Below are 111,147 nucleotides of genomic sequence, written 5' to 3' on the forward strand. Positions count from 1 at the left end.
CCGCCCGGCCGGCACCCGGTCTTGGGACCTTGCGGGAAATCATAGCATCGAAGCAGGATATTCGCGTCAAAATGTTAAGTTTCGGTGATGAACGCCTTTCGGGCGGATCGTTGGCCGGGCCGGGATAGTATCCCCGGTATCCCATTTCCCGACGGCGCTATCCCACGCCACCGCCGCGGCAAGCCCAGCCAATCGTTATTCTTATGCCCATGGAACAAGGGCGGCCCCCAACCTCCGTGCGGCAGCGGCGGGATGGGGGGCGCCATGGGGCAACGCCGCCGGCCTGAGCAAAAAAGCGGACACACGCGAAGGACCGCAAGGACGCGCGCCATGGAAATGACCCTCTACGAGCTCCGCCCCGCGGCCAAGACCGGCCGCGTTCTGCTGGTCGACGACGACCCCGACTTCCGGGGCATGGTCGGCGTCGCCTTCACCCGCGCCGGCTTCACCGTGCGCGAGGCGGAGAACGGCAACGATGCGCTGGCGATCCTGCGCGACTCCGAGATCGACCTGATCGTGACCGACATCATCATGCCGGAAGCCGACGGCTACGAGGTGATCCTGGGGCTGAACACCCTTCCCGCCCGCCCGCCGCTGATCGCGGTGTCGGGCGGCAGCGTCCGGCTGCGGATGGAGCTGCCGACCATGGCCTGCCTGCTGGGGGCCGACGCCGCCTTCGAGAAGCCCGTCAATCTCGCCGCCCTGCTGGCGGAAGCCGCCCGCCTGATCGGGGAGCGGCGCAAGGGGGCGGCGCCATGAACGTCCTGATCGTGGATGACGATCGCACCAACCTGCTGATCCTGGCCACCCTGGTGCGGCGGCTCGACGACGCCGAGCCGGTGACGATGGACAACCCGTTCGACGCCGTCGCCTGGCTGCGCGACAACAGCCCGGACCTGATCCTGCTCGACCAGATGATGCCCGGCATGGACGGCCTGACCCTGCTGCGGCGCATCCGCGCCGACTCGCGGCTCGACACGGTCCCGGTCGTGATGATCACCGCCGACATCGCCACCGGGATCCGGCTTCAGGCGCTGGAGGAGGGCTGCAACGACTTCCTGACCAAGCCGATCCTCGTGCCGGAGGTCCAGGCCCGGATGCGCAACCTGCTGGCCTTGCGGCAGAGCCGGATCCTGCTGCGCGACCGCGCGGCCCTGCTGTCGGCCGAGGTGGAGCGGGTGACCGCCGCCCTGCAACGCCAGGGCGAGGAGCTGGTCCACCGCCTGTCCTGCGCCGCCGAATACCGCGACCCGGAAACCGGCGCCCATCTTGAACGCATGTCCCGCTATTCCCGGATCATCGCCGAGACCGCCGGCTACGATGGCGACTTCGCCGCCCAGCTGATGGCCGCCGCCCCGATGCACGACGTCGGCAAGATCGGCATTCCCGACATGATCCTGCTGAAGCCCGGCCGGCTGACACCCGAGGAGATGACGGTGATGCGCCAGCACACCACCATCGGGCACGGCATCCTGGCCGGCAGCGACATCCCGCTGATGCGGCTGGCGGCGGAGATCGCGCTGACCCATCACGAGAGGTACGACGGCAACGGCTACCCCAACGGCCAAGCGGGCGACGACATTCCGGTGAGCGGCCGCATCGTCGCCATCGCCGACGTCTTCGACGCGCTGACCAGCACGCGCCCCTACAAGCCCGCCTGGTCGCTGGCGAAGGCGCGCTCCCATATGCAGAAGGCGGGCGGGCAGCATTTCGACCCGGTCTATCTGGACGCCTTCCTGTCGAGCTGGGACCAGGTCTGCGAGATCTGCGAAACCTTCGCCGACAAGCAGGTCGAGCCGTCCCTCGACGAGGTGTGACCGGCGGGAGGGACCGTCAGTTGACGATGCGCCAGGTCCCGTCGGCCATCAGGCAGGCGGTGCCGAAGCTGGCCTGCGGCCGCCCGTCGATCATCACCGTGCTCTGGTATTCCCGGCATTGCAGGCCCTCGGCCGAACGGTAGACCGGCCCGGCCGGGTCAGCGGGCACCGGCGGCGCGTAGACCACAGCGGGCGGGCGCTGGTAGACGACCACGGGCGGGGGCGGGGCGTACATCACCACCGGCGGCGGCGCGTAGTAGCGCGGGGCGGGGTAATGGCGGGGGCCATAGCCGTAGCCGTAGCCGTATCCCGGAAAGACCGGGGCGACGCCGATCCCAACGCCGACCGACACCGACGAGCCGCCGCGCGCGGCGGCGTCACCGGGGGCTGCCGCCACCGCCGCCAGAACGGCCACCGCCCCCAGGGCACCCAAGGCCAACACCCGCCGCACCGCCGTCATGATCCGTCTCCCGACCGCATGCCGGCGGTCACGTTCGAACCCAGCATACACCCGGACCGGCGCGCGCGGGAGAGGGAACCGCTCAGATGTCGAGCGGCAGGTTATCGGGGTCGAAGCCGAGCTGCTCGACGATGGCGCGGGCGAGCGGCAGGCTGGTCTCGAACCGCCATTCGCGACGGCCGGGCAGATATTCGGACACGTTGGGACGGCCGTTGGCGAAACGGCGCGGATTCATCTCGTACCAGTAGATGTCGTTCAGCGGAACGCCCTGCTCGGCGGCGTAGACCTCGGCGATGCGCGGCCAATCATTCACGGCCGCCTGGGGCGCGCCGACCGTCTTGGCGATGTCGGTCTGCTCCAGGAAGGCGACGATGCGCTTTCCCTCGCGCTCGAAGTCGGCGACTCGGATGGCGGCGGGCGCCTTCCCTTCACGCTGGTAGGTCCATTCGCGGTTCTTTTCGACCAAGGCCTTGTCCACGGCTGATGCTCCGGTTTGCTCTTTGGAAGGCTAGCCGACCGGCCGGCCCTCGCCAACTGTTCCGTGGCCTTATCCCGGAAAGTCGTTGGAGACTCGGTGGTTTTTGACCGGCGGGACAGACCGCCGGTTACAAAAGCACGCCGTCTGTGCATTGTATACGGGAAATTCCCGCCGTCCGCAGGCAACGAAAGGGAGGCCGGGGACCCGTCGGGATCCCCGTCTCCACGCAAGTTCGGGCCGCCCGCCCGGCGAGGGCGACCGGCTCAGTAGCCGGCGGCCGCACCGTCGGGATTGCGCGGGTCGGAATAGCCGTACAGCCCGTCGCCGCGGAGCTGGATGGTCTGGGTGCGGCCCATCGTCGGCTTGACCGCGACCTTGTGCCCCTTCTGCTCCAGGAGGCGGATGGTGTCCGGGCTGAGCCCCTTCTCGACCCGCAGCTCGTCCGGCGTCCATTGGTGGTGGACGCGCGGCACGGCGGCGGCCTCGGCAGGGTTCATGTCGAAATCGATGTGGTCGATGACGGTTTCCAGCGTGGTGGTGATGATGCGGCTGCCGCCCGGACTGCCGGTGATCAGCCAGGGCTTGCCGTCCTTCAGCACGATGGTCGGCGACATCGAACTGAGCGGGCGCTTGTAGGGCTGGATGGCGTTGGCGTCGCCGCCGATCAGTCCGAAGGCGTTGGGCACGCCCGGCTTGGCCGAGAAATCGTCCATCTCGTTGTTCAGCAGGATGCCGGTCCCCTCGGCGACGATGCCGCTGCCGAAGTTCAGGTTCAGCGTGTAGGTGGTGCTGACCACGTTGCCCTGGGAATCGGCGACCGAGAAATGGGTGGTCTGGTCGCTTTCGTAGGGCGCCGGCTTGCCGGGCTTGATGGTGCTGGCCGGGGTCGCCTTGTCGGGATCGATCCGCTTCGCCAGCTCGTCGGCGTAGGCGCGCGAGGTCAGCCCCCTCACCGGCACCTTGGTGAAGTCGGGGTCGCCGAGATATTCGGAGCGGTCGGCGTAGGCCAGCTTCATCGCCTCCGCCATCAGGTGGATGCCCTGGGCGCTGCCGGCGCCGAGATCCTTCAGCGGGTAGCGCTCCAGCATGTTGAGGATCTGGACGATGTGCGTGCCGCCGGAGCTGGGCGGCGGCATCGACTTCACGGTGTAGCCCCGGTAGGTGCCGGCGACCGGCTCGCGTTCCACCACCTTGTAGGCCTTCAGATCCTCGGCGGTGACGAGGCCGCCGTGCCTGGACATCTCCGCCGCGATCCTCTCCGCGATGGGGCCCTCGTAGAAGGCCTTCGGCCCGTCCTTGGCGATCAGCTCCAGCGAGGCGGCGAGATCGGCCTGGACCAGCGTCTCGCCGGCGCGCAGCGGCCGCTCGTCCTTGAAGAAGACGGCGCGGGTGGCGCCCCACTTCGCCAGATGGTCGCGCTCGACCTCCAGCAGCCCGGCGAGCTGCGGGGTGACGGCGTAGCCCTCGCGCGCCAGCTTGATCGCCGGGGCGATGACATCGGCCAGCGCCAGCGTGCCGTATTTCGCCTGGGCGTGGGCGAGACCGGCCACCGTGCCGGGAATGCCGACCGCCAGATGGGTGTAGAGCGAGCGGTCGGGCACGACCTTGCCCTGCCCGTCGAGGTACATGTCGCGCGAGGCCTTGGCCGGCGCCATCTCGCGGAAGTCGATGGCGACGTCCTTGCCCGACTTGGCGTCGTGCACGATCATGAAGCCGCCGCCGCCGACGTTGCCGGCGTTGGGCAGCACCACCGCCAGCGCGAAGCCGACCGCCACGGCGGCGTCCACCGCGTTGCCGCCGCGCTGGAGGATGGCGACGCCGATCTCGGTCGCCAGACGGTGCTCCGACGCAACCATCCCGTTCTGCGCGCGGACGGGATAGAAGATGTCGTAGCCGATGTCGTAGCGGACCGACGGCTGAGGAGCGGCCTGGGGAGTCGCCGCCTGGGGCATGGCCGTTTGGGGCATCGCCGTTTGGGGCGCCAGCTGGGCGAGGGCCGGTGCGGCCAGCCCGACACCGAGCGCCATCACGGAGGCGAAAGCCGCGGTCGACAGCCGAACCCGGAGGGTGGGTCGGGCGGTGGGGAAGGTCATGCCGGGGATCTCCTGAACGGAACGGAAAACGGACCGACGGTGCCGGGCGCCCAGAATGGCACGTCCGGCATTGCTGGTCTGCCCAATAATTGGACATCGCTGTGAACGGCGTTGGTTTCCCGTATGAACGACCCGTGCGGGATTGTGAACGCGCGGTCATCCCCCCGGCGGCGCTACTTCTCGCCGATGAAGGTGCAGTGGGCGAAGGTCTGGAAATCGTGCCAGCGGATGCGCAGCGGCGGATCCGCGTGGCGGAACCGGTGGTGGGCCGCCAGATGGGCCGTCTGATCCAGCATCCACCGGGGCTCGGCGTCCAGAAGGAAGTGCCCGATGTAGGCGGCCACCGTCTCCAGGAAGCGGCGGGCCGGAGGCGTGTCGTTGTAACAGACGAAGCCGGCGAGGATTTCGCGGAACGGCCCGCGCCGCCGCCCGTCGAGCAGGAGGCCGACGTCCTGCCCCACCATCTCCTCCGCCAGCCGGCGAAGGTCGCTGCGCACTTCCGCGTCCAGATCGAGCACGATGACCGGGCGGTTCAGCCGGCGGTGCCATTGGAAGGCGCGGACGAAGCGGGCGCAGGCGAAGTAGGTGCTCCGCCGGTGCGGCGACCATCCGGAAAGGTTCGGCCACTCGCAGGAAACACCGAAATTCAAGGGGTACTGCCGGCGCCACTCCGCGACGAGATCGAGCGTCGCCGCCGACGGCGCCACCAGATTCAGCACCACCGAAACGCCCGGACTGTGATCGGCGATGGATTGCAGCAGTTTCGGGCCGAAACGCCGGGCGTAGATCTCGTCGCCGCTCAGCAGGATCACCGGCCCCGTGGCGCCAGTCTTGCCGCCGGTCCCGTCCACCAGCGTTTCCAGCGCCGGCAGGCGGGCGAGAACGGTCTCGACCGGCGGCAGCCGTTCCAGGAACCCATCGTCCGCGCGCAGCATGGACCAGTAGCCAAGCTCCGGGTCCGCCTCGATCTCCGCTGCCGTGAAACGCGATGCGAACCGCGTTTGCAGACGCGAGGCCAAGCCCAGCCGGCCCCGGCGGCAGACATGGTACCCCACCAGCGCCGCGCACAGGACATCCTTGGGCGCGACGCGCAATTGCCGCCACGCCGCCCGCGTCACACGCTCCAGACGGCTGTCGTCGAGCTTGCCCAGTTGCAACAGGTCGAGGGCCAGCGCGCGCCAGAGGCGGCCCGTGCCGCTCTCGTCCGGATGGATGGCCTGAACCGCGCGCAGATGGTCGAACGCCGCCAACGCGGCGTCCAGGTCGAAGTCACGGGCCTTGCTGGAGCACCAGCCGATCAGCCCGCTGCGCGGCAGCAGCGTCCGGGCTAGGCTCTCGTGCGCGCGGATCGACGCCGGTTCCAGCATGATCCGCCGCCGCGCCGCCGCCTCGAACCGGCCGGCGTTCTTCTCCCACAGGACGTCCAGGTTGTTGCGCGCCTGCTTGTGGTCGGGGGTGACGGCAAGGACGCGCTCGTACCAGGCCTCCGCGTCGAGCGGCCGCCCCGCCCCGTCGGGCGGCGCCGGCCCCATCAGGTTGGCGAGGTTGAAGGCCGCAGCACCATGGGCGGGGGCGAGCGCGAGCGCCCGGCGGTAGGCGTTCCCGGCGGCCATCGCCCGCCCGGCCGCGCGCAGCATGCCTCCGAAATTGGCCCAATGGTCGGGAACCGACGGCTGGGCATCGATCACCCGTCGGAAGACATCGACCGCCTCGGCCGGGCGCCGCCGCTGCATGAGGAGCAGGCCGAGCATCTGCAACGCCTGGACGTGGTCCGGCTGCCCCTCCAGGAACGCGCGGTATCCGGCCTCCGCCCCGTCCAGATCGCCCTGCTGGTGGGCCCGTATGATGGTCCTGATGTCGATGGTCACCGCCGAACGCCGCTCCCCGCCGTCTGTGATCGGCACCGGCCGGTGCCGCACCATCGCTGGTTTCAGCCTTGTCCATACGACACCTGAATCCGGAACGCCAGCGGACGCGCAGCCGCAGGGACCACGCCGGAATTGGGGGATCCCCCCTCTTCAGGCGCGCCTTCGAATTGGACTTGCGCCCCGAAGCACGTCTCCGTGCCCCAGCATACAGGTTCGCTGCCTCAACGGTGCTTCCATCATGCCCTTGCCCGCCGCCGGAAGGGTGGGACGTTCAGGCGAAGCCTTCCGCCTCGGTCCATTCGTCCCCCGTCAGTTCGGGCGTCTCGAAGCCCGGCAGTTGCTCCCAATGCCGGTCGTAGTCCTCGATGAAGAGGGCGGTGGCGAGACGGTCGGCCAGCCGCTCGGCCCCGGCGCTGATGCCGGGGATGTCGCCCGTCGCCTTGCCCGTGGCTCAGCACCGCCACAAAGTTGAAGGCGTGGACGCGGCCGCGCCACGGCGCCGTGCCGGGCACCCACTCCCGGAACGCGAAATCCGGGCCGAGATAGGGATGTTCCGCCGACACCCGACGGGACGGCATGCCCGCCCCGCTGCGCGGCGGGATGCCGTCCCGTGCCCCCTTACGCCGGCTCGACGAAATCGGTGCCGCGCGTCCACTCCTCCCAGGCGGCCATCTCCCCCATCACGCTGTCGAGCTTGGCGCGGGTCCGCGCCAGGGCGTCCGTGCCGAGCAGCAGATGCAGCGGCGGATTCTCCGAACGGACCAGCGCCAGGATGGCCTGCGCGGCGCGGTCGGGGTCGCCGAGCTGGCGGCCGGCCATGGCGTCGAAGGCCGCCGAGCTGCGCCCGACGCTGGCGGCGTAGGCCGGGTCCGCCGCGCCGCTCTTGCGGATCGAGTGGGCCGACAGGAAATCGGTGCGGAAGGCGCCCGGCGCCACCGCCGTCACCTTGATCCCCAGCGGGCCGGCCTCCTGCGCGAGGCTCGCCGACAACCCTTCCAGCGCGTGCTTCGCCGCCGCGTAAAGGCCGGCGCCGGGCCCCGGCGCCCGGCCGGCAACCGAGGTGATGTTGACGATGTGGCCGGCTCCCTGCGCCCGCAGGTGCGGCAGCGCCGCCCGGATGATGCGGAAGGGGGCGAAAACATCGACCGCGAACAGGCGCGCGACCTCCGCGTCGCTCGCCTGCTCGACCGACCCCAGCAGGCCGTAACCGGCGTTGTTGACGATCACGTCGATGCGGCCGGCCAGCGCGAAGGCCCGGCCGACCGCCGCCTCCGCCGCGTCGCCGTCGGCGACGTCGAGCGTCAGGACGTGCAGCGCCCCGCGATCGGCCGGCAGCCGGGGCGAGAGATCGGGGGTGCCGTCGCGGACCGTCCCGACGACCGTGTCGCCCTGCGCCAGCGCCGCCCTGGCCAGGGCCAGCCCCAGCCCGCGCGAAATCCCCGTGATGAACCATGTGGTCATGCGATGTCTCCTTGTCGTCGCCGCACAGGGGATACACCCGGCGATGCCGGTTCAGAATGGAGCCGTTTCTGACAGCGCTTGTAAGCTGGACTGAAAAATCGTTTGCTGTCGCGCATGGAACCCTTGAGGAAGCCCCTGCTGTCGGGCAGCGACTACAACCAGCTCCGCGCCTTCGTGGCGGTCGGCGAGACGCTGAGCTTCAGCCGGGCCGCCGACCGGCTCGGTGTCTCCCCCTCCGCCCTCAGCCAGCTCGTGCGCGGCTTCGAGGAGCTGGTCGGGGTGCGGCTGCTCAACCGCACCACGCGCAGCGTCGCCCTGACGGAGGCCGGCGAGAACCTGTACCGCCGGGTGCGCCCCGCCGTGTCGGAACTCGGCGACGCCATCGGCCAGATCCGCCAGCACCGCGAGCGGCCGGCGGGGACCGTGCGCGTCCACAGTTTCCGTGCCGCCGCCAGGACCTACATCGAGCCGATGCTGCCGGCCTTCGCGCGGGACTACCCGGACGTCGTGCTCGACGTCACGCTGGATGACACGGTGGTCGATCTGGTGGCCGGCGGTTTCGACGCCGCCATCCGCATCGGCGAGGTGATCGAGCGCGATCTGGTCGCCCTGCGGCTCGGGCCGGAGCTGCGGCAGGTCGCGGTGGCGTCACCCGGCTATCTGGCGCGTCACGGGCGCCCGGACCACCCGCGCGATCTGGTGCGCCACCGCTGCATCCGCTGGCGCTGGCCCGGCCACGCGACGCCCTACGCCTGGGAGTTCTGCGAGAACGGATCCTGGTTCGAGGTCGCGGTCGACGGACCGCTGATCCTCAACGACAAGGACATGGCGCTGCGCGCCGCCCTGGAGGGGATCGGCATCGCCTTCGCCGTCGAGGACACGGTGGTGGCGCACATCGCGGAGGGGCGGCTGGTGCCGCTGCTCGACGCCTGGTCCGGGCCGTTTCCGGGGCGTTTCCTGTGCTATCCCCAACAACGGCAGATGGCACCGGCCCTGCGCGCCTTCATCGACGCCATCCGCGCCGGGGTGTCGCCCGGCCGCTGAGCGGCCGGCCCGGCGCGGCGCGCGTCCGGATCACCGGCGCGCCCGGCCCCCGAGGTTCGGCAGGAACACCGTGAGCAGGCCGAGCAGCGGCAGGTAGGAGCAGACCGTGTAGACGAAGTCGATGCCCGTCCGGTCGGCCAGCAGGCCGAGCCCGGCGGCGCCGATCCCGGCCACGCCGAAGGCCAGCCCGAAGAACAGGCCCGACACCGTGCCGACCCGGCCGGGCATCAGCTCCTGCGCGTAGACCACGATCGCCGGGAAGGCCGAGGCCAGCGCCAGCCCGATGATCGCGCTGAGCGCCACCGTCGCCGTCAGCCCGACATAGGGCAGGGCCAGCGTGAAGGGCAGGATGCCGAGGATCGAGACCCAGATGACGGTCTTGCGGCCGATGCGGTCGCCGACCGGGCCGCCGATCACCGTGCCGGTGGCGACCGCCGCCAGGAAGACGAACAGGCAGAGCTGCGCCGTCTCCGTCGGCAACTGGAAGCGCTCCATCAGGTAGAAGGTGTAGTAGCTGGTGATGCTCGCCAGATAGACGTACTTCGACACGATCAGCGCGACCAGCACCGCCATCGCCTGCCAGACCTGCCCGGCGGTCAGGTCGGCGTGGCGCACCGGCGCCCCGCGCTTCACCGGGCGGGCGTGGCCGTTGCTCTGGTACCAGCGCCCCAGCCCGGTGAGGATGGCGATGCCGCCCAGCGCCACCAGCGCGAACCAGGCGAGGCTGGCCTGCCCGTGCGGCAGGATGACGAAGGCGGCCAGCAGCGGCCCGAGCGCCGAGCCGAAGTTGCCGCCGACCTGGAACAGCGATTGCGCCAGCCCATGCGCGCCGCCCGACGCCAGCCGCGCGATGCGCGAGGCTTCCGGATGGAAGATCGAGGAACCGAGGCCCAGCAGCATCCCCCCGGCGACCAGCGCCGGGTAGTTGGGCGCGAAGGCCAGGATGACGAGGCCGACCAGCGAGGCGCCCATGCCGATGGCGAGCGAATAGGCCATCGGCCGCCGGTCGGTGAACAGCCCGACCAGCGGCTGAAGCAGCGACGCGGTGATCTGGTAGGTCAGGGTCAGCAGCCCGACCTGCGCGAAGCTGAGCGTGAACTCGTCCTTCAGGATGGGGTAGATCGCCGGAAGAAGCGACTGGATCAGGTCGTTCAGCAGATGGCACAGGCTGACGGCCGCCAGGATGGAAAAGGCCGTCGCTCCGGCCTTCGGCCGGCTCAGGATCGTCTCGGACACGGGAAATGGGCCTTTCTTGTCCCCGCCGGACGGATCGCCCGGCGGGGCGCGGTGTTGCGCGGAACGCACCCGTGAGCCTAGGGTCGTCGCGCAGGGCCCGCCACCGCGCTCAGGCCTATTTCCTACGAGAGTGGGCCATGGTCCGCAATGTTCGCATCGAGGCGGTCGACGCCGTTCCCCGTCCGCTGATCGCGATGGGCCACGATTACCCGGACGGCCACGCGCTGCCCGCCCACTGGCACCGGCGCGGCCAGTTGATCTCCGGCGCCACCGGCGTGCTGGTGCTGGCGACGCCGCAGGGCACCTGGGTGATGCCGCCGCAATGCGGGCTGTGGATTCCGCCGGGCGTCGTCCACGAGGTGCGGATGATCGGCGCCGTCACCACCCAGAGCCTGTTTCTGGACCCCGATCTGGCCGGCGGCATGCCCGGCCATTGCGAGGTCGTCGGCCTGTCCCCCTTCGTCCGCAGCCTGATCGCCAAGGCCATGGACGTCCCGGTCGAGTACGACCCGGACAGCCACGCCGGCGCGCTGATGGCGCTGCTCCGGCACGAGATGCGGCAATTGCCGGTGCAGCCGCTCTCGCTGCCCTTCCCGGCGAACGGGGCGCTGGCCGCGCGCTGCCGCCGGTTCCTGCTGAAACCGACGGTGCACGCGACCATCGAGGACTGGAGCGGACCGCTCGGCGTCAGCCGCCGCGCCTTCACGCGGCTGTTCCGGCAGGAAACCGGCCTCAGCTTCGTCGAATGGCGCCAGCAGGCCTGCCTCGTCACCGCCCTGCCCCGGCTGGTGGCCGGCGAGCCGGTCACCACCGTCGCGCTCGACCTCGGCTACGACAACCCGGCCGCCTTCACCACCATGTTCAAGCGTGTCCTCGGCGCCTCCCCGCGCGCCTATCTCAAGCGGTATGGCTGACGCTGGCGGTCTGGCTGGCGGCGGTCTGGCTGGCGGTGGTCTGGCCGGCGCACACCTCCCGCACGCAGCCGCGCAGCCAGCGGTGCGCCGGGTCGGCGTCGAGCCGCGGATGCCACAGCAGCGACACCGTGAGTTCCGGCGTGGCGACCGGCAGGGGAAAGCCGAACAGGTCGGCGCGCAGCGCGGCGGTGTGCCGCTCGGGAACGCTGGCGATCAGGTCGGAGGCGCGGGCCAGCGCCAGCGCGGTCGAGAAGCCGCCGACGATCGTCGCGATCTGGCGCTCCAGCCCGAAGGGTTTCAGGGCGTCGTCGATCCCTCCCCGGTCGAGGCCGCGCCGCGACACGGCGATGTGGCGGCCGGCGGCGTAGCGGGCGGGGGTGATCTCGTCCCGGCTCAGCGGGTGCCCCAACCGCACGACGCCGATGAAGCGGTCGCGGAACAGGGCCTGCGCGCGCAGCTCCGGCCCCGTCGTCGTCCCCACCACGCCGGTTTCCAGATCCACCGCCCCCTCGCGGAGCGGCGCCGTGTCTTTGTCCGGCTTCTGGGCGAAGCACAGCCGCACGCCGGGCGCCTCGGCCCCGACACGGGCGATGAGGCCGGGGCCGAAGGTCTCCACGAAGCCCTCGCTGCTCCGCAGCGTGAAGGTCCGCACCAGCCGCCCGAGGTCGAGCGCCTCGGCCGGGCGGAGGACCGCCTCGCCGTCCTGCACGAGCTGGCGCACCCGGTCGCGGAGTTCCAGCGCGCGGGGCGTCGGCACCAGACCGCGCCCGGCCCGGACCAGCAACGGATCGCCCGTCGTCTCCCGCAGGCGGGCCAGCGCCCGGCTCATCGCGGATGGGCTGAGCCGCAGCCGTTGCGCCGCGCGCGCCACGCTGCCTTCCGCGAGCAGCGCGTCGAGGGTGATCAGCAAGTTCAGATCGGGGATCGCCATGCCGCGATCATAGCACCCCGGTCCGCCGGTGGCATGGCGTCGGACGCACGGACAAGCTGCAAACGCCGCGCGTTCCGCCATGCCGGACCGGGGCCTAGGATTCCGGCCGCTTCCCTTCGGGGATCGACGGAAAACGGAGGTCATGGTGAAACCAGTCATCGCGGAGCGGGATGGAGCCGCCGCCGGGGACGACGCCGGGGACGACGAACGGGCCGCCTCGGTCCGCTGGGCGCTCGCCGGGCTGTCGCTGTCCGTGCTGTTGCCCTCGCTCGGCATCAGCGTCGCCAACGTCGCCCTGCCGACGCTGGCCGACGCGTTCGGCGCCCCCTTCCACGACGTGCAGTGGATCGTCCTTTCCTATCTGCTCGCCATCACCAGCCTGATCGTCGGCGCCGGGCGGCTCGGCGATCTCGCCGGGCGGCGCCGGCTGCTGCTGGGCGGCATCGCGCTGTTCACGCTGGCCTCGGCCCTGTGCGGCGCGGCGCCGACGCTCTGGCTGCTGGTCGCCGCCAGGGCGGCGCAGGGCGTCGGAGCGGCCGTCATGATGGCGTTGGCCATGGCCCTCGTCGCCGGAACGGTTCCCGCGTCGCGGGTCGGCGGCGCCATGGGGCTGCTCGGCACCATGTCGGCGGTCGGCACCGCCCTCGGCCCGTCGCTCGGCGGCGGGCTGATCGCCGGGTTCGGCTGGCGGGCGATCTTCCTCGCCGGCCTGCCGCTGGGGCTGCTGGCGTTCGCCCTCGCGCGCCGTCACCTGCCCGCCGACCGCCGGGAGGATCGGGACGGAACGGCGGGCGGAACGGCGGGCGGACGGGCGGGCTTCGACGGGCTGGGCACGCTGCTGCTGGCGCTGACGCTCGCCGCCTACGCGCTGGCCATGACGATGGGGCGCGGCGCCTTCGGTCCGCTCACCCTGGCCCTGCTGCTGGCCGCCGCCTGCGGAGCCGGCCTCTTCCTGCGCGTCGAGACGAACGCCGCCTCCCCCCTGATCCGCCCGGCGATGCTCCGCGATCCCGCGCTGGGCCGGGGCCTCGCCGCGAACGCGCTCGTCTCGACGGTGATGATGGCGACGCTGGTGGTCGGGCCGTTCCATCTTTCGCACGCCCTCGGGCTCGACACGGGACCGGCCGGGCTCGCCCTGTCGGCCGGTCCGCTCGCCGCCGCGCTGGCCGGCGTCCCGGCCGGCCGCCTCACCGACCGTTTCGGCGCACGGCGCATGACCGTCGCCGGGCTGGCCGGCATGGCGACCGGAACCGTCCTGCTGTCCGGGCTCCCGGCGGCGTTGGGAGTCACCGGCTACCTCGCTCCCCTCGTCGTCGTCACCGTCGGCTACGCGCTGTTCCAGACCGCCAACAACACCGCCGTCATGACCGGTGTCCGTCCGGACCAGCGGGGTCTCACGTCCGGCCTGCTGAATCTCGCGCGCAATCTCGGGCTGGTCACCGGGGCCTCCGCCATGGGCGCGGTGTTCGCGGCGGCGGCGGGGGATGTCGCGACGGCGGGCGCCGAGGCGGTCGCCGGCGGCACGCGCGCCACCTTCGCGGTGGCCGCCGGCCTGATCGCCGCCGCGCTGGCGGTCACGGTCGCAGGCCGCCGCGCCCGGCCCGGTCAGACGGCGGACGGCGCTTGACCCGTCCCGAAGGGCCGCGCGCCCCGTGGAGAAACCGCCGGCATGACTGTTCGGCGGCGAGGCCGAACCTCATCGGTCTTCAGAGTTACATCGCCATTTCGCAATACAGCGCGGACACTCCGAAATAATGATGGAAACCCCGGAGGCGCGTGGCTATCGTCATGACGGACTTGACGAATCCTCGCGCTCGATCGGGACTTCCTACACCTTGATGGATATATCCAAAGAGGTATGATGGCCGAAGGGTGCGCGCCGCTGCTCTTGCGAGGCCTGATGAGTGACTTGACGACGATGTCCCCCTCGGAACACGGGCTGGCGACCCTGATCGTGGACACCCTCACTCTGGAAACGGAGCCGGACGACATCGACCCGGAGGCGGCGCTCTACGGCGAGGGGCTGGGCCTCGATTCCATCGACATCCTGGAGGTGGCGCTCGCGGTGTCGAAGACCTACGAGGTCAAGCTGCGGGCCGACGACGAGAACAACGCCACGATCTTCGCCTCGCTGCGCACGCTGAACGATCACATCCAACGGCTCAAAGCCGCCTGATGCGGGCGGTGACGGCCTGGGTCGGGGGCTGCGTCGGCCTGTCGCTGGCCGCCGCCTACCCCCTGCTCGTCCACGGCGCGGTCGTCGCCGATCCGGGCACAGGCGCCGCGCTGGCGCTGGCGCTGGTGCAGACCGGCGTCACCGCGCTGGTGGTCGGCCGGCTGTCGCCCCGCCACCGCTGGATCGCCCTGGCCGCCGCCATCCCGCTGATCGCCCTGTCCTGGCATTCCGCGCGCGACGGCCTGCTGGCGGCGACGGGAATCGGCCACGCCGCCATCCACGCCGGGCTTCTGGTGCTGTTCGGCCGCACCCTGGCGCCGGGGCGCGAGCCGCTGATCACCGGCATCGCCCGCCGCGTGCGCGGCCACCTGACGGACGCGATGCTGGTCTACACCCGCCGCGTCACCGTGGCGTGGTGCCTGTTCTTCGCCGGCCAGCTCGCGGTGTCCGCCCTGCTGTTCCTGACCGCCTCCAATACGGTGTGGTCCTTCTTCGTCAACGTGCTCGACCTGCCGCTGGTCGCCCTGATGTTCCTGCTGGAATACGCCTGCCGGCTGCGCCGGTTCCCCAACCTTTCCCACGGATCGATCGCCGACGTCGTCCGCGTCTTCGCGGAGCGGCCCAACCCATGACGGTCACGCCATGACGATTCTGTCCACCACCCGGCTGCCGCTGCTCCGCCACCGCGATCCCGACGCCCTGTTCGCGTGGCGCGACGGGCGGCCGGTGACGGTGCGCGCGTTCCTCGCCGCCGTGCGGGATCTGGCGCGGCGGCTGCCCGACCGGGCCTACGCGCTGAACCTGTGCGCCGACCGGCTCGGCTTCGCCGTCGGCCTCGGCGCGGCGCTGCTGCGCCGGCAGATCAGCCTGCTGCCGCCCAACGACACGCCGGCCATGCTGCATCAACTGGCCGAGGGGTATCCGGGGCTGGTCTGCCTGACCGACGCGGGACGCAGCCACGCCGGCCTGGACTGCGTCGCGGCGCTGCCCCCGGGCGGGCTGGAGCGCGCCGCCGCGACGGTCCCGCCTCTCGACGGGGAGCCGGCCTTCGATGAGCTGGCCTTTCCCGCCGACCAGGTGGCGGCCATCGCCTTCACCTCCGGCTCCACCGGCCGGCCGATGCCGCAGGTGAAGAGCTGGGGCACGCTGGTCCGCAGCGTCCAGGGCGCCGGCGCGGCGCTCGGCATCGAGGCGCTGGGAGCGGCCGGGCTGGTCGGCACCGTGCCGCACCAGCACATGTACGGGCTGGAGTCGGTCGTCCTGCTGGCGCTCCAGCATGGGCTCGTCCTGCATGGCGGACGGCCGCTGTTTCCGGCCGACATCGCCGCCAGCCTCGATTCCGTCGGACCGCGCCGCCTGCTGGTGACCACGCCGGTGCATCTCCAGGCGCTGCTGGCCGACGACACCGCGCTGCCGCCGCTCGACCTGATCCTGTGCGCGACGGCGCCGCTGGCGCCGCAGCTCGCCAGCGCCGCCGAAGCACGCCTGTCGGCCCCGCTGCACGAAATCTACGGCTGTTCGGAAACCGGGCAGCTCGCGGTCCGCCGCACCACGGCCACGGCGGAATGGCGCTGCATCGACGGGCTCCGCCTGCGCCAGGACGAGCAGGGCACCTGGGCGTCGGGCGACTTCCTGGACGGCGAGACGCTGCTGGCCGACGTGATCGCGCTGACGTCCGACACCCGCTTCATCCTGCACGGCCGCTCGGCCGATCAGGTCAACATCGCCGGCAAGCGCAACTCGCTCGCCTGCCTCAACCACCATCTCAACTCGATCGAGGGCGTGCGGGACGGCGTCTTCTTCATGCCGAGCGAGGACGAGCCGAGGGGGAATGGCGGCGGAACCGCCCGGCTGGCCGCCCTGGTGGTGGCGCCGGGGCTGAGCGCCGAAACGCTGACCGCCCGGCTGCGCGAGCGGATCGACCCGATCTTCCTGCCGCGCCCGCTGCGCTTCGTCGACGCCCTGCCGCGCAACCCCACCGGCAAGCTGCCGCGCGAGGCGCTGCTGCGGCTGCTCGCCGACGACACCGCGCCGCCGCGCGGCTAGACCCAGGTGTCCGCCGTGCCGACTCCCCAGACGATCCTCCGGGCGACCGACCTCCGCTTTCCCGCCGACCACCCCACCGCCGCCGGCCATTTCCCCGGCAACCCGGTGATTCCGGGCGCCGTGCTGCTCGACGCCGCCCTGACCGCCATCGCCGGGGCGGAAGGCCGCGACCTCGGCCCCTGCCGGCTGCGGTCGGCCAAGTTCCTGCGCCCCGTGCGGCCCGGCGACCGGCTGCGCATCGAGTGGCAGCCCACCTCCGCCGGGGAGATCGCCTTCACCGGCAGCGTGGAGGGCCGCCCGGTGATGAGCGGCCGCGTCGCGCCGTGACCCGGCCTCTCCGTGAAAAACCGGGGCGTGAAAAACCGGGGCGCGAGAATCCGCCGCCGGACGCCGTCGCGGGCGCCGCCGCAACGCCACGCCCCGGCCGGCTCCGCCGCCGCAAGGAGTGGATGACCCGGCCGGAACGCAGCACGACGGCGGCGATCCGCTTCATCGTCTGGGTGGCGCTGCGCCTCGGCCGGACGGCGGCCCGGCTGCTGCTTCCCCCCATCTGCCTCTACTTCGTCCTCTTCTCGCGCAAGCCGAGGGCCGGGTCGGCGCGCTTCCTCGCCAGGGCGCTGGGCCGGCCGCCGCGCTTCGGCGACCTGTTCCGCCATTACCATGTCTTCGCCGCCTGCCTGCTCGACCGCGTCTTCTTCCTGAACGACCAGACCGCCGCCTTCGACATCCGCGTCCATGGCGAGGACATCGCCATCGAGCTGATGGAACGGGGGGAGGGCTGCCTGCTGCTCGGCGCCCACATGGGCAGCTTCGAGGCGGTCCGCGCGCTCGGCCGCCGCCAGCGCGACCTGCGCGTCAGCCTCGTGATGTACGAGGAGAACGCGCGCAAGATCAATTCGGTGCTGAACGCCATCAACCCGGCGCTGTCGCTGGAGGTGATCGCGCTGGGCCGGCCGGAATCGATGCTGAAGGTGCGCGAAAGCCTCGATCGCGGCCATTTCGTTGGCATGCTCGCCGACCGCACGCTGGACGGCGAGGAGGAGATCCGCCTGCCCTTCCTGGGCGAGCCGGCGGCCTTCGCGCTGGGCCCCTTCCAGCTCGCCGCCATGCTGAGGCGGCCGGTCGTGCTGATGGTCGGACTCTACCAGGGCGGCGGGCGCTACGACGTGCATTTCGAGCGGATCGCCGACTTCTCCGACGTGCCGGCCGCCGAACGGCCCGGCCTCGTGCGCTGGGCCGTCGGGCGCTTCGCCGACCGGCTGGAGCAGCACGCCCTTTCCTCCCCCTACAACTGGTTCAATTTCTATGATTTCTGGAAATAGCCCGGCCCGGCGCCGCGTCGCGGCGGCTGTCGCGGCCCTGCTGGCCGCCGTCCTGCCGCCGGCCGGAGCGGGCGCGGCAGACCGGCCGTGGGGCCTGACGGAGCTGTTCGCCGCCTTCGCGCAGGTCCAGGCCTCCAGCGCCCGCTTCACCGAGACCCGGACGGTCAGCCTGCTCGACACCCCGCTGGAAAGCAGCGGCACCCTGACCTACCGCCGCCCCGACCGGCTGGAGAAGACGACGCTCCAGCCCCAGCGGGAGAGCCTGCGGGTCGAGGGCGACCGGCTGACCCTGACGCGGGCGGACGGGGCGTCGCGCAGCCTGTCGGTGTCGTCCATGCCGGAAATCCAGACCTACGTGGAGAGCATCCGGGCGACGCTGCGCGGCGACGTCCCGACCATGATGCGCTTCTACGACGTCGCGCTGGAGGGCACGCCGGAGGGCTGGCTCATGCGGCTGACGCCGCGCGCGGCCGAGGCCCGCGCCATGGTCGGGCGGATCGAGATCGCCGGCCGGAAGGCCGGGATCGGCCGGGTCGACGTCCATCAGGCCGACGGCGACCGGTCCAGCATGACGATCCTTCCGGATCCGCCGTGACCGTCGCCGCGCGGCGCAAGGCCGGATGGTGGGGGGTGGCGCTGTGGCTGGCCGGGCTGGCCGTCTGCGCCCTGCTGGTGGCGCGGGCGACCGTCACCGCCGACATCTCCGCCTTCCTGCCCCGCTCGCCCTCGGCCGCCCAGCAGGTGCTCGTGGACCAGCTGCGCGACGGCGTCGTCTCGCGCCTCGTGCTGGTGGGGCTGGAGGGGGCCGCGCCGGACAGCCTGACCCGGCTCAGCCGCGCGACGGCGGCCCGGCTGCGCGGCGACCCTCTGATAGCGGCGGTCGAGAACGGCGAGCGGACCGGGCGCGGGGCGGACGCCGCCTATCTCTGGACCAACCGCTACCTGCTCAGCCCGGCCGTCACGCCGGAACGCTTCACCGCCGAGGGGCTGCGCCGGGCGCTGGAGGAGGATCTGCGCCTGCTGCAATCCCCCGCCGGGATGTTCCTGAAACAGGCGCTGCCGAACGACCCGACCGCCGAGATCCTGACCCTGACCGACCGGGTGCTGGGCGAGGCCGGCGGGCCGGCCAGCCGCGACGGGGTGTGGGTGTCGGCGGATGGCGCGCGCGCGCTGCTGCTGGTGCAGACCGCCGCCCCCGGTTTCGACATCGACGCCCAGCAGCGCGCGCTGGCGCTGATCCGCGCCGCCTTCGAGGAAGCCCGCGCCGCCATCGCCAGCGCCAGCGCTGCCGCCGATGGCGCGGCCGATGCCGGTGCCGCCCGGCTGGTGATGACCGGGCCGGGCGTCTTCTCCGTCCAGACCCGCGACCGGATCGAGGCCGACGCGACCCGCTCCTCCATCCTGGCGACGGCGCTGGTGGCGGGGATGCTGCTGCTGGTCTACCGCTCGCTCGGCGCGCTGGCGCTGTCGCTGCTGCCGACGATCAGCGGCACCCTGGCCGGAGTCGCGGCGGTCAGCCTGGGATTCGGCACGGTGCACGGCATCACGCTGGGCTTCGGCGTGACCCTGCTGGGCGAGACCGTCGATTACGCCGTCTACCTCTTCACCCAGACCCTGCCCGGACAGACGGCGCGCGACACCCTGCGGCGGATCTGGCCGACCCTGCTGCTCGGGGTCGCCACCTCGATCGTCGGGTTCGCGACCCTGCTGTTCTCCAGCTTCAGCGGTCTGGCCCAGCTCGGACTCTTCTCCATCACCGGGCTGGCGGTGGCGCTGGCGGTCACCCGCTGGGTGCTGCCCGTCCTGCTGCCGGAGGGCTTCGCGACCCAACGGCCGGCGCGGCTCGCGGCGCTGCTGAACGCCCTGACCGGCGCCGCCCCGCGCCTGCGGATTCCGCTCGCCCTGGCGACCCTGCTGTCGCTCGGCTGGCTGGTCCATCTCGGGCCGGCGGCGTGGTCGGGCGAGCTGTCGAGCCTGAGCCCGGTGGCGGAGGCCGACCAGCGGCTGGACGAGGCGCTGCGCCGCGACCTCGGCGCCCCCGACGTCAGCCATCTGCTGGTCATCGCCGCCCCCACGCCGGACGAGGCGCTCGCCGCCGCCGAGCGGCTGGCGACGCCGCTCGACGCGCTGGTCCGCCAGGGGACGCTGGGTGGTTACGACTCCCCGGCCGTCCACCTGCCGAGCCTCGCCACCCAGCGCGCCCGGCAGGCCGCCCTGCCCGAGCCCGACCGCCTGCGCGACGCCCTCGCCCAGGCGTCGCGGGGGCTGCCTTTCCGGCCGGACGTCTTCGCGCCCTTCCTGGCCGACGTCGCGGCGGCGCGGACCATGCCCCCGCTGACACGCGCGAGCCTGGACGGCACCGGCCTGAAGCTGAAGCTCGACTCGCTGCTGGTTCGCGGCGGCTCCGGCTGGACCGCGATGCTGCCGCTGCGCGGCGTCGCCGACCCGCCGGCGCTGGCCGCCCGGCTGCCCGAGGATCCCTCGGCGCGGGGCGCCGTCCTGCTGAACCTGAAGGAGGAATCCGACCGCCTCTACCGCGGCTACCGGCAGGAGGCGCTGACGCTGGCGCTGCTCGGCGGGCTGACGATCACCGCGCTGCTGGCGGCGGCCCTGCGGTCGCCGCGCTCGCTGGTGGCGGCGGTGCTGCCGCTGGTGGCGGCGGTGGTCATCACCATGGCGCTGCTGACCGCGCTCGGCCAAGCGCTGTCGATCTTCCATCTGGTCGGGCTGCTGCTGGTCGTCGGCGTCGGCTCCAACTATTCGCTGCTGTTCGAGCGGCCGGAGCCGTCACCCCCCCTGCGCGAGCGCACCGTCGTCTCGGTGGTCGTCGCCAACCTGTGCGCCGTCATCGGTTTCGGCACGCTGGCCTTCTCGGGCATCCCGGTGCTGCACGGCATCGGCATGACCGTCGCCATCGGCGCCTTCCTCAGCCTCGCCTTCGCCGCCGTGCTGGGCGGTCCGGCGCCCATGGGCGCGGGGAGGTCCGGCCATGGCTGAGCCCCGGCGCTGGTCGCCGTCGCCGCTGATCCGCGCCTCGGCGGTGCTGCACGCCGCCGCCCTGGCCGGCGTCGCGGTCCAGCCCGCCGCGTGGCCGTGGGCACTGGGAGCGCTGGCCGGCAACCACGCGCTGCTCGGCGCCGTCGGCCTGTGGCCGCGCAGCGCGCTGCTCGGCCCCAACCTGCGGCGCCTGCCCGCGCGCAGCGCCCAACTCGGCCAGATCGGCCTGTGCTTCGACGACGGGCCGGACCCGCAGGTAACGCCGGCCGTGCTCGCCCTGCTGGAACGGGCGGGGGCCAGGGCCAGCTTCTTCTGCATCGCCGGGCGGGCGACCGACCATCCCGGCCTGATCCGCGCCATCGTCGAGGGCGGCCACACGGTGGAGAACCACAGTTGGCACCATTCCCACCGCTTCGCCGCGATGGGCATCGGCGCGTTGCGCCGCGAGGTGGGGGAGGCACAGCGCATCCTGACCACGCTCGCCGGCCGGCCGCCGCGCTTCTTCAAGCCGCCGGCCGGGCTGCGCAACCCCCTGCTCGACCCGGTGCTGGCCGGCCTCGGGCTGCGGCTGGCGACCTGGACCCGGCGCGGCTACGACGCCGTGCGCCGCGACCCGGAGGGGGTGGAGCGGTGGCTCCTGCGCACCCTCGCCGCCGGAGACCTGCTGATGCTGCACGACGGCTCCGCCGCGCGCACGGCGGCTGGCCGGCCGGTGGTGCTGGAGGTTCTGCCCCGCCTGCTCGATGTGTTCGCGGCGCGCGGGCTGGCGGCGGTGTCGCTGGAGGTGGCCGCCGATGACTGACGCCGTCTTCCGGGATCTGGTCGCGGCGGCGGCCCGGCCCTACCGCCCCTGCGGCCGTTATGCCTGGCATTTCGCCAAAGGCAAGCTCGGCGGCGATCCGGTCTTCGGCCACCTGATGCGCCACCCGGTGCTGCCGGCCGGCGGACGGCTGCTCGACCTCGGCTGCGGGCAGGGGGTGCTGATGGCGCTGCTCCGCGCCGCGGCGGAGCGCCACGCGGCGGGAGGCTGGCCGCCCGGCTGGCCGCCGCCGCCGACCGGCCTCGCCTGCCAGGGCGTCGAACTCGCGGCGCGGCGGGTGCGGACGGCGCGGACGGCGCTGGGCGCCGCCAGCGTCCGGCAGGGCGACATCCGCGACGTCCCGCTGCCGGCCAGCGACGCGATCGTCATCCTCGACGTGCTGCTCTATCTGAACCGGGAGGAGCAGGCCGCCGTGCTCGCCCGCTGCGCCGAGGCGCTGGCCCCCGGCGGGATCCTGCTGCTGCGCGAGGCCGACGCGGAGGGCGGTCTGCCCTTCCAGGCGACCCGCTGGGCCGAGCGGCTGGCCTGCGCCGCGCGCGGCCGGCCGCGCCAGCCCCTGACCTACCGCCCCGCGCGGGAATGGGCCGAACTGCTGGCGAAACCGGGCTTCGCCGTGACCGCCCGGCCGATGAGCGAAGGCACACCCTTCGCCAACACCTTGTTCATAGCCCGCAGAGTTTCATAGGCCGTTCAAGCAAAGGCACCGGTCCAATTTGCCCTTTCTCCGCACAAACGCCCGGTGCTAGCATTCCCCCGACAATGGAACCGCAACACCCAGCCCATCCTGTCCAAAAGCAAAAAGACTCCCAGCCGTGCAGACACTTGCCCTAAGCCATATGAGCATCGTCAGCAGCCTCGGCGCCGGGCAGGATGCCACCCTGGATGCTTTGCGCAATGGCCGGGGCGGCCTGAAGCCCTGCCGGTTCGAAACGGCGACGCTGGACACCCACATCGGCGAGGTCGCGGGCGTCGGGGACGTCCGCATGCCGGCCAGGCTGGAGGGCTACGACTGCCGCAACAACCGGCTGGCCGAGCTGGCGCTGCGCCAGGACGGCTTCGAGGCGGCGGTCGCGGCGGCGCGGGCGCGCCACGGGGCGCACCGCATCGGCGTGTTCCTCGGCACCAGCACCTCCGGCATCCATTCCGCCGAGCTGGCCTACCGGGAGCGCGCGCCGGACAGCGGCGCCCTGCCGGCCACCTTCCGCTTCGCGACCACCCACAGCACCGGCTCGCTCGCCGAGTTCGTCCGCCGCCGGCTGGGGCTGGCGGGGCCGGCCTTCGTCGTCTCTTCCGCCTGCGCCACCAGCTCGAAGGTGTTCGCCAACGCCGCGCGGATGATCGCGGCCGGGCTATGCGACGCCGCGGTGGTCGGCGGCGCCGATTCCCTGTGCCTGACGACGCTCTACGGCTTCCATTCGCTGGAGCTGGTCTCCCCCCTCCCCTGCGCCCCCTTCGACCTCCACCGCGGCGGCGTGTCGCTCGGCGAAGGCGCCGGCTTCGCCCTGCTGGAGCGTCCCGGTCCGCGTCCGGCGCCCGGCACGGTCCATCTGCTGGGAACCGGCGAGAGCAGCGACGCCCACCACATGTCGACGCCGCACCCGGAGGGGCTGGGCGCCCGGCTCGCCATGGAGCGGGCGCTCGCCGCCGCCGGGCTGCGGCCGGGCGACATCGACTACGTCAACCTGCACGGCACCGCCACCCCCCACGGCGACGCGGCGGAGGACCGGGCGATCACCGCGCTGTTCGGTACGCGGACCCCGGTCAGCTCGACCAAGGGCTACACCGGCCACACGCTGGGGGCGGCCGGGATCGTCGAGGCGGTGATCAGCGTGCTCGGCCTGCGCGCCGGCCTGGCTCCCGGCAGCCCGCAGACCCGCGACCTCGACCCCGCCCTGCGCAGCCGCTACCTCCAGACCAACGAAAGCGGGCGCATGGACCGGGTGATGACCAACTCCTTCGGGTTCGGCGGCAGCAACAGCAGCCTGATCTTCGGGTGGGCCGCCTGATGCGGGCCTTCATCGAGGGCGTCGGCCTGCTCGGCCCCGGTCTGGCCGGCTGGAAGGAATCGCGCCCCGTGCTGGCCGGCCTCCTGCCCTACCGGCCGGCACCGGCCCCGCTGCCGCCGAGCCCGCTGCTGCCGCCGGCCGAGCGGCGGCGCAGCGTGCCCACCGTGAAGCTCGCCATGGCCGTGGGGGCGGAGGCGATGGCCCAGGCCGACCGCGACCCGGCCGGGGTCGCCACGGTCTTCACCTCCTCCAGCGGCGATCCCGACACCCTTCACCAGATCCTGGAGACGCTGGCGTCGGAGGATCGCGGCATCTCGCCGACGCGCTTCCACAACTCGGTGCACAACGCCCCGGCCGGCTACTGGAGCATCGCCACCCGCTCGCACGCGCCCTCGACCAGCCTGTCCAGCCACGACGAGAGTTTCCAGGCCGGCCTGCTGGAGGCCATGGCCGAGGTCGCCGCCGAGGGCTGGACGGTCGGGCTGATCGCCTACGACCTGCCCTACCCCGAGCCGCTGCACGCCGTCCGTCCGATCGCCGCCCCCTTCGGCATGGCGCTGGTGCTGACGCCGGAGCCGACCGGCCGCTCCTTCGCCCGTCTCGACATCGCCCTGTCCGACGGCGGCGGACCGCCGAGCCGGATGGCGGACGACGCGCTTGAGGCCCTGCGCGCCGGCAACCCGACCGCCCGCGCCCTGCCGCTGCTGGCCGCCCTGGCGCGCGTGCCAGCCCGCGGCGCCGGGGAAACCGTCGTGCTCGACCTGCCGCCCGGCGGCCGGCTGCTGGTGACGGTCGGCGCGCCATGACTTCGACGCGGGACGAGCCGATGCGGGACGGGCTGAATCGGGACGGGTTGGATCGGGAGGCGCTGGCCCGCCTCATCCCGCACGCCGGCGCCATGTGCCTGCTCGACGCCGTTCTGTCCTGGGACCGCGCCCGCATCCGCTGCACCGCCTCCAGCCACCGCGACCCCGGCAACCCGCTGCGCCACGCCGGGCGTCTGGCCGCGCTGTGCGGGGTGGAATACGCCGCCCAGGCGATGGCGGCCCATGGCGGGTTGACCGGGGCGGCGGAGGGCCGCCCGCCGGCCGCCGGCTACCTCGCCAGCCTGCGCGACCTCGCCTGCCACGTCGGGCGGCTCGACGACATCGCGGGCGACCTCGTCGTCGAGGCGGAAAACCTGACCGGGGAGGGCAACCGCGTGATCTACGCCTTCACCATCCACGCCGACGGCGCCGAACTGCTGAGCGGCCGCGCCGCCGTGGTCATCGACGCGGCGCCCGGCAGCGCGCCGGTCAACGGCATGGGCCCGCCGTGAGGCGCGCGCTGGTCACCGGCGGCAGCGGCACGCTGGGCGCCGCCATCGCCAGGGCGCTGGCCGCCGACGGCTGCCATGTGCTGATCCACGCCAACGCCGCCGCCGAGCGCGCCCGGAGTCTGGCCGGGGAGATCGCCGCCGCCGGCGGGTCGGCCGAGGCGGTGGTCTTCGACGTCACCGACGCCGGGGCGACCGCCGCCGCGCTGGAATCGCTGCTGGAGACCGGCCCCATCCAGATCCTGGTCAACAACGCCGGGATCCACGACGACGCGGTGATGCCCGGCATGCGGCGCGAGCAATGGAGCCGCGTCATCGACGTCTCGCTGAACGGCTTCTTCAACGTGACTCAACCGCTGCTGATGCCGATGATCGGCACCCGCTGGGGCCGGATCGTCAGCCTGTCCTCGGTCGCGGCGATCGCCGGCAACCGTGGCCAGACCAACTACGCCGCCGCCAAGGCCGGGCTGCACGGCGCCACCAAGTCGCTGGCGCTGGAACTGGCGCCGCGCGGCATCACCGTCAACGCGGTGGCGCCGGGGATCATCGCCTCGCCGATGGCCGACGGTGCCTTCGACGCCGACGCGGTCAAGAAGCTGGTGCCGATGAAGCGCGCCGGACGGCCGGAGGAGGTGGCCGACCTCGTCGCCTTCCTGACGTCGGAGCGGGCCGCCTACATCTCCGGACAGGTGATCGCCATCAACGGGGGGATGATCTGAGCCGGGCCGACGGATCCCGCAGCGAGCGGATCCGCCGGTGCGCCAGCAGCGGCAGCCGGACGAGGAAGCCCAGCATCAGCCGCGTGTGCATCCAGGTCAGCAGCGCGTTGTCCCGCCAGTAGTTGAAGTGGGAGACGCCGCCCTCCTCCGGCTTGAAGTAGCGCACCGGGGCCGGCACGTTGATCGTCGGCACGCCGCGCCAGCACAGCCGCACGGCGGCCTCCGGGTCGAAGTCGAAACGGCGCATCCACGGATTGCGCTCCATCACCGCCCGCAGGGGCGCGATCGGGTAGACGCGGAAGCCGAACAGCGAATCGCCGATCCCGCCCCACAGCGTCTCCAGGTTGGCCCACCAGTTCGAGATCCGGCGCCCGCCGACCCGCAGACGCGGCGCCGTGGCGTCGAACACCGGCCGGCCAAGCACCAGCGCGCCGGGGTTGGCCTGCGACACCCCCTGGAACTGCGGGATGCGGTCGGCCGGGTGCTGGCCGTCGGCGTCCATGGTCAGGGCGTGGGTGAAGCCGCAACGCTCCGCCTCGACCAGCCCGTGCAGCACGGCGGCGCCCTTGCCACGGTTGGCCGGCAGCACCAGCACGCGCAGGTGCGGATCCCCGGCGGCCATGCCGGCCAGCTCCGCGCCGCTGCCGTCGGTGCTGCCGTCGACCACCACCCAGACCGGCGCCCAGTGGCGGCGCGCGGCGCGCACCGTCTCGGCCAGCTTCGGCCCGGTGTTGTAGCTGGGAATCAGGACGAGGTGGCTCGTGGAGACGTCGGGAATGGCGGCAGCGATGGGAGTGGCGTTCACAATTGCGACCTGTAATAGCCATCGAGATCGTCGACGAGGCGGCGGACGTCGGTCGGCGGCTCGAAGCGCCGGCCGAGCCGGACCGTGTAGACCAGCGGGAACTCCGGCTTGCGGAACAGCGGCCAGCCCTTGCCGAGGAAACGGGTGTTGGTTTCGATGAGAACGGTCTGCACCGGCGCGCCGGCCGTCTTGGCGATCAGCGCGAATCCGCCCTTCAGCGCACCGACCGGCGGGCGGGCGGTGCGGGTGCCCTCGGGGAAGATCAGGAGCTGCCGGCCGGCCCGCACCTCCCGCGCCGCCAGCTTGACCAGCGAGGCCGGCGAATCGTTGCGGATGTAGCCGGCCATGCGGGCGCCGCCGCCCAGGCACAGGTTGTCGTAGACCTTCGCCTTGGCGATGCAGGACAGGTTGGGCAGGCGGGAGATCAGCAGCACCGCGTCGAGCAGCGAGGGGTGGTTGGGGCACAGCACCAGCCCCTCGTCCCCCTTCAGGGCGTCGAGCGCCGACAGGTCGGTCTTCAGGATGCCGCAGGCCCGCAGGACGCCGAGGTAGCCACGGAAGCCTGAGCGGATCGCGAAGCGGCCGAGCGGCCGGGCGATCCGGCGCGGCAGCAGCGGGTCGAGCAGCGCCGCCGTCAGGCTCCAGGCCAGCGACATGAGGCCGAACAGGAGCAGCAGCAGGTAGAACAGCGGGTATTCCCAGCCCCGCCGCACCGCCCCGGCAAGGCCGGCGAAGCCGCCGGCAAGGGTCAGACCACCTCGCCCACGGGGGCGCGGACGTTCTGTCGCCGTTTCCGCCATGCCACGTAATTCCTTCTGAAGTCGAGCAGGGCGTTCGCGTAGTAGATCGCCTTGAAGATCCGCAGCCGCGCCCGGATCGGCGACGGGCGGAAGACGTCGCCGGCCAGCAGGGACAGCAGCGCCTCCTCCACCCGCAGGACGTTGCGCGGCCCCATGAACAGGTTGCGCAGGGCCGGCGTCGTCACCCGGTAGATGTACCAGGAGAAGGTGCCGATTCCCCGCCGTACCGAGCTTTCGAACCGCTTCAGCACCCGCTGCTGGCGCGCCGGCTCGCGCAGGCAGGCGTCGACCGCCTCGGCGCCCTCGAAGGCGCTGTTCATCGCCAGATAGACGCCGGTCGAGAAGACCGGGTCGATGAAGGCGAAGGCGTCGCCCAGCATCACGTAGCCCGGCCCGGCCATGCGGTCGGACTGGTAGGAGAAGTTGCCGGTCCCCGTCACCGGCCCGGTCAGCTCCGCCCCCTCCAGCCGCTCCGCCAGCGCCGGGCACAGCGCGACGGTGTCGAGGAAGAAGCGGGTCTGGTCCGTCTTGCGCGTCTTGAAGTAATAGGGCCAGCAGACCGCGCCGACGCTGGTGGTGCCGTCGGCGAGCGGGATGAACCAGAACCAGCCATGGTCGAACCAGAAGACGGTGATGTTGCCTTCCGCCTTGCCGGGCAGCCGACGGGCGCCGGTGAAATGGCCGAACATCGCGGCGCTGTTGTGCTTGGCGTTGCGCCGCTTGATGCCGAAGCGCGAGGCCAGCAGCGTGTCGCGGCCGGACGCATCGACCAGGAAGCGCGCGCGCACCGTCCGCGTGGTGCCGTCCTCCTGCCGGGCGGTGGCGACGCTTCCGCCCTCCCCGACCTCGACGTCCGTCACCTTGCAGCCTTCGACGACGGTGGCGCCCTTGGCGGCGGCGTTGCGGATCAGGATGTGGTCGAACTCCGAGCGGCGGACCTGATAGGCGTAGGGGCGGCTCTTGTCCCAGGCGTTGGCGAAGTCGAAGGTGACGGCCTTGCCGTGGTAGGGCGAGACGAACTCGGCCCCGTATTTCAGCATGCCGATCCGCTCGACCTCCTCCAGCACGCCGAGCCGCTGGAGCAGCGGCAGATTGCAGGGCAACAGGGATTCGCCGATGTGGAAGCGCGGGTGGCGGTCCTTTTCCAGCAGGACCACGCGGTGGCCCTTCTCCGCCAGCAGCGCCGCGGCCGTCGAGCCGGCGGGACCTCCGCCCACCACCAGAACGTCGCAGTCGCAATCCGAACCGTTCGACAGCATGCGCGTTGCCGCTCTCTTCAGTGTTCGACCAGAAGTCACCGAATCCCTTCTATCAAAACACGTCGCGCGCGATCCAGAGGCAAAACAAGAATTCGCCTGTTTGTTCGGCTCCAAGCCGAAAGGCATATCCTTTCAGTTCCGCCTTCGCGATTTTATCATCGGCGGCCATGTCCTCGTCATACACCGAAATGATTACCCACCCCACTCCGAATGATTTCCGCTTGCCCGCCGGACCCGGCCCGCCGAAGATGCGCGTCCTGTCGGATCCCGCGTGTCGCAGGACGGAGGAGGATGGCCGTGCCGATCGAGCAAGCCCCGCGAGCCGGCGGCTCCCCCGCGCCCACGGTCGAGCCGCATCCGGTCCTCGACTCCTACTACCCGGACACGGCCCAGCGGCTTCGCTTCGTGCGCGGGCTGTTCAACCGCACCGCCCACCATTACGACCGTATAAATGCGATCTTCGCCCCGGGCTCCGGCTCCTGGTACCGCGCGCAGTGCCTGCGGCGGGCCGGGCTGCGGCCGGGGATGCGGGTGCTCGACGTCGCCATCGGCACCGGGCTGGTCGCCCGAGAGGCGGTGGCGCTGTGCGGCGACGCGGCGGACGTCATCGGGCTGGACCTCAGCGAGGCCATGCTGGCCGAGGCGCGGCGGACCCTGCCCATTCCGTTGATCCAGGGCGTCGCGGACTCGCTGCCGCTCGCCGACGCCAGCGTCGATCTGGTGACCATCGGCTACGCCCTGCGGCATGTCGGCGACCTCGCCGCGACCTTCCGCGAGTTCCACCGCGTGCTGCGGCCGGGCGGGGCCGTGCTGGCGATGGAGATCGGCCGCCCGTCCCGCCCCTTCACCCGGCGGCTGACGGGCGCCTATCTCGGCATGGTCGTGCCGGCGGTCTCCCGGCTGAGCGGTGGCGGCGAGAGCGGACGCACGCTGATGCGCTATTATTGGGAGACGATCGACCGCTGCGTCGCGCCGGAGGTCATCACGCGGGCCATGGCCGACGCCGGGCTGGAACAGGTCGAATGCCGGACCGATTACGACCTGTTCCGCAACTACAGCGGCCACCGGGCCGGCGTTCCGACGCCGTGACCGCCCACCCGGCGCATCCGACCGTCCTACCCCCTCCGGGCCCGTCTCATCCGCCTTTGCCAATATCGCGCCGGGACGATCCAACCCATAGTTGGCGCCGACCGGCAACGACCGACACACAACACAGGGCGGGGAGCGACATGGCGGGAAGGATGATCTGGGCGGCGTTGCCGGTTCTGGTCCTGTTGGCCGGCTGCGCCGGACAGCAGCAGGACGCCACCGCCGGGAGCGCGCCCGGCGCCTCCACCGCCGCGGCGCCCTCGACGCCGGGCGCGCGGCTGGTGAAGTCGCGCGACGGCCGTTTCGAGGGCGAGATGATCGGCACGCCGGCCGCCGGCAGCCGCTTCGCCAAGCTACAGATCGGCATGACGATGGAGGAGGTGTCCGGCCTGATCGGCGCGCCGGACAACATGATCCGGCACGAGACCGGCAAGCGCTGGATCCCCTTCTATTTCGGCAACGACGCCCAGCGGCTCCAGGTCATCTACCGCAACGAGGGCTGCCTGACCTACACCGGCGGCAACGTCTTCGGCGGCGGCAGCGCCGAGTTGATCCGCATCACCGTCGCCCCGAAGGGCGGCTGCCTCGACACCTGAGCGGGGCCGGCCTTCGAATGGCGCCGGCGGTCAGGCCGGCGGCGCGGCGTCCGCGCGGAGCGCGATGCGGCCGACGCCGGGCAGCTTGACCGCGAGGTCCAGCGGATCGACGCCGACGGTGAGGCCGAGCAGGTTGAGCTCCAGCCCCTCCTCCCACGCCACCAGCAGGCCGGCGACGCCGAACAGGCTGAGCTGCCAGCCGGTGCCGCTGGGCGCCCGCGCGACCAGCCCGCTTCCCAGATAATCCTTGCCGAGCGCCGTGGAGGGCAGGTCGAGCCGCAGTTCCGGAACGGCGCGGGCCACCCAGGCGGCGAAGGTGTTGCTGTTGGGGCCGGGCCACACCCGGTACTCCCCGGCGTAGGGGTAGCTTGCGGCCGCCGCCGCGATCCTGGGAATGGCCGCCGCCGCCGCCGCGCCGCGCAGCTCCGCCAGCACGACCGGCTGGGCGCCGAACCAGCGCCCGTCCGGGTCGCGGTTGCTGACCGCCACGGCCGGCAGGCCACGGTAGACCCGCCAGCCCACCACCTCGTAGACGGTGTAGGCCCGCGCGCCGGCCGGCTTCACCGCGAACCAGGGATGCACGCCGAAGGCGCCGCGCCAGGACAGGGCGCGGGCGGCGTAGACCTGGACCACCGCCTCGGGCGTCGCAGCCGGATCGGGCGCGAGGCCGACCGGGCTGCGGTCCGCCCGCGTCCAGTCGACGCCCAGCGTCGCGGTGCCGGAGGCGATCACGAAGGCCGGCCCGGCGAGCAGCAGGACCAGCACCAGCAGGCACGTCAGCAGCACCACCTTCACGGCCCCTCCCGCCTCATGAACCCCCGTCGCGGGGGGGCCGCCGCCATGGCTCAGCCGGCCACGGCCGTTTCCCGTTCGACCGCCGGCACGACCAGCACCTTGTCGATGCGGCGCCCGTCCATGTCGACCACCTCGACGCGCACGCCATCCTGCACGAAGGCCTCCCCCGCCTGCGGCACATGGCCGAGGCGGTGCAGCACGAGGCCGGCGACGGTGTGGTAGTCGCCCTGCCCGCGCAGGCCGCGCAGGCCCACCGTGTCCTCGAACTCGTCCACCGGCATCCAGCCCTCGACCAGCCAGGATCCGTCCTCGCGGCGGATGGCGGCGGTTTCCGGAGCCTCGCCGACCTCCGGCAGGTCGCCGGCGATGATCTCCAGGATGTCGGTCAGGGTGACCAGCCCTTCAAGGCTGCCATACTCGTCCACCACCATCGCCAGATGGTGGCCCGACGACTTCATGAGGTCGAGCAGCTTGAGGATCGGCGTGCCGTCATGGACGATCATCGGCTTGGCGGCGCTCGTCGCCAGATCGAACGGCCGGCCCTGCACCGCGTCGTCGAGCAGGTCGCGGGTATGGACGACGCCGACCAGCTCGTCCAGCGCGCCATGGCACACCGGGTAGCGCGAATGGGCGCCGGCGCGGATCGCCGCCAGCAGGTCGGCCTGCGGCTTGCCGAGATCGAGCCAGACGACGTCCGGGCGGGGAACCATGATGCTGCGCACCGTCCGGTCGGCCAGCCGCAGCACGCCGTCGATCATCTCCTTCTCGGCCGGGGCGAAGACTCCGGCCTGGGTGCCCTCGGAAATCATCGAGCGGATCTCCTCCTCGGTCACCGTCTCCTCGCGCTCGCCCTGGAGGCCGAGCAGGCGCAGCAGCAGATCGGTCGAGGCGCCCAGCAGCCAGACGAAGGGGGCGGCGACGCGCGACAGCAGGCGCATCGGCGGCGCGATCAGGGAGGCGATGCGCTCGGGGCTCTTCAGCGCGATGCGCTTGGGGATCAGCTCGCCCAGCACGATCGACAGGTAGGTGATGGCGACCAGCACGCCGCCGACGCCGACCACCTCGCCCTTGCCGGCGAAGAAGGGGATGGTGTCGAGCCACTGGCCGAGCCGGTCGCCGAGCGTGGCGCCGCCATAGGCGCCGGCGATGACGCCGACCATGGTGATGCCGATCTGGACGGTGCTGAGGAAGCGGCTCGGATCCTCGATCAGCCGCAGCGCCGCGCGGGCGCCCCGGTCGCCGCGCTCGGCCAGATGCTGGAGCCGGGCCTTGCGGGACGAGACGACGGCCAGCTCCGACATGGCGAACACGCCGTTGAGGAGCGTCAGCGCGACGATGATGGCGATCTCAAACGTGAGCATCGGGGGGTTCCTGGTTGGAAAAGGCAGGCACCGCCGGCCGGGCGCGCCGGAGCGCGCCGCCGGAGCGGGCGGGGCCATGAAAGGGGCCGTGGGAGGGGGAGCGGTCGGGATGGCGCGCCCGGCCGGAACGGCGGCGCGGAGCGGAGGATGGACGGAGCATCGCCGGGCGGGCGGCCGGGCGGACGCGCATCGGGCCACGGCCGCAGGGGAACGGCGCGGCCGTCCGGGCGCATCGGGACGGCGGAGGCGTCCGGGAGGGGGGGCCGCCGCGGACGACCGGGGATCCGGCCCTCCGCGGCCATCGGGGGCCGCTTGGCGTGCTGTCCATTCACACCCCGCCCGGCGGGCGGGATTGCTCCATCCTGATTTCGCGCGGCGGTTCATATGGGGAGGAGGGGGCCGTTTGCAACCCGCCGGATCATGACAATATGTTCATGGAAAATAATGCTTCCGGCGGGGATTAAGAGCGGGATGCCCGGCGTATGCTGGGGTTGGAACCGTCGACAGGGAGAGCATGGACATCTCACGCCACCTCGGGCTGCTGCGCCGCTACGCGCTGGTGCTGACGCGCGACCGCGAGCGGGCGGACGATCTGGTGCAGGAGACCGCCCTGCGCGCGCTGGAGGGAAGCCACGGCTTCCAGGAGGGCCGGGACGTCAAGGGATGGCTGCTCGCCATCGTGCACAACGCCCACGTCTCCCGCTGCCGCCGCCGGCGGACCGAGAGCGAGGCCGAGGCGCTGCTCGCCGCCCAGGCCGGCGACGCCCACGCCCCCGACCAGACCGACCGCATCGCGCTGAACGAGACCATGCGGGCCATGATGGCCCTGCCCGAGGACCAGCGCGCGGTGCTGACCCTGGTGGCGATCGACGGGATGAGCTACCGCGACGCCGCCGACTGCCTGGGCATCCCCCTCGGCACCCTGATGTCCCGGCTCGGCCGGGCCCGCGCGGCCCTGCGCGCCGCCGGCCAGACGCCGGCCTCGCATTTGCGCCTGGTGAGGTGAAGCATGCCGTCCCCCATCCTTGAAGCGGACCTGCTGGCCTATGTCGACGATCAGCTCGATCCGGCGCGCCGGATCGAGGTCGAGGCCTATCTCCAGGCGAACCCGGTGCTGGCGGCGCGCGTGATGCAGGATCTGCGGCAGCGCGACGAGATCCGGCTGTTCCTGCACGGCGACGCCGTGCGGGAGACGGCGGACGAGCCCGCGCCATCCCCCGCTCCGGCTGCCGCTCCGGCCGCGGCCAACCAGCGGGGACGGCACCCGCCCCGCCGGCTGCGCATGGCGCTGACCGCGGCGGCCCTGGTCGGCATCGGCTGGACCGCCCACACCCTGGTCGGCAACGTGCTGATCGATCCGGTCGCGGCGGCGCACCCGATCCCCGTCTTCGCCGACGAGGCGGTCGAGGCCTACCGCACCGCCGTCACCGCCGGATCGGCCGATCTCGGCATGGCGCCGGAGAACAGCTCGGGGCTGGCCAAGGTCATCTCGCGCGCCGTCGGCGCCTCGCTGCCGATCCCCACCTTCCCGGAACGCCTGATCCCGCTCGTCTCGCGCATCGTGCCGTGGGACGAGGGCAGCGCGGTCCAGGTGGTCTACACGACCACCGAGTTCGAGCGGGTCACGCTGTTCGCCGCGGACGACGACCGCTTCGCGGTGACCGCGCCGGAGGCGGCGATCCTCAACGGCGTGTCGGTCGTCTACTGGCGCCAGGGGCATCACGTCTACGCGCTCTGCGCCGACCTGCCGCCCGACACCCTCCTCACCCTGGCCGAAGCGGCGCACGCCTCCTGGTTCTGACCGTCCGCCGACGCTTTCCCCGGCACCCCACCTTTCCTCACGAGGCCATCATGTGGAACCAACACCCCAACAACCAGCAGCCGTACGGCGCCTTCGGCCACGGCGTCGACCAGGCCGCCTTCGACCAGGGCCTGCGGCAGCACATGCTGCGGGTCTACAACTTCATGGTGCTCGGCCTCGCCCTCACCGGCGTGGTCGCCTTCCTCGTCTCCAGCACCCCGGCCCTCTACGTGCCGATCTTCACCACGCCGCTGAAATGGGTGGTGATGCTGGCGCCGCTGGCCTTCATCATGGTGCTGTCCTGGCGCTTTGAGCGCATGTCCGCCAGCGGCCTCCAGGGTCTCTTCTGGGCCTTCTGCGCCGTCATGGGCGTGTCGATGGCCTCGATCTTCCTGGTGTTCACCGGCGCCAGCGTCGCCCGCGTCTTCTTCATCACCTCGGCGATGTTCGCCGGCATGAGCCTGTGGGGCTACACGACCAAGAGCGACCTGTCGAAGATGGGCTCCTTCCTGGCGATGGGCCTGATCGGCATCGTCATCGCCAGCCTCGTCAACATCTTCGTCGGCTCCAGCGCGCTCCAGTTCGCCATCTCGGTGATCGGCGTCGTCGTCTTCACCGGCCTGACCGCCTACGACACGCAGCGCATCAAGGAAGAGTACGCCGAGAATTACGGCCAGGAGACCAACACCAAGCTGGCCGTGATGGGCGCCCTGTCGCTCTACCTGAACTTCATCAACCTGTTCCAGATGCTGATGCAGCTCATGGGACAGCGCGACGAGTAAGGCAGCCCTTTTCCCTCGACCCTTCAATCCGTTGAGCACGAGCATCGCCATGGACCAGACCGAACGCCAGATCATCGACGACCTGTTCGCCAAGCTGCGCCAGGCCGAGGCCCAGTCCGGCCCCCGCGACCCGCAGGCCGAGGCCCACATCCGCGACAGCGTCGCCCGCCAGCCGGCGGCCCCCTACCTGATGGCCCAGGCCGTCGTCATGCTGGAGCAGGCGCTCGCCGCCTCCCAGGCCCGCAACGAGGAGCTGGAGCAGCAGCTCCGCGCGCGTCCGGCCGCCCAGGCCCAGGCCGGCGGCGGCGGGCTGTTCGGCGGGCTGTTCGGCGGCGGCGGCCGGCCGGCCCCGGCCCCGGCGGCGGCCCCGCAGCGCCCGGCCGGGTCGCCCTGGGGTGCGGCGGCGGGCGCCACGCCGGCCGCGCCGGCCTACGGCGACCCGCGCGTCGCGGCCTACGCCCAGCAGCCGCGCGCCGGCGGCGGCTTCATGGCCGGCGCCATGCAGACGGCGGCGGGCGTCGCCGGCGGCATGCTGCTCGGCAGCGCGCTCTCCAGCATGTTCTCCGGCGGCGGCGAGGCCAACGCGGCCGAAGCGCAGCCGCAAGCCCAGCCCGAGCCGGAACCCGAAGCCGGCGGCTGGGACGAGGATCCCGGATTCGGCGGCGACGAGGATTTCTAAGCCGGCCACGGCGACCGCGTGACGGGGGGTGGGGCGGATCGCCCCACCCCTTTTCCTTGGCGCCCCCTTTTTCTTGGCGCCCCTTTTTCTTGGCTCAGCCGCCGGTCCCGGCGGCGCCCCGGCCGCGCGCCGGCCCCGAGCCGGACCCGGCCTGCCGGCGCAGAAAGGCGAGCACCTCGGGCGAATCCCACTCCACCGCGCCCTCGACGCGGCCGAGTTCCCGGCCCTCCGGGTCGACCAGCAGGGTCGTCGGCAGGCCGCGCAGGCCGAGCGCCTGCATCGACGCGCTGCCGGGATCGAGGAACACCGCCAGATTGCCCAGGCCGGTCTTCTGGTAGAAGGGCTCGACCGCCGCCTTGCCGCCCCGGTCGAGCGACAGCGCCACCACCTGGAAGCGGTCGCCGCCCAACTGCGCCTGGAGACGGTCGAGCGCCGGCATCTCCTTCACGCAGGGGCCGCACCAGGTCGCCCACAGGTTCAGCAGCACCAGCTTGCCGGCGAACTCCGACAGGTCGACGCGGCGGCCCTCGCCGTCGGCGAAGGCCAGCGGCGGCACCGGCTTGGGCTCGCCCGCCCCCTTGAGCCGTTCCAATGTCCGTTCCAGCCCGGCCGCCGGGGCCGCGCCGCCGCCCGCGGACGGAGCCGGCGCGTCCAGCCGGAGCACCTCGGGCGCCGCGGCCGGGCCGGTGGACGCGTTCCACCACAACCCGGCGCCGGCCAGACCCACACAAACCGTTGCGGTGGCCGCCAAAGTCCGCATACTCACGCTTCCTCACCCCCCTGACCGAATGCCGTCGACATGAGCGCCGATCAAGCCCCGCAGAAAAACGCCCCCGCCGCCAGCCAGATGTGGGGCGGCCGCTTCGCGCGCGGCCCCGCCGCCATCATGGAGAAGATCAACGCCTCCATCGGCTTCGACAAGCGCCTCGCCGACCAGGACATCGCGGGCTCCAAGGCGCACGCGGCGATGCTGGCCAAGCAGGGCATCATAACCCAGGCCGACGCCGACGCCATCCGCGACGGGCTGGACCGGGTGAAGCAAGAGATCGACGCCGGCACCTTCACCTTCAAGGTGGAGCTGGAAGACATCCACATGAACGTCGAGGCCCGGCTGGCCGAGCTGATCGGCGAGCCGGCCAAGCGCCTGCACACCGGCCGCTCGCGCAACGACCAGGTGGCGACCGACTTCAAGCTGTGGGTGCGCGACGCGCTCGACCGGCTCGATTCCGGGCTGATGGCGCTCCAGAGCGCGCTGATCGACCTCGCCGAGCAGAACACCGACACGGTGATGCCCGGCTTCACCCATCTCCAGGCGGCGCAGCCGGTGTCCTTCGGCCACCATCTGCTGGCCTATGTCGAGATGTTCGGACGCGACCGCGGCCGCATGCGCGACGCCCGCTGCCGGCTGAACGAATGCCCGCTCGGCTCGGCGGCGCTGGCCGGCACGCCCTACCCGATCGACCGCTTCATGACGGCGGAGGCGCTGGGCTTCAACCGGCCGACCGCCAACTCGCTGGACGCGGTGTCCGACCGCGACTTCGCGCTGGAGTACCTGTCGGCGGCGTCGATCTGCGCCATGCACCTGTCGCGCTTCGCCGAGGAGATCGTGATCTGGTGCTCGGCCCAGTTCCGCTTCATCCGGCTGTCGGACGCCTACACCACCGGCTCCTCGATCATGCCGCAGAAGAAGAACCCCGACGCGGCCGAGCTGGTGCGGGCCAAGGCCGGCCGGGTGATCGGCACGCTGACCGGCCTGCTGGTCGCCATGAAGGGCCTGCCGCTGGCCTATTCCAAGGACATGCAGGAGGACAAGGAGCCGGTCTTCGAGACCGACGACACGCTGGCGCTCTGCATCGCCGCGACCGAGGGCATGGTGCGCGACATGCAGCCCAACAAGCCGGCGATGCGCGAGGCGGCCGACCGCGGCTTCCTGAACGCCACCGACCTCGCCGACTGGCTGGTCCGCGAACTCGACATGCCCTTCCGCGAGGCGCATCACGTCACCGGCCGCGCCGTGAAGGCGGCGGAGGACCGCCGGGTCGGGCTGACCGACCTGACGCTGGCCGAGCTCCAGGCCATCGAGCCGCGCATCACCGAGTCCGTCTACCCGGCGCTGAGCATCGAGGCGTCGCTGGACAGCCGGCGCAGCTTCGGCGGCGCCTCCCCCGTCCGCGTGAAAGAGGCGGTGAAGGCCGCTCGGGAGCGTTTCCTGTGAACCGGCCGGTCACACTCACCATCCTGGGGCTGGCCTGCGCGCTGGCGCTGGCCGGCTGCGGCAAGAAGCCCAAGCACGTCGACAGCCCGCGTCCGGAAGGGGAGGTCGATCCCTTCCCGCGCGCCTACCCGAATCCGTCGCTCGATCCCAAGCCGGGCCAGCCGGCCCCCGGAGTCCGCTTCCCATGACCGCCGCCCGCAGCAGCTTTCCAAAGGGTGGCTCGCCCATGAGCGTCTTCGCCTACCGCGACGGTGTCCTGCACGCCGAATCGGTGTCGCTGGCCGAGGTCGCGCGTTCGGTCGGAACGCCCTTCTACCTCTACTCCACGGCGGCGCTGGAAGCGCATTACAGCGCCTACGCCGGGGCCTTCGCCGGCCAGGACGCCGGCGTCTGCTACGCGCTGAAGGCGAACTCCAACCTGGCGGTGGTCCGCACCTTCGCCCGGCTCGGCGCCGGCGGCGACGTGGTGTCGGTCGGCGAGATGAAGCGGGCGCTGGCCGGCGGCATCCCGGCCGAGCGCATCGTCTTCTCCGGCGTCGGCAAGACCAGGGAGGAGATGCGCGAAGCCCTTGAGGCCGGCATCCACCAGCTCAACGTCGAATCGATCCCCGAGCTGGAGGCGCTGAGCGAGGTCGCGTCCTCCATGGGCGTGGTGGCCCCGGTCGCCTTCCGCGTCAACCCGGACGTCGACGCCAAGACCCACGCCAAGATCGCCACCGGCAAGAAGGAAAACAAGTTCGGCATCGATTACGACCACGCGCGCGCGGTCTACCGCCGCGCCGCGTCGCTGCCGGGCATCAAGGCGGTCGGCATCGCGGTCCACATCGGCTCGCAGCTCACCGACCTCGCCCCCTTCCGCGCCGCCTACGAGCGGGTGGCGGCGCTGCTGCACCAGCTCCGCGAGGACGGCCACGACATCCAGCGGCTCGACCTCGGCGGCGGGCTCGGCATCACGTACAGGAACGAGGCGCCGCCCGACCTCGCCGACTACGCGGCGATGGTGCGCTCGATCACCGGGAACCTCGGCTGCCGCATCACGCTGGAGCCGGGGCGGTCGCTGGTCGGCAACGCCGGCGTCCTGGTCAGCCGGGTGATCTACGTGAAGCAGGGGCTGCACCGCCGCTTCGCCATCGTGGACGCGGCGATGAACGACCTGATCCGCCCGTCGCTCTACGAGGCCTACCATGGCATCGTCCCGGTCGCCGAGCCGGCGGCGGACGCGCTGTCGGAGCCCTACGACGTGGTCGGCCCGGTGTGCGAGAGCGGCGACACCTTCGCCGTGCAACGCCCGCTGCCGCCGCTGGCCGACGAGGATCTGGTGGCCTTCCTGTCAGCCGGGGCGTACGGGGCGGCGATGTCCTCCACCTACAACACGCGCCCGCTGATCCCGGAGGTGCTGGTGAACGGCGACCGCTTCGCCGTCATCCGCCCGCGCCCGACCGTGGAGGAGATGCTGGCCGCCGAACGGGTGCCCGACTGGCTGTGACGAGGGTGGGTTTGTGAGTCGGCGCCTGTCCGCCTTTCCCCTGCGATTTTCCCCGCAAGCCTCCCCCTCTCCCTGGGGGGAGAGGGGACAGAGCGCGGTGGGAAGTATCGGATTGGAGGCAAAGGCGTGGTCCTGACCACCCGCCGCCCGCTCCTCGACGTCGCGCGGGGGCTAGCGCTGGTCGCCATGGCGGCCTACCACGCCAGCTGGGACCTGACCTTCACCGGGCTGGCCTCCTTCGACCTGTTCGGCAACCCGTTGTGGCTCACCGCCCGCACCCTGATCCTGTCGAGCTTCCTGCTGCTCGCCGGGATCGGCCTCGTGCTGGCGACCGCCGGCGGGCTGGACGCGAAACGCTTCCTCGTCCGGCTGGCGCGGCTGGCCGCCGCCGCCGGGGCGGTGTCGGCGGTGTCCTACGCCCTGTTTCCCGACAGCCCGATCTTCTTCGGCGTGCTGCACCACATCGCCGTGGCGAGCCTCGTCGGGCTGGCCTTCGTCCGCCTGCCGGCCCCGGTGTCGCTGGTCGCCGCCGTCGCCGCCTTCCTGGCCGGCGACCATCTCGCCTTCCCCGTCTTCGACAGCCCCTGGCTGCGCTGGATCGGCCTGACCACAGTCCCGCCGGATTCCAACGACTATGTGCCGCTGCTGCCCTGGATCGGCGCCCTGCTCGCCGGCATCGGGCTGGCCCGCCTGTGGCCCGGCATCGGCGCCGGCCCGGCGCCGGCCAACCCCGTCGGCCGCGCGCTCGCCTGGGGCGGCCGGCACAGCCTCGCCGTCTATCTGATCCACCAGCCCGTGCTGTTCGGGCTGGCCTGGCTGATCGCCCAGGGCGTCGGGGTGGAGCCGCCGCAGGCCCGCAATTTCCACCAGTCCTGCGTGACGAGCTGCACCCAGGCGGGCGGCGGGGCGGCGCTGTGCGAGAGCAACTGCCGCTGCGTCCGCACCGAGCTGGCCCGCACCGGCCTGTGGGAGGATTTCCTCGCCAACCGGCTCGACGAGCGCGGGCGGCTCGGGCTGTCCTCCGTCGTCCAGTCCTGCCGGAGCGACTGAGCCGCGGCACGGCCCCCTTCAGGCCCGCCGCTTGCCGACCGTGTCGGCGACGTAGGCGTCGCGCTGGCCCATCGGCTTCTCGCCCCGGCCGTTCTGCTTGGTGGTGTCGCGGGCGGTCTGGTGCTCGATCTCGGCGTTCAGCTCGGCGCCCAGCAGCACGACGTAGGTGGTCAGATTGAACCACAGCAGCAGCACGACCACCGCGCCGACCGACCCGTAGGTCTCGTTGTAGCTACCGAAATGCGAGACGTAGAGCGAGAATCCCGCCGAGCCGAGCAGCCACACCACCGTCGCCACCACCGACCCCCAGGTGACCCAGCGCCATTTCGGCTCGCGCCGGTCGGGGGCGTAGCGGTAGAGGGTCGCCAGCACCAGCATGATCGCCACCGCCAGGATCGGCCAGCGCGCGAGGCTCGCCGCCCAGCCGATCACCGTGTCCTGCAAGCCGATGATGGCGATCGCGGCGGGCACCGCGACGATCATCACCAACGTGACGATGATGAACAGCAGCCCGGCCAGGGTCAGCCCCAGCGACAGCGCGGCGAGCTTGATGAAGCTGCGCCGCTCCTCCTCGCCATAGGCGACGTTCAGCGCCGACACCAGGGAGCTGGTCCCGCGCGACGCGCTCCACAGCGTCAGCGTCAGGCCGAACAGGACGCCCAGCCCCAGCCCCTGGGACGGCGCGGAGGCGACCTTGCGCGCCTGGTCGCTGATGATCGACAGCGCGTCCGGCGGCAACAGCCCGGCCATCTGGCTGATCTGGCCCTCGATCACCATTGGATCGGCGACCAGGCCATAGATCGACACCAGCGCCGCCACCGCCGGGAAGATCGCCAGCAGTCCGTAATAGGCCACCCCCGCCGCCAGCATCGACACGTTGTCCTTCGACTGCTCCTCCCAGGTGCGCCAGAGGATGTCGAGCCAGCCGGCCTTGGGAATGTCGCCCGGACTGTCGGCGGCGCGCCCGCGCCCGTCGTTGGCGGCGGGGTTCATCCGTGCGTAATGGTGGCGGCGGCTCAGGCCCAGCATGCGTCCGCCCCCCTACGCCACGGCTTCGCGCAGCGCGCCGACGCGGTGGCGCACCGTCTCGACCTCGTGGAACTGGGCGCCGACGGCGACCTGGAGATGCTCGGGCAGCGGGCTGCGCAGGGCGTCGTGGAACAGCTCCAGCGTGCCATCCAGCCCGCTCTCCAGCCCCCTCAGCACCTCGCCCCGCGCCCGCGATCCGTCGAAGGCGTCGTGCAGGCCGTGCCAGACCGGGTGCAGATCCTCGTCCGGCCCGAGCGGGCCGCCGTAGCGGGGAAGTTCGGCCTCCAGCGCCGTGGCGCTGCGGTCGAGCTGGTCGGCGACCTGGGTCAGGCGGCCGGACAGGGTGGAATCGTCCATCACCATGTCGGCGCGGCGGAAACCGGTGGCGCCGTGACGGCAGGACTGGATCAGGCCGATCAGCAGCAGCCGGATGCGCCGGTCGGGCAGTTCGCCGCCCGTCGCGCCGCCCAGCGGTCCGGCGGCGGCCAGCGGCGGGTGTTCCGGGGTGCGGGACACCGCCCAGCCCAGCCACAGGGCGCCGATGCCCATCAGGGCGACGGGGATCGGGTTGGCGCGGATGGCGCGGGCGATGCGGCCGGGGGTGCCCTCGCCGCCGCCCTCGATGACGCCCCGCACCACCTCGGCGACGCCGCCGGACATCTGGCCGGGCGACAGGCGGAACTCGATCTCGTCGATCACCGAATCCATGCGGGCGCGGATGTCGCCGATCTCGCGCTCGATGTCCTCGGGACGCCGCCGGTCGGACAGGTCGGCGTGCGGCGGGTTGGACGGACGGTCGTCGGTGTGCTGGGTCATGCCGGACATCTCCCTGAGGCTGCCGGCAAGCAACGCGCCGCCGGGCCGAAGGTTCCGGCCCGGCGGGATCGTCGAAGGGTCACATCAAATGGGAGAAGACCAGGACCTCGACGCTGCCCCGATAGATCATCTCGAAAGCGACGTAGGCGATCACCACGAGGCCGATGTAGGCGATCCAATGGAAGCGGTTCAGCAGGCGGGCGATGACGCTGGCCGCCGCGCCCATCAGCGCCACCGACAGCAGCAGGCCGAGCGCCAGCACCCACAGATGCTCGCGCGCCGCACCCGCCACCGCCAGCACGTTGTCGAGCGACATCGACACGTCGGCGACGATGACCTCCCAGATGGCGGTGCCGACCGCCTTGCCGCCGACGGCGGTGCCCGCCGCCGCCGCCGCGGCCTCGTCCTCCGACATCAGGGCGGCGGCCTGGGCCTCCTCGCGCTGGGCGCGCAGCTCGCGGAACAGCTTCCAGCACACCCACAGCAGCAGCAGGCCGCCGGCCAGCGTCAGGCCGATGACCGCCAGGAGCTGCGTGGTCAGCAGGGCGAAGATGATGCGCAGCACGACGGCGGCGGCGATGCCCCAGAAGATGACCTTGGCCCGCTGGGCCTGGGCGACGCCGGCGGCCGCCATGCCGACCACGATGGCGTTGTCGCCCGCCAGGACCAGATCGATGAACACGACCTGGCCGAGCGCGATCAATTCCGGAATCAGGGAATCCACGGCGGGTATCCAGTGACAGTTGTCAGACAGGTTGGGTGCTAGCCCTATAGCGCGTGAACAGGGCCCCACGCAACCTTATCCCCACCCGCCGCCCGAAAATTGTCCGGCCCGCCGGAAAAGCCGCACGCATCGGGGGAATGCCTGAAAATCAGCCATTTCCGCCGTTCGCAGCCCCTTCCTTCACCCCCCCGTGCGCACCCGCGCCACCGCGTCCCGCCAGCCGGCGTAGAGCCGGTCGCGGCGGGCGGCCTCCATGCGCGGCTCGAAGCGGCGCTGCGAGCGCCACGCCGCCGACACCGACTCCAACCCGTCGAACACCCCGACGCGCAGGGCGGCGAGGCTGGCGGCCCCCAGCGCGGTCGTCTCGATCACCTGCGGCCGCTCGACCGGCATGGCGAGCAGGTCGGACAGGAACTGGCAGAGCCAGTCGTTGGCGGCCATGCCGCCGTCGATGCGCAGCGCGTTGATGGTGCCGCCCCAGTCGCCGGCCATCGCCTCCATCAGGTCGCGGGTCTGGTAGGCGACGGCCTCCAGCGCGGCGCGGGCGATGTGGGCCGGACCGACGTCCAGCGTCATGCCGAAGATCGCGGCACGCGCGCCCGAATCCCAATGCGGGGCGCCCAAGCCCACGAAGGCCGGCACGAAATAGACGCCGTGGCTGTCGGGCACGCGGGTCGCCAGATCGTCGGTCTGGCTGGCGTGGGTGATGATGCCGAGCCCGTCGCGCAGCCACTTGATCGCCGCGCCGGCAACGAAGATCGAGCCCTCCTGCGCGTAGCTCGCCACCCCGTCCAGCCGGTAGGCGACGGTGGTGAGCAGGCGGTTCTTCGACACGACCGGGGTCGTCCCGGTGTTGATCAGCGCGAAGCAGCCGGTGCCGTAGGTCGATTTCGCCATGCCGGGCGCCAGGCAGGCCTGCCCGAAGGCCGCCGCCTGCTGGTCGCCGGCCACCCCGGCGATGGGGATCGGCCGGCCGAGCAGTTCCGCCTCGGTGGCGCCGAAATCGTCGGCGCTGTCGAGCACGCGCGGCAGCATGGCGCGCGGCACGCGGAACAGGGCCAGCAGTTCGTCGTCCCACTCCTGGGCGTGGATGTCGAACAGCAGGGTGCGCGAGGCGTTGGTCGCGTCGGTGGCGTGCACCGCCTTGCCGGTCAGGTGGAAGATCAGGAAGCTGTCGATGGTGCCGAAGCACAGCTCGCCGCGCTCGGCCCGCGCGCGGGCTCCGGGAACGTGGTCGAGGATCCAGGCGATCTTGGTCGCCGAGAAATAGGCGTCGATCAGCAAGCCGGTCTTGGCCCGCACCGGCTCGGCGTGGCCGGCGGCGGCGAGGTCGTGGCAGAGTGTGGCGGTGCGGCGGTCCTGCCAGACGATGGCGCGATGGATCGGCTCGCCGGTGGCGCGGTCCCAGACGACGGTGGTCTCGCGCTGGTTGGTGATGCCGATGGCGGCGATGGCGGAGACGGGGATTCCGGATGTCTCCACCGCCTCGCGGGCGACGGCGCGGACGTCGCGCAGGATGTCGGCGGGGTCGTGCTCGACCCAGCCGTCGCCGGGGTAATGCTGCGGGAACTCCCGGCGGGCCTCGGCCAGCGGCGTGCCGCGTCCGTCGAACAGGATGGCGCGCGACGAGGTGGTGCCCTGGTCGATGGCGAGGATGTGGCCGGTCCGGCTCATGGATGCGTGTCCCCGAATGTCTTCACGTCGCTCATGGCCCTCTCCCGCCCCGGGAGAGGGAGGGGACCCGCCGCGAAGCGGTGGGGAGGGTGAGGGGCGATCGGGACATGGATTGAAGTCGCACGCCCGATCGCCCCTCACCCTTCCCGCCTTCAGCGGGCCCCGAGGTCGCTCGCAAGTCTCGCGACCGCGCGTCACCTACGATCGCCTTCGGCGCTCGTCCGGCCTGCGGCCGTCGGCTCTGCGCCCTCTCCCGAGACGGGAGAGGGAAATCAAAGGCCCCTTACTGGGCGCGGCCTTCCTTCCAGGCCTTCAGCAGGTCCTCGTAGGCGATGGTCTGGCCCTTGGGCTTCTCGTTGTCGAGCTTGGCCTTCGGGGCGCCGGGGGCGGCGAACCACTCCTTGGGGTCCTTCTTCGGGTTCAGCTTCGGCGCGCACTCGCCGCCGATGTTGGCCCGCTCCATGCGGCCCATCACCTGCTCCATCTGGTCGGCGAGGTTGTCCATCGCCTGCTGCGGGGTGCGCTCGCCGGTCACCGCCTCGGCGATGTTCTGCCACCACAGCGGCGCCAGCTTCGGGTAGTCCGGCACGTTGGTGCCGGTCGGCGACCACGCCACGCGGGCCGGGCTGCGGTAGAACTCGACCAGACCGCCGAGCTTGGGCGCCGCCGCCGTCATCGCGTCGGACTTGATGTCGCTCTCGCGGATCGGCGTCAGACCGACCAGCGTCTTCTTCAGCGAGGCCGTCTTCGACACGGTGAACTGGGCGTAGAGCCACGCCGCCTTGCGGCGTTCCGTCGGGGTCGACTTCAGCAGGGTCCAGGAGCCGACGTCCTGGTAGCCCAGCTTCATGCCCTGCTCCCAGTAGGGGCCGTGCGGCGAGGGGGCCATGCGCCACTTCGGCGTGCCGTCGGCGTTGACCACCGGCAGGCCGGGCTTGGTCATGTCGGCGGTGAAGGCGGTGTACCAGAAGATCTGCTGGGCGACCGCGCCCTGCGCCGGCACCGGGCCGGCCTCGGAGAAGGTCATGCCGCCGGCCTCGGGCGGGGCGTACTTCTTCAGCCAGTCGATGTATTTGGTCAGCGAGTAGACCGCCGCCGGGCCGTTGGTGTCGCCACCGCGCGCGACCGACGCGCCGGCCGGGCGGCAGCCCTCGACGCGGATGCCCCATTCGTCGACCGGCAGGCCGTTGGGCAGGCCCTTATCGCCAGCGCCGGCCATCGACAGCCACGCGTCGGTGAAGCGCCAGCCGAGCGACGGATCCTTCTTGCCGTAGTCCATGTGGCCGTAGACGCGCACACCGTCGATCTCCTTCACGTCGTTGGTGAAGAACTCGGCGATGTCCTCATAGGCCGACCAGTCCTGCGGGACGCCCAGCTCGTAGCCGTACTTGGCCTTGAACTTCTCCTTCAGGTCGGGACGGGCGAACCAGTCGGCGCGGAACCAGTAGAGGTTGGCGAACTGCTGGTCGGGAAGCTGGTAGAGCTTGCCGTCCGGGCCGGTGGTGAAGCTGGTGCCGATGAAGTCCTTGACGTCGAGCGTCGGCAGGGTGACGTCCTTGCCCTCGCCGGCCATGAAGTCGGACAGCGCCACCGCCTGCCCGTAGCGGACATGGGTGCCGATCAGGTCGCTGTCGTTGATGTAGGCGTCGTAGACGTTGCGGCCCGACTGCATCTGGGTCTGCAACTTCTCGATGACGTCGCCTTCCTGGATCAGGTCGTGCTTCAGCTTGATGCCCGTGAGGTCGCTGAACAGCTTGGCGAGAGTCTTCGATTCGAACTCGTGCGTCGTCAGGGTCTCGGAGACGACGTTGATGTCCATGCCCTTGAAGGGTTCGGCCGCCTTGACGAACCACTCCAGCTCCTTCATCTGCTCCTCCTTGGAGAGCGTGGAGGGCTGGAGTTCCTCGATGATCTTCTTGGCGACGGCCTCCTGGTCCGGCGTCAGCGCCGCGGCGGGAGCGGCCGAGCCCATGGCGAGCAGCACGCCGATGCCGCCGGCCATCACCGCGCCGGTCAGGCGGCGGCGCAGGCTGGGATCCTTTTTCGTGTCGTGAAGCATGATTCCTCCCATTTGGGTCGTCTTTGGTTGGGTCGAGCGTTGAACCTGATCGTCTTTGCCCTTTTCCCTCCTGGGAAAGGGTTGTTCTCCCCTGTTTCAGCCGAAGCGGATGACGAAGGCGGTCCACAGCAGGGAGACCGCGAGCGCCCCCCACAGCGTGGCATCGGTCGCCGCCAGCCATCCGAGATGGAGGAAGGCGCTGCCCAGCAGCCCGATGAACAGGCGGTCGCCGCGCGTCGTGCGCATCGGCAGGAAGCCCTTGGCCTCGGCGGTGGGGGAGACCAGCTCCCACACCGTCATCGCCGCCAGCATCACCGCGATGCCGACGAAGAAGAGCGCGGTCGGCAGCGTCCACGCCATCCATTGGAAATCCATGGTCGCGATTCCCTCAGACGCGGCCCAGGGCGAAGCCCTTGGCGATGTAGTTGCGGACGAACCAGATCACCAGCGCGCCCGGCAGGATGGTCAGCACGCCGGCGGCGGCCAGGAGTCCCCAGTCCATGCCCGACGCGCTGACCGTGCGGGTCATCGTCGCGGCGATCGGCTTGGCGTCGACCGAGGTCAGGGTGCGGGCGAGCAGCAGCTCGACCCACGAGAACATGAAGCAGAAGAAGGCGGTGACGCCGACCCCGGCGCGGATCATCGGCAGGAAGACCGTGGTGAAGAAGCGCGGGAAGCTGTAGCCGTCGATGTAGGCCATCTCGTCGATCTCGCGCGGCACGCCGGACATGAAGCCTTCGAGGATCCACACCGCCAGCGGCACGTTGAACAGGCAGTGGGCCAGCGCCACGGCGATGTGGGTGTCGAACAGCCCGACCGTCGAGTAGAGCTGGAAGAAGGGCAGCAGGAACACCGCCGGCGGCGCCATCTTGTTGGTCAGCAGCCAGAAGAAGACGTGCTTGTCGCCGATGAAGCGGTAGCGCGAGAAGGCGTAGGCCGCCGGCAGCGCCACCAGCAGCGAGATCACCGTGTTCAGCGTGACGTAGTGGATCGAGTTGATGTAGCCGCTGTACCAGCTCGGATCGGTGAAGATGGTGGCGTAGTTGCGCAGAGTCGGGTTGTGCGGGTAGAGCGTCAGGCCCGACAGGATCTCCTCGTTCGTCTTGAAGGACATGTTGACCATCCAGTAGATGGGCAGCATCAGGAAGACGATGTAGAGGACGAGGATCACCGTCCGGCGCGAGACCCGCGCCGAGGAGCGGCGGATGTTGGCCGGGGTGGCGAGCGCGGCCGGAGAGAGGGCGGCAACCTTGCTCATGGCTTATCTCCCTCGCCGGTGCGCATGATGACGGTGTAGAAGACGAAGCTGAACAGCAGCACGATCAGGAAGTAGATGATCGAGAAGGCGGCGGCCTTGCCGATGTCGAACTGCCCGACCGCCATCTGCGTCAGATACTGGCTGAGGAAGGTGGTGGAGTTGCCGGGGCCGCCGCCGGTCAGCACGAACGGCTCGGTGTAGATCATGAAGCTGTCCATGAAGCGCAGCAGCACGGCGATCACCAGCACGCCCCGCATCTTCGGCAGCTGGATGTAGCGGAACACCGCCCATTTCGAGGCGCCGTCGATCTTGGCGGCCTGGTAGAAGGCCGGCGGGATCGATTGCAGCCCGGCGTAGCACAGCAGCGCGACAAGGCTGGTCCAGTGCCAGACGTCCATCACCAGCACCGTCACCCAGGCGTCGAGCGAGTTGCTGGTGTAGTTGTAGTTGATCCCCAGCGCCCGGAAGGTGGCGCCGGCCAGCCCGATGTCGCCGCGCCCGAAGATCTGCCAGATGGTGCCGACCACGTTGAAGGGGATCAGCAGCGGCAGGGCCAGCAGCACCAGCGTCAGCGAGGTCTTGGCGCTGCGCCCGCCCGGCATGCCGAGCGCGATGACGATGCCCAGCGGGATCTCGATGGCGAGCACCGCCAGCGAATAGACGATCTGTCGGACCAGCGCGTCGTGCAGCCGCTCGTCGGCCAGCACCGCCTGGAACCATTCGGTCCCGACGAAGAAGGTCTGGCCGGGGCCGAAGATCTCCTGGACCGAGTAGTTGACCACCGTCATCAGCGGCAGGATGGCGCTGAAGGCGACGATGACGAAGACGGGGATGATCAGGAACCAAGCCCGGTTGTCCTGGACCTTATCCATGGTGCCGGCTCCTTAGGACACGAGGTGGCTGTCGCGGTAGAGCTTGGTCCACCGGCTGGGGAAGCGGATGGCGGCGTCGAGCGCCGGGATCTCCTGGTCCTCGGACAGCCGCGCCTTCAGCGTCTGGCTGCCCATCCGCAGGGTCGCCAGCTTGGAGGTGCCGAGATCGTCCACCCCCACCACCTGCACCGGGATGGCGCCGCCGGTGCCGGTCCGGGTCAGCTCGACGAACTCCGGGCGGATGCCCAGCTCGAACTTTCCACCGATCTGGGGGCCCCCCACCTGCGGGATCGCGCGGTCGGGCAGCGGGATGGCGATGCCCTCGACCAGCGCGTGGTCGCCGCCCAGCGTGCAGGGCATCAGGTTGATGCCGGGGCTGCCGATGAAGTAGCCGACGAAGGTGTGCAGCGGATTCTCGAACAGCTCCTGCGGGGTGCCGAGCTGGACCATGGCGCCCTCGTGCATCACCGCGACCTTGTCGGCGAAGGTCAGCGCCTCCACCTGGTCGTGGGTCACGTAGATCATGGTCAGACGGTATTCCTCGTGGATCTGGCGCAGCTTGCGGCGCAGGATCCACTTGGTGTGGGGGTCGATGACGGTCAGCGGCTCGTCGAACAGGATCGCCGCCACGTCCGAGCGCACCAGCCCGCGCCCCATCGAGATCTTCTGCTTGGCGTCCGGCGTCAGCCGCTTGGCCCGCTTGCTGAGATCGGCGGTGAGGTCGAGCGCGTCGGCGACCTGCCGCACCCGGCGGTCGACGTCCGGTTCCGGAACCTTGCGGTTGCGCAGGGGAAAGGCGAGGTTCTCGTACACCGTCATGGTGTCGTAGATGACCGGGAACTGGAACACCTGGGCGATGTTCCGCTCCTCCGGCGTGCAGCGGGTGACGTCGAGCCCGTCGAACAGCACCCGCCCTTCGCTCGGCACCAGCAGGCCGGAGATGATGTTCAGCAGCGTGGACTTGCCGCAGCCCGAGGGCCCGAGCAGCGCGTAGGCCTTGCCGTCCTCCCACTCCTGCGACAGGCGGCGCAGCGCGTAGTCCGCCGGCTTGCTCGGGTGCGGGTGGTAGGAATGGCCGAGATTGTCGAAATGGATGGTCGCCATGGTCCCGGCCCCCTCAGGCGATGTTGCGCAGCAGGCCGCGCCGGCCGTGCGGGGCGGCGACGAGACGGCCGTCCGTGGCGAAGACGAAGACGCGGTCGGGATCGGCGTAGACCTGGATCTCCGAACCGATCGGGTGGGTGTGCACCCCGTCCTCGCGCGCGATCAGCGTGGTGTTGCCATGGCGCAGATGGATGTAGGTCTCCGACCCGCTGATCTCCGACAGCTCGACCCGGCCGCGGATCGGCACCAGCCGGTCGGAGCGGCGCAGCACCGTCAGGTGGTTGGCCCGGATGCCGACCCGGCAGGGGCCGGCCGGCAGGTTGCGGTCGTGGGACGACAGCGGCAGGTTGGTGCCGTCGGCCAGCGCCACCCGGTCGTTGGTCAGGATCGCCTCGACCACGTTCATCGGCGGGTCGCTGAACACGTCGGCGCATTCCTCGGTCGCCGGGGCGTGGAAGACGGCGGCGGTCGGGCCGGTCTGCAACAGCCGCCCCTCGTGCAGCACCGCCACCGAGCCGCCCAGCGTCAGCGCCTCCTGCGGCTCGGTGGTGGCGTAGACCACCGTCGTCTTGCCGTCGGCGAAGATGTCGCGCAGTTCGGCGCGCAGCTCCTCGCGCAGCTTGTAGTCGAGGTTGACCAGCGGCTCGTCGAGCAGCAGCAGGCCGGCGCCCTTGACCAGCGCGCGGGCGATGGCGCAGCGCTGCTGCTGGCCGCCCGACAGCTCGGCCGGCAGACGGTCGAGGTAGGGGTCGATGCGCAGCATCGCCGCCGTGCTGCGCACCTTGCGGTCGATCTCGGCCGCCGGCTTGCCCTGGCGGCGCAGCGGCGAGGCGATGTTCTCGAACACCGTCATCGCCGGGTAGTTGATGAACTGCTGGTAGACCATGGCGATGTCGCGGCTGCGCACGGAAGCGCCGGTGACGTCCTTGCCGTTCTCGTAGACCCGGCCCGAGGCGGGGGCGTCGAGGCCGGCCATCAGCCGCATCAGCGTCGTCTTGCCGGCCAGCGTGCGGCCGAGCAGGACGTTGAAGGTCCCCGGCTGAAGCTCCAGCGACAGGGGGTGGAGATGCTGCTCGGCGCCGACCTTCTGGGTCACGCCGTCGAGTGTGACGGTCACCGCTGTCCTCCCATCGACCGCCGCCCGGCTTCGGGCGGGGCCGCCGCGTTGCGGCGCCGGTCGAACCAGTCGCCGATGGCCTCCCGGATCGTTCCGTCCAGGTGCAGGCCCAGTTTGGAGCGCCGCCACAGGAAGTCGTCGCCGGTGACGGCGAATTCCTCCCGCGCGGCGTAATCGAGTTCGGCCTCGTACACCCCGCCGCCGAAGTGATGGCCGAGGTCGGCGAGGCCGGCCGCCCCGTCCAGCAGCCGCTCCACCCGCGTGCCGTAGGCGCGCGCCAGCCGCAGGGCCAGCGGCTCGGACAGCCAGGGGTGGCGGCGGCGCAAGGTCGCGAGGAAGCCGGCGAAGTCGGCCCCGGCGATGTCGCCGCCGGGCAGCGGGAAATCGGCGGTCCAGCTTCCGCCGCTGCGCCCCAGCGCGGCCAGCAGCTTGTCGGTCGCCTCCTCCGCCAGCCGGCGGAAGGTGGTGATCTTGCCGCCGAAGATCGACAGCATCGGCGCCCCGCCGGCCGGCGTGTCCATCTCCAGCACGTAATCGCGGGTGACGGCGGACGCGTTGCCGCTCTCGTCGTCGAACAGCGGGCGGACGCCGCTGTAGGTCCACACCACGTCGGATTCCACGACCGGGGTCTTCAGGTAGCGCGACACCGCGCGGCAGAGATAGGAAATCTCCTCCGGGCTGATGGCGACGGCGCCGGGATCGCCGGCGTAGTCGAGGTCGGTGGTGCCGATCAGCGTGAAGTCGCGCTCGTAGGGGATGGCGAAGACGATGCGGCGGTCGTCGTTCTGGAAGATGTAGGCGTGGTCGCCCTCGAATTTCCTCGGCACGACGATGTGGCTGCCCTTGACCAGCCGCACCGACTTGTCGACCGTGACGCCGGTGCGCCGGGTCAGCATCTCGCGCACCCAGGGGCCGGCGGCGTTGACCAGCGCGCGGGCGCACACGGTGCGCGTCTCCCCCGTTTCGGTCGAGACCAGCGTCGCCACCCACTCGCCGTCGCGCCGCGCCGCGTTTTCGCAGCGGGTGCGCGTCAGGATTTGGGCGCCGCGCTCGCGCGCGTCGATGGCGTTGAGCACGACCAGACGGCTGTCCTCGACCCAGCAATCCGAATATTCGAACGCCCTGGTGAAGCCGCCGGCCAGCGGGCGGCCCACCGGGTGGCTGGTGAGGTCGACCCCGTGCGAGGCCGGCAGCAGCTTGCGCTTTCCCAGATGATCGTAAAGGAACAGGCCGATGCGCACCATCCAGGCCGGGCGCTGGTTGTGGTCGTGCGGCAGGATGAAGCGCAGCGGCCAGATGATGTGCGGAGCGGCGCGCAACAGAACCTCGCGCTCCTGCAACGCCTCGCGCACCAGCCGGAACTCGTAATATTCGAGGTAGCGCAGACCGCCATGGATCAGCTTGGTGCTGGCCGAGGAGGTGGCGCCCGCGAGGTCGCCCTGTTCGCACAGCAGCACCGACAGGCCGCGCCCCACCGCGTCGCGGGCGATTCCCGCGCCGTTCACGCCGCCGCCGACGATCAGCAGATCGACCGCATCGCCGGATCCCGCGTTGGAAGCGTTTGCCATAGTTCCTCTCCGTGTCGTGTCGGCCTGTGGAAGGCGCGGCCACTTTCGTTTCGGAACATACGATGTTCGTTTGCGTCTGAAAAGGAAAATGTTTGTTCAACGGATCATGCGTCGAGGCTACGCCCAAAGCGGGCTTTTGCCTATGGAAAATATGGACGGGAATCGGCTCGTTTCCGTCCGTCCTTTTGCCATCATACGCGCTTACTCAGGGCTGAATTCCGCAAGCCGGCACCCCACTCCGGCATGGCTGGGCGGCCCGTGATGGGCTCCGCACCGCGCTCCGGCCTTTTCACACAATGCGCGTCCACATTCGCAAAGGAACACGCTTGTATCACGAACAATTCGCGCCTACGGTGGTGCCCAGGCCGCCGGACGGCGCCCGGCTGCGTTGCGCCGGGCGCCGCGCGTTTTCGCTTTGCCTCATTCCGCGCATCTGATTCAGTGAGCGCCCCACCGCCCCCCGCCGGAGACGCCAGCCTATGGACGCGCGCATGGACGCCGAACGCCGCCAGCAAGAGATCGTCGCCCTGGTCCACGCCAAGGGCATGGTGCAGATCCAGTGGCTGGCCGAGCATTTCGACGTCACGCCGCAGACCATCCGCCGCGACATCGAGCTGCTCGCCGGCCAGTCGGCGGTGCGCCGTTTCCGCGGCGGCGTCACCGTGCCGTCGAGCGTCGAGAACATCGCCTACACCACCCGCCAGACCCTGATGGCCGAGGAAAAGCGCCGCATCGCCGAACTGACCGCCCGCCATGTGCCGGAGGACGCTTCGCTGTTCCTCAACATCGGCACGACGACGGAGGCGGTGGCCCAGGCCCTGCTCGGCCACAAGCGGCTGCGGGTGCTGACCAACAACCTGAACGTCGCGACCATCCTGCACAAGAACACCAACTTCGCCCTGTCGATCGCCGGTGGGCAGGTGCGCGAGCGCGACGGCGGCATCATCGGCGAGGCGACGGTCGAGTTCATCCGCCGCTACAAGGTCGACATCGGCATCATCGGCATCAGCGGCATCGATTCCGAAGGCGACCTGCTGGATTACGACGAGCAGGAGGTCCGCGTCGCCCGCGCCATCATCGAAAGCTCGCGCCGGGTGTTCCTCGTCACCGACCACACCAAGTTCGGCCGCAACGCGATGATCCGCATGGCCGACGTCGGCGTGCTCGACGACCTCTTCACCGACCGGCTGCCGCCGCCGGAGCTGCTCGACGTGCTGACCGCCGCCGACTGCCAAGTCCATGTCGCCGACGGGACCGAGGCGTCGGCGGTGGCCGAGGACGCCGCCTTCGAGGAGTAGTTTGCGCTTCCACAAAGACCCGGCCGCGGAATTGTGTTGCCCTGGCCGGGTCTTCGCGTGGATTCTCCGCGCGGGGGCGCAACCCGTCAGCGTCGCCCGTCCAGCCAGCGAGAGTGCCAGCGAGGACCGAACGCTCGCACTCCCTCTCGCCCGATGGACGCCGCCATGCTCCGCATCACCCGCCGCACCGCGCTCGCCGGCCTCGGCGCCGCCCTGGCCGTGCCGGCGCGCCGTTCCGCCTTCGCCGCCGCCCCCGCGCCGCTGCCGGAACTGACGCTGTGGGGGCCGCCGGCCGGCCCCTCGATCACGCTGGTCCACGCCATCGCGTCGGGCCTGCTGCGCCCGGTCGCCGACAAGGTGGTGTTCAAGGCCTGGCGCACCCCCGACGAGCTGCGCGCCGGCCTGACCTCCGGCACCATGCGGACCTTCGTGCTGCCCACCCAGTCCGCCGCCAACCTGTTCAACAAGGGGCTGGGCGTCCGGCTGGTCAACGTGATGACCAACGGGCTGCTGCACTTGGTGTCGGCCGACCCGTCGCTCTCCTCCGTCGCCGCGCTGAAGGGGCGCACGGTGGCCCTGCCCTTCCGCAACGACACGCCGGAGTTCGTCTTCCGCCGGCTGCTGGCGGCCGAAAAGCTCGCCGTCGAAACCGCGCCCGGCGGGGCCGGGGTCGCGGTGCAGTTCACCGGCACGCCGATGGAGGCGATCCAGCTTCTCGTCACCGGCCGCGCCGACGCCGCCCTGCTGCCCGAGCCGGCCGCCTCCGCCGCCATCCTGCGCGCCGGGCAGGCCGGCAAGACGGTGACGCGGGTGCTCGACGTCCAGCAGGCGTGGGGAACCGCCACCGGCCTCGGCACCGACCTGCCGCAGGCCGGGCTCGGCGTCTCCGCCGCCTTCCTGGTGGAGCACGCTCCGGCCGTCGAGGCGCTGCACGCGGCGCTGGCCGCCGCCACCGCCTCGGTCAACGCCGACCCGGCGCGGGCGGCGAGCGACGCCGCCGCCCCGCTCTCCCTGCCCTGGCCGGTGATCGAGCAGGCGATCCCCCATTCCCGCCTCGTCTGCCAGCGCGCCAGCGCGGCGCGGGAGTCCCTGGAGTCCGTCTTCCGCGCGGTGGCGGAGTTCGACCCCAGGATCATCGGCGGCGCGCTGCCCGCCGCCGACTTCTACCTGTAGGCGCGTCATGGCCAAGGCGATGGTTCGGGCAATCCTTCCCATGTTTCTCGACCGGATCGGCCGGATCGGGCAGTTCCTGTGGTCGGGCTGGGCCGGGCTGGCGGGGCTGGCCCTGTTCGCCGCGCTGTGGCAGGCCGGGCACGAGCGCTACGGCGACTTCATCCTGCCGGCGCCGTTGGCGACGCTGGCCGCCGGCGCGGTCATCGCCGCCGATCCCGCCGCCTGGGCGCTCGCCGGGCAGACGACGCTGCGCGCCGTCGAGGGTTTCGCGCTCGCCGCCCTGGTTGGAGCGGCGGGGGGACTGGCTGCCGGCTATTCGGCGGCGACGATGCGGCTGGCGCGGCCGATCCTGACCGTGCTGCTGGGCGTGCCGCCGATCGCCTGGATCGTGCTGGCGATGATCTGGTTCGGCTCCACCGACGGCACCATCATCACCACGGTGCTGGTCGCCGCCACCCCGGTGGTCTTCGTCGGCGTCGCCGAGGGCGCCGTCACCCGCGACCGCGGGCTCGACGACATGGCGCGCGCCTTCGGCGCCGGCCCGCTGGCCCGGCTGACCACGCTCGGCCTGCGCCACGTCGCCGCCTTCCTGTTCCCGGCGCTGACGGTGGCGCTCGGCTCGGCCTTCAAGGTGGCGGTGATGGCCGAGCTGCTCGCCAACACCGGCGGCATCGGCGGCGCGCTGGCGACCGCCCGCGCCAACCTCGACGTCGCCGAGGCGCTGGCCTGGGTGCTGATCGCCGTGGCCGGGCTGATCCTGGTGGAGTATGTCCTGGTCCACCCGGTGCGCTCCGAGTTCGACCGCTGGCGCAACGCCGCCCGCCCCTGGGGGGTGAAGCGGTGAGCGGCCCCGCCTCCGCATCCACCCGTCCCAACGCGGAGGATTGGCGCCGAATCCGCGCGGCGAGCGTCTTCGCCTCGCTCGGCGACGAGGATTTCCGCCTGATCGCCGGGGAGCCGCGCTGCGACGCCCGGCCGGAGGGGCAATCCCTGTTCTTCCAGGACGAGCCGGCCGACGCCTTCTTCGTCGTGCTCGACGGCTGGGCGGTGCTGTCGCGCGACACCAGCGACGGGGTGCGCACCGTCATCAAGATCGTCGGGCCGGGCGAATCCTTCGCCGAGGCGCTGATCGCCGAGGGCGCCCGCTACCCGGTCGGCGCCGAGGCCGCCTCGCCGCTGCTGCGCGTCGCCCGTTTCGAGACCGCCCGGCTGCGCGCGCTGGTCGCCGCCAACCCCGGCCTGGGGCTGTCGATCGTCACCGCGACCTTCCGGCAGATGCAGCGCCTCGTCGAGCAGATCGAGCATCTCAAGAGCTGGACCATCGAGCGCCGGGTCGCCGCCATGCTGCTCCAGATGTGCGGAGACTGCCCGGCGAACGGCGCTGCGGACGGCTGCCGTTTCGAGCTGCCGATCGGCCAGACCCTGATCGCCGCCCGTCTGGCAATCACCCCCTCCACCCTGTCGCGCACCCTGAAGGGGATGAAGGCGCTGGGCGTCGAGGCCCGGCGCGGGCACATCGCCATCCGGGAGCGCGACCGCCTCACCCGCTTCGTCGCCGGGCAGAAGCCGGACGGCCTCTAGAAAAATCGACCGCACACCTTCTTTTTTCCTCCCCGACTTGACCACGGACAAGTCGGGCGCCGACCGCACCGGCTAACATACGAATGAGTATCATTCGCATTAATGCCGGCAAACGGCCGTTTTGGGGGATTTCAGCATCATGATCACACGGGCGCACAGCGGGGGGCACAGCAGCCGGAAGCCGCAAGGCGGCAGGATGAACGCCGGCCGGAAAGCCGCCGGGACGGCGCTGGCCGGTCTGGCCGCCGCCGCGTCGCTCGCTGTCCTGGCGCCGCCGCAGGCCGCCCACGCCCAGTCGGCGGCTCCGGGCGCCGCCGTCGTCCTCGCCCCCGTCACCGTCGAGGGCCGGGCCAGCGCGGAAGCCGTCGCCCGCAAGCGTCTGGAGGCTATCCCCGGCGGCACCGGGCTGGTGGTGGACGAGGATCTCGCCGGCAAGGCCAACGTCACCGTCTCCGACGCGCTGGCCGGGGTGCCGGGCGTCGTGGTGCAGAACTTCTTCGGCGGCAACGACCAGCCGCGCATCCAGATCCGCGGCTCCGGCCTTCAGCAGAATCCCGTCGAGCGCGGCATCCTCGCCTTGCAGAACGGCCTGCCGCTGAACCGCGCCGACGGCTCCTACATCGTCGGGCTGGCAAACCCGCGCCAGGCCGAGATCACCGAGATTTATCGCGGCTACACCGCCAACCGGCTGGGCGCCAGCGTGCTGGGCGGGGCGATCAATTTCGTCTCCCCGACCGGCTCGTCGGCCCCGGGATTCCTGCTGGGCGTCGAGGGCGGCAGCTTCGGCCAGCTCAACACCACCGCCCAGGCCGGCGGCCGCGCCGGCACGCTGGACGGGCTGATCCAGCTCCAGCGCAGCCGGCGCGACGGCTTCCGCGATTACAACAGCTCCGAGCGCACCGGAATCGACGCCAACGTCGGCGCCGAGCTGACGGAGAACGTCTCGACCCGCTTCTTCGCCGGCTATACCGACCTGTCCTTCGACGTCGCCGGCCCGCTGACCAAGTCGCTGCTGGAGTCGAACCCGGAACGGGTCTTCACCGGCCCGACCGTGGTCAACGGCGTCGCCACCAACCCCGGCCCCAACGTCGTCCGCGACCGGCCGCAGCGCGAGGCCAGGCAGTTCCGCGTCGGCAACCGCACGACGGCGACCTTCGGCGCGCACCTGCTCGACGTCGCGCTGGGCTACACCCACACCGACGACAGCTTCCGTTTCCCGATCTCGTCGGGCATCCGCAAGACCGAGGGCGGCGACGTCACCGCCGTCGCCCGCTACGCCTACAGCCCCGATCCGAGCCAGCCGCTGCCGCTGTTCGAGACGACGCTGCGCTACGTCGTCGGCTCGGCCGACCGCGAGGATTACCTGAACAACGCCGGCCGCCAGGGCGCGCTGTTCGGGCGCAGCAGGCTGGACGCCACCACGCTGGCGATCCACAGCGGCCTCAACCTGCCGGTCGGCGCCGACGTCACCCTGTCGCCGGGCCTGACCATCGCCCACGCCACCCGCAAAAACGAGGACCGCTTCGGCGCGGCGCGGCGGCCGACCATCGCCTTCAACCCGGCCAACCCGTCGGTGGCGCTGCCCGCCGGTTCGATCCCGGCCGGCAACACCAGCTACGACCGCGGCTACGACGGCTTCAGCCCGAGCCTCGGCGTGAGCTGGAAGCCGCTGCCGGACCACACGCTGTTCGCCGCCGTCAGCCGCAGCTTCGAGCCGCCGACCCACGACGACCTGATCGCCACCGTCAACGGCACCCCCAACAGCAGCGCCGGCCGGCCCAACCCGCCGCAGCCGGCCTTCGTCTCCAGCGCCTTCCGCACCCCCGACCTGAAGGCGCAGACGGCGACCACCGTCGAGGCCGGCTGGCGCGGCCGTCTCGGCTCCGTCGCGGTCGATGCCGGGACCTATTATTCCTGGGTGAAGAACGAGCTGTTGAGCCTGCGCGACGTCACCGGCGCCTCGCTGGGGGCGGTCAACGCCGACGAGACCCGGCATCTCGGCGCCGAGCTGGGGCTGTCGGCCAACCTGACCGACAGCCTGAGCGGCCGGGTCGCCTACAGCTTCCAGGATTTCCGTTTCCACGACGATCCGGTGCGCGGCGACAACCGGCTGGCCGGCGCGCCCCGCCATGTGGTCAACGCCACTGCCCGCTACGCCATCACGCCGGCCCTGGCGGTGCAGGCGGAGGTCGACTGGTACCCCGGCAAGACGCCGGTGGACAACATGAACAGCGTTTACACCGAGGGTTACGCCACCGTCGACCTGCGCGCCACCTACGACGTCACCGATCATGTCAGCGTCTATGGCGAGGCGCGCAACATCTTCGACAAGACCTACGCCTCCTCCACCCTGATCGTCGACCAGGCCTCCCCCACCCAGGCGGTCTATCTGCCGGGCGACGGGCGGGCCATCTACGCCGGCCTGAAAGCAAGGTTCTGACGCCATGACCAACGCCGCCACCCTCCCCGATCCCGATCCCTCGCTGAGCCTGTCCGGGGTCGGCCACGCCTATCTCGGGCGCACCGTGCTGGACGGGATCGACCTCAGCCTCGCGGCCGGGGAGGTGGTGGCGCTGGTCGGCCCGTCCGGCTGCGGCAAGAGCACGCTGGTCCACATCGCCGCCGGGGTGGTCGAGCCGTCGCGCGGGCGAATCGCCCGGCGCTACCGGCGCCACGGCATGGTGTTCCAGGACCCGCGCCTGCTGCCCTGGGCGACGGCGCGGGTCAACATCGCCTACCCGCTGCGGCTGCTCGGCCTGCCCCGCCGCGAGCGGCGCGAGCGGGCCGAGGAGGCCGCCCGCCGGGTGGCGCTCGACCTCGCCGACCTCGACAAGTTCCCGGTCGAGCTGTCGGGCGGCATGCGCCAGCGCACCGCCATCGCGCGGGCGCTGGCGGTCGATCCCGACCTGATCTATTTCGACGAGCCCTTCACCGCCCTCGACGTGGCGCTCAAGCGCCGCATGCAGGATCTGGTGATCGCGGCCTCGTCCACAGCCCGCTTCGGCGCCCTGTTCATCACCCACGACCTGATGGAGGCGGTGCGCGTCGCCCACCGCGTCGCGGTGATGGACGTCCACGGGCGCGGCATCGCCGGGGAACGCCCGGTTCCCGGCGAGCCCGGCGGACGCGACGACGCCGCGCTGTACCGGCTGGTCGCCGGCCTGCTGGCCGACGACCCGCTGTTCCGCCACATCCACGATGTCGACGAAAGGCGGTTGCCATGACCGCGCCCGCCATGTTGCAGACCCACCCCCGCGCAGCCCCCGGCCTCGCCCGCATCCTCGGCGACGAGGGGCTGCGGCTGTTCTTCCCGCTGGCCGCCCTGCACGCCGCCCTGTGGCCGCTGCTGTGGGCGGTGGTCAACGGCTTCGACCTGCCCTTCGCCACCGCGATCCCCCCCGGCCTGTGGCACGCGCACGAGATGATTCTCGGCTCCTTCGGCGCGGCGCTGATCGGCTTCATCACCACGGCGGTTCCCGAATGGACCGACAGCCGGCGGCCCCAGGGCCGCGCGCTCTACGCGCTGGCCGGGCTGTGGGCGACCGGGCGGATCGTCGGGCTTTTCGGCGCCGACGCGCTGGCCTGGGTCGCGGCGCTGGCCGACACGGCGTGGCTCGCCGCCCTGCCGCTCTACGTCGCCGCCGTCTCCTGGCGCAAGCGCTCGACCCGGCAGCTCGGCGTGCTGTTCTGGCTGAGCGCGCTGGCCGCCGCCGGAACGGCCGCCAACGTCGCGCTGGCGCTCGGCGACGCGGACATGGCGCGGACATGGCTGCACGCCGCCGGGCTGATCTTCCTCGGGCTGCTCGGGCTCGTGCTGGCGCGCGTCACCGTGCCGGTCACCAACCTCGTGCTCGACCCCAGCGAGGCGAGTTCGCCCTACCGGCCGCATCCGGGGCGGCTGAACCTCGCCCCCGGCCTCGTCGCCGTCGCGGTCGCCGGGGATCTCGCCGGGCTGTCGCCGGCGGTCACCGCCTATCTGACCATCGCCGCCGGGGCCGCCTTCCTCGACCGCGTCGCCGAGGCCTTCGTCGGCCGCGAGATCCTGCGCGCCGAGATCCTGGCGCTCGCCGGGTCGAGCCTGCTGGCCGGGGCCGGGCTGCTGCTGGTCGGCGCCGCGCGGCTGGGCGCGCCCTTCCCCGAAACGCCGGCCCTGCATCTGGCGCTGATGGGCGGGCTCGGGCTCGGCGTGCTGGCGGTCTTCGCCATCGCCGGGCTGTTCCACACCGGCCGGACCTTCCCCGTTCCGGCGGCGGCGCGTTATGCCTTCCTCATGCTGGTGGCGGCGGCGCTGCTGCGCGTGCTGCCGGATCTGGGCATCCTGCCACCGCCCCCCGGCCCGCCGCACGCGCTGGCGGCGCTGCTGTGGGCGGGGGCCTTTCTGCTCTGGCTGAACGCCTACTGGCCCTTCCTGTCGACGCCACGCCTGGGAGACCGCGACCAATGCTGAGCAAGAAGAAGGGACCGGCCAAGCCCACAGGCCCCACCACCATGGAGCGTTCCCGCGACTGGCGGGGGCCGGCCATCCTCAGCTTCGGCTTCCGCCCCTTCTTCCTGTTCGGGGCGCTCTACGCCGCCGGGCTGATCGCCGTCTGGGTGCCCTGGTTCCTCGGCCTCGTCAGCCTGCCGACCGACTGGCCGCCGGTCGCCTGGCACGCCCACGAGCTGCTGTTCGGCTATGTGCCGGCCATCGTCGCCGGCTTCCTGATGACGGCGGTGCCGAACTGGACCGGGCGGCTGCCGGTGGTCGGCTGGCCGCTCGCCGCGCTGTTCGCCGCGTGGCTGGCCGGGCGGCTCGGCATGGCGGTGTCGGCGGAACTCGGGCCGCTGGCGACCGCGCTGGCGACCCTGCTGTTCCCGGCGGCGCTGGCCGCCGTCTTCGGGCGGGAGATCGTCGCCGGGCGAAACCACCGAAACCTGAAGGTCCTCGGCGTCCTCGCCGCGCTGATCGCGGCGCAGAGCCTCTTCCATTGGGAGGTCGAGCGCTACGGCCACAGCGCCTATGGCGCTCGGCTGGCGGTGGCGACGACGGTGACGCTGATCATGCTGGTCGGCGGGCGGATCATCCCGAGCTTCACCGGCAACTGGCTGAAGAAGCAGGGGGCCGCCCGGCTGCCGGCGCCCTTCTCGCTCTATGACAGGCTGGCGACCGGGCTTGCCGTGCTCGCCCTGGCCGGATGGGTGCTGCGGGATGGGATGGGGTTCGACGCCCGCCTCGCCGGTCTCCCCCTGCTCGCCGCCGGGGTCGCGCAGGCGGTGCGGCTGGCGCGCTGGCTGCCGCACCGCACGCTGGGCGAACCGCTGGTGCTGGTGCTGCACGGCGCCTACGCCTTCGTGCCGGCCGGCTTCCTGCTCGCCGGCTGGGCGGCGCTGGCCGGCGGCCCGGCGCAGGACGCGGCGGCGCTGCACGCCTGGACGGCGGGCGCCGTCGGCGGCATGACTCTGGCGGTCATGACCCGCGCCACGCTCGGCCACACCGGACGGCCGCTCGCCGCCTCCTGGCCGACCATCGTCATCTATGCGGCGGTCGGGGTGGCGGCGGTGGCGCGCATCGTCCTGGCGCTGGCCCCGCAGGAGACCATGCGGCTGATGCCGCTGGCCGGCGGCGCCTGGATCGTCGCCTTTCTGGGATTCGCGGTGGTCTATGGAAGGATGCTGGCGACCGCGCGGAAGGCTTGACGGCTCTTCCTGTCGTCGCCTGCTCTGCCTGTCATGACCGGGCCTGTCCCGGTCACCCACGTGCCACCCTTCCTTGACAATTTGCGGCCGTGGAAGCCCGGCACAAGGCCGGGCGTGACGACCCTCAGAAAAGACGAAACAACGTCCCTGGCACGGATTCTCAGGACAGCGCCTTGCTCGGCGGCTCGTCCTCATCCTTCAGGCCGCTCTTGAAGGACTTCACGCCCTTGGCGAGATCGCCCATCACGCTCGGCAGCTTGCCGGCGCCGAACAGCAGCAGGACCAGCACCAGCACGACCATCCAGTGCATCAGGCTGAAACTTCCCATCATCGTCTCCAGTGGTTCGAAGAGGTCAGGCCGCCAGCCGCAGCACGCCGCCGTCGGGACGGGTCAGGCGGGCGGTCACGCCGGGAAAGCCGGCCAGCAGGGACTCGGCCTTGCCGGCGGGCAGGATCGACAGCGCGGTGGACAGCGCGTCCGCCGTGGTGGCGTCGCCGGCGACCACCGTGACCGCCGACCAGTGGGCGGCGCTGAGGCCGGTGGCGGGGTCGAACAGGTGGGAGAAGCGCCCGGCGGCGTCGAAGCGCGTGCCGTAGCCGCCGGAGGTGGCGACCGCCCGGTCGGCGATCTCCAGCGTTTCCGACAGGCGGGACTCGTCGGCCGGATCCCTCAACCCGACGCGCCAGGGCCGTCCGTCCGGACGGGACCCGAGCGCGCGGATCTCGCCGAGATCGACCATCACCCGGTCCATCCCCTGCCGGCGAAGCAGTTCGCTCACCCGGTCGGTGACATAACCCTGGGCGATGCCGTTCAGCGTCGCCGCCATGCCGCCACGGGCGAACGCGACGCGCTCCGGCGAGACGCGCAGGCCGCGCCAATCCACCAGCCCGCGCGCCGCCGCCACCGCCGCTTCCGGCGGGCCGGCCGGGTCGGCGCCGGGACGCCCGAAATGCGCGGCGTGGAGCTGCCAGAGCGGCTGCACCGTCACGTCGAAGGCGCCGTCCGTCCGCCGCCCGAAGGCGACCGCCTCGGACAGCAGCCGCAGCAGGTCGCCCGGCGGCTCGGCCAGCGAACCGTCGCGGTTCAGCCGGCGCAGCGCCGAATCCGGCCGGTAGAGGCTGAACAGCCGCTCCAGCCGCGCGACCTCCTCCAGGCACAGGCCGATCAGCCGGTCGGCCTCGGCCGGGTCGGGGTGGGCGAGCTGGATGCTGGCGTCCGCCCCCAGCGCCACGCCGGTCCAGCTCCGCATCACGGGTTCGGCCGCGCGCAGCCGCCCCGGCAGCAGGGCGGTGCCGGCCAGCGCCGCGCCGATGGTCAGGAAACGGCGGCGGGTCGTCGGTGCCGCCAGGACAGTGCCCGTCATCACATCGCCCCCTTCGCGCCGTGCCCGCCGTGCGCCCCGTGCGCCCCGTGCTCGGGCGGCGGAACGGCCTCCGGCTCCGGCGGCTGGCCGGGCATCAGGATCTCCTCCTCGGTCAGCTCGGCGAAGCGCTTCACCGTGCCGCCGTTGGCGGCGGCGAAGCGGCGCGCGGCGGCCTCCTCGCCGAAGGGCAGGGTCTCGGCCTCGCCCATGCCGCCGGTGCGGCCGCTGTTCAGCACGTACCAGGCCTGCCGCGCCTCGACCCAGGCCGACAGGTCGGGCCTGTCCGGGTCGCCGGTGCGGCCGACGTCGGTGACGTAGACGGCGCGGTAGTCCTTGGGCTCCTCCGGCAGGGCGGTGAAGGCCAGCGTGTCGCGCACCGACGACAGCCAGACCGGCTTGTCGGTGCCCTTGAGGATCACCTGCCCCTTCGGCCCGGCATGGTCGGCGAGGTTCATGCCGCAATAGCGCCCCACCGCGTCGGCGGCGATGGCCTGCGGCGGCGGCGGGGCCTCCGCCTTCTCCTGTTTGCAGGCGGACAGCGGCATCAGCAGCGCCGCCGCCAGAAGCGTGGTCTTGAGGATGGTCCGCATCAGATTTGCTTCCTCGAAAAGAGCAGGACCGCCAGCCCCAGCGGCGCCGCCACCCAGGCGGCCAGCACGCCGAGCAGCACCCCGCCCGGGACCTGCACCTGCGAGGCCAGCCCGGCGGTTCCCGCCAGCAGGCTGACGTTCTTGAAGCCGGTCAGGTTGAACAGCCGGTAGGCGTCGGCCGGGTTGGCGAGCAGCAGCGCGTTCAGCAGCTCGGCGTTCACCGTCTTGCCGCCGTCGGCGACCAGCAGCCCCAGCAGCCCCATGTCGTAGAGCAGAACGAAGCCGAGCCAGAGCGCCACCGCGATGCCGGCCGCCGTCCCACGGTCGCGCACCAGCGTCGAGGCGAGGTAGCCGAGCGCCGTGAAGGCCGCCCCCAGCAGCACGCTCGACCCGATCATGGCGCCGTAGGCGCTCCAGCTCTCCGGCCCGACCTCCGCCCCGCTCCAGGCCAGCGCCGCCCCGGCGGAGCCGTAGCCGAGCACCGTGGCGAAGGCGATGATCGACGCGTGGCCGAGGAACTTGCCGAGCAGCACCTGCCAGCGCGCCACCGGGTAGGAGAGCAGCAGCGTCATGGTGCCCCGGTCGATCTCGCCGACCACCGCGTCGAAGGACAGCAGCAGCGCGATCAGCGGCAGCAGGAAGATGGTCAGGCTCGACAGGCTGACGATGGTGACCTCGATCCGGCCGACGCCGACCGTGCCGGTCGGAGCGGCGCCGAGGAAGCTCAGCGTCAGGGCGAGCGCCGCCATCAGCAGCGTGGTGGCGACGACCCAGCGGTTGCGCAGGCCATCGCGGATCTCCTTGGCGGCGATGATGAGGAGCGTGGTCATTCGGCGGCCTCCGCCAGGCTGTCCGGCCCCAGCGCATCGGGCCGGCGCAGGAAATGGGCGTACATCTCGTCCAGGCTCGGCTGCACGATCTCGATGTCGCGCACCGCCGGTCCGTCGCAGGCGATGCGGCGGACGAGCCCTATCTTGTCGTCGTTGGCGCAGGCCAGCTCGACCACGCCGCCGGCCAGACGGGTCAGCGCCGCCCCCTCGCCGATCCGGCGGGCGAGGCCGTCGATATCGCCATCACCATCGCCGTCGGCCAGGGTCAGGCGGATGCGCACCGGCAGTCGCGCCAGCCCGCGCAGCGTGGCGAGCGAGCCGTCGGCGACCTTGCGGCCACGGCTCATCACCACGACGCGGTCGGCCTGTCCCTCCAGCTCGGTCAGGGCGTGGCTGCACAGCAGCACGGTGGTGCCGGCGTCGCGCAAGGAGGCGACGATCTCGTAGAAGCTCTGGCGCAGCGCCGGGTCGAGGCCGGTCGTCGGCTCGTCGAGGAACAGCACCTTCGGCCCGCCGAGCAGCGCCTGCGCCAGCGCAAGCCGTTGCCGCATCCCCTTGGAATAGGTGCCGACGCGGCGCGCCACGGCGGCGGGCTCCAGCCCGACGCGCTCGAACAGGGCCGGGTTGCCGGCGGTCGCAACGCCCTTCAGCCGGGCGTAGAAGTCCAGCGTCTCGCGCCCGGTCATGCTGGGGTGGAAGGCGACGTTCTCCGGCAGGAAGCCGACTTGGCGGCGGATGGCGGAGGCCGCGGCGCTGGCCGGGTCGCCGCCGAGCACGGTCAGGCGCCCCTCGGTCGGCGTGGTCAGCCCGAGCATCAGCTTGATCAGCGAACTCTTGCCGGCGCCGTTGTGGCCGACCATCGCCACGCATTCGCCGGGCATCAGCGCCAGATCGACGCCGCGCACCGCGAACTGCTCGCCGTAGCGCTTGGAGACGCCCTCCACCCTGATGGTGGGTTCCTTGCTCATGGTGCGGTCCTTTCGGCCAGTTGCGGCCCGGCGGGGGGCGCCATCAGGGGTGCGGAATCGATCACGCCGCCGGGGTGCAGGGCGGGAAACTGCTTCTGCGCCCAGCGGATCACCTGCATGCCGGGACTGTTCATCAGCAGCTTGGCCGCCGGGTAGGCCCACATGACGCGGTCCACCACGTCGTTCGGCCGGTAGGCCTCGTCGGCGATGCCGTCGCCGTTCAGGTCGAAGGCGGCGTTGTCGCTCCAGTAGTTGCCGCGCCCCTTCTCCGACCAGTCGAGCGAGCGGGTGCCGACATACTTGACCTGGGTGCGGTTGCCGACGAAGGCGTTGCCGGTCATCGCGTTGCGCTCCGACCCGGCGGTGAAGTGGACGCCGATCTCGCAGCCCTCGAAACGGTTGCCGACGAAGCGGTTCTTGTTGGCGTTGTAGATGAAGACGCATTTCCAGGTGCCGCTGCGCAGCCGGTCGCTCATCGCCTCGCTGTCGCGCGGGATGTCGCTGTCGGGCAGCGCCTCGCCGCTGTCGGAGGTGGCACCGGCGAAGCGGCCGAGCACGCTGTTGCCCTCGATCACCGAGCCGTTGGCGGCGTTCAGGAGCATTCCATGCTCGCGGTCGGCGACCGAGCGGTTGTTCCGGATCGTCAGCCTGTTCGAGTACATGATCGCGTAGCCGATGTTGTTGCCGAGCGAGACGTTGCCCGACACCTCGGAATCGTCCGTGTACATGTAGTGGACGGCGAAGCGGACCCGCTCGAAGCGGTTCCCGGCGAAGACGTTCCTGCGCGAGGTGGTGGTGAAGATGCCGTCGCGCCCGTCGCGCACGCTGTTGTCGAGCACGCGCGTGCCCGGCGCGTTCCAGATCTGGATGCCGTTGCCGCGCTCCGACACGCGCAGGTCGGTGCGGCCGGCGACGTCGTTGCGGCGGACGAGGCTCTCGTCGGCGCCCCAGACATAGATCCCGATGAGGTTGTCGCGCAGCCGGTTGTCCTCGACCACCGCCCGTTTGGCCGTCTTGCCGAGGAAGATGCCGGCGTTCTGCTCGAACAGGCTGAGGCCGGAGTTGCGGACCTCGACACCACGCACGGCGACGTCGGGGGCGAGCACGGTCAGCACGCTGCCCCGCCCGCCGCCGTCGATCACGGCGCCGGGTTCGCCCTCCAGCGTCACGCTGGTGGAGACGGTCACCGGGCCGGAATGGATTCCGGGCGCGAGCCGCAGCGTGTCGCCCGGCGAGGCGGCGGCGAGCGCCGCCTCCAGCCCGCCCGGCGGCACCACGACCGTGGCGGCCAGGGCCGGGCCGCAGAGCGCGGCAACGGCAGCGGTGGCGGCGATCGGCAGGGTGAGACGGAGAAGCATGGCGTAACCTTCGTCGGCTGTTTCCCTCTCCCGCCCCGGGAGAGGGTGGCCCGCAGGACCGGGTGAGGGGCTATCGGGACATGGATTTCGCACCACGCCCGACAGCCCCTCACCCTTCCCGCTTCGCGGGCCCCTTCCCTCTCCCGGGGCGGGAGAGGGAGGCTTCACATCAGGCGCCGCGCGGCTCGACGAGCATGCGGCCGCCCATCTCCATGTGCAGGGCGTGGCAGAACCACTGGCAATAGTACCAGTGCACGCCGGGACGGTCGGCCGTGAAGGTCACCGACGCGGTCTGCTGCGGCCCGATCTCCATGCACACACCATGGTTGGTCATGGTGAAGCCGTGCGTCAGGTCGTCCACATCGTCCATGTTGGAGATGTAGACCGTCACCTCGTCACCCTGCTTGACCTTGAACTCCTCCAGGCCGAAGGCGGGCGCCCGGCTCCACATGTAGACGCGGACCTTGTTGCCGTCGCGGATCACCTTGGCGTCGTTGTCGAGATCGACCCCGTCCTTCTTCGCCTGCTGGCGGGCGTCCTCCCACATCGGGTCGTCGCGGGTGTAGACGCTCTTCGGGTTCACCTTGGAGCGGTGGACGATCAGCGTGTCGTGCGGCTCGGCGAAGGTGGGGCCGTCATGCACCAGCTTCATCTCGTCGCCCGAGATGTCGATGAGCTGGTCGTTCTCCGGCTTCAGCGGGCCGACGTTGAGGAAGCGGTCCTTGGAGAACTTGTTCAGCACGATCAGCCATTTGCCGTCGGCCTCCTTGGTCTGCCCCATGGAGGAATGCAGGTGGCCCGGCTGGTAGTGGACGTCGAGCTTCTGGACGATCGGGTCGACCTTCTCGCCCTTGAAGGCGCGCACCGCCTTGTCGATGTTCCACTTCACCACCTGGCTGTCGAGGAACAGGGTGGTGTAGGCGTTGCCGCGCCCGTCATAGGCGGTGTGGAGCGGACCCAGGCCGACCTGCGGCTCGGCGACGATGACGTCGCGCGGCTTGATCTTGTCGTCGAACAGGTCGTCGAGCTTGCGCACGTCCATCACCGAGACGGTGGGCGACAGCTTGCCGTTGATGGTGACGTGGATGCCGTCGGGCGCGGTGTTGACGCCGTGCGGGCTGTTGGGGATCGGGATGTAGCGGGTGTAGGGGGTGCCGTGACGGCCGTCCACCACGGGGACGCCGTTGTGCATCTCGACCTTGCCGGCCTTCACCGCCTCCTCGATGCGCTTGATGTTGAAGACGACCAGCCAATCCTGCTCGTTGCCGGTCATCTCGGCGGTGGTGACGCCCTCCTCGGAGTTGTAGCAGGTCGAGAAGACGTATTTGCCCTGGTAGTCGGCGTCGGTGTTGTCGAGGTTGCCGTCCACCCGGACCTGCCACGCCACCTTCATCGCGTCGCCGTCGATGGCCGTGAAGTGCGAGCGGTAGCTCTTCGGCTCGTCGAGGATCTTGCCGTCGTTGGGGGTCGGCACCCGCTGCTCGCCGTTGCAGAAGACGTAGCCGGTGCGCGGATACTTCTGGAGCCGCAGGCCGTGGATGCCCGAGGCGTTCGGGATCTCGATGATCGTGTCGGCCTTCATGATGTCGCAGCGGATGCGCACGACCCGCGAGTTCGCCTTGTCGTTGGCGAAGATGTAGCGCCCGTCGTAGGTCCCGTCGGTGAAGGACATGTGCGGGTGGTGCAGGTCGCCGTTGAAATACTCGCCGCCGCGCGTCTCCAGGAACTTCTTCGTCTCGGGAGTCTGGTGGGCCAGCAGGATCTTGCGGCTCTCGTTGGTCAGGCCCCAGCCGGTGGCCGAGCAGCGGTTGAACACCGGGATGCGCATCAGCTCGCGCATCGACGGCGCGCCCATGATGCGGACCTCGCCGGAATGGCCGCCGGAGTGGAACACGTAATACTCGTCGAGATCGCCCGGCTTCACCTCGTAGACCTGCTTGCCGGGGGCGGCGGTCGCCGCCTGGGCCGGGGCGGCGCCCATCAGCGAGCCGCCGCCGATCGCGGCACCGCCGGCCGCGCCCGCCAGCCCGGCCAGCGCCGCGACCTTCGCGGTGCCGCCCAGCAGATCGCGCCGGTTCACCACACCCAACGCCTTGGCCTTCTCGTCCGTCATGTCCTTCTCCGTTCTTGGCCCCGTCGCGGGGGCTTTCCCGGCCGGGAGGCCGGGTGTTGGTTGGTCCGTTTCTTCAGGGCCGGGCGGTGAGCCGCCCGGTCGCGGGGTCGCTGGTCAGCACCGGCGCGCGCGGCGCGGCCTCGGCCGTGGCGGCGGCGCCCGCCTCGCGGCGCTCCCGCTTCAGGCGCTTCTGGATCACCACCGGGCATTTGCGGTCGTGGTGGTAGAGCACCTGGCAGTGGAGGCACTGGATGCATTCGTTGGGGTTGATCGATCCGTCGGGGTGGATCGCCTGCACCGGGCATTCGTTGGCGCAGCGCCGGCACGGGCTGCCGCATTCGCTGTAGCGCTTCAGCCAGTCGAACATCCGCATCCGGCCTGGGATCGCCAGCGCCGCACCCAGCGGGCAGAGGTAGCGGCAGAAGAAGCGCTCGACGAACAGCCCGGCGGCGAGCAGCGCCACGGCGAACAGCACGAACCACCAGTCGCGGATGAAGTGCAGGATGATGGCGGTCTTGAACGGCTCGATTTCGGCCATCCGCTCGGCATTGGCCAGCGAATAGAAGGACAGGCCGAACAGCGCCAGGAAGACGATGTACTTGATCGGCCACAGCCGCTGGTGCAGCCCGAAGGGCACCGCGATCTGCCGGATGCCGACCTTCCTCGCCGCCTTGCTCGCCAGTTCCTGGAGCGCGCCGAACGGGCAGAGCCAGCCGCAGAAGGCGCCGCGCCCCCAGAACAGCAGCGACGCCGCCACCGAGCACCAGAGGATGAACACCAGCGGGTCCATCAGGAAATAGTCCCAGCGGAAGTCGGTGCGCAGCGCGTTGGCGAAGGTCAGGACGTTGACGACCGAGAGCTGGGCGTGGGCGATCCAGCCGAGCCAGACCAGCGTGAAGACCAGGAAGCCCAGCCGCAGCCGCTCGTACAGCGCCGGCCGCTTCACGATCTGATCCTGGAAGAAGAAGATGCCGGTCAGCAGCAGGATGGCGACGCTGGTGATGGCGATGTCGACCAGCCGGTTCTCCCAGATGCGCTGCCACAGCGGCACCTCGGCCGGTTCCGCCGCCTCCGGCTCGACCGGATCGGTCGCGGCTGCGGAGGACGCGGGCGCGGCGGGAGCGGCGGGTGCCGCGCCAAGGGTGGCGGCCGGCTCGCTCTTCAGATACTTGTCCGGCGGCTGGTAGCCGAGGTCGAAGGTGACGAACGCCTTGTCGAGCGCCGCCGTCGCCCGCTGCACCAGAAGTTGCAGGCGCCACGGGTCGGCCGGGTTGAACTCGGTGCCTTCCGGCAGGATGAACAGGCCGGCTTCCGGGAAATCGGGGGCTCCCGCCGCCGCGACGCCGCCCAGCCGCTTGTGCGTCTTGTCGCGGAAGCGGACGGCGCCCTCGTGCTGGATCAGCTCGAAGCGGTCGAAGATGCCGCCGCGCACATAGCCCGACCCCTTGAAGGAATAACGGCCCTGGCCGGCGACGACGATGGCGTGCTGCCCCGGCTTCAGCCGTTGAAGCATCGCCTCGTACTCCGCGTCGCCGAGCAGCGAGCGGCCGATCACGGGGATGGTGGCGAGGCCGGCGTAGAGGTCGATGAAGGTCTCGTCGGCGGCGCCCGGTTCCGGGCGGGCGATGGCCTCGGCCTTGCCGGTGCGCTCGAAGGCGGCGTTGACCTCGCCGACCGTCAGGGTCAGGCGGCGGACGGAGCCGTCGCCGACCAGCGTCGCCCAATCCTCGGTGCCGGTCTTCGCGGGATCGATGCTGCGGACCACCGCCGGGGCGGCGGCCTCGGCGCCGCCCTTGCCGAGCGCCTGCATCACCTTCTTGCCGGAGCGGATGATCGAATCGCCGATCACCATCACCGTCACGGTGGCGCCCGACACGATGTCGACCGGCGGGCTTGAGACGTTTTGCCGCGCCAGCTCCAGCACGTTGCGCCCGACATAGCCATCGATGAAGCTGGTGATGCGGGCGATCGGAATGCCGACCAGCACGATGGGCTCGTGGTGGTCGACCATCTTCGCACCGGTCACCACGCCGTCGGGGCTGAGGCCCACCAGCACATGGATCGGCCGGCCGGAATAGCCGGTGGTGTTGACGAAGTCGGAGGTCAGATAGGCATGGCCGACCAGCGCCGAGCCCTTGTAGACCGGCAGGATCGGCGCGTTGGCCGCCGCCGGCCCGAAGCGGTCGGCGCCGGGCACGAGATCGCCCGGCTGCACCATGCCGATGAAGCGCTCGACGACGGCGCCGCCGCGCGGCTCCGCCGCCAGCGCCCCGCCGGTTCCGCCGCACAGCAGAAGGCCCGCGAGACAGCCGGCGCGCAGCCGGCTCCAGAAACCCCCGGTCCGGAGAGATTTGGACCGGACAGTCTTGGCCCAGGAACTCCCGGCCCAGAAACTCTTAATCGAACCCGTCAGCATGAGAAGCGCCGTTCAGCGTCGTTTCCGATGTGGCCGTCCGCGTCGGAAGGCGCGAGGCATTCACACTAGGGACCCGTTGAACCGGACCAGCCTTGACCGCGGTCAAGTCACTCAAAAGTTTAAACCATTATCATTTTATGCAATCTTGCAGAGAAGATCCCCGAAGGAGGAGGTTGCGCCGATGCCGCTGCTGCACCAGGAACCGCCCGCCAGGATCGACGACCTCGACGTTCTGCTGGGCATCGCCATGGCGCTGGAAGCCGAGGCGGTGCTCCGCTACGGGCAGCTCGCCGTCCTGATGGACCAGCGGGGGGAAACCGACACCGCCGCCACCTTCCGCGGCCTGATGGCCGAGGAGGAGGTGCACACCACCGCCATCGGCCGCTGGGCGTCGGATCTCGGCCGTGCGGCGCCCGACGGCGGCTCCTTCCTGTGGCTGCTGCCGCCGGACATCGCCACCTCCTGGGACGATCTGGTCGATCGCACCCGGCTGACGCCCTACCAGGCGCTGTCGCTGGCGGTGGTGAACGAGCAGCGCGCCTTCGCCTTCTACAGCCACATCGCGGCGGGGACCGGCGACGACGCCGTGCGCCGCCACGCCGAATCGCTGGCGCGCGAGGAGCTGGGCCACGCCGCCCTGCTGCGGCGCGAGCGGCGCAAGGCCTTCCACCGCCAGAACGGCGGCGGCGCGAAACCCGCCCGGGCCGACAGCCCGGCCGCGCTGGACCGGCTCGCCCACTCCCTGCTGGCCGCCGCCGCCGCCGGCCACGCCGCCCTGTCGGAGCGGCTCGCCGCCGCCGGGGACGCGGCCGGCGCGGCGCTGCTGACGGACATCGCGCGCGAGGAGGCGGCGATGGCTGGCGATGGACCGGCCGCCCATCCTCCGACCGACGCCGGCGCAACGGCCGACCCCTGGTCCGCCGCCATCGCCATCACCGAGCGGCTGGCCGAAAGCTTCGCCGACGTCGCCGCGACGGCGACCGACGAGGTGGTGCTCGGCCACGCCCTCACGCTCCAGGAGACCACCATCCGCCACCTCGCGCGGCTGGCGTCTTCCCATTATTCCTCCTGAAGGACAACGCAGCATGAGCATCCCCCCGACCGGCCCCGTGCGGATCGGAATCGTCACCGTCTCCGACCGCGCCAGCCGGGGCGTCTACGAGGACAAGGGCGGCCCCGCCATCCGCGACGAGCTGACCCGCATCATCGCCTCCCCCTGGGTGGCGGAGGCGCGCGTCATCCCCGACGACCGCGACGGCATCGCCGCCACCCTGACGGAGCTGTGCGACGTCGCCGGCTGCGGTCTGATCGTCACCACCGGCGGCACCGGCCCCGCCCCGCGCGACGTCACGCCGGAGGCGACCGAGCAGGTCTGCGAAAAGATGATGCCGGGCTTCGGCGAGCTGATGCGCAAGGTCAGCCTGGAGGTGGTGCCGACCGCCATCCTGTCGCGCCAGACGGCGGGGATTCGCGGCTCCAGCCTGATCGTCAACCTGCCGGGCAAGCCCTCGGCGATCCACGACTGTCTGGCGGCGGTGTTCCCCGCCATCCCCTATTGCCTGGACCTGATCGGCGCCGGCCGGATCGAAACCGACCCGGCGGTCTGCCGCGCCTTCCGTCCCGGCGGCTGAGGAGGGAGGCGCGCTTGCCCCTACCTAACCTCCCCCGCTGGGCGCTATGGCTTGCACACATCTCGCTTTTGCGAAGAGTTGGCAACTTTCAGGTGCGGGGAGCCCTTCTCCCCTTGCGGGAGAAGGGTTGGGATGAGGGGTATTCCGCCAGAGGCGGAAAGAGTTCGCCCCCCTTCACCCCAACCCCTCTCCCTCAGGGAGAGGGGCTCGCTCAGCAACCCGTCGCCGCCCCCGTGACATAGGACGCGCCGACCGTGTCGTGGAAGAAGCCGTTCGCCACCGGGGCGTCGACCAGCGCGCGGATCTCCGCCGCCGCGTCGGCGCCGTCGCGCTCCCCGTCGAGGACGCCACGGAAGGCGTCGATCACCCGCACCATGTCGGTGTCGTGCGGCGACAGCCGGAAGCGGCCGACGCCCATCGCCGCCAGCCGTTCCAGCTCCGCCGTCAGGCACAGATAGCCGTGCGAGAGCGTCTGCGTCCCGTTGACGGTCAGGAAGGACTGGCCGTCCAGCGTCTCGACGGCCAGCCCGTTCGAATCGTTGCCGCAGACGAACTGGCAACCGTCCTTGTGCAGCCCGTGCGCCCGCGCGTGGTAGCAGCGGGCCGAGATGGCGAGCGGGGCGCGGCCGAACACCTGCACCTCGACATCGACCCCCAACTCCCGCCCGGCACCGGCCAGCGCCGCCACCGAGGCCGCCGGCAGCTCGGCCGGCAGCGACACCGACACGGCACCACGCCCGGCCAGCCACGCCAAGGTCGCCTCGTTGTAGAGGTTGATGAAGGGGCCGACCGCGTGGCGCCGGCCGTCGAGCAGCGCCAGCGCCCCCATGTCGTTGGCCTCGACCGTCAGCGGCGCGTCGGCCACGAGGTCGCGCATCGCCGCGCGCTCGCGGTCGCTGCCGACCAGGATCGGGCTGGCGAGCCAGACCTCCTTGCCGGCGGCCAGCAGCCGGTCGACGGACTCCTCCAGCGCGTCGGCGATGAAGGGCGCCCGCTTGAAGCAGACGATCTCGCCGAGGATGACGGTGTCGACCGCCGCCTCGTCGGCGATGCGGGCGTAGAAGTCGCGCCAGCGCTCGGCCGGCCAGTTGAACAGCACCGGCCCCAGGGTCAGGCGGGGTTTCGCAACGGGAGTGGTCATGATGCGGATCCTCTCTCAGCGCCACGCGCGGGTGTAGGCGCCGGTGGTCTGGGCGCCGCCCTCGACCATCGCGTCGAGGTCCGGCCTCGGCACCGGCCGGCCGGCCGCGAAGGCGTCGAGCGCCGCGCGGTAGGCGCCGACGACGGCGGCGATGTAGGCCTTGCTGCGCTGGCGCCCCTCGATCTTCAGGGCGCGCACCCCGGCCTTTTTCAGATCCGGCAACAGTTCCATGGCATTGAGGCTGGTCGGTTCCTCGAACAGGTAGCCGGCGCTGCCGCCGGCGACGAAACGGCCCTTGCACAGGGTCGGGTAGCCGGCCGGCTCGCCCTCCGCGAAGAGGTTGATGGTGAAGTCGCCGAGCCGCGAGGCCAGCGCGCCGTCGCGCGGCTCGTAACGGACATGGCTGGCCGGCGAGCAGACGCCCTGCTTGTTGGGCGACAGCCCGGTCGCGTAGGAGGACAGCGAGCAGCGGCCCTCCGCCATCGGACAGAGCCCGCCGAAGACGAAGACCTCGGTCTCGACGTCGGTTTCGGCGTTCAGCCGGGCGATCTCCGGCACGGTCAGCACGCGCGGCAGCACGACGCGGCGGACGCCGAAGGCGTCGCGGTAGAGCCGGATCGCCTCGGCGTTGGCCGCCGACGCCTGCACCGACAGATGCAGCCTCAGCTCCGGATGATGCCGCGCCGCGTAGTCGAGCAGCCCGAGGTCGGCGAGGATGACGGCGTCGGCCCCCAGCCGCGCCGCGTCATCGACGGCGCGCCGCCAGGGCTCGGGGTTGCCGGCCTGCGGGTAGGTGTTGATGGCGACGTAGACCTCGACCTTGCGCGCGTGGGCGTAGGCCAGCCCGGCGGCGAGGTCGTCGCGCGAGAAGTTCAGTCCGGGGAAGTTCCGCGCGTTGGTCGCGTCGCGGAAGCCGAGATAGACGGCGTCGGCCCCGGAATCCACGGCGGCGCGCAGCGCGGCCGGGTTGCCGGCCGGGCAGATCAGTTCGAAGCTGTCCATGATCTCACGCTCCCCCGAGCCGGCCGGAAAGCCGACCGGAGAGGCGCCGTTCCAGCGCGGCCAGCCCGCGTTCCAGCGGTGTCGGCAGGGCACGGTGGACGCCGTCCATCAGGCCGAGCGCCCGGCCGGCGACCCGGCGCGCCACCGGCAGAGCCTGACCCAGCGGCCCCGCCATGCCGGCGGCGTCGGCGAACAGGTCGATCTCCTCGCCGTCCAGCGTGTTGCGCAGGGCCAGGATCAGGGCGGTGTCGCCCTCGATGACCAGCTCGCGGCGGAAGAACAGCGCGTCGCCGTCGATCCGCCCCTCGAACAGGTCGAGCAGCCGGGCGCAGGGGCTGCGCACCGCCGCCTCGGCCGGTTCGTTCCGTTCGCAGAGGCGGAGCGACGGGCGCGGCCCGACTCGCAGCATCAGGGCGGCGGGCGCGTCCTGCGGGTCGATCAGCAGCCGCGCCTCCGGCAGCTCGGCCAGCGCCGCGAAGGCGCGCGGGTGGCGCTCCGCGAGGCTCCGCATCAGCCGGTCGAACAGGATGCCCTCGGCCTCCCGGCCCAGCCGGTTCCCCCCCAGCCGGTGGGCGAGGCCCAACCCCAGCCGGGTCATTCCCGCCTCGATCCGGCGGAGGCGGTCCTCCGCCAATTGGCCGTCCATTGACCGGCCATCCGTCGTGAAGGTGGGATCATTCATGCGCCGTTCCTCCCGCTGCCGCGTGGGGAGGACGTTCGCCCTCCCCGTTGGCGGCAACTTGAGCGGCCCGGCGCGAGCGCGGCCTTGACGGTCGTCAAGCGGCGGCGGTCAAAGGGCGGCTATCAAGACGCGGTCACCATCATGGCGATGGTCCGCCGCACGCTCAGCCGCCGCACATGCCGCCGCAGCAGGAGCCGTTGCGGCGGGCGACCAGCCGCTCGAAGGGAATGCGCCATTGGCCGGCCGGCGGCACGACTCCCCGCATCAGGTCGATCACCGTCTCCGGCGACATCGCCGGCGGGCAGTCGGTCACGTCGCACACCAGCGCCCCGCCGGCCGCCGGGCCGATCTGCGCGTCCGCCGCGGCGAGCGTCACCCCGCCATCCTGCGCGATGCGCAGCCGGAAGGCGGCCGGCGGCACGGGCTGCAAGGGACGGCTGATGCGGACGCGCCAGACCGCCGGACCGCGCTCCAGATACTCCCAGGCGATGGCCTCGCCGAACAGCGTCTCGAGCTGGCGGTGCAACGGGCGCGGATCGTGGTCGTTCACCAGGGAGAAGCCGGCGCCGGGGGCCAGCGCCTGCACGCGCTGGAAGATCAGCGGGTGGCGCTCGTAGGGCGGGATGGACTGAACGTCGACGACCGGCTCGTCGGCGGCGGAAGACGTGGCAACGGAAGATGCGGTATCGGAAGACAGGAGGGTGCTGTGCATGATGGTCCGGGGTCCCATGCGATGGTGGGGGCGTTGAACCCTCGATCCATAGCGGTCCGTGGGACGGCGAACGTTGTCGCCGCGCAAACTCCGCGACGGTCCGGTGCTTGGCGGTTGCGCGGCGGGCGGCGGGGCGACAGGATGGCGGAACGCCCACGGGGGACGCCGGTCCGATGACGCACGCGCTCGACCCGGCCGCCCTGCGCGGCCTGCGGCTGTTCGCCGGGCTGGACGAGCCGGCGCTCGCCGACGTGGCGGCCGGCGCGCAGACCCGGCGCGTGGCGCGGGGATCCCGCGTCTTCGCCCAGGGCGACCCGGCCGACGCCTGCCACGCGCTGATCGACGGGCGGATCAAGATCGTCCAGACCGGCCCCGACGGGCAGCAGATCGTCGTCCGCTTCATCGGCCCCGGCGAGATGTTCGGGACGGTTCCCATGTTCACCGGCGGCGGCTATCCCGGCGACGCGGTGGCCATGGCCGACTGCGTGGCCCTCCTGTGGCCGGCCCCGGCGATGACCGCCCTGATGCTGCGCCATCCCCGGATCGGGCTGAACGCGCTGGGCATCGTCGGCGGGCGGTTGCAGGAGATCCAGAACCGGCTGCGCGAGGTGTCGACCGAGCGCGTCGAGCGCCGCATCGCCCACGCGCTGCTGCGCCTCGTCCGGCAGGCCGGGCGGCGGATCGAGGGCGGGGTGGAGATCGCCTTCCCGCTGTCGCGCCAGGACGTCGCCGAGATGACCGGCACCACGCTGCACACGGTCAGCCGCATCCTGAGCGGCTGGGAGGGCCAGGGCATCATCGAGAGCGGCCGTCTCCAGGTGACGATCCGCAAGCCCAGCGCGCTGCTCGCCATCGCCGAGGATCTGCCCCAGGCGGAGGAGGACGGAGGGAGCTGAGGCGCTTTCCCTGCCTTCCGTCATGACCGGACTTGTTCCGGTCATCCACGCGCGACCTTGAGATTCGCCCGTGGATGCCCGTGCCAAGCACGGGCATGACGTATCGGAGGATGGCGGAGCGGTCGTTTCCGCGAACTTTCAGCCGGTTTCACCCTGCACGCCCCGTTTCGGCGCGAGGGGAAGCGGCGCGAGCGGCCCCGGCGCGCGCAGCACCGCCAGCAGGGCCTCGTTGCGCATGCGCAGCAGCGCCTCGCGCCCGCCGACCGACTCCTCCAGCGCCTCGGCCCCGGCGACCAGCCGGCGCTTGCTGGCCTCGTCGAAGACCGGGGTGCCGAGATCGTCCCACCAGGAGCGGATCGGCGCGTCGAACAGCTCCAGGAAACGTCCCAGCCCGCCCGCGCCGCCGCCGAGATGGTAGGACAGCCCCTGCCCCAGCACCGCCCAGCGCGGCCCCGGCCCGGCGGCGATGGCGCGGTCGATGTCGTCGAGGTCGCACACCCCCTGCTCGACCAGATAGACCGCCTCGCGCCACAGCGCCGCCACCAGCCGCGTCGCCAGATGGCCGGCGATCTCGCGGCGCAGCACCACCGGCACCTTGCCGACCGCGCGGTAGACGGCCTCGGCCGCCGCCACCGCGTCGGGCGCGGTCAGCCGGCCCGGCACGATCTCGACCAGCGGCAGCAGGTGCGGCGGGTTGAAGGGGTGGCCGATCAGGATGCGCTCCGGGTGGCGGGCGCCCTCCTGGAGGTCGCTCGGCATCAGGCCCGACGTGCTGGAGGCGATCAGCGCGTCGGGCCGCACCACCGCCTCGATCGACGCGTGGATGCCGCGCTTGGCGGCCAGCGATTCCGGCCCGTTCTCCTGCACCAGATCGACGCCGGCCAGCGACGCCCAGTCGCCGCCGGCGGCGGTCAGCCCGTCCCAATGGGCGCGCGGGTCGCCGGCGCCGAGCGCCACCAGATCGCCGGCCACCGCCTCGATGGAGGGGCGCAGGCGCGCCATCGCCTGCGGGTCGGGATCGACCACCGTCACCCGCCGGCCGGTGGCGAGGAACAGCGCGGCCCAGCTCGCCCCGATGGTGCCTGCCCCGACGACGCCGACCGACGCGGCCTCCCGGCTGAACGCGCGCTGCATGGGGGATCTCCTGTCGTGTTGGGATGCGTCGATCCTAAACGCCGCAGGGTCGATCCGCCGCATTGACAATTCGCGTTACCGATCTTCGAAAAAGCTGATTGACAGTACACATACTGACAGATAGCTTTTTGACAGCGTACTTACAAAACAGACCGGCAAGGCACGGCGGCCAAGAGGCGGCCCGGAACGGCGCAACAGAGACAAGCGGACGGACGAAGAGGAAGAACGGGGCCGTTTCCCCGAGCGCGCCGGCATGACCGGACGCCGGTGGTCCGCACCCGTCCCGCGTCCGGATCCCGCCAAAAAACGGAGAGAGGGAGGGACATGACCACTCCATTCGATTTGACCGGCAAGCGCGTCCTTATCACTGGTGCTGCCGGCGGCATCGGCTCGGCAACCGCGCGGGCCTGCGCCCGGCTGGGCGCCGAGCTGGTGCTGACCGACATCCGCGACTGCTCCGCCCTGGCCGAGGAGCTGGCGGCCGGCGGCGCCAAGGCCGGCGCCCACGCCTGCGACGTCCGCGACCGCGCCGCCATCGACGCGCTGGCCGAAACGGTCGGCGGCGTCGACGGGCTGGTGCTGAACGCCGGGGCCATCGCCTTCGACGATTGGGATTCGCTGGAGTGGGAGGACTCCTTCCACGAGATCATCCACGTCAACCTGCTGGCGCCGATGCAGTTCGCCCGCGCCTTCCTGCCGGGCATGCGGACGCGCGGCAGCGCGCGGATCGTGCTGGTCGGCTCGGTCGCCGGCTGGACCGGCGGCACCATGTCGACGACGGGCGCGCATTACGTCGTCTCCAAGGGCGGCGTCCACGCCTTCACCCGCTGGCTGGCGCGCCGCGCCGCACCCGACGTCGGCGTCAACGCGGTCGCCCCAAGCGCCACCGCGACGCCGATGATCGCCGGCCAGCCGGCCCCGGCGGTGGCGGCGCAGCTCGTGCCGCGCGTCGCCTCGCCGGACGAGATCGCCTGGCCGATCGCCTTCCTCTGTTCGCCCGCCGCCTCCTTCCTCAGCGGGGTGGTGCTCGACATCAACGGCGGCGCCTACCTGCGCTGACCGGCATCGAAGGGATCCCCCAAGATGGCGAACGCATTGCTGATCCAGATTCTCAACGGCCTCGTCTACGGGGGCCTGCTCTTCATCGTGTCGGTCGGGCTGGTGCTGATCTTCGGGCTGCGGCGGGTGGTGAATTTCGCCCATGGCAGCCTGTTCATGATCGGCGCCTATGTCGGCTTCAGCATCGCCACCGTCGCCGGATTCTGGGCCGGGCTGGTCGGCGCCGCCGTGGTGCTGGCGGTGGCCGGCGCCCTGCTCGACGTGTCGGTGTTCCGGCCGCTGCGCCGCCAGGATCCGATCACCACCGTGCTGGTCACCTTCGGGCTTCTGCTGATCCTGGAGGATCTTGCCCACACCGTCTGGGGCAAGGAGACCCGCTCCCTGCCGCTGCCGGAGATGCTGTCGGGCAGCGTCGACATCCTGGGCGAGCCCTTCCCGGCCTACCGGCTGCTGGTGATCGCGGTCGCGGCGGCGGTCGGCATCGGGCTGGCGCTGTGGCTGCGCTTCAGCCGGGTCGGGCTGTTCGTCCGCGCCTCCAGCGTCGATCCGGTGACGACGGCGGTGCAGGGCGTCAACACCGACCGGGTCAGCGCGCTGGTCGTCGCCGTCGGCACCGCGCTGGCCGGCCTGTCGGGCACCATCGCCGCCCCGCTGCTGGCGCTGTCGCCGTCGATGGGCGGGTCGATCCTGATCGAATCCTTCATCGTCGTGGTGGTCGGGGGCTTGGGCAGCTTCTCCGGCGCGCTGATCGCCGCGCTCGCCATCGGCCAGATCCACAATCTCGGCATCATCTACGTCCCCTGGGCGGCGACGATGATCCCCTTCCTCCTGATGGTCGCGGTCCTGGTGTGGCGGCCGACCGGTTTCGCAGGGAGCCACGTATGAGCCGCGCGACCATGAACCTCGCCCCCACCCGCGCCGCCTCCGCCCCCCGCCTGTCGCACCTGTCCTGGCTTCTGCTTGGCCTGGCGCTGGCGGCCGGCTTCGGGTTGCCGGGCGTGGTCGCCTCGGTGCTGGTGCTGACGCTGCTGACGCAGGCGGTGATCGGCGGCATGCTGGCGGTCGGCGTCGGCTTCCTGATGCGGCAGAACGGCGTCGTCAGCTTCGGCCACGCCGCCTGGTACGGGGTGTCGGCCTATTGCCTCGGGCTCCTGCTGAAGCATGAGGTGGTGCCGGCAGAGCTGGCGCTGGTGCTGGCGCTCGGCGTGCCGACGCTGATGGCCTTCCTGCTCGGGCTGGTGATCGTGCGGGTTCCGGGCGTCGCCTTCTCGATGCTGACGCTGGCGGTCGGCCAGGCCTTCCACGAATTCTCGATGAAGGCGCAAGGGCTGACCAACGGCGACGACGGCTTCGCCATCCCGCTGCCCGACAGCCTGTTCGGTCTGCCGATCGCCACCGTGCAGCAGCCCGAGACGATGTTCGTCCTGTGCTGGAGCCTGCTGGCGCTGGTGATCTTCGGCCTCTACGTCACCGTCCGCAGCCCGTTCGGCCGGCTGACCGAGGCGATCCGCGAGAACGAGGAGCGCGCCCGCTTCATCGGCTACAAGACGGTGCTGCCACGCGCCGCGACCTACGCCATCTCGGCCTTCGTGGCGGCGCTCGCCGGGCTTCTCTTCGCGCTCTACAACGGCTTCGTCTCGCCCGAGGTGCTGCACTGGAGCCTGTCCGGCTCGGCGCTGATCATGGCGGTCATCGGCGGCTCGCGGCTGCTGTGGGGACCGGCGCTGGGGGCGGTGATCTTCTTCTTCCTCAAGGATTTGGCCGGGAACCTGACCGAGCACTGGCCGGCGATGATCGGCGCCACCGTGATCGTCGTCACCGTCCTGATGCCGGCCGGCATCGCCGGCACGCTGGCCGAACTCTTCGGACGCCTGCGCAAGGCGGGAGGTGGAGCATGACCGGCGCCTACGCCATCGAGGGAACCGCGCTGACCCGGCCCTATGGCGGCTTCTTCGCGGTGAACAAGGTCGACATCGCGGTGCCGCACGGCGAGATCCGCGGCCTGATCGGCCCGAACGGGGCCGGCAAATCGACGCTGATCGACGTTCTGTCGGGCCGCGCCGCCGTCTGGTCGGGACAGGTGAAGATGGACGGCCGCGACATCGGCGCGCTCGGCGCGCAGGAGCGCCGCCGCCAGGGCATGGCCCGCTCCTTCCAGAAGACCAACATCTTCCCCGAGCTGTCGGTGCGCGAGCAGCTCGACATCGCCGCCCGCAAGGCCGAGAAGCCGAACGTCGAGGAGGTGATGGACGAGTTGGGCCTCGGCAGCCTCGGCCAAGCGCGGGCGCGCGACATCGCCTACGGCGAGCAGCGCCGGCTCGATCTGGCGCTGGCGCTGATCGGGCGGCCGCGCGTGCTGCTGCTCGACGAGCCGGCGGCCGGGCTGTCGATGCGGGAATCGCTGGGGCTCGCCACTTTGCTGCGCGATCTGGCCCAGCGCTGGAAGGTGACCGTCCTGCTGGTCGAGCACGACATGGAGGTCGTCTTCTCCATCTGCGACCGCATCACCGTCCTGCAACTGGGCCGCGTCCTGGCCGAGGGCACGCCCGACGAGATCCGGCGCTCGCCCGAGGTCGTAACCGCCTATCTCGGGAGTGCGGCATGAGCGAACTTCTGGCCTTCCGCGACGTCGTCGCCGGCTATGGCGGCGCCCGCATCCTGCACAACCTCGAAATCCGCGTCGATGCGGGGGAACGGGTCGCCGTGCTGGGCCGCAACGGCGTCGGCAAGACGACCATCGTCAACGCCTTCCTCGGCATCGCACGGCGCATGCAGGGGGAAATCCGGCTGGCCGGCACGGCGGTCGGCGACATCCGCCACTTCACCGCGGCGCGCGCCGGCATCTCCGTGGTGCCGCAGGGGCGCTGCATCATCCCCAACCTGACGGTGCGCGAGAACCTGATCCTCGGCGCCGCCGTCCGCCGCAAGGGCGCCTGGACCATCGAGAAGGTCTTCGCGATGTTCCCGATCCTGGAGGAGCGGGCCGACACGCCGGGCACGGCGCTGTCGGGCGGGCAGCAGCAGATGCTGGCGATCGGCCGCGCCCTGATGGCCAACCCGCGTCTGCTGGTGCTCGACGAGCCGAGCGAGGGGCTGGCCCCGGTGATCGTGGATGAACTCGCCGAAAACCTGCGCCACGTCGCGGCCGGTGGCACCAGCCTGCTGATCATCGAGCAGAACTACAGCCTCGTCCGCCGGGTGGCCGAACGCTACTACGTGCTGTCCAAGGGCGAGGTGGCGGAACAGGGCGCCATGAGCGGCCTGACCAAGGAAAGCCTGAAGAAGCACATCGCGGTGTGACACGCCCTCTCCCGCCCCGGGAGAGGGAGGGGACCCGCGCGCCAGCGCGGGGAGGGTGAGGGGCCATGTGGACATGGATTTCGTACCACGACCGATAGCCCCTCACCCGGCCCTGCGGGCCACCCTCTCCCGGGGCGGGAGAGGGGAAAAAACAAGACCATGGAGGAAACGATGACCAGGACGAACAGCCTCAAGCTCCGAGCCCTCGGCGCCGCCAGCGCGCTGGCCCTCTCCCTCTCTCTTCCCGTCCTCGCCCACGCGCAGGAGGTGCTGAAGATCGGCGTGCCGACCGCCATGTCCGGCACCTACGCCGACCTCGGCAACCAGGCCAAGCGCGCCATCGAGTTCGCCATCGCCGAGGCCAACGCCAAGGGCGGCGTCGCCGGCCGCAAGGTCGAGGCCAAGATCCTCGACACCGAGGCCAAGCCCGACCTCGCCCGCAAGCAGTCCGAGCGGCTGGCGCTGGAGGGCTACAAGGTGCTGACCGGCGTCATCGCGTCGGGCGAGGCGCTGGCCATCGCGCCGATGCTCGACCGCTGGGACGCGCTCTACGTCGCCACCGTGACCAAGAGCGACAAGATCACCGGCGACAGCTGCGTCCGCCGCGCCTTCCGCGTCAACCACCAGGACGCGCAGGACGCGGCGGTGGTCAAGCCCTGGCTGGCTGGCCGCAAGGAACAGAAATGGGCGATCATCGGCATGGACGGCGCCTGGGGCCGCGGGTCGGGCGCCGGCTTCAAGGAGGCCGCGACCGCCCAGGGCAAGTCGGTCGTCGCCGAACTCTACCCGCCGCTCGGCGCCACCGACTACGCCGCCTACATCCAGCAGATCAAGGCGTCGGGGGCCGAAGGGCTGTGGGTGGCGCTGGCCGGGCGCGACGCCGTCAGCTTCGCCACCCAGGCGCACCAGTTCGGCCTGCTCGCCAACGTGTTCACCGCCGGGGTCAGCTTCGTCACCGACAACACGGTGCAGGCGATGGGCGAGACCGCCAAGGGCATCCACGGCATCATCAACTACAGCTCGACCCTCGACACGCCGGAGAACAAGAGCTTCGCCGCCGCCTGGGCCAAGCACTACAACGGCGACCAGCCGTCGAACTTCGAGGGCGAGACCTACCTCGGCATGCAGGTCATCTTCCAGGCGGTCGAGAAGGCCAAGAGCGTCAAGCCGATCGACATCGCCCGCGCGATGAGCGGCGGCAGCTTCGAGACCATCCTCGGCAAGCTCGCCTTCCGGCCGGAGGACAACCAGCTCATCCTGCCCAACTACTTCGGCCATGTCGCCGAGGCGGACGGCAAGCTGCGCCCGGTGGTGACGATGTCCTTCCCGGCCGAGCAGGCGACCCCGGCCCCGACGGGCGCCTGCAAGCTCCAGAAGCTCTGATCCCCTCCCCATCCCCCTCACCGACAGGAGCCGGCGCATGTCCGCTCAGGCCTTTCTGGAACGCCGCTTCGGGCTTGGCGGCTCCGTCTTCCTCGTGACCGGCGGGGCCGGCGGGATCGGCTTTGCCGCCGCTCGCGCCGCCGCCGAGGCCGGCGCCCGCGTCGCCATCAACGACCTCGACGCCGACCGCGCGGAACAGGCCGCCGCCACCCTGCGCGACGAGGGGCTGGAGGCGGTCGCCACCCCCTTCAGCGTCACCGATCCGGACGCCGTGCGGGCCGGCGTCGCCGCCATCCTCGACCGCTGGGGCCGCATCGACAGCCTGTTCAGCAACGCCGGCAACCAGAACCGCAAGCCCTTCCTGGACTACCGGCCGGATGAGTGGGACTCGCTGTGGCGGACCCACGTCGACGGCGCCTTCAACCTCTGCCAGGCGGTGCTGCCGTCGATGGTGGAGCGGAGGAGCGGGCGCATCGTGCTGATGTCGTCGGTCTCGGCCTTCGGGTCACGCGGCACCATCAGCGCCTACGCGACCGCCAAGGGCGGGCTCGCCGCCATGACGCGGGCGCTGGCGGTGGAATACGGGCCGCTCGGCATCGCCTGCAACGCCATCGCCCCCGGCTTCGTCGCCACCGGCTTCACCACGGCGATGCAGGAGAACGAGGCCTTCCAGCGCTACATCGAGAGCGACGTGCCGGCCCGCCGCTGGGGAACGCCCGAGGACATCGCCGGGGTGGCGGTCTTCCTGGCCGGACCGGCCAGCGGCTTCATCAACGGGCAGGTCATCCCGGTGGACGGCGGGCTGCTCGCCTCCCTGTGACCGACCAAGAGACCGACCAAGATTCAGCACAAGAGGAACACCCAATCCATGCCCGACCGTCCCATCCTGATCGCCGGAGGCGGCATCGGCGGTTTGGCCGCCGCGCTGGGGCTGGCCCGCAAGGGCTTCCGCTCGATCGTGCTCGAACAGGCCCCCGAGTTGGGGGAGATCGGCGCCGGCATCCAGATCGGCCCCAACGCCTTCCACGCCTTCGATTACCTCGGCGTCGGCGACGCCGCGCGGGCCAAGGCCGTCTACATCGACCATCTGGTGCTGATGGACGCCGTCCGCGACGAGCGCGTCGCCGCCATCCCGCTCGACGAGCCGTTCCGCCAGCGCTTCAAGAATCCCTACGCCGTCGTCCACCGCGCCGACCTGCACATGGTGCTGCTCGACGCCTGCCGCGCCAGCGACCTCATCGAGCTGCGCACCAGTTCGTCGGTGGAGCGCTACGAGCAGGACGGCGCGTCCGTCACCGTCACGCTCGGCAACGGCGGGCGGCTGACCGGCTCGGCGCTGATCGGCGCCGACGGGCTGCGCTCCAAGGTGCGGGCGCAGGTGGTGGGCGACGCGCAGCCGCGCGTGTCCGGCCACACCACCTTCCGCTCGGTCATCCCGACCGAACAGATGCCGGAGGATCTGCGCTGGAACGCGGCGACGCTGTGGGCCGGGCCGAAATGCCACATCGTCCATTACCCGCTGAAGGGCGGCAAGGTCTTCAACCTCGTCGTCACCTGCCACAACGACGCCGCCGAGGCGGTGGCCGGCGTGCCGGTGACCAAGGACGTGGTCTACAAGGGCTTCGAGCACATCGCCGACCGCCCGAAACAGATCATCGAGCGCGGCGAGAACTGGAAGCTGTGGGTGTTGTGCGACCGCGACCCGACGCCCAACTGGATCGACGGCCGCGTCGTGCTGCTGGGCGACGCCGCGCACCCGATGCTGCAATACCTCGCGCAGGGCGCCTGCATGGCGCTGGAGGACGCGGTCAACCTCTCCCACCACATGGCCGAGGCCGGCGGCAATCTTGAGATCGCCTTCCCCGCCTACAACCGCGACCGCTTCGCCCGCACCGGCCGGGTCCAGCTCAATTCGCGCCTGATGGGCGAATACGTCTACCACCCGGCCGGCGGACAGGCGGCGCTGCGCAACGCCATCCTCGGCCATTCGACCCGCGAGCAGCATTACGACCGCGTGGCGTGGCTCTACGGCGTGACCGGCCTCGGCGCCGCCGTCTGACAGCCGCCGTCTGACGAAAGGAATCAACACATGTCCATCTCCGGACCACCCGCCGACACACCGGAGCGGCAGGCCTATTACGACAAGATCAGCAAGCGCAACCTGAACCCGCTGTGGTCGGTGATGAGCGCCATCATCACCCGCGAGCCGCGCAGCGCCTGCGTCCCCCATCTGTGGAACTTCGCCGAGATGAAGGAGCTGCTGCTGGAGGCCGGCTCCCTCATCACCGCCAAGGAGGCCGAGCGCCGCGTGCTGATGCTGGAGAATCCGGGCATGCCCGGCCAGAACCGCATCACCACCTCGCTCTACGCCGGGCTTCAGCTGGTGCTGCCGGGCGAGGTGGCGCCGGCCCACCGCCACAGCCAGTCGGCGGTGCGCTTCGTGCTCGACGGGGCCGGCGCCCACACGGCGGTGGACGGCGAGCGCACCGTCATGCAGGTCGGCGATTTCGTCATCACCCCGCCGCGCGCCTGGCACGACCACGGCAACCACAGCGACGAGCCGATGATCTGGCTCGACGGGCTCGACATCCCGACCGTGTCCTTCTACGACGCCTCCTTCGCGGAATCCTACCCGGAGGACGAGCAGCCGGTGACCCGCCCGGTCGGCCATTCGCTGGCCCGCTTCGGCGCCAACATGCTGCCGGTCGATTACGAGCCGGCCGAGCACGCCTATCCGATCTTCAGCTACCCCTACGCCCGCACCCGCGAGGCGCTGGAGGCGATGCGCCGCCAGCAGGAGTGGGATCCCTGCCACGGGCTGAAGATGCGCTTCGTCAACCCGGTGGACGGCGGCTCGCCGATGCCGACCATGTCGGCCTTCATGCAGCTTCTGCCGAAGGATTTCCAGACCAGCGCCTACCGCAGCACCGACGCCACCATCTTCGCGGTGGTCGAGGGGCGCGGCACCACGACCATCGACGGCCAGCCCTTCGCCTGGGGCCCGAAGGACGTCTTCGTCGCGCCGAGCTGGAAATGGGTGACGCACCACGCCGGCGAGGATGCGGTGATCTTCAGCTACTCCGACCGCGTGGCCCAGCAGAAGCTCGGCCTGTGGCGCGAGGACCGGGGGAACCGGGTGCGGGAGTAACGCCCACCGCTTCCAATATCCCCTCTCCCGGGGCGGGAGAGGGACAAGAAACCAACCAAGGAACCGCATCATGCCGAGCTGGGTCTTCCCGCCATCCCCCACCGTCGCCGTGCCCGTCGCGGGCAGCGACGCCGCCTTCCCGGTGCGCCGGGTGTTCTGCGTCGGGCGCAACTACGCCGCCCACGCGCGCGAGATGGGGCGCGACCCCGACCGCGAGGCGCCCTTCTTCTTCACCAAGCCGGCCGACGCCGTCATCCCCGACGGCAGCGCCGTCCCCTACCCGCCGGAGACCGCCAACTTCCAGTACGAGATCGAGCTGGTCGTCGCCATCGGCAAGGACGGGACCGACATCCCGGCCGAGCGCGCCCTCGATCATGTCTTCGGCTACGCCGTCGGCAACGACCTGACCCGCCGCGACCTCCAGTTGGAGGCGCGCGACAAGGGCCGCCCGTGGGACTGGGGCAAGGCGTTCGACAACTCGGCCGTCATCGGCCCGATCCGCCCCGTCAGCGAGATCGGCCATCCGGAGAAGGGCCGCGTCTGGCTGGCGGTCAACGGCACGGTCAAGCAGGACCAGGACATCGCCGACCTGATCTGGAGCGTGCCGGAGATCATCGCCATCCTGTCGCGCTCGATGACCATCCGGGCCGGCGACCTGATCTACACCGGCACCCCGGCGGGCGTCGGCCCGATCGTTCCCGGCGATCGGGTGACCGGCGGCGTCGACGGAATCGGCGGCCACGCGATCACCATAACCGATCCGCGCGCCGCCGACCTCTAGGCCGCCGGCGCCTGACCGGCCTCAGCTCACCGCCACCAGGCTGGCGTTGCCGCCGGCCGCCGTGGTGTTGACGCTGACCGAGCGCTCGTTCAGCAGCCACGCGATCTCGATCGCCTCGCGGCCGCTGGTCAACCCCTCGCTCGACAGGCCCTGGGTCAGGACCAGCGGGCCGGGAAGCTCGGCGATGCGGCGGTTGATGGCGGTCAGCCGCTCGGCGTCGCCCTCCACCAGCGCACCGGCCAGCGCGCCGCCCGACAGCCAGTCCGGAGCCACGCGGACACGGGCGGCGAGGTCGGCCGGCAGCGAGCCGAGACGGCCGACGAGATGGGCCGGCGCATCGACCAGCGCGTCGTTGCCGGTGGCGAACACCGCGCCCAGCATCAGCAGCAAGCCCTGCTCGGTCTGCGGCAGCAGCAGGATCCGGCCACGGCGGTGCAGGCTGTAGAGGTTGCGCTCGCCGACCGGGCCGGCCAGCTCGGCGCAGCCGCCCAGCGGCGACCGGTCGGTCAGCGCGCGGCACCAGGCCGCCTCGGCGGTCCGGCCCTGCCCCTTCAGCCAGTCGGCGAAGGCGCGGCCCGACACCCGGTCGCCGTCGGAGCCGCGCAGGTCGGTCCCGCCGACGTCCGACGACAGCGGCGGACGCCGGCCGAGCAGCCGCGTCATGTAGAGCGGCCCGCCCGCCTTCGGCCCGGTGCCCGACAGGCCGTGGCCGCCAAAGGGCTGCACGCCGACCACGGCGCCGATGGTGTTGCGGTTGACGTAGAGGTTGCCGGCCTCGACGCGGCTGGTCACGCGCTCGATGGTGGCGTCGATGCGGGTGTGCAGGCCGAAGGTCAGGCCGTAGCCGGTGCCGTTGATGGCGTCGACCAGCCCGTCGAGATCGTCGCGGCGGTAGCGCAGGACGTGCAGCACCGGGCCGAACACCTCGCGCTCCAGATCGGCGATGCCGTCGATCTCGATGATGGTCGGCGCCACAAAGGTGCCGTGGGCGGTCTCCGGTGGCAGGGCCAGCGAATCGACCCGGCGGCCCTTGGCGCGCATCGCCTCGATGTGGCGGTCGATGCCGGCGCGCGCCTCCTCGGTGATGACCGGGCCGACGTCGGTGGCCAGACGGTCGGGGTTGCCGATGCGAAGCTCGTGCAGCGCCCCCTTCAGCATGGTCAGCGTGCGGTCGGCCACATCCTCCTGGAGACACAGGACGCGCAGCGCCGAGCAGCGCTGGCCGGCGCTGTCGAAGGCCGACGCGATGACGTCACCCACCACCTGCTCGGCCAGCGCCGAGCTGTCGACGATCATCGCGTTCTGCCCGCCGGTCTCGGCGATCAGGGGAATCGGCGCGCCGTCCGGCGACAGTCGCTCGGCGAGCTGGCGCTGGATCAGCCGCGCCACCTCGGTCGAGCCGGTGAACATCACCGCCCGCGTCGCCGCGTTGCCGACCAGCGCCGCGCCGACCGCGCCGGCGCCGGGCAGCAGCTGCACCGCCGCCGCCGGCACGCCGGCCTCGCGCAGGATGCGCACCGCCTCGGCGGCGACCAGTGGGGTTTCCTCGGCCGGCTTGGCCAGCACCGGGTTGCCGGCGGCCAGCGCCGCCGCGACTTGGCCCGTGAAGATGGCGAGCGGGAAATTCCACGGGCTGATGCAGACCACCGGACCCAGCGGGACGTGGGTGCCGTTGGCGAAGCGGTCGCGCGCCTGGGCGCCGTAGTAGCGCAGGAAGTCGATGGCCTCGCGCACCTCGGCGATGGCGTTGGACGCCGACTTGCCGGCCTCGCGGATGATCAGGCCGAGCAGGGTCGGCATCCGCGCCTGCAGGACGTCGGCGGCGCGGAACAGGCAGGCGGCGCGCTCGGCCGGCGCGGTGGCGGCCCAGGCGGCGGCGCCCGCTTCGGCGAAGCGGAAGGCCTCGGCGATCTCATCCGGCGTGGCGTCGGTGGCGTGGCCGACGACGTCGCGCCGGTCGGCCGGGTTCAGCACCGGCTGGGTCTGGCCCGACCGCTCGCCATCGGTCAGCAGCGGGGCGGCCAGCAGCGGGGCGGCGGTCCAGTTCCGCCGGGCGCTGGCGCGCAGCGCCTCGGACAGGGCGAGCAGCGCGTGCTCGTTGGCGAGGTCGAGGCCGGCCGAATTGGCCCGCTCGGCCCCGAACAGATCCTTGGGCAGGGCGATCAGCGGGTTCGGCGCGCCGACCGGCAGGGAGGTGCCTGCGATCTCCACCGGGTCGGCGACGAGGCTGTCGATCGACACGCTCTTGTCGGCGATGCGGTTGACGAAGGAGCTGTTGGCCCCGTTCTCCAGCAGGCGGCGGACCAGATAGGCAAGCAGCGTCTCGTGCGTGCCGACCGGGGCGTAGACGCGGCAGGGCCGCTTCAGCGGGCCGACGACCTCCTTGTAGAGCGGCTCGCCCATGCCGTGCAGGCACTGGAATTCGTATTTGCCGACCTGGAAGTCGTCGCCGGCCATGCTGTATATGGTCGCCAGCGTCTGGGCGTTGTGGGTGGCGAACTGCGGGAACACGGCGTCGGGGGCGGCCAGCAGCTTGCGCGCGCAGGCGACGTAGGAAACGTCGGTGTGGAGCTTGCGGGTGTAGACCGGGAAATCCTCCAGCCCGTCGACCTGGGCGCGCTTGATCTCCGAATCCCAGTAGGCGCCCTTGACCAGCCGGATCATCAGCCGGTGGCCGCTGCGCCGGGCGAGGTCGACGACAAAATCGATCACGTAGGGGCAGCGCTTGCCGTAGGCCTGGATGACGAAGCCGATGCCGTTCCAGCCCGCCAGATCGCGGTCGAAGCACAGCGCTTCCAGCAGGTCGAGCGACAGCTCCAGCCGGTCGGATTCCTCGGCGTCGATGTTCAGGCCGATGTCGTAGCCGCGCGCCAGCTTGGCCAGCGCGGTCACGCGCGGCAGCAGCTCCGCCATCACGCGGTCGGCCTGGGCGCGGGAGTAGCGCGGGTGCAGGGCCGACAGCTTGATCGAGATGCCCGGCCCGTCATAGAGGCCGCGCCCGGCCGACGCCTTGCCGATGGCGTGGATCGCCGTTTCATAATCGGCGAAGTAGCGGTCGGCGTCGGCCGTCGTGGTCGCCGCCTCGCCCAGCATGTCGTAGGAGTAGCGGAAGCCCTCGGCCTCCATCTTGCGGCTGTTGGCCAGCGCCTCGTCGATGGTCTGGCCGGTGACGAACTGCTCGCCCATCATCCGCATGGCGAAATCGACGCCGCGGCGGATCAGCGGCTCGCCGCCGCGCAGGATCAGCCGGGTCAGCGCCGAGGACAGCGCCCGCTCGCTCAAGGCACCGCCGCCCAGCAGGCCGCTGCCCAGCACGCCCGTCACCTTGCCGGTGACCAGCAGGCCCCAGGTCGCGGCGTTGACGAACAGCGACGGGCTGTTGCCGAGATGCGCGCGCCAGTCGCCGCCGGCGATCTTGTCGCGGATCAGCGCGTCGCGGGTGGCGCGGTCGGGGATGCGCAGCAGCGCCTCCGCCAGACACATCAGGGCGACGCCCTCCTGGCTGGACAGGCTGTATTCGTGGATTAGCCCCTCGACCCCGCGCCCCTGCGGCTTGGCGCGCAGGGCGGCGATCAGCGTGCGCGCCGTCGCCTCGGCGGCGGCGGTCACCGTGGCCGGCAGGGTCGCCTGCCCAACCAGCCACGCCACGCACTCCGGCTCCGGCCGGCGGTAGGCGGCGGTGATCGCCTGCCGCAGATCCGTCGGCAGACGGACCGGCATCGCGAAGGCCGAGAACGGAGCGGCGTCCGCCCGGTCGGCCGTTTCAACGGTGGTGGCGGTCGGAGCGCTCGTGCCGATCATGGGGTCCGTCATGTGGTCCATCGGGGGTTGGGGTTCTGTCTGGTCGGCCTGGAGCGATCCGGGCTCTGGGTGGAAGATGGTGTTCGAACGTCCGTGCCGCTCAGGCGCCGATGGAGGTGGCGGCCGGGGCGGGAATTCCGCCCAGCTCGCGCGCCCGCGCCGCCGCCGCCCGCACGGTGGCCGACAGCAGCGCCTGCATCGTCCCGTCGGCCATCAGCACCGACAGGCCGGCCTGGGTGGTGCCACCGGGGGAGGTCACGTTGCCGCGCAGCTCCGCCGCCGGCTGGCCGGTGACGCCGAGCATGGTGCCGGCCCCCTCGACCGTGGCGCGCGCCAGACGCTCGGCGATCTCCGGCGGCAGGCCGGCCTCGGTGCCGGCGCGGGTCAGGCATTCCACCATGTAGAAGACATAGGCCGGGCCGGAGCCGGACACGGCGGTCGCCGCATCCACCAGCGCCTCGTCCTCCAGCCACTCCAGCCCGCCGACGGCGGTCAGCAGCCGGTGGCTGCGCTCGACCGCCGCGGCCGGGGTGCCGGGGGCCGCGACCGCCACCGTCGCCCCGCGCCCGACCGCCGCCGGCAGGTTGGGCATGGCGCGGACATGCGAACCGGCCGTCGGGAACAGCGCCCGCAGATCGGCCAGCGTCTTGCCGGCCATGATCGAGACGACGAGGGTGTCCGCCGACAGCCACGGCTGGACGGCGGGCGCCGCCTGGGCGACGAGCTGCGGCTTGACCGCCACCACCAGGATGTCGGCGGCGCCCGTCTCCGCCGGGTTCAGGCGGACGCCGGTTTCCCCGGCCAGGGCCAGCAGGTCGGGCGCCGGGTTGGGATCGAGGACGGTGACCGAGCGGCCCGCCACTCCCTGCGCCAGCCAGCCGCGCAACAGGGCGGCGCCCATGCGGCCGGCGCCGAGGAGAAGGATCGCGTCGTCGCGGGAGGGTGTCATGGGCGCACCTGTGGGACGGAAGGACGGGATGACGGGAACGGCGATGCCGGCCGGAAGACGAGGCCATGCCGATCCATCGGCTCGTCAAGGTGACGCGCGCGCACCGCAAGCCGTGTCTTGCGCACGCCAAGGACTTTGCCCGTGTGGATTGTCACGACCGCCGCCGGTTGTCTGGTGATGACCGCACCATTTCTTGGATCGGGTGGGAGCGATCCAATGGCGCGACCCTCGAAGACTAACCGATAGCGCGTCCATATTTCCACAGTTTATTTTAAAGAAATTCCGCATATAATTCTGAGTTTTATAAAATAATAAGAATTTTCAGCGGTCATTTCCCAGTTTTGCCATCGCATTGCTTTGATTCGATGTGGAGGTCGGCCGCAACAGGGGCCGGGTGGTGGAAAGCACCGCCCCCGCCAACAGGCGGACGGTCGTCGAGAGCCGCATCGCGGTCGGGGCCCAGCACGGGAGATGGCCCGGAAGATGATGAATGGCCGTGGGGATGAGTCGGGCGCAGCCCGGCCGGTTCGGCCGGCCCCTCCACCAGCGCATGGTCGCGCTCTCCGCCAGCCCGATCTCATCGGCCCGCACGGGAAGACCCGGATTCGAGCGCCGGAACCTGCGTCGGCCGGCCCTCTTCACCAAGGATCAGGCGCGCGGCGCCAACGGGTGGCGGCGCAAGGTCCCCGGCACGCGGATCAACCGCCGGGGGGGGGGCGGTGGACGGCTTCGCCCGAGGCTCCGCCTCCCGCGAATTGATGCAGATCCTGGCGGGCCGGGGACTCCGACGGCTAGAAGGGGCAATTCCGACGCCGCCTTGCGCCATCTGCCAAAGGAGCCGCAATGATCCTCTACGCCCTGAACTGCGCCTGCGGCCATTCGTTCGAAGAATGGTTTGACAACATGGCCGATTACGACACGAAAAAGCAGGCGGGCATTCCCTGCCCGTCCTGCGGCGGCACCCAGGTCGCCAAGGCGATCATGGCCCCGCGCGTGGCGATGGCGCAGGCTGCCGCACCGGCACCGGCCTGCGCGCCGGGCGGCTGCGGCGGAAGCGGGATGTGCCCGATGATGGCCCAGATGGGCTGAACCGCGGCTTTGCTCAGCGCCGCCGCGCGTCGGCGGTCAGGCGCGGGCCGGCGGTCAACTCCTCGCGGCGGCGCGGAGAACCGAAGCTCGGCTCGACGCGGGTGTCGCGCGGGGCGCCGTCGCCGGGCACGCCGGCCGGAACGGTGCCGCGCCCGCTGCGCCACCACGCAAAGCCGATGCCGCCCAGAATCGCCGCGACCAGCCCCATCACGCCGTAGCGCAGGCCGTTGGTCATCCAGCCCGGAACGCCGCCGGCCGGCGACGCTTCGACCAGCGGGGCGGGCTCGCCGGCCGGTGTGGCGGCGGTGACGGCGCCGCGCGGCGCTGCCTGGGGCGCCGGCCCGTCCGCCCCGTGCGACGCCGTGCGCGACGGCACGGCCGGGGCCACCGCCGGGGAGGAATGCGCGGGCGCGGCGGAAGCCGGCGGCGCGGAGGCCGTCCTGGCCGGCGCGCCGGCGGCCGGGTTGCCCGAGGCGGACGCGGGCGGCGCCGAACCGAACTGCGCCATGCCGCCGACGGATTCGTTGCCGCTGTCGATGCGGGCGGTGGGGGCCGCGCGCGGCGCCACCTCGCGGTCGCGCGGGGTCTGGCCGACCTGGCTCCTGGACAGGCTGCCCATGGTGGGGGAGGCCTTCTTCTCCCGCTCGCCCATGATCCTGGCGGTGGTGGCGGAATCGAGCTGCCCGGTCGCCGGCAGACCGACCGACCTCTGGTAGGCGCCGAGCGCCGCGCGGGTCTGCGCGGTCATCTGGCCGTTGGCGCGGCCACCGATGTCGAATCCCTTTTCCTTCAGGAAAATCTGCGCCCACTGGATGTCCGCCGCCCCCGGCTCGGCCCGCGCCGTCATCGGCGCGGCCGCCAGCACCGACACCACAACCGCCACAGCCGCGCCGCACCGCGTCCGCCGCGCAATCCCAGACATGCCCTTCCCTCCGTCCGTGACGCCCTGCCACGAAAGATACGCCGCGACCGTGTTACCAGATTGCGGCGGCTTTCCGGTCGCGATTTTTGTGCGCCAGCCCTGTCCGTTCCGCAGCGTTGCCAAAAAAGCGCGCCCGAAAATGGATGGCCGGAGCGCTCCCGTGCTAGCCTGCGCTCCGGGAATCTCCGCTCCGGGGATGGCAACGAGGACCAGCATGGATATGACCCGATTCAGGACCGCCGGGGCGCTGGCCGGTCTTCTGCTGCTGGCCGGCTGCGGCGGCGGCCCGTCCTACCGGGAATGGGAAGCCAGCAAGGAGGTGCCCGTCGTCGCCTACGACGAATGCACCGAGGAGGTGGACGCCACCATGCGCCTGCGCGGCTATCCAAACCGCCCCCTGCCGGAAACGCCGCAGTTCCGCTACCGCAGGGAAATCTTCAGTCAGTGCATGCGCCGAAAGGGGTACAGCGCCGAATGACGCCGCTCAGCGCCCCGGCCCGGCGAAATGAAGGTACACCAGCCCGCCCACCAGCGCGCCGACCAGCACCACCGCCAGATAGACGCGGAACGGCAGGGCCACCGACTCCTTGCGCCGGACCGGCCGGCCGGACGCCGACGATGCCCGGCGGGACGCTCTGGAGGACGGCTTCGACGCCGCCTTCCGGGTCGGATCCGTCCGCGTCGGATCGTACAGCTCGATCAGGGTCCAGTTGAACTCCATGCCCTCGTAGCCGGAGTCGGCGTTGTAATCGAGCTGGATCAGCCGGAAATAGGCGCGCGGATTCACCCCGACCATGATGGCGAAGCGGGCCTTGGCGTGGTCCAGGTCCTCCCCCACCTCCAGGGTCTTCCATCCCTTGCCCCGCGCCTTCTGGATGGCGAAGCGGGTCGGCTGCGGCGGGCGTTTCGCGGTCATCGGGGGACGCTTGCGGGAACGGGAGAAACGGCGAGCACTCTAGCACGGGCGCAAGCCTGTGGTAGCATCGCCGCGTCATGCGCATCCAGACCATCCTCGCCCATCCGCTGCCCGACAGCTTCGCCGCTTCCGTCCAGCGCACCGCCGCAACCGCGCTGCGCGCCGCCGGGCACGAGCTGGTGGAGACCGACCTCTACGCCGAGGGCTTCGCCCCCGCCCTGACCGCCGCCGAGCGCGCGGCCTATTTCTCGCCGGGCTACGACACCGCCACCCTGGCGCCGCCCATCGCGCCGCTGGTCGAGCGGCTGCGCTGGGCCGAGGGGCTGGTCCTCTGTTTCCCGCACTGGTGGTTCGACCAGCCGGCGATCCTGAAGGGCTATTTCGACCGGGTCTGGGCGCCGGGCGTGGCCTTCCGCCACGACCGCGCCGGCGGGCGGATCGAACCGCTGCTGACCGGGCTGCGCTCGGTCGCGGTGCTGACCAGCTTCGGCTCGCCCTGGTGGCTGGCCGAGCTTTACATGCGCAACCCGGCACGCCGCATCCTGAAGAGCGGGCTGCTGACCGCCTGCGCGCCGCAGGCCGGCTTCCGCTACCTCGCGCATTACGACATGGACCGCTCGACCGAGGCGACGCGCGCCAGGTTCCTCGCCCGCGTCGGCACGGCGATGGCGCGGTTCGGCTGAACGCCGCCGTCCGGACAACGGCCCCTCAGGCACGGCCCCTCAGGCCTGCGGAACACCGTTCTCGCGGATGACCTTGGCGTACCAGTCGTAGCTGGCCTTGGGCGTCCGGGCCATCGTCCTGCGGTCGACCTGGACCATCCCGAAGCGGCGGCGGTAGCCCTCCGCCCATTCGAAATTGTCGAGCAGCGTCCACACCATCCAGCCCTTGACGTTGCAGCCCTCCTCGATGGCGTTGCGGGCCGCGAGCATGTGGCCGCGCAGATAGGCGATGCGGTCGTTGTCCTCCACCCGCCCCGACGGGCCGACGACATCCTCGTAGTCGGCGCCGTTCTCGGCGATGTAGACGGGCGGGTTGCCGTAGCTCTCCTGCAACTCCACCAGGATCTCGGTCAGCCCGTCCGGCTCGACCGGCCATTCCATGGCGGTGCGCCGCGTCCCCTCCGGCGCCGAGCCGTAGCCGGTGCCGAACAGCCCCTGCGGATCGACCTGCTGGTGCATGCGGCTGTAATAGTTGACGCCGAGGAAATCGACCGGCTGCTGGATGACCGCCAGATCGCCGGGCTTGGCGATGGCGGCGAAGTCGGCCTGGAGCTGTTCCGGGAAGCGCCCCTTGAACAGCGGGTCAAGGCAGGAGCGGTTCCACACCGCGTCCCACATCAGCGAGGCCAGGTAGTTCGAATCGAGCCCGCCGACCGGCCAGGACGGCTGGAGCGACAGCACGGTGCCGAGCTGCCAGCCCTTCCCGGCGGCGGCCGGGCGCAGCGCCGCCAGCGCCCGGCCCTGCGCCAGATTCTGGTGGTGGATCGCCGTCAGGCAGTTTGTCCGCCCGGTCAGGCCCGGCGCGTGGCCGCCGGTGCCGTGGCCGAAGATGGCGACCACCGACGGCTCGTTCAGCATCACCCAGCGCTTGGCGCGGTCGCCGAGCCGCGCCGTCACCGCCAGCGCGTAGTCGGTGAACCAGGAGGCGATGTCGCGGTTCAGCCAGCCGCCCCTGTCCTGCAAGGCCTGCGGCAGATCCCAGTGGTACAGGCAGGGCCAGGGCTCGATCCCGCGCTTCAGCAGCGAGTCGGTCAGCCGGTCGTAGAAGTCCAGCCCCTTGGCGTTGACCGTTCCCGTCCCCTGCGGCAGCACGCGCGGCCAGGCGATGGAGAATCGGTAGGCCTTCATGCCGGCCCGCGCCATCAGTTCGACGTCCTCGCGGTAGCGGTTGTAATGGTCGCAGGCGACGTCGCCGGTGTCGCCGTTGGCGATGCGGCCGTAGGAATGGCTGAAGCTGTCCCACACGCTGGGGCCGCGCCCATCCTCGGCGACGGCGCCCTCGATCTGGTAGGCGGAGGTCGAGACACCCCACAGGAAGCCTTCCGGGAAGGACGCGATGGCCGCCGCGCCGGGAGCCGCCAGCGCCCCGGCACCGCCGCCCGCCGTGAGGGCCGCGCCCAGCGTCCCCCCCAGAGTCGCTGTTGCCGCCGCCGCCTTCAGGAACGTCCGCCGCCGCATCGTCCGCCTCTCCGCCTTGCCTCGCGCCCCCATAGGTGGCCCGTCACCGGCCGCACTGTAAGAGCACCGACGGCTTTCGCAACGAATGGATTGACCCCGCCCATAAAATAGGACTATATACTCATTCATCGACCGCCGAACCACGCCCGCCGGACTTCCATCCGGCGGGCTTTTTGTTTCGGTTTCGTTACAATTTGTCCTCCGCGGAGTGCACCGTCGATGCCGACCTTCCTTCCCCGTGACGAAGATTTACATCCTATTCCGGCGCTGCGCCTGAAGCCCGGCGGCGCCCACGCCGTCCCGGTGGGCGACAGCAGCGCGCGCAACGCCGCCGCCTTCGCCGCCGACACCCGCGTGATCGCCGTCCACAGCGACGTGCCGGCCTATCTGCGCACCGGCGATTCGGCGGTCAGCGCCACGGCGGCGGACCATTTCCTGCCGGCCGGCACCTACCTCTACCTGTCGGTCGGCAACGGCCGGCAGATGGGACAGCACAGCCACATCGCGGCGCTGGCCGCCGATTCCCTGCCGGGCACGCTGCGCGTGTCCGAGATGGAGTGAGCGCCATGCTCGCCCGTCTCGGACGCGGGCTGGCCCCGCTGGCCGCCCGCCTGTGGCGCGTGACCGCCCTGACCACCGGGTCGGGCCTCCCGCTCACCACCGAATCCGGCGATCCGCTGATTCTCGGCCCCCTCTGACCCGGAGTGACGTCCATGCCCGCCGTCTCCATCAGCCAGCTTCCGGCCGGCGCCGCGCTCGCCGGCCCCGAACAGCTTCCCGCCGTGCAGGACGGCGCCACCGTGCGCACGACGGTGGCGGATCTGCGCGCCGGCCTCGCCGAATCCGGCCACGGCCACGGCCCGGCCGACATTGCCGGCCTGCCGGCGGCCCTCGCCGCCGCGCGCCGTCTCGGCCGCCGCAGCCTGTGGCTTCCGGCCGGCGCCCTGGCGGCGCCCTCCACCGGAGGCGCCGCGCCGGGGACCCTGGAAACCCTGGCGTGCGGCGTGGTCCTGCCCACGCTCGACTTCGACGCGGAGGCCGAGGAGCGGGCACAGGCCCTGCTCGCCCTGCCCAAGGCGTGGAACGGCGGCGCGCTGGCCGTCCAGCCGGTCTGGACGGCGGGGGGCGGAAGCGGCGACGTGCTGTGGTCGGTCGGCGGCGTGGCGCTCGGCGACGGCGACGGACTCGACGCGGCCCCCGGCGCCCCGGTGACGATCACCGACACGCTGACCGCCGCCGACTCCCTCCACGCCGCCGGGGAAGGCGCGCCGCTGACCCCGGCCGGCACGGCGGCGCCGGGTGGCCTGCTTCTGTTGAGCATCGCCCGCGCGGCGGCCGACCCCGCCGACACGCTGGACGCCGACGCCCGGCTGCTCGGCCTGCGCCTGCTCTACACGGTGGACGCGGCCAGCGACGATTGACCAACCCGGAGAACGGGCGCCGTCGCCATAGGCGGCGCCCCCGGACCGCGCTATATTGGTTTCATGAGCGCACTTTTCCCCACACTCATGATCATGGCGATGCTGACGGTGGTCGGCTCGCTGTTCATCGGCCTCTTCTTCATGGCGCGCGGCGGCGGCGGCGACGCCCGGCGCTCCAACAAGGCGATGCGGCTGCGCGTGATCCTCCAGGGACTCGCCCTGCTGTTCTTCCTCGCCGCCCTTCTGACCCAGGCGTGACCCGGCCATGGTGAAGCTGACCCGAATCTACACGCGCGGCGGCGACGCCGGGGAGACCTCGCTCGGCGACGGATCCCGCGTCCCCAAGCATGACCGGCGCGTCGCCGCCTACGGCACGGTGGACGAGGCGAACGCCGCCGTCGGCCTCGCCCGGCTCCACACCGGCGCCGACGCGATGGGCGGCCGGCCGGAGATCGCCCCCGGGATCGACGCGATGCTCGGCCGCATCCAGAACGACCTGTTCGACCTCGGCGCCGATCTCTGCACGCCGGAGGAGCCGGACCCGAAATACCCGCCGCTGCGCGTCCTTCAATCGCAAGTCGACCGGCTGGAGGCCGAGATCGACGCGATGAACGCCGATCTGGCCCCGCTGACCTCCTTCATCCTGCCGGGCGGCTCGCCCGCCGCCGCCCATCTGCATCTGGCGCGCACCGTCGCCCGCCGGGCCGAGCGGCTGATGACCGACCTGGCGCGGCACGAGCCGGTCAACCCGGCCGCGCTGAAATACATCAACCGCCTGTCTGACCATCTGTTCGTGCTCGGACGGGTCGTCAACGGCAACGGGGCGGGCGACGTGCTGTGGGTGCCCGGCGCCAACCGCTGACCGCGTTTTCGCATTTCTGCGTGAGGGCTGGGCGCCGTTGACAGTGGAAACGGCAAATCCTATGGTCCGTTCGCAACCACAGCAATTTTTCGCGGTGTTCGCCGTAACGGCGCGCACCCCAGACAGTCAGGATGGGTTATGAAAGTTCTCGTCCCCGTTAAGCGAGTGGTCGACTACAACGTCAAGATCCGCGTGAAGGCGGACGGCAGCGGCGTCGAGACCGCCAACGTGAAGATGAGCATGAACCCCTTCGACGAGATCGCCGTCGAGGAAGCGGTTCGCCTCAAGGAAGCCGGCAAGGCGAGCGAGATCGTCGCCGTGTCGGTCGGCCCGGCCCAGGCGCAGGAGACGCTGCGCACGGCGCTCGCCATGGGGGCCGACCGCGCCATCCTGGTGCAGACCGACGCCGAGACCCAGCCGCTGGCCGTCGCCAAGGTCCTCAAGGCGCTGGTCGAGAAGGAGGGGCCGCAGCTGGTCATCCTCGGCAAACAGGCGATCGACGACGACTGCAACCAGACCGGCCAGATGCTCGCCGCATTGCTCGGCTGGGGCCAGGGCACCTTCGCCTCGAAGCTCGTGCCCGGCGAGGGCTCGGTCGCCGTCACCCGCGAGATCGACGGCGGGCTGGAGACGGTGGAGCTGACGCTGCCGGCCATCGTGACCGCCGACCTGCGGCTGAACGAGCCGCGCTACGCCTCGCTGCCCAACATCATGAAGGCGAAGAAGAAGCCGCTGGAGACCGTCACCCCGGACAGCCTGGGCGTCGATGTCGCCCCGCGCCTGACGACGCTGAAGGTGGTCGAGCCGGCCAAGCGCAAGGCCGGCGTCAAGGTGGCTGATGTTGCTGCCCTGGTCGACAAGCTGAAGACCGAAGCGCGGGTGATCTGAGAGGGGATGAACTGACCATGGCCAACATTCTCGTCGTCGCCGAGCACGACAACGCGACGCTCAAGCCCGCCACGCTGAACGCCGTCACCGCCGCCGCCCAAATTGGCGGCGACGTCCATCTCCTGGTCGCCGGCAAGGGCGCCCAGGCTGTCGCCGAGGCCGCCTCCAAGGTCGCCGGCGTGTCGAAGGTCCTGCTGGCCGACGACGCCGCCTTTGAGCATCAGCTGCCCGAGGAGGTCGCCCCGCTGGTGGTGTCGATCGCCAAGGGCGGTTACGGCCATGTGCTGGCCGGCGCCACCTCGGTCGGCAAGAATCTGCTGCCGCGCGTCGCCGCGCTGCTCGACGTCGCCGCGATCTCGGACATCACCGGCGTCGTCTCGGCCGACATTTTCGAGCGGCCGATCTACGCCGGCAACGCCATCGCCACCGTCCAGTCGAAGGACGCGGTGAAAATCGTCACCGTGCGGACCACCGCCTTCGAGACCGCCGCCGCGACCGACGGTTCGGCGTCGGTCGAGCCGGTCGCGGGCGCCGGGGCCGCCGGCCTGTCGCGCTTCGTCTCGGCCGAGCTGACCAAGTCGGAGCGTCCGGAGCTGACCGCCGCCCGCGTGGTGGTGTCGGGCGGGCGCGGCATGCAGTCGGGCGAGAACTTCCCGCTGCTGGAGGCGCTGGCCGACAAGCTGGGCGCCGCCGTCGGCGCCTCGCGCGCCGCCGTGGATGCCGGCTTCGTGCCCAACGATTACCAGGTCGGGCAAACCGGCAAGATCGTGGCGCCCGAACTGTACATCGCCGTCGGCATTTCCGGTGCCATCCAGCACCTCGCCGGCATGAAGGACAGCAAGGTCATCGTCGCCATCAACAAGGACGAGGAAGCGCCCATCTTCCAGGTCGCCGATTACGGTCTGGTCGCCGACCTCTTCAAGGCCGTGCCGGAGCTGACGGCCGAACTGGACAAAGCGCGGTAAGACACCGGGCGGGTTCGCCCGCCCGGTTCCCGTCCCACTCCATCCCCGCGGAACTGCTTCATGTCCACGATCAAGACGATTGGTATCATCGGTGCCGGCCAGATGGGCAGCGGCATCGCCCAGGTCTGCGCGCAGGCGGGCTATGACGTCGTCATCTCCGACATCAGCGACGAGGTGATCGCCAAATCCCTCGCCACCGTCGACCGGAACCTGGACCGTCAGGTGCAGAAGGGCAAGCTGGCCGAGGCCGACAAGGCCGCGGCGCTCGCCCGCATCACGACGGGCACCGACCTGTCGGTCTTCGCCGACGCCGATCTCGTGATCGAGGCCGCGACCGAGAATGAAGCGCTCAAGCGCGACATTCTGAAGAAGCTGGTCCCCCACCTGAAGCCCGAGGCGCTGATCGCGACGAACACCTCGTCGATCTCGATCACGCGTCTCGCGGCGGCGACGGACCGGCCGGCCAAGTTCATCGGCATGCATTTCATGAACCCGGTGCCGGTGATGCAGCTCGTCGAGCTGATCCGCGGCATCGCGACCGACGAGCCGACCTTCACCGCCGTCAGGGAACTGACCCAGGCGATCGGCAAGACCGCGGCGGTGGCGGAGGATTTCCCGGCCTTCATCGTCAACCGCATCCTGCTGCCGATGATCAACGAGGCGGTCTACACCCTCTACGAGGGCGTGGGCGGCGTCGAGGCCATCGACACGGCGCTGAAGCTGGGCGCCAACCACCCGATGGGACCGCTGGAGCTGGCGGACTTCATCGGCCTGGACACCTGCCTCGCCGTCATGCAGGTCCTCTACGAGGGGCTGGCCGACAGCAAGTACCGCCCCTGCCCGCTGCTGGTGAAGTATGTCGAGGCCGGCTGGATCGGTAAGAAGTTCGGCCGTGGCTTCTACGATTATTCGCAGACGCCGCCGGTCCCGACCCGCTGACCGCTCCGTCACGACCCGGACCTTTTTTTTCGGCCCGCCCGGCCTTGCCGGAGCGGGCCTTTTCCTGTCCGCCCTCTTCCGAGACGATGCGGGAATTGATTACAAAAATATCAACTTACGAGTCATATCGACGCAATTTCGCTCGCCACATAAATTGTTATCTTGAGCAAAATATCCCGCATCGAGTGCAATCATTGTCCGGAGACGCATCCCATGGACCGTCGTCAGTTCATCGTCGGAACCCTGGCCGCCGGGACGGCCGCCAGCCTGCTCCCCACCGCCCTTCCCGCCGCCGTCTCCACCGGGGACAAGCCACGGGTGCGCCGCAGCGTGATGACGATGAAGGCCGACGACCCGTTCTTCGCGGACTACGCGAAGGCCATCACGGCGATGCACGAGCTGGAGAAGACCTCCCCGAGCGATCCCCGCACCTGGCGCAACCAGGCGCTGGTCCACTTGCAGCATTGCCCGCACGGCGCCGAGGATTTCGTGCACTGGCACCGCTACTACCTGACCTATTTCGAGCAGATCTGTGCCCAGTTCAGCGGGAATCCCGACTTCACCCTGCCCTATTGGGACTGGTCCTACGGCACCGGCATCATTCCCGACCCCTTCTACGACGTGCCGGCGCTGAACGTCACCTACTGGAAGGACCGCTCGGACGCCCAGTCGGACAACTGGGGTCCCGACGAGGTGACGACGGTCGGCATCCGCATCCTGCCGCGCGGGTCGGGCGTCCAGGAAGGCTCCAAGGGCGGGGCGTTCACCGCTGCGACGCTTGAGGGCATCCTCGCCAACACGGTCTTCGACAACTTCACCAAATCGCTGGAAGGGACGCCGCACAACACCGGCCATGTGGTCGTCGGCGGCACGCAGGGGCACATGGGCGACGGCATGTCGCCGCTCGACCCGATCTTCTGGCTGCACCACTGCATGGTCGACCGGATGTGGGCGGCCTGGCAGGCGCGCGGCAACGCCACGCCGCCGCTCGACAAGAACTACAGCAACCAGTTCGTCGACGGCCAGGGCAAGCCGGTCACCGGCATCACCTCCGCCGGGTCGCTGAACTACCCGGCGCTCGGCTACATCTACGACGGCATCACGCCGCCCGCCCAGTCGGTCCTGACGGCGTCGGCCAGGCGCCTGTCGGGCAGCGCCGCCTCGAAGCCGGTCGCCGCCTCCACCCAGCCGGTCGCCTTCAACGGGTCCGCCGTGACCACCATCGGGCTCGACACGCCGGCCGGCGCGCCCCGCTCGCTGGAGGCCGCGGCGCCGGGCGGCCGCCTGCTGGCGGACGTCGCGGTCGGCAGCGCGCCGACCCTGTCGCCGCTGCTGGTCAACGTCTTCGTCAACAAGCCCGACGCCACGGCCGAGACGCCCTACACCGATCCGCATTTCGTCGGCACCTTCAGCTTCTTCGGCGGCCACCGCAACCACGCCATGCCGCTGAACTTCGTGCTGGACCTGACCAAGGTGGCCGGGCAGCTGACGGCGGATGGATCCGACCCCACGCTCCAGTTCGTTCCGGTCTATGTCCAGCCGGTGGCCGGGACGCCGCCGGCCTTCACCATCCGGAGCGTCCGCATCCTGCGCGGATGAGGCACCGGGGACGGGACGGCCAAGGCGGTTGCGCCGGCATCCGGGCGATCCCACCTCTTGCTGATGAACCGGAGGAGGGATCGCATGGCCGTGCCGAACATCCTGATGGCGCTGGCGGTGGTGCTCGGCCTGTCGGCGGGCTCCGCCGGCCCGTCCCTCGCGGCCGGGCCGGTCGCCACCGTCACCGCCAAGGCCCCGGCGGATCTGCGCGTTCCCCTGCCGCCCGGCCGGGGAAGCGGCGCGCCCGTGCTGACCCTGACCCTGGCCCCGACACAGGTCGACCGCGACGAGGCCTTCGTCGTCGCGGTCTACCGGGCCGACGACGCGGCGGACGCCCAGCCGCTGGCGGTCTTCAGCTTCTTCCCGCCACCACGAGTCGGCAAGACCGCCGATTTCGTGGCCCCGGCCCCGGCCGAGGCCGTCGCGGCGGCTGGCGCCGACGGCGCCCTGCGCCTGCGCATCGCCCTGCTGCCCGCCGCCAAGGACGGGCGCCTCGAGCGCAGCGCACTCGACGTGCTGTCCGCCCGGCTGGGCTGGGAATGACGCCCCGCCCCGGGCGTCCGGGGTGAGGCGTCCACGGTCAATCGTCGTCGTGATCGGCCTCGACGCGACCGAAGGCGGTGCCGTCCTGGCGGATGATCTGGCGCGGCCGCAGGACGCCGTCGTCGAATTTTCCGACCACGGTGATTGGATCGCCGGCGTTCAGCCCCTCGGGCAGCGGCGCGCGGCTGGCGACGTCGATCTCGTCGCGCCCGTCGTTCAGCACGAAACGGTTGGCGGCAAGGCCGCCGATGGTCCCGCTGACGGTGCCGCCGCCGGCCTTCAGCACCTCGATGACCGGCTGCGGGCCGCCCGGCTGGCGTGCCCGCCGATCGTCGTCGGCGCGGGCCGCCGCCGACAGCGTCAGGGCGGCGAGGGCGGCGAGCAGGGCGGCGGTTTTCGGCGTGATGTGCGGCATGGTCGTGTGTCCCCGTGCTTTCTGTGGATGGAGGCTGTGGCGTCGCGCCGCCCCGATGACCCGCAGCCTGCCGCCTTCCACCTGAGCCGATGCTGAACGGACCGTTCATCCGCCGTTCAGGAAGCCGGGGCTAGGCTGGCGGCCCGATCCCACCACGGCCTCACCCACGGCCCCCAAGCCGGAAGTCCCCATGCGCGCACCCCCTTCCCTCCTGTCCGGCCTGCTGCTCGCCGCCGCCCTGCTGGCCGGCGCGTCGGCATGGGCCGGCGACGACCACGACCGCGCGCGCGAGGCGCTGCGCGACGGCCGCATCCTGCCGCTGGAACGCATCGCCGCCCTGGCGAAGCAGCGGTTCGGCGGCGACATCCTCGATGTCGAGCTTGAGGACGAGGACGACGGTTTCCGCTATGAACTGAAGTTGATCGCGGGCGACGGCCGCATCATGAAGCTGGAATACGACGCGGCGACCGGCGAGCTGCTGCGCGCCAAGACGCGCGACCGCAAGCCGGAGCGGAGATAGCCCCGATGCGCATCCTGGTGGTGGAGGACAACGCCGAGCTGGCCCGGCAGCTGGCCCAGCGGCTGGAGGCGGAGGGCTACGCCGTCGACCGCGCGGCCGACGGCGAGGACGGCCAGTTCCTGGGGGAGACCGAGCCCTACGACGCCGCCATCCTCGACCTCGGCCTGCCGAAGGTCGACGGGCTGTCGGTGCTGCGGTCGTGGCGGCGCAACGCGGTGACGGTGCCGGTGCTGATCCTGACGGCGCGCGACGCCTGGCACGAGAAGGTGCAGGGCATCGACGCCGGGGCCGACGATTATCTCGCCAAGCCCTTCAACATGGAGGAGCTGCTGGCCCGCGTCCGCGCGCTGATCCGCCGCGCCAAGGGCCACGCGACGGCCGACATCGCCTGCGGCGGCGTCGTGCTCGACACCCGCTCCGGCCGGGTCACGGTCGACGGCGCGCCGGTCGAGCTGACCGCCTACGAATACCGGGTGCTCTCCTACCTGATGCACCGCAAGGGCCGGACGGTGTCGCGCAGCGAACTGATCGAGCATGTCTACACCCAGGATTTCGATCGCGATTCCAACACGGTCGAGGTCTTCGTCGGGCGGCTGCGCCGCAAGATCGGCGCCGACATGATCAAGACCGTGCGCGGGCTCGGCTACCGGCTGGACGAACCGTGAGGTGGCCGAGAGGCTGGCCGGTGGCGGGTTGGCTGGCGGCCGGCTGGCCGGATTCGCTGCGCTTCCGCCTGCTCGCCGGGGCGGCGGTGTGGATCGCCCTCGCCCTGGCCGCCGCCGGCATCGTCCTGTCCGGCCTGTTCCAGGACCATGTCGAACGCCGCTTCCGGGCCGAGATGGCCAACCATCTGGAGCAGCTCGCCGCTGGGCTGGAGCTGGACCCGGCCGGGCGGCCGGTGCTCCGCGCGCCCCTGAGCGACCCGCGCTTCCGCCGTCCGCTGTCCGGCCTCTACTGGCAGGTCGGCGGACCGGAGGGGACGATCCTGCGCTCCCGCTCGCTGTGGGATGGCGCGCTGGCCCTGCCGGCGGCGGGTGGACCGGGCGAGGCCGACGACGGCGGCATCCACCAGCACGACGTCGCCGGCCCCTCCGGCCAGCCGCTGGCGGTCGTCGAACGCTCCATCCTGCTGCCCGAGCGGCCCGATCCGATCCGCATCGCCGTCGCCGCCGACCGCGCCGAGATGGCGGCGGTGACCGACGCCTTCGACCGCACGCTGGCGCTGTCGCTCGGCGCGCTGGCGCTCGCCCTGATCGCGGCGGCGCTGGTCCAGGTGAAGGTCGGGCTGGAACCGCTGGCGCGGCTGCGCCGCGAGCTGACCGAGCTGCGGGCCGGACGGCGGAAGCGCTTCGCCGGGGCGATGCCGGCCGAGGTCACGCCCCTGGTCGAGGATCTGAACGCCCTGCTCGCCCACGCCGAGGAGGTCGTCGGGCGCGGGCGGTTGCAGGCCGGCAATCTGGCGCACGCGCTGAAGACCAACCTCGCCGTGCTCGCCAACGAGGCCCGCGCGCTGGAGGATCAGCAGGCCCCGGCCGACGCCGCCAGCGCCCGGCGGATCGCCCAGGGCATCGCGGCGATGCGCCGCCACGTCGACCATCACATGGCCCGCGCGCGCGCCGCCGCCTCGCGCGGGGTGCCGGGCATCAGCACGCCGGTGGCCGACAGCGCCGCCGGGCTGGTCCGCGTCATGGGCAAGCTGCACGCCGCGGCGGGGCTGGCCCTGGACCTGGATGTCGCCCCCGGCCATCTCTTCGCCGGGGAACGCGAGGATCTCGACGAGATGCTCGGCAATCTGGTGGACAACGCCTGCGCCTGGGCCGTCGGCCGCGTCGCCATCGCCTGCCGGGCCGAGGCGGGGATGCTGGTCGTCACCATCGACGACGACGGCCCCGGCCTGCCGGAGGAGCGCCGCGAGGAGGTGCTGCTGCCCGGCATCCGGCTGGACGAGAGCGTTCCCGGCACCGGGCTCGGGCTGGCGGTGTCGCGCGACCTGGCGCGGCTCTACGGCGGCGACCTGCGGCTGACCGACTCGGCCCTGGGCGGCCTGCGCGCCGAGCTGCGGCTGCCGGCGGCGGGGGGCTGAGCGCCGCCCCGGAATGGCGCTCAGCCGCGACCCGGCTCCAGCCGCGTCAGCATGCGGACCAGTTCGGAGGCATTGCGCGCGCCCATCTTCTCCAGCACGCGGCCCCGGTGGGTCTCCACCGTGCGGATGCCGATGTCGAGCCGGCGGGCGATGGTCTTGTTGGGCAACCCCTCGGCCACCAGTTCCATCACCTCGCGCTCGCGCGGGCTGAGCAGGGCCGTCCGCTCGCGGATCCCGGCGGCCTCGATGCCGGCCTGCCGGGCGCTGCGGTCGCGCTCGCAGGCCTCGTGGACCCGTTCGATCAGCAGATCCTCGTCGAACGGCTTCTGGAGGAAATCCACCGCCCCGGCCCGGAAGGCGCGGACGGCGGCCGGCACGTCGCCGTGCCCGGTCATGACGATCACCGGCAGGGTCAGGCCGCGCTGGACCATCTCCTGCTGCAAGGTCAGCCCGTCCATGCCGGGCATCCGGATGTCGAGCACCGCGCAGCCCGGCTGGCCGGGGTCGGCCACCGCCAGGAACTCGGCGGCCGAGGCGCAGGGGCGCACGGTCAGCCCGGCCAGCTCCAGATGCAGCGCCAGCGCGTCGCGGACGGCCTCGTCGTCGTCGACGATGAAGATGACGGGGAGCTCAGGCGTCATGGCGGCCGGCCTCGGCTCCGTGGACGGGAAGGGTGAAGCGGAACATCGTCTCTCCCTGGGGCAGACGTTCGGCGGTCATGGTGCCGCCATGGCTCTCGACGATGCTGCGGGCGATCGACAGCCCCAGCCCCATGCCGGTCGCCTTGGTGGTGACGAAGGGGGCGAACAGGTTGCGCTCGACCACCCCGGCCAGCCCCGGCCCGCTGTCGCGCACGCCGAGCGCCACGAATCCGGGCTCGGCCGCGCGCGCGGCGAAGACGACGATGCGCCGGCGGCGGGGAGCGGCGCCCTGGGCGGACATGGACGCGGACGCGGACGCGGGGGCGGCGGACGTAGGGGCCGCATCGTCCATCGCCTCGGCGGCGTTGCGCACGAGGTTCAGGATCACCTGCTGCAACTGGATCGCGTCGCCGCTGACCGGCGGCAGGCCGGGCGCCACCTCGGGCTGGATCGACACGGCATGCTGGCCGGCGAGCGGGGCGGCGAGCGTCAGGCAGTCGGCGATCAGCCCGCCGGCCGACAGCGGCGCACGGTCGCTGCGCCCCTTGCGCACGAAGTCGCGCAGGCTGCGGATCACCCGGTCGGACCGCTCGGCCTGGGCCACCGTCTTGTCGATGATCTCGCTGAGCCTGGGCGAGGCCTGCTCCAGCTTGGCGAGCTTGCGGGCGGCCCGCGCGTAGCTCATCGTCGCCGCCAGCGGCTGGTTCAGCTCGTGGGCCAACGCCGCCGCCATCTCGCCGGCCTCGGTCAGGCGGGAGGCGCGGGCGAGGTCCGACTGCCGCTCGCGGATCGCCGCCTCGACCCGGCGGCGCTCGCTGACCACGGCGCCCAGCAGCAGCGCGGTCACCGCCAGCGTCAGCATGAGAAGCTGGAAATGGGTGGTGCGCGCCGTCTCCGCCCCGGTCGCCTGGATGGCGACGATCAACCCGGCCTGGATGGCGGCCGAGGCGAAGGCCGCCCCCGCCAGCCCGTACCGCACGGCGACCGCCACCGCCGGCAGGAACAGCAGGTAGAAATGCTCGTACTGGGCCGGGGCCAGCGGGCCGAAATCCAGCCACAGGGTGACGGCGATGATCAGCCCATAGGCCGCCAGCTCGGCGGCCACGCTCCAGGACGGTGCCCAGGAGGGCGGCCAGGAGGGCGGCCAGGAGGATTGCGGGAACGGCCACCAGGACGCGCTCCGGAACGGACGGGCCGCCGCGCCGCGCAGGACGACCAGCACCACCGGGGTCAGCACCGCGATGCCGATGACCTCGCCCACCCAATAGCGCAGCAGCACCCCGGCGAAGTCCGACCAGGGGAACAGGCCGGCCAGCGTGTGCAGCGCGATGTAGCCGATCCCCACCGCCAGCGGGGTCGCCGCGGCGCCGGCGAGCAGCAGCACGACGTCGCGCAGCCGCGACAGCCGGGGGTCGAGCCCGAGCCGCTCGCGCAGCCCCCAGGCCGCCCCACCATAGCCGGCGGCGACCGCTGCGTTCGCCGCCACCGTCACCCAGACGGCGACCGGCAGGTCCCGCACCAACAGGTCGGCCGCCA

110 protein-coding genes (1 of these 110 running past the window's edge) are annotated in these 111,147 nt (G+C 71.5%); 65 read left to right on the forward strand and 45 right to left on the reverse strand.

The window, feature by feature from the left end; translation table 11 throughout:
• Positions 1-330 precede the first annotated feature (330 nt).
• Both JN22_RS05135 and JN22_RS05140 read left to right on the forward strand, forming a co-directional pair.
• Positions 331-759, forward strand: coding sequence for a response regulator (locus JN22_RS05135; protein WP_085552886.1), 429 nt, complete (start codon positions 331-333; stop codon positions 757-759).
• Entirely contained in the window at positions 756-1,817 is a 1,062-nt protein-coding gene (locus tag JN22_RS05140; RefSeq protein WP_085552887.1) for an HD domain-containing phosphohydrolase, read from the forward strand. Before JN22_RS05135 ends, JN22_RS05140 begins: the two co-directional genes overlap by 4 nt.
• A gap of 16 nt (positions 1,818-1,833) precedes the next feature.
• Here JN22_RS05140 and JN22_RS05145 read toward each other — a convergent pair whose 3' ends face one another.
• The 5 genes from JN22_RS05145 to JN22_RS05165 all read right to left on the reverse strand — a co-directional run bounded on the left by JN22_RS05145 (position 1,834) and on the right by JN22_RS05165 (position 8,177).
• Entirely contained in the window at positions 1,834-2,277 is a 444-nt protein-coding gene (locus JN22_RS05145; RefSeq protein WP_085552888.1) for a hypothetical protein, read from the reverse strand.
• Positions 2,278-2,359: 82 nt separating this feature from the next.
• Entirely contained in the window at positions 2,360-2,755 is a 396-nt protein-coding gene (locus JN22_RS05150; RefSeq protein ID WP_085552889.1) for a hypothetical protein, read from the reverse strand.
• A 263-nt stretch (positions 2,756-3,018) separates the two neighbouring features.
• Entirely contained in the window at positions 3,019-4,848 is a 1,830-nt protein-coding gene (gene ggt / locus JN22_RS05155) for a gamma-glutamyltransferase (RefSeq protein WP_223677579.1), read from the reverse strand.
• Between the two features lie 173 nt (positions 4,849-5,021).
• Complete coding sequence (locus JN22_RS05160) at positions 5,022-6,770, reverse strand: tetratricopeptide repeat protein (RefSeq protein WP_085552890.1); 1,749 nt, start codon at positions 6,768-6,770, stop codon at positions 5,022-5,024.
• A 564-nt stretch (positions 6,771-7,334) separates the two neighbouring features.
• Positions 7,335-8,177 carry an SDR family NAD(P)-dependent oxidoreductase gene (locus tag JN22_RS05165; protein ID WP_085552891.1) on the reverse strand — a complete coding sequence of 281 codons (843 nt, stop codon included), beginning with the start codon at positions 8,175-8,177 and terminating at the stop codon, positions 7,335-7,337.
• A 123-nt stretch (positions 8,178-8,300) separates the two neighbouring features.
• Here JN22_RS05165 and JN22_RS05170 point away from each other — a divergent pair, with 123 nt between their 5' ends.
• Positions 8,301-9,221, forward strand: a complete 921-nt coding sequence (locus JN22_RS05170) for a LysR family transcriptional regulator (protein WP_223677580.1) — start codon at positions 8,301-8,303, stop codon at positions 9,219-9,221.
• Positions 9,222-9,251: 30 nt separating this feature from the next.
• Here JN22_RS05170 and JN22_RS05175 read toward each other — a convergent pair whose 3' ends face one another.
• Positions 9,252-10,457 carry an MFS transporter gene (locus JN22_RS05175; RefSeq protein WP_085552892.1) on the reverse strand — a complete coding sequence of 402 codons (1,206 nt, stop codon included), beginning with the start codon at positions 10,455-10,457 and terminating at the stop codon, positions 9,252-9,254.
• Positions 10,458-10,594: 137 nt separating this feature from the next.
• Between JN22_RS05175 and JN22_RS05180 the strand changes: the two genes are divergently transcribed.
• A complete protein-coding gene (locus JN22_RS05180; RefSeq protein WP_085552893.1) occupies positions 10,595-11,371 on the forward strand; it encodes an AraC family transcriptional regulator in 777 nt (258 codons plus the stop codon).
• Here JN22_RS05180 and JN22_RS05185 read toward each other — a convergent pair.
• On the reverse strand, positions 11,355-12,302 hold the full coding sequence (locus JN22_RS05185) for a LysR family transcriptional regulator (RefSeq protein WP_085552894.1): 948 nt from the start codon (positions 12,300-12,302) through the stop codon (positions 11,355-11,357). The genes JN22_RS05180 and JN22_RS05185 overlap by 17 nt on opposite strands.
• Positions 12,303-12,444: 142 nt before the next feature.
• Here JN22_RS05185 and JN22_RS05190 point away from each other — a divergent pair, with 142 nt between their 5' ends.
• The 14 genes from JN22_RS05190 to fabG all read left to right on the forward strand — a co-directional run bounded on the left by JN22_RS05190 (position 12,445) and on the right by fabG (position 25,703).
• Complete coding sequence (locus JN22_RS05190; protein WP_085552895.1) at positions 12,445-13,929, forward strand: MFS transporter; 1,485 nt, start codon at positions 12,445-12,447, stop codon at positions 13,927-13,929.
• A gap of 273 nt (positions 13,930-14,202) precedes the next feature.
• Positions 14,203-14,478 (forward strand): phosphopantetheine-binding protein, encoded by a 276-nt coding sequence (locus tag JN22_RS05195; protein ID WP_143268151.1) that lies wholly within the window; start codon positions 14,203-14,205, stop codon positions 14,476-14,478.
• On the forward strand, positions 14,478-15,110 hold the full coding sequence (locus JN22_RS05200) for a COG4648 family protein (protein WP_085552897.1): 633 nt from the start codon (positions 14,478-14,480) through the stop codon (positions 15,108-15,110). The genes JN22_RS05195 and JN22_RS05200 overlap by 1 nt, the downstream gene beginning before the upstream one ends.
• Before the next feature lie 10 nt (positions 15,111-15,120).
• On the forward strand, positions 15,121-16,524 hold the full coding sequence (locus JN22_RS05205; RefSeq protein ID WP_211099569.1) for an AMP-binding protein: 1,404 nt from the start codon (positions 15,121-15,123) through the stop codon (positions 16,522-16,524).
• Between the two features lie 15 nt (positions 16,525-16,539).
• A complete protein-coding gene (locus tag JN22_RS05210; protein WP_211099570.1) occupies positions 16,540-16,851 on the forward strand; it encodes a hotdog domain-containing protein in 312 nt (103 codons plus the stop codon).
• 122 nt (positions 16,852-16,973) lie between these two features.
• On the forward strand, positions 16,974-17,846 hold the full coding sequence (locus JN22_RS05215) for an LpxL/LpxP family acyltransferase (RefSeq protein ID WP_085552898.1): 873 nt from the start codon (positions 16,974-16,976) through the stop codon (positions 17,844-17,846).
• On the forward strand, positions 17,830-18,441 hold the full coding sequence (locus JN22_RS05220) for a LolA family protein (RefSeq protein WP_085552899.1): 612 nt from the start codon (positions 17,830-17,832) through the stop codon (positions 18,439-18,441). The genes JN22_RS05215 and JN22_RS05220 overlap by 17 nt, the downstream gene beginning before the upstream one ends.
• On the forward strand, positions 18,438-20,843 hold the full coding sequence (locus JN22_RS05225) for an MMPL family transporter (RefSeq protein WP_085552900.1): 2,406 nt from the start codon (positions 18,438-18,440) through the stop codon (positions 20,841-20,843). Before JN22_RS05220 ends, JN22_RS05225 begins: the two co-directional genes overlap by 4 nt.
• The gene (locus JN22_RS05230) at positions 20,836-21,645 is read left to right on the forward strand and encodes a polysaccharide deacetylase family protein (RefSeq protein ID WP_085552901.1); all 810 of its coding nucleotides are present in this window, start codon (positions 20,836-20,838) and stop codon (positions 21,643-21,645) included. The genes JN22_RS05225 and JN22_RS05230 overlap by 8 nt, the downstream gene beginning before the upstream one ends.
• A complete protein-coding gene (locus tag JN22_RS05235; RefSeq protein WP_085552902.1) occupies positions 21,638-22,348 on the forward strand; it encodes a class I SAM-dependent methyltransferase in 711 nt (236 codons plus the stop codon). Before JN22_RS05230 ends, JN22_RS05235 begins: the two co-directional genes overlap by 8 nt.
• Positions 22,349-22,475: 127 nt before the next feature.
• A complete protein-coding gene (locus JN22_RS05240) occupies positions 22,476-23,669 on the forward strand; it encodes a beta-ketoacyl-[acyl-carrier-protein] synthase family protein (protein WP_179166043.1) in 1,194 nt (397 codons plus the stop codon).
• Positions 23,669-24,475, forward strand: coding sequence for a beta-ketoacyl synthase chain length factor (locus JN22_RS05245; RefSeq protein WP_211099571.1), 807 nt, complete (start codon positions 23,669-23,671; stop codon positions 24,473-24,475). The genes JN22_RS05240 and JN22_RS05245 overlap by 1 nt, the downstream gene beginning before the upstream one ends.
• Complete coding sequence (locus tag JN22_RS05250; protein WP_211099572.1) at positions 24,472-24,987, forward strand: hotdog family protein; 516 nt, start codon at positions 24,472-24,474, stop codon at positions 24,985-24,987. The genes JN22_RS05245 and JN22_RS05250 overlap by 4 nt, the downstream gene beginning before the upstream one ends.
• On the forward strand, positions 24,984-25,703 hold the full coding sequence (gene fabG, locus JN22_RS05255; protein WP_085552906.1) for a 3-oxoacyl-ACP reductase FabG: 720 nt from the start codon (positions 24,984-24,986) through the stop codon (positions 25,701-25,703). The genes JN22_RS05250 and fabG overlap by 4 nt, the downstream gene beginning before the upstream one ends.
• Here fabG and JN22_RS05260 read toward each other — a convergent pair.
• The 3 genes from JN22_RS05260 to JN22_RS05270 are packed head-to-tail and all read right to left on the reverse strand — an operon-like array spanning position 25,684 to position 28,567.
• Positions 25,684-26,508 (reverse strand): glycosyltransferase family 2 protein, encoded by an 825-nt coding sequence (locus tag JN22_RS05260; protein ID WP_223677581.1) that lies wholly within the window; start codon positions 26,506-26,508, stop codon positions 25,684-25,686. The two genes, fabG and JN22_RS05260, sit on opposite strands and share 20 nt — an antisense overlap.
• Positions 26,505-27,308, reverse strand: a complete 804-nt coding sequence (locus tag JN22_RS05265) for a lysophospholipid acyltransferase family protein (protein WP_143268152.1) — start codon at positions 27,306-27,308, stop codon at positions 26,505-26,507. The genes JN22_RS05260 and JN22_RS05265 overlap by 4 nt, the downstream gene beginning before the upstream one ends.
• Positions 27,257-28,567, reverse strand: coding sequence for an NAD(P)/FAD-dependent oxidoreductase (locus JN22_RS05270; RefSeq protein WP_085552907.1), 1,311 nt, complete (start codon positions 28,565-28,567; stop codon positions 27,257-27,259). The genes JN22_RS05265 and JN22_RS05270 overlap by 52 nt, the downstream gene beginning before the upstream one ends.
• Before the next feature lie 297 nt (positions 28,568-28,864).
• Between JN22_RS05270 and JN22_RS05275 the strand changes: the two genes are divergently transcribed.
• Both JN22_RS05275 and JN22_RS05280 read left to right on the forward strand, forming a co-directional pair.
• Entirely contained in the window at positions 28,865-29,656 is a 792-nt protein-coding gene (locus JN22_RS05275; RefSeq protein WP_223677582.1) for a class I SAM-dependent methyltransferase, read from the forward strand.
• Between the two features lie 140 nt (positions 29,657-29,796).
• On the forward strand, positions 29,797-30,252 hold the full coding sequence (locus JN22_RS05280; protein ID WP_085552908.1) for a hypothetical protein: 456 nt from the start codon (positions 29,797-29,799) through the stop codon (positions 30,250-30,252).
• A 30-nt stretch (positions 30,253-30,282) separates the two neighbouring features.
• On the opposite strand, the gene JN22_RS05285 is transcribed toward JN22_RS05280, so the two are convergent.
• Positions 30,283-31,041, reverse strand: coding sequence for a DUF3750 domain-containing protein (locus tag JN22_RS05285; RefSeq protein ID WP_223677583.1), 759 nt, complete (start codon positions 31,039-31,041; stop codon positions 30,283-30,285).
• Positions 31,042-31,097: 56 nt separating this feature from the next.
• The gene (locus tag JN22_RS05290) at positions 31,098-32,408 is read right to left on the reverse strand and encodes a hemolysin family protein (RefSeq protein ID WP_085552910.1); all 1,311 of its coding nucleotides are present in this window, start codon (positions 32,406-32,408) and stop codon (positions 31,098-31,100) included.
• Between the two features lie 514 nt (positions 32,409-32,922).
• Here JN22_RS05290 and JN22_RS05295 point away from each other — a divergent pair.
• From JN22_RS05295 to JN22_RS05310, 4 genes are read left to right on the forward strand one after another with little or no spacing between them, the layout of a single operon-like run.
• A complete protein-coding gene (locus tag JN22_RS05295; protein WP_085552911.1) occupies positions 32,923-33,414 on the forward strand; it encodes a sigma-70 family RNA polymerase sigma factor in 492 nt (163 codons plus the stop codon).
• A gap of 3 nt (positions 33,415-33,417) precedes the next feature.
• A complete protein-coding gene (locus JN22_RS05300; RefSeq protein WP_085552912.1) occupies positions 33,418-34,209 on the forward strand; it encodes an anti-sigma factor family protein in 792 nt (263 codons plus the stop codon).
• A 50-nt stretch (positions 34,210-34,259) separates the two neighbouring features.
• Positions 34,260-34,991 (forward strand): Bax inhibitor-1/YccA family protein, encoded by a 732-nt coding sequence (locus tag JN22_RS05305; protein ID WP_085552913.1) that lies wholly within the window; start codon positions 34,260-34,262, stop codon positions 34,989-34,991.
• A 49-nt stretch (positions 34,992-35,040) separates the two neighbouring features.
• Positions 35,041-35,670: a DUF2076 domain-containing protein gene (locus JN22_RS05310; RefSeq protein WP_085552914.1), complete on the forward strand. Its 630-nt coding sequence runs from the start codon at positions 35,041-35,043 to the stop codon at positions 35,668-35,670.
• Between the two features lie 94 nt (positions 35,671-35,764).
• Here JN22_RS05310 and JN22_RS05315 read toward each other — a convergent pair whose 3' ends face one another.
• On the reverse strand, positions 35,765-36,430 hold the full coding sequence (locus JN22_RS05315; protein WP_085552915.1) for a TlpA family protein disulfide reductase: 666 nt from the start codon (positions 36,428-36,430) through the stop codon (positions 35,765-35,767).
• A 39-nt stretch (positions 36,431-36,469) separates the two neighbouring features.
• Here JN22_RS05315 and argH point away from each other — a divergent pair, with 39 nt between their 5' ends.
• The 4 genes from argH to JN22_RS05335 all read left to right on the forward strand — a co-directional run bounded on the left by argH (position 36,470) and on the right by JN22_RS05335 (position 40,421).
• On the forward strand, positions 36,470-37,885 hold the full coding sequence (argH, locus tag JN22_RS05320) for an argininosuccinate lyase (protein WP_085552916.1): 1,416 nt from the start codon (positions 36,470-36,472) through the stop codon (positions 37,883-37,885).
• Complete coding sequence (locus JN22_RS05325; protein WP_085552917.1) at positions 37,882-38,073, forward strand: hypothetical protein; 192 nt, start codon at positions 37,882-37,884, stop codon at positions 38,071-38,073. The genes argH and JN22_RS05325 overlap by 4 nt, the downstream gene beginning before the upstream one ends.
• A 38-nt stretch (positions 38,074-38,111) precedes the next feature.
• Positions 38,112-39,371, forward strand: coding sequence for a diaminopimelate decarboxylase (lysA, locus tag JN22_RS05330; RefSeq protein ID WP_085552918.1), 1,260 nt, complete (start codon positions 38,112-38,114; stop codon positions 39,369-39,371).
• Between the two features lie 126 nt (positions 39,372-39,497).
• On the forward strand, positions 39,498-40,421 hold the full coding sequence (locus tag JN22_RS05335; RefSeq protein WP_223677584.1) for a DUF1624 domain-containing protein: 924 nt from the start codon (positions 39,498-39,500) through the stop codon (positions 40,419-40,421).
• Between the two features lie 18 nt (positions 40,422-40,439).
• Here JN22_RS05335 and JN22_RS05340 read toward each other — a convergent pair whose 3' ends face one another.
• The 11 genes from JN22_RS05340 to glpD all read right to left on the reverse strand — a co-directional run bounded on the left by JN22_RS05340 (position 40,440) and on the right by glpD (position 52,642).
• A complete protein-coding gene (locus JN22_RS05340; protein ID WP_085552919.1) occupies positions 40,440-41,450 on the reverse strand; it encodes a YihY/virulence factor BrkB family protein in 1,011 nt (336 codons plus the stop codon).
• A gap of 12 nt (positions 41,451-41,462) precedes the next feature.
• On the reverse strand, positions 41,463-42,266 hold the full coding sequence (locus JN22_RS05345; RefSeq protein ID WP_085552920.1) for a DUF3618 domain-containing protein: 804 nt from the start codon (positions 42,264-42,266) through the stop codon (positions 41,463-41,465).
• A gap of 79 nt (positions 42,267-42,345) precedes the next feature.
• Positions 42,346-42,999 (reverse strand): YjbE family putative metal transport protein, encoded by a 654-nt coding sequence (locus JN22_RS05350; protein WP_211099602.1) that lies wholly within the window; start codon positions 42,997-42,999, stop codon positions 42,346-42,348.
• 171 nt (positions 43,000-43,170) lie between these two features.
• Positions 43,171-44,664 (reverse strand): glycerol kinase GlpK, encoded by a 1,494-nt coding sequence (glpK, locus tag JN22_RS05355; RefSeq protein ID WP_085552922.1) that lies wholly within the window; start codon positions 44,662-44,664, stop codon positions 43,171-43,173.
• 283 nt (positions 44,665-44,947) lie between these two features.
• Positions 44,948-46,723, reverse strand: coding sequence for an ABC transporter substrate-binding protein (locus JN22_RS05360; RefSeq protein ID WP_223677585.1), 1,776 nt, complete (start codon positions 46,721-46,723; stop codon positions 44,948-44,950).
• 96 nt (positions 46,724-46,819) lie between these two features.
• Entirely contained in the window at positions 46,820-47,098 is a 279-nt protein-coding gene (locus tag JN22_RS05365; protein WP_085552924.1) for a DUF2160 domain-containing protein, read from the reverse strand.
• A 13-nt stretch (positions 47,099-47,111) separates the two neighbouring features.
• Positions 47,112-47,981: a carbohydrate ABC transporter permease gene (locus tag JN22_RS05370; RefSeq protein WP_179166044.1), complete on the reverse strand. Its 870-nt coding sequence runs from the start codon at positions 47,979-47,981 to the stop codon at positions 47,112-47,114.
• Complete coding sequence (locus tag JN22_RS05375; protein WP_085552925.1) at positions 47,978-48,853, reverse strand: carbohydrate ABC transporter permease; 876 nt, start codon at positions 48,851-48,853, stop codon at positions 47,978-47,980. The genes JN22_RS05370 and JN22_RS05375 overlap by 4 nt, the downstream gene beginning before the upstream one ends.
• Positions 48,854-48,865: 12 nt before the next feature.
• Positions 48,866-49,957, reverse strand: coding sequence for an ABC transporter ATP-binding protein (locus JN22_RS05380; protein ID WP_085552926.1), 1,092 nt, complete (start codon positions 49,955-49,957; stop codon positions 48,866-48,868).
• Between the two features lie 13 nt (positions 49,958-49,970).
• Positions 49,971-51,074, reverse strand: a complete 1,104-nt coding sequence (locus JN22_RS05385; protein ID WP_085552927.1) for an ABC transporter ATP-binding protein — start codon at positions 51,072-51,074, stop codon at positions 49,971-49,973.
• Positions 51,071-52,642 (reverse strand): glycerol-3-phosphate dehydrogenase, encoded by a 1,572-nt coding sequence (glpD, locus tag JN22_RS05390; protein WP_085552928.1) that lies wholly within the window; start codon positions 52,640-52,642, stop codon positions 51,071-51,073. The genes JN22_RS05385 and glpD overlap by 4 nt, the downstream gene beginning before the upstream one ends.
• Before the next feature lie 479 nt (positions 52,643-53,121).
• On the opposite strand from glpD, the gene JN22_RS05395 reads away from it, so the two are divergent.
• From JN22_RS05395 to JN22_RS05430, 8 genes are all read left to right on the forward strand, one after another.
• Positions 53,122-53,940 (forward strand): DeoR family transcriptional regulator, encoded by an 819-nt coding sequence (locus JN22_RS05395; protein WP_085552929.1) that lies wholly within the window; start codon positions 53,122-53,124, stop codon positions 53,938-53,940.
• Positions 53,941-54,105: 165 nt separating this feature from the next.
• Complete coding sequence (locus tag JN22_RS05400) at positions 54,106-55,113, forward strand: ABC transporter substrate-binding protein (RefSeq protein WP_085553442.1); 1,008 nt, start codon at positions 54,106-54,108, stop codon at positions 55,111-55,113.
• Positions 55,114-55,153: 40 nt separating this feature from the next.
• Entirely contained in the window at positions 55,154-55,957 is an 804-nt protein-coding gene (locus tag JN22_RS05405; RefSeq protein WP_223677586.1) for an ABC transporter permease, read from the forward strand.
• Positions 55,954-56,694 (forward strand): Crp/Fnr family transcriptional regulator, encoded by a 741-nt coding sequence (locus tag JN22_RS05410; protein WP_179166045.1) that lies wholly within the window; start codon positions 55,954-55,956, stop codon positions 56,692-56,694. The genes JN22_RS05405 and JN22_RS05410 overlap by 4 nt, the downstream gene beginning before the upstream one ends.
• 139 nt (positions 56,695-56,833) lie before the next feature.
• On the forward strand, positions 56,834-59,134 hold the full coding sequence (locus JN22_RS05415; protein WP_085553444.1) for a TonB-dependent receptor family protein: 2,301 nt from the start codon (positions 56,834-56,836) through the stop codon (positions 59,132-59,134).
• A gap of 4 nt (positions 59,135-59,138) precedes the next feature.
• The gene (locus JN22_RS05420; RefSeq protein WP_085552930.1) at positions 59,139-59,918 is read left to right on the forward strand and encodes an ABC transporter ATP-binding protein; all 780 of its coding nucleotides are present in this window, start codon (positions 59,139-59,141) and stop codon (positions 59,916-59,918) included.
• A complete protein-coding gene (locus JN22_RS05425; RefSeq protein ID WP_085552931.1) occupies positions 59,915-61,141 on the forward strand; it encodes an NnrS family protein in 1,227 nt (408 codons plus the stop codon). The genes JN22_RS05420 and JN22_RS05425 overlap by 4 nt, the downstream gene beginning before the upstream one ends.
• A complete protein-coding gene (locus JN22_RS05430) occupies positions 61,135-62,370 on the forward strand; it encodes an NnrS family protein (protein ID WP_085552932.1) in 1,236 nt (411 codons plus the stop codon). The genes JN22_RS05425 and JN22_RS05430 overlap by 7 nt, the downstream gene beginning before the upstream one ends.
• Before the next feature lie 160 nt (positions 62,371-62,530).
• Here the strand turns inward: JN22_RS05430 and JN22_RS05435 are convergent, their stop codons facing one another.
• From JN22_RS05435 to JN22_RS05470, 8 genes are all read right to left on the reverse strand, one after another.
• Entirely contained in the window at positions 62,531-62,701 is a 171-nt protein-coding gene (locus JN22_RS05435) for a twin-arginine translocase TatA/TatE family subunit (RefSeq protein ID WP_396021887.1), read from the reverse strand.
• 22 nt (positions 62,702-62,723) lie between these two features.
• On the reverse strand, positions 62,724-63,734 hold the full coding sequence (locus JN22_RS05440; RefSeq protein ID WP_223677587.1) for an FAD:protein FMN transferase: 1,011 nt from the start codon (positions 63,732-63,734) through the stop codon (positions 62,724-62,726).
• Positions 63,734-64,324, reverse strand: coding sequence for a nitrous oxide reductase accessory protein NosL (locus tag JN22_RS05445; protein ID WP_085552934.1), 591 nt, complete (start codon positions 64,322-64,324; stop codon positions 63,734-63,736). The genes JN22_RS05440 and JN22_RS05445 overlap by 1 nt, the downstream gene beginning before the upstream one ends.
• The gene (locus JN22_RS05450) at positions 64,324-65,154 is read right to left on the reverse strand and encodes an ABC transporter permease (RefSeq protein ID WP_085552935.1); all 831 of its coding nucleotides are present in this window, start codon (positions 65,152-65,154) and stop codon (positions 64,324-64,326) included. The genes JN22_RS05445 and JN22_RS05450 overlap by 1 nt, the downstream gene beginning before the upstream one ends.
• Positions 65,151-66,122 carry an ABC transporter ATP-binding protein gene (locus JN22_RS05455; protein ID WP_085552936.1) on the reverse strand — a complete coding sequence of 324 codons (972 nt, stop codon included), beginning with the start codon at positions 66,120-66,122 and terminating at the stop codon, positions 65,151-65,153. The genes JN22_RS05450 and JN22_RS05455 overlap by 4 nt, the downstream gene beginning before the upstream one ends.
• On the reverse strand, positions 66,119-67,480 hold the full coding sequence (locus tag JN22_RS05460; RefSeq protein ID WP_085552937.1) for a nitrous oxide reductase family maturation protein NosD: 1,362 nt from the start codon (positions 67,478-67,480) through the stop codon (positions 66,119-66,121). The genes JN22_RS05455 and JN22_RS05460 overlap by 4 nt, the downstream gene beginning before the upstream one ends.
• A 169-nt stretch (positions 67,481-67,649) precedes the next feature.
• On the reverse strand, positions 67,650-69,593 hold the full coding sequence (gene nosZ / locus JN22_RS05465; protein WP_085552938.1) for a TAT-dependent nitrous-oxide reductase: 1,944 nt from the start codon (positions 69,591-69,593) through the stop codon (positions 67,650-67,652).
• Positions 69,594-69,666: 73 nt separating this feature from the next.
• Positions 69,667-72,009 (reverse strand): NosR/NirI family protein, encoded by a 2,343-nt coding sequence (locus tag JN22_RS05470; protein ID WP_085552939.1) that lies wholly within the window; start codon positions 72,007-72,009, stop codon positions 69,667-69,669.
• A gap of 181 nt (positions 72,010-72,190) precedes the next feature.
• Between JN22_RS05470 and JN22_RS05475 the strand changes: the two genes are divergently transcribed.
• Complete coding sequence (locus tag JN22_RS05475; protein ID WP_085552940.1) at positions 72,191-73,081, forward strand: ferritin-like domain-containing protein; 891 nt, start codon at positions 72,191-72,193, stop codon at positions 73,079-73,081.
• A gap of 13 nt (positions 73,082-73,094) precedes the next feature.
• The gene (gene mog / locus JN22_RS05480; RefSeq protein WP_085552941.1) at positions 73,095-73,640 is read left to right on the forward strand and encodes a molybdopterin adenylyltransferase; all 546 of its coding nucleotides are present in this window, start codon (positions 73,095-73,097) and stop codon (positions 73,638-73,640) included.
• A gap of 211 nt (positions 73,641-73,851) precedes the next feature.
• Here mog and ubiV read toward each other — a convergent pair whose 3' ends face one another.
• The 4 genes from ubiV to JN22_RS05500 all read right to left on the reverse strand — a co-directional run bounded on the left by ubiV (position 73,852) and on the right by JN22_RS05500 (position 77,177).
• On the reverse strand, positions 73,852-74,781 hold the full coding sequence (ubiV, locus tag JN22_RS05485) for a ubiquinone anaerobic biosynthesis protein UbiV (protein WP_085552942.1): 930 nt from the start codon (positions 74,779-74,781) through the stop codon (positions 73,852-73,854).
• A gap of 15 nt (positions 74,782-74,796) precedes the next feature.
• Positions 74,797-75,783, reverse strand: a complete 987-nt coding sequence (ubiU, locus tag JN22_RS05490; RefSeq protein ID WP_085552943.1) for a ubiquinone anaerobic biosynthesis protein UbiU — start codon at positions 75,781-75,783, stop codon at positions 74,797-74,799.
• A gap of 4 nt (positions 75,784-75,787) precedes the next feature.
• A complete protein-coding gene (ubiT, locus tag JN22_RS05495) occupies positions 75,788-76,465 on the reverse strand; it encodes a ubiquinone anaerobic biosynthesis accessory factor UbiT (protein ID WP_085552944.1) in 678 nt (225 codons plus the stop codon).
• Positions 76,466-76,628: 163 nt separating this feature from the next.
• A complete protein-coding gene (locus JN22_RS05500) occupies positions 76,629-77,177 on the reverse strand; it encodes a DUF2249 domain-containing protein (protein ID WP_085553446.1) in 549 nt (182 codons plus the stop codon).
• Positions 77,178-77,350: 173 nt separating this feature from the next.
• Here JN22_RS05500 and JN22_RS05505 point away from each other — a divergent pair, with 173 nt between their 5' ends.
• Positions 77,351-78,073 (forward strand): Crp/Fnr family transcriptional regulator, encoded by a 723-nt coding sequence (locus tag JN22_RS05505; RefSeq protein ID WP_085552945.1) that lies wholly within the window; start codon positions 77,351-77,353, stop codon positions 78,071-78,073.
• A 138-nt stretch (positions 78,074-78,211) separates the two neighbouring features.
• Here the strand turns inward: JN22_RS05505 and JN22_RS05510 are convergent, their stop codons facing one another.
• A complete protein-coding gene (locus JN22_RS05510; protein ID WP_085552946.1) occupies positions 78,212-79,207 on the reverse strand; it encodes a 3-hydroxyacyl-CoA dehydrogenase NAD-binding domain-containing protein in 996 nt (331 codons plus the stop codon).
• A gap of 324 nt (positions 79,208-79,531) precedes the next feature.
• Here JN22_RS05510 and JN22_RS05515 point away from each other — a divergent pair, with 324 nt between their 5' ends.
• The 10 genes from JN22_RS05515 (at position 79,532) to JN22_RS05560 (ending at position 88,878) form a co-directional block, all read left to right on the forward strand.
• A complete protein-coding gene (locus tag JN22_RS05515) occupies positions 79,532-80,266 on the forward strand; it encodes an SDR family NAD(P)-dependent oxidoreductase (protein ID WP_085552947.1) in 735 nt (244 codons plus the stop codon).
• A 24-nt stretch (positions 80,267-80,290) separates the two neighbouring features.
• Positions 80,291-81,151 (forward strand): branched-chain amino acid ABC transporter permease, encoded by an 861-nt coding sequence (locus JN22_RS05520; RefSeq protein ID WP_085552948.1) that lies wholly within the window; start codon positions 80,291-80,293, stop codon positions 81,149-81,151.
• On the forward strand, positions 81,148-82,164 hold the full coding sequence (locus JN22_RS05525; RefSeq protein WP_143268154.1) for a branched-chain amino acid ABC transporter permease: 1,017 nt from the start codon (positions 81,148-81,150) through the stop codon (positions 82,162-82,164). Before JN22_RS05520 ends, JN22_RS05525 begins: the two co-directional genes overlap by 4 nt.
• Positions 82,161-82,871 carry an ABC transporter ATP-binding protein gene (locus JN22_RS05530; protein ID WP_085552949.1) on the forward strand — a complete coding sequence of 237 codons (711 nt, stop codon included), beginning with the start codon at positions 82,161-82,163 and terminating at the stop codon, positions 82,869-82,871. The genes JN22_RS05525 and JN22_RS05530 overlap by 4 nt, the downstream gene beginning before the upstream one ends.
• A complete protein-coding gene (locus JN22_RS05535; RefSeq protein WP_085552950.1) occupies positions 82,868-83,566 on the forward strand; it encodes an ABC transporter ATP-binding protein in 699 nt (232 codons plus the stop codon). Before JN22_RS05530 ends, JN22_RS05535 begins: the two co-directional genes overlap by 4 nt.
• Positions 83,567-83,737: 171 nt before the next feature.
• Entirely contained in the window at positions 83,738-84,949 is a 1,212-nt protein-coding gene (locus JN22_RS05540) for an ABC transporter substrate-binding protein (RefSeq protein WP_179166046.1), read from the forward strand.
• A 37-nt stretch (positions 84,950-84,986) separates the two neighbouring features.
• Positions 84,987-85,769, forward strand: coding sequence for an SDR family NAD(P)-dependent oxidoreductase (locus JN22_RS05545; protein WP_085552952.1), 783 nt, complete (start codon positions 84,987-84,989; stop codon positions 85,767-85,769).
• A gap of 48 nt (positions 85,770-85,817) precedes the next feature.
• Positions 85,818-87,008, forward strand: a complete 1,191-nt coding sequence (locus JN22_RS05550) for a 3-hydroxybenzoate 6-monooxygenase (RefSeq protein ID WP_085552953.1) — start codon at positions 85,818-85,820, stop codon at positions 87,006-87,008.
• Between the two features lie 30 nt (positions 87,009-87,038).
• Positions 87,039-88,097 (forward strand): gentisate 1,2-dioxygenase, encoded by a 1,059-nt coding sequence (gene gtdA / locus JN22_RS05555; RefSeq protein ID WP_085552954.1) that lies wholly within the window; start codon positions 87,039-87,041, stop codon positions 88,095-88,097.
• Between the two features lie 70 nt (positions 88,098-88,167).
• Positions 88,168-88,878 carry a fumarylacetoacetate hydrolase family protein gene (locus tag JN22_RS05560; RefSeq protein WP_085552955.1) on the forward strand — a complete coding sequence of 237 codons (711 nt, stop codon included), beginning with the start codon at positions 88,168-88,170 and terminating at the stop codon, positions 88,876-88,878.
• Positions 88,879-88,899: 21 nt separating this feature from the next.
• Here the strand turns inward: JN22_RS05560 and putA are convergent, their stop codons facing one another.
• Together putA and proC are read right to left on the reverse strand one after the other, a co-directional pair.
• Positions 88,900-92,691: a trifunctional transcriptional regulator/proline dehydrogenase/L-glutamate gamma-semialdehyde dehydrogenase gene (gene putA / locus JN22_RS05565; RefSeq protein ID WP_449658089.1), complete on the reverse strand. Its 3,792-nt coding sequence runs from the start codon at positions 92,689-92,691 to the stop codon at positions 88,900-88,902.
• A gap of 88 nt (positions 92,692-92,779) precedes the next feature.
• On the reverse strand, positions 92,780-93,628 hold the full coding sequence (gene proC / locus JN22_RS05570; RefSeq protein ID WP_085552957.1) for a pyrroline-5-carboxylate reductase: 849 nt from the start codon (positions 93,626-93,628) through the stop codon (positions 92,780-92,782).
• 843 nt (positions 93,629-94,471) lie between these two features.
• Between proC and JN22_RS05575 the strand changes: the two genes are divergently transcribed.
• A complete protein-coding gene (locus JN22_RS05575) occupies positions 94,472-94,717 on the forward strand; it encodes a DUF1178 family protein (protein WP_085552958.1) in 246 nt (81 codons plus the stop codon).
• Positions 94,718-94,730: 13 nt separating this feature from the next.
• Here JN22_RS05575 and JN22_RS05580 read toward each other — a convergent pair whose 3' ends face one another.
• A complete protein-coding gene (locus JN22_RS05580) occupies positions 94,731-95,639 on the reverse strand; it encodes a peptidoglycan-binding domain-containing protein (RefSeq protein WP_085552959.1) in 909 nt (302 codons plus the stop codon).
• A gap of 220 nt (positions 95,640-95,859) precedes the next feature.
• Between JN22_RS05580 and JN22_RS05585 the strand changes: the two genes are divergently transcribed.
• Positions 95,860-96,117 (forward strand): hypothetical protein, encoded by a 258-nt coding sequence (locus JN22_RS05585; RefSeq protein WP_085552960.1) that lies wholly within the window; start codon positions 95,860-95,862, stop codon positions 96,115-96,117.
• Positions 96,118-96,123: 6 nt separating this feature from the next.
• On the opposite strand, the gene JN22_RS05590 is transcribed toward JN22_RS05585, so the two are convergent.
• Entirely contained in the window at positions 96,124-96,555 is a 432-nt protein-coding gene (locus tag JN22_RS05590; protein WP_085552961.1) for a hypothetical protein, read from the reverse strand.
• A gap of 77 nt (positions 96,556-96,632) precedes the next feature.
• Between JN22_RS05590 and JN22_RS05595 the strand changes: the two genes are divergently transcribed.
• Positions 96,633-97,238, forward strand: a complete 606-nt coding sequence (locus JN22_RS05595; RefSeq protein ID WP_085552962.1) for an NAD(P)H-dependent oxidoreductase — start codon at positions 96,633-96,635, stop codon at positions 97,236-97,238.
• 39 nt (positions 97,239-97,277) lie between these two features.
• Here the strand turns inward: JN22_RS05595 and JN22_RS05600 are convergent, their stop codons facing one another.
• Positions 97,278-98,735, reverse strand: coding sequence for a GH1 family beta-glucosidase (locus JN22_RS05600; protein WP_085552963.1), 1,458 nt, complete (start codon positions 98,733-98,735; stop codon positions 97,278-97,280).
• A 219-nt stretch (positions 98,736-98,954) separates the two neighbouring features.
• Here JN22_RS05600 and JN22_RS05605 point away from each other — a divergent pair, with 219 nt between their 5' ends.
• The 10 genes from JN22_RS05605 to JN22_RS05645 all read left to right on the forward strand — a co-directional run bounded on the left by JN22_RS05605 (position 98,955) and on the right by JN22_RS05645 (position 105,952).
• Positions 98,955-99,296, forward strand: a complete 342-nt coding sequence (locus JN22_RS05605; RefSeq protein ID WP_143268155.1) for a hypothetical protein — start codon at positions 98,955-98,957, stop codon at positions 99,294-99,296.
• 5 nt (positions 99,297-99,301) lie between these two features.
• A complete protein-coding gene (locus tag JN22_RS34760) occupies positions 99,302-99,433 on the forward strand; it encodes a hypothetical protein (RefSeq protein ID WP_263300730.1) in 132 nt (43 codons plus the stop codon).
• A 15-nt stretch (positions 99,434-99,448) separates the two neighbouring features.
• Complete coding sequence (locus tag JN22_RS05610; RefSeq protein ID WP_085552965.1) at positions 99,449-100,156, forward strand: hypothetical protein; 708 nt, start codon at positions 99,449-99,451, stop codon at positions 100,154-100,156.
• A 63-nt stretch (positions 100,157-100,219) separates the two neighbouring features.
• Positions 100,220-100,414 carry a twin transmembrane helix small protein gene (locus tag JN22_RS05615; RefSeq protein WP_085552966.1) on the forward strand — a complete coding sequence of 65 codons (195 nt, stop codon included), beginning with the start codon at positions 100,220-100,222 and terminating at the stop codon, positions 100,412-100,414.
• A gap of 7 nt (positions 100,415-100,421) precedes the next feature.
• On the forward strand, positions 100,422-101,018 hold the full coding sequence (locus JN22_RS05620; protein WP_085552967.1) for a cob(I)yrinic acid a,c-diamide adenosyltransferase: 597 nt from the start codon (positions 100,422-100,424) through the stop codon (positions 101,016-101,018).
• A 138-nt stretch (positions 101,019-101,156) separates the two neighbouring features.
• Positions 101,157-101,906, forward strand: coding sequence for an electron transfer flavoprotein subunit beta/FixA family protein (locus JN22_RS05625; RefSeq protein WP_085552968.1), 750 nt, complete (start codon positions 101,157-101,159; stop codon positions 101,904-101,906).
• A gap of 17 nt (positions 101,907-101,923) precedes the next feature.
• Positions 101,924-102,871 carry an electron transfer flavoprotein subunit alpha/FixB family protein gene (locus tag JN22_RS05630; RefSeq protein WP_085552969.1) on the forward strand — a complete coding sequence of 316 codons (948 nt, stop codon included), beginning with the start codon at positions 101,924-101,926 and terminating at the stop codon, positions 102,869-102,871.
• A gap of 60 nt (positions 102,872-102,931) precedes the next feature.
• A complete protein-coding gene (locus tag JN22_RS05635; protein ID WP_085552970.1) occupies positions 102,932-103,810 on the forward strand; it encodes a 3-hydroxybutyryl-CoA dehydrogenase in 879 nt (292 codons plus the stop codon).
• A 213-nt stretch (positions 103,811-104,023) separates the two neighbouring features.
• On the forward strand, positions 104,024-105,409 hold the full coding sequence (locus tag JN22_RS05640; RefSeq protein WP_085552971.1) for a tyrosinase family protein: 1,386 nt from the start codon (positions 104,024-104,026) through the stop codon (positions 105,407-105,409).
• Between the two features lie 84 nt (positions 105,410-105,493).
• The gene (locus tag JN22_RS05645; protein ID WP_085552972.1) at positions 105,494-105,952 is read left to right on the forward strand and encodes a hypothetical protein; all 459 of its coding nucleotides are present in this window, start codon (positions 105,494-105,496) and stop codon (positions 105,950-105,952) included.
• A gap of 37 nt (positions 105,953-105,989) precedes the next feature.
• Here the strand turns inward: JN22_RS05645 and JN22_RS05650 are convergent, their stop codons facing one another.
• On the reverse strand, positions 105,990-106,367 hold the full coding sequence (locus JN22_RS05650) for a hypothetical protein (RefSeq protein ID WP_085552973.1): 378 nt from the start codon (positions 106,365-106,367) through the stop codon (positions 105,990-105,992).
• Between the two features lie 190 nt (positions 106,368-106,557).
• On the opposite strand from JN22_RS05650, the gene JN22_RS05655 reads away from it, so the two are divergent.
• From JN22_RS05655 to JN22_RS05665, 3 genes are read left to right on the forward strand one after another with little or no spacing between them, the layout of a single operon-like run.
• Entirely contained in the window at positions 106,558-106,887 is a 330-nt protein-coding gene (locus tag JN22_RS05655) for a PepSY domain-containing protein (protein ID WP_085552974.1), read from the forward strand.
• A 5-nt stretch (positions 106,888-106,892) separates the two neighbouring features.
• Positions 106,893-107,552: a response regulator gene (locus JN22_RS05660; protein WP_085552975.1), complete on the forward strand. Its 660-nt coding sequence runs from the start codon at positions 106,893-106,895 to the stop codon at positions 107,550-107,552.
• A gap of 20 nt (positions 107,553-107,572) precedes the next feature.
• Positions 107,573-108,970 carry a sensor histidine kinase gene (locus tag JN22_RS05665; protein WP_223677588.1) on the forward strand — a complete coding sequence of 466 codons (1,398 nt, stop codon included), beginning with the start codon at positions 107,573-107,575 and terminating at the stop codon, positions 108,968-108,970.
• A gap of 20 nt (positions 108,971-108,990) precedes the next feature.
• On the opposite strand, the gene JN22_RS05670 is transcribed toward JN22_RS05665, so the two are convergent.
• Together JN22_RS05670 and JN22_RS05675 are read right to left on the reverse strand one after the other, a co-directional pair.
• Positions 108,991-109,611, reverse strand: a complete 621-nt coding sequence (locus JN22_RS05670) for a response regulator transcription factor (protein WP_085552976.1) — start codon at positions 109,609-109,611, stop codon at positions 108,991-108,993.
• Positions 109,601-111,147, reverse strand: the 3' portion of a protein-coding gene (locus JN22_RS05675; RefSeq protein ID WP_085552977.1) for an MASE1 domain-containing protein. The gene runs 196 nt beyond the window's last position; only the last 1,547 of its 1,743 coding nucleotides appear in the window; its start codon lies off the right edge, out of view; its stop codon occupies positions 109,601-109,603. The genes JN22_RS05670 and JN22_RS05675 overlap by 11 nt, the downstream gene beginning before the upstream one ends.

The organism is Azospirillum agricola (assembly GCF_020005195.1).
GTDB lineage: Bacteria > Pseudomonadota > Alphaproteobacteria > Azospirillales > Azospirillaceae > Azospirillum > Azospirillum agricola.

Coding starts and splice junctions, on each gene's coding strand:
- JN22_RS05630 (WP_085552969.1), top strand. CDS start 101,924: ATGGCCAACATTCTCGTCGTCGCCGAGCACGACAACGCGACGCTCAAG.
- JN22_RS05180 (WP_085552893.1), top strand. CDS start 10,595: ATGGTCCGCAATGTTCGCATCGAGGCGGTCGACGCCGTTCCCCGTCCG.
- JN22_RS05135 (WP_085552886.1), top strand. CDS start 331: ATGGAAATGACCCTCTACGAGCTCCGCCCCGCGGCCAAGACCGGCCGC.
- JN22_RS05595 (WP_085552962.1), top strand. CDS start 96,633: ATGCGCATCCAGACCATCCTCGCCCATCCGCTGCCCGACAGCTTCGCC.
- ubiT (WP_085552944.1), bottom strand. CDS start 76,465: ATGAATGATCCCACCTTCACGACGGATGGCCGGTCAATGGACGGCCAA.
- JN22_RS05560 (WP_085552955.1), top strand. CDS start 88,168: ATGCCGAGCTGGGTCTTCCCGCCATCCCCCACCGTCGCCGTGCCCGTC.
- JN22_RS05365 (WP_085552924.1), bottom strand. CDS start 47,098: ATGGATTTCCAATGGATGGCGTGGACGCTGCCGACCGCGCTCTTCTTC.
- JN22_RS05655 (WP_085552974.1), top strand. CDS start 106,558: ATGCGCGCACCCCCTTCCCTCCTGTCCGGCCTGCTGCTCGCCGCCGCC.
- JN22_RS05310 (WP_085552914.1), top strand. CDS start 35,041: ATGGACCAGACCGAACGCCAGATCATCGACGACCTGTTCGCCAAGCTG.
- JN22_RS05370 (WP_179166044.1), bottom strand. CDS start 47,981: ATGAGCAAGGTTGCCGCCCTCTCTCCGGCCGCGCTCGCCACCCCGGCC.
- JN22_RS05545 (WP_085552952.1), top strand. CDS start 84,987: ATGTCCGCTCAGGCCTTTCTGGAACGCCGCTTCGGGCTTGGCGGCTCC.
- JN22_RS05300 (WP_085552912.1), top strand. CDS start 33,418: ATGCCGTCCCCCATCCTTGAAGCGGACCTGCTGGCCTATGTCGACGAT.
- JN22_RS05535 (WP_085552950.1), top strand. CDS start 82,868: ATGAGCGAACTTCTGGCCTTCCGCGACGTCGTCGCCGGCTATGGCGGC.
- argH (WP_085552916.1), top strand. CDS start 36,470: ATGAGCGCCGATCAAGCCCCGCAGAAAAACGCCCCCGCCGCCAGCCAG.
- JN22_RS05280 (WP_085552908.1), top strand. CDS start 29,797: ATGGCGGGAAGGATGATCTGGGCGGCGTTGCCGGTTCTGGTCCTGTTG.
- JN22_RS05195 (WP_143268151.1), top strand. CDS start 14,203: ATGAGTGACTTGACGACGATGTCCCCCTCGGAACACGGGCTGGCGACC.
- gtdA (WP_085552954.1), top strand. CDS start 87,039: ATGTCCATCTCCGGACCACCCGCCGACACACCGGAGCGGCAGGCCTAT.
- JN22_RS05185 (WP_085552894.1), bottom strand. CDS start 12,302: ATGGCGATCCCCGATCTGAACTTGCTGATCACCCTCGACGCGCTGCTC.
- JN22_RS05345 (WP_085552920.1), bottom strand. CDS start 42,266: ATGACCCAGCACACCGACGACCGTCCGTCCAACCCGCCGCACGCCGAC.
- glpK (WP_085552922.1), bottom strand. CDS start 44,664: ATGAGCCGGACCGGCCACATCCTCGCCATCGACCAGGGCACCACCTCG.
- JN22_RS05510 (WP_085552946.1), bottom strand. CDS start 79,207: ATGCAGCGCGCGTTCAGCCGGGAGGCCGCGTCGGTCGGCGTCGTCGGG.
- JN22_RS05235 (WP_085552902.1), top strand. CDS start 21,638: ATGACTGACGCCGTCTTCCGGGATCTGGTCGCGGCGGCGGCCCGGCCC.
- JN22_RS05640 (WP_085552971.1), top strand. CDS start 104,024: ATGGACCGTCGTCAGTTCATCGTCGGAACCCTGGCCGCCGGGACGGCC.
- JN22_RS05455 (WP_085552936.1), bottom strand. CDS start 66,122: ATGAGCAAGGAACCCACCATCAGGGTGGAGGGCGTCTCCAAGCGCTAC.
- JN22_RS05520 (WP_085552948.1), top strand. CDS start 80,291: ATGGCGAACGCATTGCTGATCCAGATTCTCAACGGCCTCGTCTACGGG.
- JN22_RS05550 (WP_085552953.1), top strand. CDS start 85,818: ATGCCCGACCGTCCCATCCTGATCGCCGGAGGCGGCATCGGCGGTTTG.
- JN22_RS05290 (WP_085552910.1), bottom strand. CDS start 32,408: ATGCTCACGTTTGAGATCGCCATCATCGTCGCGCTGACGCTCCTCAAC.
- JN22_RS05160 (WP_085552890.1), bottom strand. CDS start 6,770: ATGGTGCGGCACCGGCCGGTGCCGATCACAGACGGCGGGGAGCGGCGT.
- JN22_RS05475 (WP_085552940.1), top strand. CDS start 72,191: ATGCCGCTGCTGCACCAGGAACCGCCCGCCAGGATCGACGACCTCGAC.
- ubiU (WP_085552943.1), bottom strand. CDS start 75,783: ATGGACAGCTTCGAACTGATCTGCCCGGCCGGCAACCCGGCCGCGCTG.
- JN22_RS05230 (WP_085552901.1), top strand. CDS start 20,836: ATGGCTGAGCCCCGGCGCTGGTCGCCGTCGCCGCTGATCCGCGCCTCG.
- JN22_RS05375 (WP_085552925.1), bottom strand. CDS start 48,853: ATGGATAAGGTCCAGGACAACCGGGCTTGGTTCCTGATCATCCCCGTC.
- JN22_RS05525 (WP_143268154.1), top strand. CDS start 81,148: ATGAGCCGCGCGACCATGAACCTCGCCCCCACCCGCGCCGCCTCCGCC.
- JN22_RS05270 (WP_085552907.1), bottom strand. CDS start 28,567: ATGCTGTCGAACGGTTCGGATTGCGACTGCGACGTTCTGGTGGTGGGC.
- proC (WP_085552957.1), bottom strand. CDS start 93,628: ATGACACCCTCCCGCGACGACGCGATCCTTCTCCTCGGCGCCGGCCGC.
- JN22_RS05245 (WP_211099571.1), top strand. CDS start 23,669: ATGCGGGCCTTCATCGAGGGCGTCGGCCTGCTCGGCCCCGGTCTGGCC.
- JN22_RS05415 (WP_085553444.1), top strand. CDS start 56,834: ATGATCACACGGGCGCACAGCGGGGGGCACAGCAGCCGGAAGCCGCAA.
- JN22_RS05425 (WP_085552931.1), top strand. CDS start 59,915: ATGACCGCGCCCGCCATGTTGCAGACCCACCCCCGCGCAGCCCCCGGC.
- JN22_RS05200 (WP_085552897.1), top strand. CDS start 14,478: ATGCGGGCGGTGACGGCCTGGGTCGGGGGCTGCGTCGGCCTGTCGCTG.
- glpD (WP_085552928.1), bottom strand. CDS start 52,642: ATGGCAAACGCTTCCAACGCGGGATCCGGCGATGCGGTCGATCTGCTG.
- JN22_RS05305 (WP_085552913.1), top strand. CDS start 34,260: ATGTGGAACCAACACCCCAACAACCAGCAGCCGTACGGCGCCTTCGGC.
- JN22_RS05500 (WP_085553446.1), bottom strand. CDS start 77,177: ATGCACAGCACCCTCCTGTCTTCCGATACCGCATCTTCCGTTGCCACG.
- JN22_RS05470 (WP_085552939.1), bottom strand. CDS start 72,009: ATGCTGACGGGTTCGATTAAGAGTTTCTGGGCCGGGAGTTCCTGGGCC.
- JN22_RS05405 (WP_223677586.1), top strand. CDS start 55,154: ATGTTTCTCGACCGGATCGGCCGGATCGGGCAGTTCCTGTGGTCGGGC.
- JN22_RS05580 (WP_085552959.1), bottom strand. CDS start 95,639: ATGTCTGGGATTGCGCGGCGGACGCGGTGCGGCGCGGCTGTGGCGGTT.
- JN22_RS05540 (WP_179166046.1), top strand. CDS start 83,738: ATGACCAGGACGAACAGCCTCAAGCTCCGAGCCCTCGGCGCCGCCAGC.
- JN22_RS05615 (WP_085552966.1), top strand. CDS start 100,220: ATGAGCGCACTTTTCCCCACACTCATGATCATGGCGATGCTGACGGTG.
- JN22_RS05250 (WP_211099572.1), top strand. CDS start 24,472: ATGACTTCGACGCGGGACGAGCCGATGCGGGACGGGCTGAATCGGGAC.
- JN22_RS05395 (WP_085552929.1), top strand. CDS start 53,122: ATGGACGCGCGCATGGACGCCGAACGCCGCCAGCAAGAGATCGTCGCC.
- ggt (WP_223677579.1), bottom strand. CDS start 4,848: ATGACCTTCCCCACCGCCCGACCCACCCTCCGGGTTCGGCTGTCGACC.
- JN22_RS05635 (WP_085552970.1), top strand. CDS start 102,932: ATGTCCACGATCAAGACGATTGGTATCATCGGTGCCGGCCAGATGGGC.
- JN22_RS05610 (WP_085552965.1), top strand. CDS start 99,449: ATGCCCGCCGTCTCCATCAGCCAGCTTCCGGCCGGCGCCGCGCTCGCC.
- JN22_RS05435 (WP_396021887.1), bottom strand. CDS start 62,701: ATGATGGGAAGTTTCAGCCTGATGCACTGGATGGTCGTGCTGGTGCTG.
- JN22_RS05190 (WP_085552895.1), top strand. CDS start 12,445: ATGGTGAAACCAGTCATCGCGGAGCGGGATGGAGCCGCCGCCGGGGAC.
- JN22_RS05590 (WP_085552961.1), bottom strand. CDS start 96,555: ATGACCGCGAAACGCCCGCCGCAGCCGACCCGCTTCGCCATCCAGAAG.
- JN22_RS05445 (WP_085552934.1), bottom strand. CDS start 64,324: ATGCGGACCATCCTCAAGACCACGCTTCTGGCGGCGGCGCTGCTGATG.
- JN22_RS05340 (WP_085552919.1), bottom strand. CDS start 41,450: ATGCTGGGCCTGAGCCGCCGCCACCATTACGCACGGATGAACCCCGCC.
- JN22_RS05585 (WP_085552960.1), top strand. CDS start 95,860: ATGACCCGATTCAGGACCGCCGGGGCGCTGGCCGGTCTTCTGCTGCTG.
- ubiV (WP_085552942.1), bottom strand. CDS start 74,781: ATGACCACTCCCGTTGCGAAACCCCGCCTGACCCTGGGGCCGGTGCTG.
- JN22_RS05380 (WP_085552926.1), bottom strand. CDS start 49,957: ATGGCGACCATCCATTTCGACAATCTCGGCCATTCCTACCACCCGCAC.
- JN22_RS05460 (WP_085552937.1), bottom strand. CDS start 67,480: ATGCTTCTCCGTCTCACCCTGCCGATCGCCGCCACCGCTGCCGTTGCC.
- lysA (WP_085552918.1), top strand. CDS start 38,112: ATGAGCGTCTTCGCCTACCGCGACGGTGTCCTGCACGCCGAATCGGTG.
- JN22_RS05450 (WP_085552935.1), bottom strand. CDS start 65,154: ATGACCACGCTCCTCATCATCGCCGCCAAGGAGATCCGCGATGGCCTG.
- JN22_RS05295 (WP_085552911.1), top strand. CDS start 32,923: ATGGACATCTCACGCCACCTCGGGCTGCTGCGCCGCTACGCGCTGGTG.
- JN22_RS05205 (WP_211099569.1), top strand. CDS start 15,121: ATGACGATTCTGTCCACCACCCGGCTGCCGCTGCTCCGCCACCGCGAT.
- JN22_RS34760 (WP_263300730.1), top strand. CDS start 99,302: ATGCTCGCCCGTCTCGGACGCGGGCTGGCCCCGCTGGCCGCCCGCCTG.
- JN22_RS05430 (WP_085552932.1), top strand. CDS start 61,135: ATGCTGAGCAAGAAGAAGGGACCGGCCAAGCCCACAGGCCCCACCACC.
- putA (WP_449658089.1), bottom strand. CDS start 92,691: ATGACGGACCCCATGATCGGCACGAGCGCTCCGACCGCCACCACCGTT.
- JN22_RS05220 (WP_085552899.1), top strand. CDS start 17,830: ATGATTTCTGGAAATAGCCCGGCCCGGCGCCGCGTCGCGGCGGCTGTC.
- JN22_RS05660 (WP_085552975.1), top strand. CDS start 106,893: ATGCGCATCCTGGTGGTGGAGGACAACGCCGAGCTGGCCCGGCAGCTG.
- JN22_RS05605 (WP_143268155.1), top strand. CDS start 98,955: ATGCCGACCTTCCTTCCCCGTGACGAAGATTTACATCCTATTCCGGCG.
- JN22_RS05145 (WP_085552888.1), bottom strand. CDS start 2,277: ATGACGGCGGTGCGGCGGGTGTTGGCCTTGGGTGCCCTGGGGGCGGTG.
- JN22_RS05575 (WP_085552958.1), top strand. CDS start 94,472: ATGATCCTCTACGCCCTGAACTGCGCCTGCGGCCATTCGTTCGAAGAA.
- JN22_RS05530 (WP_085552949.1), top strand. CDS start 82,161: ATGACCGGCGCCTACGCCATCGAGGGAACCGCGCTGACCCGGCCCTAT.
- JN22_RS05265 (WP_143268152.1), bottom strand. CDS start 27,308: ATGGCGGAAACGGCGACAGAACGTCCGCGCCCCCGTGGGCGAGGTGGT.
- JN22_RS05165 (WP_085552891.1), bottom strand. CDS start 8,177: ATGACCACATGGTTCATCACGGGGATTTCGCGCGGGCTGGGGCTGGCC.
- JN22_RS05515 (WP_085552947.1), top strand. CDS start 79,532: ATGACCACTCCATTCGATTTGACCGGCAAGCGCGTCCTTATCACTGGT.
- JN22_RS05440 (WP_223677587.1), bottom strand. CDS start 63,734: ATGACGGGCACTGTCCTGGCGGCACCGACGACCCGCCGCCGTTTCCTG.
- JN22_RS05620 (WP_085552967.1), top strand. CDS start 100,422: ATGGTGAAGCTGACCCGAATCTACACGCGCGGCGGCGACGCCGGGGAG.
- JN22_RS05315 (WP_085552915.1), bottom strand. CDS start 36,430: ATGCGGACTTTGGCGGCCACCGCAACGGTTTGTGTGGGTCTGGCCGGC.
- JN22_RS05215 (WP_085552898.1), top strand. CDS start 16,974: ATGACCCGGCCGGAACGCAGCACGACGGCGGCGATCCGCTTCATCGTC.
- nosZ (WP_085552938.1), bottom strand. CDS start 69,593: ATGACGGACGAGAAGGCCAAGGCGTTGGGTGTGGTGAACCGGCGCGAT.
- JN22_RS05140 (WP_085552887.1), top strand. CDS start 756: ATGAACGTCCTGATCGTGGATGACGATCGCACCAACCTGCTGATCCTG.
- JN22_RS05645 (WP_085552972.1), top strand. CDS start 105,494: ATGGCCGTGCCGAACATCCTGATGGCGCTGGCGGTGGTGCTCGGCCTG.
- JN22_RS05650 (WP_085552973.1), bottom strand. CDS start 106,367: ATGCCGCACATCACGCCGAAAACCGCCGCCCTGCTCGCCGCCCTCGCC.
- JN22_RS05420 (WP_085552930.1), top strand. CDS start 59,139: ATGACCAACGCCGCCACCCTCCCCGATCCCGATCCCTCGCTGAGCCTG.
- mog (WP_085552941.1), top strand. CDS start 73,095: ATGAGCATCCCCCCGACCGGCCCCGTGCGGATCGGAATCGTCACCGTC.
- JN22_RS05600 (WP_085552963.1), bottom strand. CDS start 98,735: ATGCGGCGGCGGACGTTCCTGAAGGCGGCGGCGGCAACAGCGACTCTG.
- JN22_RS05625 (WP_085552968.1), top strand. CDS start 101,157: ATGAAAGTTCTCGTCCCCGTTAAGCGAGTGGTCGACTACAACGTCAAG.
- JN22_RS05505 (WP_085552945.1), top strand. CDS start 77,351: ATGACGCACGCGCTCGACCCGGCCGCCCTGCGCGGCCTGCGGCTGTTC.
- JN22_RS05670 (WP_085552976.1), bottom strand. CDS start 109,611: ATGACGCCTGAGCTCCCCGTCATCTTCATCGTCGACGACGACGAGGCC.
- JN22_RS05360 (WP_223677585.1), bottom strand. CDS start 46,723: ATGCTTCACGACACGAAAAAGGATCCCAGCCTGCGCCGCCGCCTGACC.
- JN22_RS05400 (WP_085553442.1), top strand. CDS start 54,106: ATGCTCCGCATCACCCGCCGCACCGCGCTCGCCGGCCTCGGCGCCGCC.